Genomic DNA, 115343 nt, shown 5'->3' with positions numbered 1-115343 from the left:
CAAAACGGCTTTTTCGGCGTGTCAACGCCCGGTTGCCGGGTGACCGGGCGGTAACATGGCGCAAACCTGACAGCGGGCTGGCGCGCCTGTCCTCAGAGTCCGCGCGTGACAAAAGGTTGCGGTAGCATGGCGGCCTTGACAAGCGTCGGACGAATTTACCGGCGCAGCCGTTCGCTCAACTGAGGAATCCATGATGGCATCGAAATCGCCGCCGGCGGCGCCGGCACGCTACGCGCACACCGCGATCGCGCTGCACTGGCTGATCGCGCTGCTGATCGTCTGCGGCTTCGCACTCGGCTGGGTGATGACCGACATCCCCGGCTTCACGCCGACGAAGCTCAAGTACTTCTCGTGGCACAAGTGGATCGGCGTGACGGTGTTCGCGCTGGCCGTCGTGCGCGTGCTGTGGCGCGCGACCCACGTGCCGCCGCCGCTGCCGGGCGGCACGCCGGCGTGGCAGCGTGCGGTGTCGCACGGCGTGCACATGCTGCTGTACGCGCTGATGATCGTGATTCCGGTGACGGGCTACCTGTACAGCTCCGCGTCGAACATCCCGGTCGTCTATCTCGGCATCGTGCCGCTGCCGCGCCTGATCGATCCCGATCCTGCGCTGAAGGAAACCTTCAAGACGCTGCACGTGTCTTTGAATTACATTCTGCTTGCGCTCGTCGCCATGCACGTGCTCGCGGCGTTCAAGCACCAGTTGTTGGACCGCGACGGCCTGCTGTCGCGGATGCTTCCCTCCGCCAAATGAAGGATCCCATGAAAGTGTCTTTCTCCCGCTCCATGCTGACCGCGTTCGCCGCGGTGTCACTTGTCGCGTCGGCCGCGGCGCACGCCGACGTCGATCTCGCGAAGAGCAAGGTGTCCGCCGTGTCGAAGCAGATGAACGTGCCGACCGAAGGCGCATTCAAGAAGTTCTCCGCGCAGGTGAAGTTCGACCCGGCCAAGGCCGCGCAGGGCAGCGCGCAAATGACGATCGACATCGCGAGCTTCGACCTCGGCGACAAGATGTACAACGACCAGGTCGCGGGCAAGGACTGGTTCGACGCGAAGGCGTATCCGCAGGCGACCTTCGCGTCGTCGGCGATCGCGCCGGCGGGCGGCAACAAGTACAACGTGACCGGCAAGCTGACGATCAAGGGCAAGTCCGAGACCGTCACGGTGCCCGTCACGGTCACGCAGAGCGGCGCGACGCAGACCTTCGACGGCGTGCTGCCGATCAAGCGTTCGGCGTTCAACGTCGGCACCGGCGAGTGGAAGGACACGTCGATCGTCGCCGATGAAGTGCAGATCAAGTTCCATCTCGTCGCCACGAAGTAAGCGGCGGGCTGTCGCATCACCCCGAATGCCGCGCGAGGGCGCGGCGCTGTTCCAAGGAGAAATCGTTTGAAAAAGCATCTGATCATCGCCGCGGGCGCGCTGGCCGCTTCGCTGTCGTTCTCGGCATTCGCCGACAGCGCGACGTACCAGTTCGACCCGAGCCATACGTACCCGAGCTTCGAGGCCGACCACTTCGGCGGCCTGTCGGTCTGGCGCGGCAAGTTCGACAAGTCGAGCGGCACCGTGACGCTCGACCGCGCGGCGAAGACCGGTACGGTCGACGTGACGACCGACATCGCGTCGATCCACACGGGCAGCGCGAAGCTCGACGAGCACCTGCAGACGGCCGAGTTCTTCGACGTCTCCAAGTTCCCGCAGGCGAACTACAAGGGCGCCATCAAGTTCGACGGCGACAAGCCGGTGTCGGTGGTCGGTAACCTGACGCTGCACGGCGTCACGAAGCCGGTCACGCTGAAGATCGATTCGTTCAAGTGCATGCCGCATCCGATGCTCAAGCGCGAAGTGTGCGGCGTCGACGCGGTCGGCGAATTCAGCCGCGACGATTTCGGCCTCGACTACGGCAAGCAGTACGGCTTCAAGATGAAGACGAAGCTGCTGATCACGGCCGAAGCCGTCAAGCAGCAGTAACGCGCCCGACCGGGCCGGCCGCCGCGTCACGCCGCCGGCCCGTCGCGAGCCAGCCGCCGCGCTCCCGTTTTCAGGGGGCGCGGCGGTTTTTTTTGCGCGCCTATAATCGTCGGCGCAGCTCGCGGCGCGAGAACCGGCGCGCCGGATACAACGTACAACGACAAGGAGATCGCCGATGCACGCCGTCACGCTGTCCAGCTCCATTGCCTCGTCGCCGCGCGTATGGCGCGCGGTGGTCGCCGCGTCGATCGGCAACGCGCTCGAGTGGTTCGACCTCGTCGTCTACGGCTTCTTCGCGGTGACGATCTCGAAGCTGTTCTTCCCGGCCGGCAACGACACCGTGTCGCTGCTGCTCACGCTCGGCACGTTCGGCGTGTCGTTCTTCATGCGCCCGCTCGGCGCGATCGTGCTCGGCGCATACGCCGACCGCGCGGGCCGCAAGGCCGCGCTCACGCTGTCGATCCTGTTGATGATGGCCGGCACGCTGGTGATCGCGGTGCTGCCGACCTACCAGACGATCGGCGTTGCCGCGCCGCTGATCCTCGTCGCCGCGCGGCTGATGCAGGGTTTCTCGGCCGGCGGCGAATTCGGCAGCGCGACCGCGTTCCTGGCCGAGCACGTGCCGGGCCGGCGCGGCTTCTTCGCAAGCTGGCAGGTCGCGAGCCAGGGGCTCACGACGCTGCTCGCCGCCGGCTTCGGCACCGTGCTGAACGCACAGCTCACGGCCGACCAGATGGCCGCGTGGGGCTGGCGCATCCCGTTCTTCTTCGGGCTGCTGCTCGGGCCCGTCGCGTACTACATCCGCTCGAAGGTCGACGAGACGCCCGAATTCCTCGCCGCCGAAAGCACCGCGAGCCCGCTGCGCGACACGTTCGCGTCGCACAAGGCACGGCTCGTCGCCGCGATGGGCGTGGTGGTGCTCGGCACCGTCGCGACCTATCTCGTGCTGTTCATGCCGACCTACGGCGTGAAGCAGCTCGGCCTTGCGCCGTCGGCCGCGTTCGCCGCGATCCTCGTCGTCGGCGTGATCCAGATGGCGTTCGCGCCGCTCGTCGGCCACTGGTCGGATCGGTACGGACGCGTGCGCGTGATGCTCGCGCCGGCCGTCGGCATCCTCGTGCTGATCTATCCGGCGTTCGCGTATCTGGTCGCGCATCCGGGCTTCGGCACGCTGATCGCGCTGCAGGTGCTGCTCGCGTTCCTGATGACCGGTTACTTTGCGGCGCTGCCGGGGCTGCTGTCCGAAGTGTTTCCGGTGCAGACGCGCACGACCGGGATGTCGCTTGCGTATAACGTCGCGGTGACGATCTTCGGCGGCTTCGGGCCGTTCATCATCGCGTGGCTGATCCGCGCGACCGGGATGAAGACCGCGCCGAGCTTCTACCTGATGTTCGCGGCCGTGCTGAGCCTCGTGGCGCTGGTCGTGCTGCGCCGGCGGTTCGGCTTCCGGTGACGCGGGGCGTGCGGCGGCGCGTCAGTCGCTGACGCGCTCGCATACCGGCTGCGCCGGCATCAGTTGCGCGGGCGCGGCGACGGTCCGCACCGGCCGGCCGGCGAGCGCGTCAAGCGCCTGCCGGAGCTGCCAGTCGGCATCGGTGCCGAATTCCCGCTGCGGCAGCGCCGCGCTCTTCGACGTATCGATTTTCTCGCGCACGCGCGCTTCGCGCAGCGTTTGCCGTGCCTTGCGGACCTGCGCGAACGGATCGGGCGCCAGCCGGTCCGCATACGGCGCGCGGGCGAGATCGACTTCGCGGTACCAGAGCAGCACGCCGTCGACGTCCGAGTCGCGGCGCGGCGGCACGAGCCAGTCCGGCACGACGCCATAGCCGTCCATTGGGCAGCCGTTCGGCCGCAGGTTGCGCGCGAACGTGAAATTGACGCGCGTGCCGTCGATCAGGTCGACGCCGGTCTGCGCGAGCCCCTTTCCGTAGGTCGGCATCCCGAGCAGCCGCGCGCGGCCGAGATCCTTCAGTGCCGCCGCGGTCGCTTCGGCGGCCGACGCGCTCTGTCCGTCGACGAGCACGACGAGCGGCACGGTGCGCCACCAGTCGTCCGCCTGCAGCGGCGCGAGCGGATCCTGGCCGTGCATGACCGGCAGTTCGTAGTCGGGCCAGTTGGTCGTGAAGCGGCGGCGCTTCGTGCCGTCGCGCTCGAGCGTCATCATCGCGGTGCGGTCGCGCCCGGCGAACAGCGCGGTGATGCCGATCGCCGCATTCAATGCGCCGCCGCCGTTGATGCGCAGGTCGAGGATCACGCCTTTCACCGGCGGCCCCGCGCGGCGCGCGGCCTGCACCGCGTCGATATAGTTGCCGACCGCCGGCTCCGGGAAGCTCGACAGCCGCGTGTATAGGATGTCGCCGGCGAGCCGCCTTGCGGTCGCCGGGTGCGGCCGGACGATCGCGCGGACCGGCGCGAAGGTCAGCGTCGCAGGGTTCGGACCACGCCGGACCGTGAGCTTCAGCGGCACGCCCGCGTCGCCCTTCGCGAGTTTCACGACCTCGCTGCTGTCGATGCCGACGACGCTCCGGTCGTTCATCGCGACGACGAGATCGTCGGGCCGCACGCCGGCCTGTTCGGCGGGCGCGTCCGGGATCACGTCGATGATGTGCAGCCCGTCGGGCCGCGTCTCGAACACGATGCCGATGCCCGGCGTGCCGTCGCGTGCGCGGCGCTCGTCGTCGCGCCGTTCCTGCTCTTCCTTTGCGTTGAGGAAGCGCGCATACGGCAGCGTCTTGATGCCGTCGTGCACGGTGGCGTCGAGCAACGCGCCGATGTCGACGTCGGTCAGGTGCTGCTTCTTCAGCACTTCGACCGCGGCCTTCAGTTCGCAGAGCTGCGGTTCCCAGTCGGGCGGGCAGGGTGACGGTTGTGACGCCGCCGCCGCAGCAGCAGCGGCGGCGTGCGGGGCGGACGCGGATTGCGCGCGGGCGGCCGATGCGCATGCAACGAACGCAGCCGCGGCGGCGGCACCGGTGCTCCAGGCGACGATGCGATGAAGGACACGCGAGGCAGGCATCATGAGGGACCGCGGCTTCGACGGGTGGCGGGGCGGGATGGTGAAGCGATTGTAGCCGACGGTCCGTGCGGCCGCGCCGGAGGAAGCGGCCGCGGCTCGCGCATGAAAAAAGGCCGGTCCAACAGGACCGGCCTTCGGGTATCCGCCGAAACGACGCGGCGCTTAAACCTGCGCGCCCGCGTTCGGATCGTCCGGATCGTGCGCCGTCTTCTTTTCCTTGATCAGGTCTTCGCGCTTGATGCCGAGCCACATCGCGAGCGAGCCCGCGACGAACACCGACGAGTAGATGCCGAACATGATGCCGACCGTCAGCGCGAGCGCGAAGTAATGCAGCGTCGGGCCGCCGAAGAAGAACATCGACAACACCATCATTTCCGTCGACGTGTGCGTGATGATCGTCCGCGACATCGTGGTCGTGATCGCGTGGTTGATCACCTCCGACACGCTCATCTTGCGTTCGCGGCGGAACGTTTCGCGGATCCGGTCGAAGATGACGACCGACTCGTTGACCGAGTAGCCGAGCACCGCGAGGATCGCCGCGAGCACCGCCAGCGAGAACTCCCACTGGAAGAACGCGAAGAAGCCGAGAATGATCACGACGTCGTGCAGGTTCGCGATGATGCCCGCGACCGCGTACTTCCATTCGAAGCGGATCGACAGGTAGATCACGATGCCGATCACCACGCACGCGAGCGCGAGGAGACCGTCGGTCGCGAGCTCGCGGCCGACCTGCGGGCCGACGAACTCGACGCGCTGAAGCGTCACGTCGGGGCTCTGCGCCTTCAGCGCGGTCATCACCTGGTCGCTCTGCTGCGCGGACGTGAGGCCTTCCTTCAACTGCAGGCGGATCAGCACGTTGCGCGACGTGCCGAAGTTCTGCACCTGCGCGTCGGCATAGCCGAGCTTGCCGAGCGTGTCGCGCACGGGTTCGAGCTGCGCGGCCTGCTGGTACTGCACCTCGATCACCGTGCCGCCGGTGAATTCGACGGACAGGTGCAGCCCGCGGTGGAACAGGAAGAACACGGCGGCGAGGAACGTGACCAGCGAGATCACGTTGAACACCAGCGCGTGCCGCATGAACGGAATGTCTTTACGGATGCGGAAAAATTCCATGGCTTCGTCTCCGGGGCCTTATTGGGTCGAGCCCGGTTTCTTCGGCGACACGCCTTGCTGCGCGCGGTTGCGCAACTGCGGCTTGCCGGCACGCGGTGCGTTGCCCTTCGCGGGTGCGGCGAGCTTCGCGGCGCGCGCGGTGTCGGTCGATTCGTCGGCCGCGGCGAACGAGGCGCCGGCCGTGGCGCCTTCCGGCTTCCACACCTGGCCGATCGCGAGCGACTTCAGCTTCTTGCGGCCGCCGTACCAGAGGTTGACGATCCCGCGCGAGAAGAACACCGCGGAGAACATCGACGTCAGGATGCCGAGGCAGTGCACGATCGCGAACGCGCGAACCGGGCCCGAGCCGAAGGCGAGCAGCGCGAGGCCGGCGATCAGCGTCGTGACGTTCGAGTCGAGAATCGTCGCCCATGCGTGCGCGTAGCCGGCCTGGATCGCGGTCTGCGGCGGCTGGCCGGCGCGCAGTTCCTCACGCACGCGCTCGTTGATCAGCACGTTCGAGTCGATCGCCATGCCGAGCGCGAGCGCGATTGCCGCGATACCCGGCAGCGTCAGCGTCGCCTGCATCAGCGACAGCACCGCGACGAGCAGCAGCAGGTTCACCGACAGGCCGATCACCGAGATCACGCCGAACAGCATGTAGTACGCGATCATGAACACGGCGATCGCGCAGAAGCCCCAGATCACCGAGTGGACGCCCATCTTGATGTTGTCCGCGCCGAGGCTCGGGCCGATCGTGCGTTCCTCGATGATGTCCATCGGTGCGGCGAGCGAACCGGCGCGCAGCAGCAGCGCGAGATCGGCCGCGGCCTGCGGCGTCGGCTGGCCCGTGATCTGGAAGCGGTCGCCGAGTTCGGACTGGATCGTCGCGACCGTCAGCACCTCGCCCTTGCCCTTCTCGAACAGCACCATCGCCATCGGCTTGCCGATGTTCTCGCGCGACACCGCGCGCACCGAGCGGCCGCCCGCCGAGTCGAGGCGGATGTTGACCGACGGACGCTGGTGTTCGTCGAAGCCGGCCGACGCATCGATGATGCGGTCGCCGGTGAAGATCACGTCCTTCTTCAGCAGCACGGGCGCCTGGTTGCCCTGCGTGAACAGCTCCTCGCCCGGCGGCACGGGGTCGTTCGGGTTCGGGTGCGTGTTGATCGGATCGGCGAGGCGCGCCTCGAGCGTCGCGGTGCGGCCGATGATGTCCTTCGCCTTCGCGGTGTCCTGCACGCCCGGCAGTTCGACGACGATGCGGTCGCTGCCTTGCTGCTGCAGGATCGGCTCGGACACGCCGAGTTCGTTCACGCGGTTGTGGAGCGTCGTCAGGTTCTGCTTGAGCGCGGCGTCCTCGACGGCTTTCTGCACGGCCGGCGTGAACGTGCCGACGACTTGCGTGCCGCCGCCGCCGGGCTGGGTCGCCCATTGCAGTTCGGTGACCGACGCGGCGAGCACCTTGCGGGCGTCTTCCGCCGTCTGCGCGTCGCTGAAGTTGACGACGACGGACTGGTCGACGCGGCTCACGCCGCCGTCGCGGATGTTCTTGTCGCGCAGCAGCGTGCGCGCGTCGGACGCGTCGGAGTCGAGCTTCTTCGTGAGCGCGCCCGTCATGTCGACCTGGAGCAGGAAGTGGACACCGCCGCGCAGGTCGAGGCCGAGATACATCGGCAGTGCGTGCAGCGCGGTCAGCCAGCGCGGCGACGCGCTTTGCAGGTTCAGTGCGACGACGTACTGCGGATCGTTCGGATCGGCGTTCAGCGACTTCTGCAGCAGGTCCTTGACGCGCAGCTGCGTATCGGTGTCCTTCAGGCGCACGCGGATGTTCGCGTTGGACGCCGTGTTCTCGAAGGTGACGTCGTCCGGCGTGATCTGCGCGGAGGCGAGCGCGGATTCGACCTGGGTCAGCGTGGTCGAGTCGAGCTTGACCGTGGCCTTGCCGCTCGACACCTGCACCGCCGGCGCTTCGCCGAAGAAGTTGGGCAATGTGTACAGAAGGCCGATGGCGAGCGCCACGACCATCACGACATATTTCCAGAGTGGATAACGATTCATGAGGGGGCCGAACGGGTGGTTGGCGTGAAAGCGTTGCGTCCGGCGCCGCGGCGGCCCGCTCTCTCAGGCGGGCACGACGCGGGGAGCCGGACGCTCGGTAAAAGCCTTACAGCGACTTGATCGTGCCCTTCGGCAGAATGGTCGTGACGGCAGCCTTCTGCACGGTGATTTCGGTGCCTTCGGCGATTTCGACGCCGATGTAGCCTTCGGTGACCTTCGTCACCTTGCCGACGAGGCCGCCGCTCGTGACGACTTCGTCGCCCTTCGCCATGGCCGCGAGCATGTTGCGGTGTTCCTTCTGGCGCTTCATCTGCGGACGGATCATGATGAAGTACAGCACCGCGAACATCAGGATGAGCGGCAGGAAGCTCATCAGGCTCGATTCGGCGCCACCGGCGCCTTGCGCGAAGGCATTGGAAATGAACGGCACGTTGGTCTCTCCGTAGGGGAAGATCGAAAATTAAGCCGGTTATTCTACCACCGGCCCCATGTGCAAACGGCGCAGCAAATGCGCTTTCGGATCAAGCTGTTAAAGCATGAAACGGCACCGTTGCGGCTCGTTTGGAAAGGCGATTGTAATATTCGGCGGCCACGACCGGCGGTCGGGACGCGATATTTAGTACATGTCTTATGTGACGTGGCGCGGTGCGGGCAGCGGTGCGGGCAGCCGCCCCCGGTCAGTCGACCCCTCTCGCGCGATCCTCCGCGAAGCGCTGGCGGAACGCGTCGAACGTATGGGTCTCGATCGCGTCGCGGATCTCGCTCATCAGCTGCAGGTAGTAGTGCAGGTTGTGAATCGTGTTGAGCTGCGCGCCGAGGATTTCGCCGACGCGGTGCAGGTGGTGCAGGTAGCCGCGCGAGAAGTTCCGGCACGTGTAGCACGTGCAGCTCGCGTCGAGCGGCTTCAGCGAATTCTTGTGCGTCGCGTTGCGGATCTTCACGTCGCCGAAGCGCGTGAAGAGCCAGCCGTTGCGTGCGTTGCGGGTCGGCATCACGCAGTCGAACATGTCGACGCCGTTCGCGACGCCCTCGACCAGATCCTCCGGCGTGCCGACGCCCATCAGGTAGTGCGGCTTGTTGGCCGGCAGCTTCGGGCCGACGTGCCGCAGCACGCGCATCATGTCTTCCTTCGGCTCGCCGACCGACAGCCCGCCGATCGCGAGGCCGTGGAAGCCGAGCTCCGACAGGCCCGCGAGCGACTCGTCGCGCAGGTCCTCGAACATCCCGCCCTGGACGATCCCGAACAGCGCGTTCGGGTTGCCGAGCCGGTCGAACTCGTCGAGCGAGCGTTTCGCCCAGCGCAGCGACATGCGCATCGAGTCGGCCGCTTCCTTGTGCGTGGTCGGCACGCCGTTGGTCGCGTACGGCGTGCATTCGTCGAACTGCATCACGATGTCGGAGTTCAGCACCTTCTGGATCTGCATCGACACTTCCGGCGACAGGAACAGCTTGTCGCCGTTGATCGGCGATGCGAACGTCACGCCGTCCTCGGTGATCTTGCGCAGGTCGCCGAGCGAGAACACCTGGAAGCCGCCCGAGTCGGTCAGGATCGGCTTGTTCCAGCCCATGAAGCCGTGCAGGCCGCCGTGCGCGTCGATCGTCTCGAGGCCGGGGCGCAGCCACAGGTGGAACGTGTTGCCGAGGATGATCTGCGCGTTGATCTCGTGCAGCTCGCGCGGCTGGATCGCCTTCACGGTGCCGTACGTGCCGACCGGCATGAAGATCGGCGTCTCGACCACGCCGTGGTTGAGCTTCACGCGGCCGCGGCGCGCATGCCCGTCGGTCGTCAGCAGTTCGAATTCGAGCCCGTTGGCCGGGCGGTCCTGCACGGGAGCGTGCGTATCGTGGGATGAACCTTCGGTCATCGCGTCATTCTCCTTGCCACCGAAGAAGCCTTGCATGGGACCGGAGTATGCGCTGAAGCGCTGACTCCGGATCGCAAGTCCGGCGCATGTTGGAAACGCCGCCGGCAAGCCGGCGGCTGGGAAAAGCGGGGCGCGCGCCATCGGAGCGCGCGCAGCGGGACAACGGTGCAACGGCGGCTGCGCGGTCGCGGGCCGGTGCGTCTTCGCACCTGCCGCGCTCACGCGCGCGGCGTCTCCGGCGTGTCGCGCCGCGTGAGCAGCATCGCATCGCCGTAGCTGAAGAAGCGGTAGCGTTCGTCGATCGCGTGCCGGTACGCGGCGCGGATCGTCTCGACACCCGCGAACGCCGACACCAGCATCAGCAGCGTCGACTTCGGCAGGTGGAAGTTCGTCACGAGCCGGTCGACGACGCGAAAACGGTAGCCCGGCGTGATGAAGATGTCGGTCTCGGCCTGCGTCGCCGCGAGCGGGCGACCCGCTTCGTCGGCGCTGCGCGCCGCGGCTTCGAGCGCGCGCATCGACGTCGTGCCGACCGCGATCACGTTGCCGCCGCGCGCGCGGGTCGCGGCGATCTTGTCGACGAGCGATTGCGGCAGGTCGTACCACTCGCTGTGCATCCGGTGCTCGGCGAGGTTCTCGACGCGCACCGGCTGGAACGTGCCGGCGCCCACGTGCAGCGTCAGCGTCGCGCGCTCGACGCCCATCGCGTCGAGCTTCTCGAGCAGCGGCTGGTCGAAATGGAGCCCGGCCGTGGGCGCCGCGACCGCACCCGGGTTGCTCGCATAGACGGTCTGGTAGCGCGTCTCGTCGTTCGCGTCGGCGTCGTGCTCGATGTAAGGCGGCAGCGGCAGGCGGCCGTGCTGCTCGATCAGCGCGAGGCACGGCTCCGGGAAATGCAGCGTGAAGAACGGCTCGACGCGCTCGCCGACCGTCACGTCGAACGCGTCGGCGAGACGCAGCGTCGTGCCGGCGCCCGGCGACTTGCTCGCGCGGATCTGCGCGAGCGCGGTGTGCGTGCCGGTCACGCGCTCGATCAGCACCTCGATCTTGCCGCCGCTGGCCTTCTGGCCGAAGAAACGCGCCTTCAGCACCTTGGTATCGTTGAACACGAGCAGGTCGCCGGGCGCGATGCACGACGGCAGCTCGGCGAAGCGGCGGTCGACGAGGCGCGCGGGCTCGACGGTGCCGTCGACCTCGAGCAGGCGGCTCGCGGTGCGGTCGGGCAGTGCGGTCTGCGCAATCAGCTCGGGGGGCAGATTGAAATCGAAATCGGAAAGCGTGAACATGCGGGCTGGTTCGAAACGGCCGGCGGGCGCCGCCGACGGGGCGGAAACGCATGAATGGGGCGCGCGAGCCGCTATGATGGCGGGATGCGCGGCCTGGCCGGCGTCGTTCGTTCGGACGACGTGAAAGCCGCTATTGTACTTGCCTTGCGAAGCACCCAGACGATCCGATGCCAGTGTCACCACGCCGTTCCTCCGCCGCCGTTGCCGATTCCGCCGATCCGTTCGACGCGGACGATGCCGCGTTGCCCGCGCAAAGCGCGGAGCCGCGCGGTGGCGCGCCGCGCCGCGCGGGCCCGAAGCGCGGCGCCGACGGGCGGCTCGCGCAGCCGGCCGCCGCCGCGCCCGACGTCGATCCGGGCGCGGACGGCGACGAAGCGGGGGCAGCCGGCACGTCCGGCGCGAAGCGCAAGAAGAAGCCGGCCGCCGACAAACCCGTGAAGACGGCCGCCGTGAAGACCGCCGACAAGCTCGCGAAGCTCGGCCTCACGCGCTCGATCGATCTCGTGCTGCATCTGCCGATGCGCTACGAGGACGAAACCACGCTCACGCCGATCGGCGAACTGCTGCCGGGCGGCATCGCGCAGACCGAGGGCGTGGTGTTCGACAACGAAGTCGCATACCGGCCGCGGCGCCAGCTCGTCGTGAAGATCCAGGACGACGACGGCGAGCAGCTCGTGCTGCGCTTCCTCAATTTCTACGGCTCACAGGTCAAGCAGATGGCCGTCGGCCAGCGGCTGCGCGTGCGCGGCGACGTGCGCGGCGGCTTCTTCGGAATGGAGATGGTGCATCCGGCCGTGCGCGTCGTCGAAGCCGACGCGCCGCTGCCGCAGGTGCTCACGCCCGTCTATCCGAGCACGGCCGGCGTGTCGCAGGCGTATCTGCGCAAGGCGATCGAGAACGCGGTCGAGCGCACGCCGCTGCCCGAGCTGCTGCCGCCGGAGATCGAACGCGACTACCTGAAGCCGCTCGGCGTGCCGACGCTCGCGCAGGCCGTGCGGATCCTGCACCACCCGGCTGTCGATTCCGACGAAGCCGCGCTGATGGACGGCTCGCATCCGGCGTGGACACGCATCAAGTTCGAGGAGCTGCTCGCGCAGCAGCTGTCGCTCAAGCGTGCGCACGAGGAGCGCCGCACGCGCGCGGCGCCGGCGATGCCGCGCCGCACCGCGGCCGATGCCGACGCGCTGACGACGCGTCTCTACGCGGCGCTGCCGTTCACGCTGACGGGCGCGCAGTCGCGCGTCGTCGACGAGATCGCGCACGACCTCACGCTCGCGCATCCGATGCAGCGGCTGCTGCAGGGCGACGTCGGCAGCGGCAAGACGGTCGTCGCGGCGCTGGCGGCCACGCAGGCGATCGACGCCGGCTACCAGGCCGCGCTGATGGCGCCGACCGAAATCCTCGCGGAGCAGCACGCACGCAAGCTGCGCGCGTGGCTCGAACCGCTCGGCGTCTCGGTCGCATGGCTCGCGGGCAGCCTGAAGGCGAAGGAGAAGCGCGCGGCGATCGAAGCCGCGGCGCTCGGCACCGCGCAGCTCGTGATCGGCACGCACGCGATCATCCAGGACACGGTCGAATTCGCGCGGCTTGGCCTCGTGATCGTCGACGAGCAGCACCGTTTCGGCGTCGAGCAGCGTCTCGCGCTGCGCGCGAAGGCTGCGAACGCGGCCAACGGCGCGCGCGATTTCCAGCCGCACCAGCTGATGATGTCGGCCACGCCGATTCCGCGCACGCTCGCGATGACGTATTACGCGGATCTCGAGGTGTCGACGATCGACGAGCTGCCGCCGGGCCGCACGCCGGTGTTGACGCGCCTCGTCGGCGATGCGCGGCGCGAAGAGGTGATTGCCCGCGTGCGCGAGGCCGCGCTGACCGGCCGCCAGGTGTACTGGGTGTGTCCGCTGATCGAGGAGAGCGAGACGCTGCAGCTGCAGACGGCCGTCGAGACTTACGAGACGCTGGCCGAGGCGTTGCCCGAGCTGAAGGTCGGGCTCGTGCACGGGCGGCTGTCGCCGGCCGACAAGGCGGCCGTGATGGAAGCCTTCACGCGCAACGAGGTGCAATTGCTCGTCGCGACGACCGTGATCGAGGTCGGCGTCGACGTGCCGAACGCGTCGCTGATGGTGATCGAGCACGCGGAGCGCTTCGGCCTCGCGCAGCTGCATCAGTTGCGCGGCCGCGTCGGGCGCGGCACCGCGGCGTCGGTCTGCGTGCTGCTTTACACGGGCCCGCTGTCGCTGACCGGCCGCGAGCGGCTGAAGACGATGCGCGAGACGACCGACGGCTTCGAGATCGCGCGGCGCGACCTCGAAATCCGCGGCCCCGGCGAATTCCTCGGCGCGCGCCAGTCCGGCGCCGCGATGCTGCGCTTCGCGAACCTCGAGACCGACGGCTGGCTGATCGACCCGGCCCGCGACGCGGCAGCGCGACTGATCGCCGCGTATCCCGACGTGGTCACGCAGCATCTCGCACGCTGGCTCGGCGCGCGGGAGCAGTACCTGAAGGCCTGATCCGCGCATTCGGGGATGGATTTAAAACCGCCATTCGGCGGCGATTCGGCGCATCGCGATGCAGAGAAACTTGGCGAATCGGTGCCAACGGGTGTATAAATTAAACCTATCGCCTGTATAACCCTGATTGACCCACAATGACCCTGACTGAATTGAAGTACATCGTCGCGGTCGCGCGCGAGCGGCATTTCGGTCGCGCGGCCGAAGCATGCTTCGTGAGCCAGCCGACGCTATCGGTGGCGATCAAGAAGCTGGAAGACGAGCTCAACGTGCAGATTTTCGAGCGCGGCGCGAGCGAAGTGAGCGTGACCCCGATCGGCGACCAGATCGTCACGCAGGCGCAGCGCGTGCTCGAGCAGACCTTCGCGATCAAGGAGATCGCGAAGCAGGGCAAGGACCCGCTCGTCGGCCCGTTCCGGCTCGGCGTGATCTACACGATCGGGCCGTACCTGCTGCCGACGCTCGTCAAGCAGATGATCCAGCGCGTGCCGCAGATGCCGCTGATGCTGCAGGAGAATTACACGCTGAAGCTGCTCGAGTTGCTGAAGCAGGGCGAAATCGACGCCGCGATCATGGCGCTGCCGTTCCCCGAAACCGGGCTGATGGTGCGGCCGCTGTACGACGAGCCGTTCGTCGTCGCGCTGCCGGCCGGCCATCCGTGGGAGAAGCGCAACGAGATCGACGCCGAGGATCTGAAGCAGGAAACGATGCTGCTGCTCGGCAACGGTCACTGCTTCCGCGACCACGTGCTCGGCGTGTGCCCGGAGCTGATGCGCTTCTCGCAGACGGCCGACGGCATCCAGAAGACCTTCGAAGGCTCGTCGCTCGAAACGATTCGCCATATGGTCGCGAGCGGTGTCGGCATCACGGTGCTGCCGCGGATGTCGGTCGCCGAGATCGGCCCGCGCGCGAACGGTCCCGACGCCGAGTTGCTGTCGTACGTGCCGTTCAACGAGCCGGTGCCGGATCGCCGCGTCGTGCTGGTGTGGCGCAAGAGCTTCACGCGGATGCCGGCGATCGACGCGATCAGCGAGGCGATCGCCGCGTGCGAACTGCCGGGCGTCGCGAAGCTCGACATGCCCGCGACGATGAATTGAGCAGGGTGCGGTGCATCTGAGGCATGCAGTCAACGGGGTCCGGCGACCCCGTTTATTTTTGCCTATCGGATAGATGAAATTTATCAAATTCAAATAAACGATAGAAATACATAGAATCCTTTCCATGGATCGCGCCGGATCGGCGGTCCGATTTGCACGTTGAGTGCAGGTGTCAAAGGAGGATGTCATGATGCGGTCGGTATTGCAGCACGCGCAGCGGAACATCCCGTCGCGCGACGAGGTCGTAAATCGCGCGAGGGCCGCGGCCCGGAGCCTGCGCCCGATTGCGTTCGCGTATCTGGCGGACCGTGTGTATGGCGGATGAGTGCCGCGGCATGCCGGTTCCGTGTTCCCCGACTCACCGCCGTTCAGCCATGAGGGAGCATTGCATGTCCGAAGTCCCGCAGCCCGCATCGAAGGCCACGCCGCCTGCCACCCCGTAGCACGACAGGACCAACCTGTTCCGTTTCATCCCCCCGCAATGCTCCACGAACCGCGCCAGGCAAGTGGGGGCTTACGAGCAAGTAAAGGAGAAAAAAGCATGTCGACCGAATCGAAATGTCCGTTCAACCATACGGCGGCCGGCGGCACGTCGAACAAGGACTGGTGGCCGAACCAGCTCAATCTCAACATCCTGCATCGGCACTCGGCGCTGTCCGATCCGATGGACAAGGATTTCGACTACGCGGAAGCGTTCAAGAAGCTCGACCTCGCGGCGGTGAAGCGCGACCTGCAGGCGCTGATGACGACGTCGCAGGACTGGTGGCCGGCCGACTTCGGCCACTACGGCGGCCTGTTCATCCGGATGGCCTGGCACAGCGCCGGCACGTACCGGACCGCCGACGGCCGTGGCGGCGCGGGCGGCGGGCAACAGCGCTTCGCTCCGCTGAACAGCTGGCCGGACAACGGCAACCTCGACAAGGCGCGCCGGCTGCTGTGGCCGATCAAGCAGAAATACGGCCGCAACATCTCGTGGGCCGACCTGATGATCCTGACCGGCAACGTCGCGCTCGAGTCGATGGGCTTCAAGACTTTCGGCTTCGCCGGCGGCCGCGTCGACACGTGGGAACCGGACGACGTCTACTGGGGTTCGGAAAAGATCTGGCTGGAACTGAGCGGCGGCCCGAACAGCCGTTACTCGGGCGACCGTGACCTCGAGAATCCGCTCGCGGCCGTGCAGATGGGTCTCATCTACGTGAACCCGGAAGGCCCGGACGGCAACCCCGACCCGGTCGCGGCGGCACGCGACATCCGCGAGACGTTCGCGCGGATGGCGATGAACGACGAAGAGACGGTGGCGCTGATCGCCGGCGGCCACACGTTCGGCAAGACGCACGGCGCGGGCCCCGCATCGAACGTCGGTCCGGAACCGGAAGCGGCCGGCATCGAGCAGCAGGGTCTCGGCTGGAAGAGCACGTACGCATCGGGCAAGGGCCGCGACGCGATCACGAGCGGCCTCGAAGTCACGTGGACGTCGACCCCGACGAAGTGGAGCAACGACTTCTTCAAGCACCTGTTCAGCTACGAATGGGAACTGACGAAGAGCCCGGCCGGCGCGCATCAGTGGGTCGCGAAGGGCGCCGACGCGGTGATTCCGGATGCGTTCGATCCGGCGAAGAAGCATCGCCCGACGATGCTGACGACCGACCTGTCGCTGCGTTTCGACCCGGCCTACGAGAAGATCTCGCGCCGCTTCTACGAGAACCCGGCCGAGTTCGCCGACGCGTTCGCGCGCGCCTGGTTCAAGCTCACGCACCGCGACATGGGCCCGCGCGCCCGCTATCTCGGCCCGGAAGTGCCGGCCGAGCAACTGCTGTGGCAGGACCCGATCCCGGCTGTCGATCACAAGCTGATCGATGACGCCGACGTCGCGGCGCTGAAGGCGAAGGTGCTTGCATCGGGCCTGTCGGTCGCGCAGCTCGTGTCGACCGCATGGGCGTCGGCCTCGACGTTCCGCGGTTCGGACAAGCGCGGCGGCGCGAACGGTGCGCGCATCCGCCTCGCGCCGCAGAAGGACTGGGAAGTGAACCAGCCGGCCGCGCTTGCGACGGTGCTCGAGACGCTGGAAGGTGTGCAGAAGGCGTTCAACGATGCGCAGACGGGCGGCAAGAAGGTGTCGCTCGCCGACCTGATCGTGCTGGCCGGTGCGGCCGGCGTCGAACAGGCCGCGAAGAACGCGGGTGTCGCGGTGACGGTGCCGTTCGCACCGGGCCGGATGGACGCGTCGCAGGAGCAGACCGATATCGAAGCGATGGCCGTGCTCGAGCCGGTTGCGGACGGTTTCCGCAACTACCTGAAGAGCGCGTACAAGACGCCGGCCGAGGCGCTGCTGGTCGACAAGGCCCAGCTGCTGACGCTGAGCGGGCCGGAGCTGACGGTGCTCGTCGGCGGCCTGCGTGTGCTCGGCGCGAACGTCGGTGACTCAACGCACGGCGTGTTCACCGATCGTCCGGGCTCGCTGACGAACGACTTCTTCGTGAACCTGCTCGACATGGGCACGGAGTGGAAGCCGGTGTCGGCCGCGAACGACGTGTTCGAAGGGCGCGATCGTGCGTCGGGCCAGGTCAAGTGGACGGGTACGCGCGTCGATCTGATCTTCGGTTCGCACTCGCAGTTGCGTGCGCTGGCCGAGGTGTACGGCAGCGCGGACGCGAACGAGAAGTTCGTGCGCGATTTCGTCGCGGCCTGGAACAAGGTGATGAACCTCGACCGCTTCGACCTCAAGTGAATGTTGCGATGCGGTAATGCAGTTTCGCTGTAACGTGAAACGGCCGGTCGCACGACCGGCCGTTTTTTCTTCCAGGATCGTGTCGAAGGAGTGACGATCATGACGCAATTGATGCTGAACATGCGCACCGCGTTCACGCCGGCCGAGTGGGCGCGGCGTATCGTCGGTTTCGCGATCGTCGTCGGCGGCGCGGCCGAGCTGGTTACGCAGGCGCTGCACGCGCTCGCGCCGCTCGTGTCGGTCGCCGGCGGCTGAGCGCGCGAATCGCTCGCCGCACCAGACGGGCGAGTCGTGAACGGATGCCGTGCGACGCGGCATGCGGATTGCTCGACGCATTTTCTCCGGTTCAACATTTCGAATGAGGAGTTCCGAAGATGGCCAGGAAAGGCAACGCCACGCAGATCAACATCGGCATCAGCGACAAGGACCGCAGGAAAATCGCGGACGGCCTGTCGCGTCTGCTTGCCGATACGTTCTCGCTTTACCTGAAGACCCACAATTTCCACTGGAACGTCACGGGTCCGATGTTCAACACGCTGCACCTGATGTTCGAAGAGCAGTACAACGAACTGTGGCTCGCGGTCGACTCGGTCGCCGAGCGCATTCGCACGCTCGGCGTCGTCGCGCCGGGTACCTTCGCGGATTTCGCGAAGCTGTCGTCGGTGCCGGAAGCGAACGGCGTGCCGGCGGCCGAAGAGATGATCCGTCAGCTCGTGGAAGGGCACGAGACGGTCGTGCGCACGGCGCGCGAAATCTTCCCGATCGCCGATGCGGCGAGCGACGAGCCGACCGCCGACCTGCTGACGCAACGCCTGCAGACGCATGAAAAGACCGCGTGGATGCTGCGGTCGCTGCTCGCGTAAGTTCGACGCGGCCGGCATCGGCGGCAGCCCGAGCTCAAATCGGGGCCGGGTCGCCTGCAGCGGATCGAATCCTGCCTTGTCCGCCCGTGCATGTTCGCCGCACATCTGTCCCTTGATTGGCGGGCGGGACTGCTTCGGCCGCTTGCAGCGGGCCGGCGTGGCCGACGCGCGTACCGCGGCACGCGGGCGCGGGCCATCCCGACATGACGCGAACCGCGCCTCGGCTCTAAAATGCCGGGATTATCTTCCCGGTGCTTCGCCATGCTTGCCCGCTTTCCCCTGTATCTGCGGCTCGTCCGGATGGACAAGCCGATCGGCAGCCTGCTGCTGCTCTGGCCGACGCTCAACGCACTGTGGATCGCATCGGACGGCCATCCGCGCTGGCCGCTGCTCGTAATCTTCGCGCTCGGCACGCTGCTGATGCGCTCGGCCGGCTGCGCGATGAACGACTATGCCGACCGCGATTTCGACCGTCACGTGAAGCGCACGGCCGACCGGCCGCTGACGTCGGGCAAGATCCGCGCATGGGAAGCCGTCGCGATCGCGGTGGTGCTGTCGTTCATCGCGTTCCTGCTGATCCTGCCGCTCAACACATTGACGAAGGAGTTGTCGGTCGTCGCCTTGTTCGTCGCCGGTTCGTATCCGTTCATGAAGCGATTCTTCGCGATTCCGCAGGCATATCTCGGCATCGCGTTCGGCTTCGGCATCCCGATGGCGTTCGCGGCCGTGCAGGACACCGTGCCGATGCTCGCGTGGGTGATGCTGATCGCGAACATCTTCTGGTCGGTCGCGTACGACACCGAATACGCGATGGTCGACCGCGACGACGACATCAAGATCGGCATTCGCACGTCCGCGCTGACGTTCGGCCGCTTCGACGTCGCGGCCGTGATGGCATGCTATGCGGTGACGCTCGGCATCTACGTATGGATCGGCGTGACGCTCGGCTTCGGTCTCGCGTACTGGGCCGGCTGGGCGGCGGCGGTCGGCTGCGCGCTGTATCACTACACGCTGATCAAGGGGCGCGAGCGGATGCCGTGCTTCGCGGCGTTCCGGCACAACAACTGGCTCGGCGGCGTGCTGTTCGCGGGAATCGCCGCGCATTACCTGCTGGCGGGTGCGGCCGGGAACTGACGCGACCGCGCGCCGATGCGCGATGCCAGCAAAAAAGCGGCCGAGGCCGCTTTTTTGTTGCCGGTGCCGGAAACCCGGCGGCGGTCGCTGCGCTTATGCGCGGCCGAGCTCGTCGCCCATTTCCTTCGCGCGTGCCTCGGCTGCGAGCGCGCCGCGCACGATCGCTTCCTTCACGCCCTGCGCGTCGAACGACGCGAGCGCGGCGGCCGTCGTGCCGCCCTTCGACGTCACGCGCTCGCGCAGCACGCTTGCCGGCTCGCCCGATTGCGCGGCGAGTTGCGCGGCGCCCGCGAACGTCGCGACCGCAAGCGCGCGGCCCTGTTCGTCGTTCATGCCGAGGCGGCGCGCGGCTTCCTGCAGCGCTTCGATGAAATAGAACACGTAGGCCGGGCCGCTGCCCGAGATCGCCGTGACCGCATCGAGCTGCGCTTCGTCGTCGAACCACACGATTTCGCCGACCGCGCCGAGCACGTTCGACGCGAGCTCGCGACCGGCCGCGTCGACGCCCGGCAGCGCGGCGAGACCGGTCACGCCCATGCCGACCAGCGCGGGCGTGTTCGGCATCGTGCGTACGACGCGCGCGTAGTCGCCGAGCCAGCGGGCGAGGTCGGTGCCGCGGATGCCCGCCGCGATGCTGATCACGAGCTGCGATTTCAAATGCGGCGCGAGCGCTTGCGCGACGTCCTTCAGCACCTGCGGTTTCACCGCGAGCACGATCGCGTCGTAGGCAGCGAGCGTCGCGTCGATGGCCGCGCCGGTGCGGATGCCGAACTGCTGCGCCGTGCGCGCGCGGGCGTCCTCGTTGACGTCGATGGCATACAGGCCGTCAGCGGCGACGCCGCGCTTGATCAGGCCGCCGATGAGGGCCGCGGCCATGTTGCCGCCGCCGATGAATGCGATTTTCATGATGTCCGATTGAGCAGATGAGTGAACGGAAAGGCGGAAAAGGGCAGCGCTCAGTGCGAATAGTCGCGCGCGCCGAAGATCGCGGTGCCGACGCGCACGATCGTCGCGCCTTCGAGCACCGCGGCTTCGAGATCGCCGGACATGCCCATCGACAACGTGTCGAGCGGCAGGCCCTCGGCGCGCAATGCATCGAACAGCGCGCGCAGCGCGCGATGCGGCACGCGTTGCGCGTCGGTATCGCCAGCCGGTTCGGGAATCGCCATCAGGCCGCGCAGCCGCAGCGCCGGCAGCGCGGCGACCGCGCGCGCGACGTCGGCCACGTCGGCCGGCGCGACGCCGCTCTTCGACGCCTCGCCGCTGATGTTCACCTGCACGCAGACGTTGAGCGGCGGCAGGTGCGCGGGGCGCTGTTCGGCGAGGCGCTGCGCGATCTTCAGCCGGTCGACCGAATGGACCCAGTCGAACCGTTCGGCGACCGGGCGCGTCTTGTTCGATTGCAGCGGCCCGATGAAATGCCATTCGAGGTCCGCGCGCAGATCGGCGAGCGCGTCGATCTTGTCGATCGATTCCTGCACGTAGTTCTCGCCGAACGCGCGTTGTCCGGCCGCATGCGCGGCGCGCACGTCGTCGGCGGGAAACGTCTTCGACACGGCGAGCAGCGAGACGGTGGCGGGATCGCGGCCGGCCGCGCGGGCGGCGTCGGCGATGCGGCGGTGAACGGAATCGAGACGGGCGGCGAAGTCGGACATGACGGGCACGGAAGCAGGCACGGGGAAGCGATTACGGCGGCGAGTACGGTGACGAATGCGGCACGGCACGCGCCGCTTCGATTCGCCCATTATACGGACGCCGCCGCGGGTGCCGCGCTAGCCGTACAGCAGATGCTCGACGAGCTGAATCCAGTGCGTGACCGGAATCTGCGTGCCGCTTTGCAGGTGCGCGATGCAGCCGACGTTGCCGGACACGATCATCTGCGGCTCGAGCGCCTGCAGCTTCAGCAGCTTCTGCTTGCGCAGCCGGTACGACAGCGACGGCTGCGTCAGCGAATAGGTGCCGGCCGAGCCGCAGCACAGATGACTGTCGGCCGGCAGCCGCACGTCGATGCCGAGCGTCTCGAGCAGGCGCTCGACCTTGCCGCGCGACTGCTGGCCGTGCTGCAGCGTGCACGGCGGGTGATATGCGACGGTATGGATCGCGCGGCGCCGCGCGAGCGTCGAGAGCTCGGCCTCGAACGCGAGCAGCACGTCGGAGATGTCGCGCGTCAGCGCGACGATGCGCTGCGCCTTCTCCGCATACGCCGGATCGTCGCGCAGCAGGTGCGCGTATTCGAGCACCGTCGCGCCGCAGCCCGATGCGTTCATCACGATCGCCTCGGCGCCTTGCTCGACGTACGGCCACCACGCGTCGATGTTGCGGCGCGCGTCGTCGAGCGCTTCGTCGTGATAGTTCAGGTGCAGGCGGATCGCGCCGCAGCACCCGGCGTCGGGCGCGACGATCGTCTCGACGCCGAGCGCATCGAGCACGCGCGCGGTCGCGATGTTGATGTTCGGCAGCATCGACGGCTGCACGCAGCCGGCGAGCATCAGCATCTTGCGCGGATGCGTGCGCTGCGGCCATTCGAGCAGCCGCGTGCGCGGCGGCACCTTGTCGCGCAGCCGTTTCGGCAAGAGCGGCCGCACGTGCTGGCCGAGCCGCATGATCGGCGAGAACAGCGCCTCGTTCGGCACGAGGCTCGCGAGCACGCGGCGCACGAGCCGCTGCTGCACGGGGCGCTGCACTTGCGCCTCGACGTGCTTGCGGCCGATCTCGACGAGCCGGCCGTACTGGACACCCGACGGGCAGGTCGTCTCGCAGCTGCGGCAGGTGAGGCAGCGGTCGAGGTGCTGCTGCGTGCTGCGCGTGACGGGCGCGCCTTCGACCATCTGCTTGATCAGGTAGATGCGGCCGCGCGGGCCGTCGAGTTCGTCGCCCAGCAGTTGGTAGGTCGGGCACGTCGCGGTGCAGAAGCCGCAATGCACGCACTTGCGCAGGATCGCGTCGGCCTCGTCGCCGTCGGGCGTATTGCGGATGAAATCGGCGAGGTTCGTTTGCATCGAGCCCTCAGAGATCGGGGTAGAGCCGGCCGCGGTTGAAGATGCGCGCGGGATCGAACGCCGTCTTCAGCCCGCGGTGAATCTTCATCAGCGGCGCGGGCAGCGGCGTGAACACGCCCGCGCTGCGGTCGTAGGATTCGCCCGCGCGGAACAGCGTCGCATGGCCGCCGGCCTGCTTCGCGCTCATGCGCACCGTCTGCGCGTCGGCGTCGGTGATCCACCAGCGCTGCGCACCGCCCCATTCCATCAGCTGGGTGCCGGGCAGGTGCATTGGTTCGGTGATCGACGGCAGCGCGAGGCGCCACAGCGCATAGCCGGGCGGAATACCGTTGAAGAACGGATCGGTGTGCTCGCGCAGGCCGGCCCAGAAGCGCTCGGCCTCGACCGCGTCGACGACTTCGCCGCCGAGCAGCGTCTTCGCCGATTTCACGGCGGCCTCGGCGCCCGACAGCCTCAGCACCAGCGTGCCGTTGCGCCACGCGCTCGCGCTGACCGGCAGCGGATGGCCGCCCCATTCGTTGAGCTTGCGCACCGCGTCGGTCGCGGTCATCTCGAACTTCAGCGTGACTTCGGCGACCGGCACCGGCAGCACCTTGATCGACAGGTCGAGCATCAGCCCGAGCGTGCCGAGCGAGCCGGCCATCAGCCGCGACACGTCGTAGCCGGCGACGTTCTTCACGACCTGCCCGCCGAAGCGCAGCACTTCGCCGCGCCCGTTCATCAGCGTGACGCCGAGCACGAAATCGCGCGGCGCGCCGCAGGTCGCGCGGCGCGGGCCGGCGAGGCCCGCCGCGATGCAGCCGCCGACGGTGGCCGCGCGGCCGAAATGCGGCGGCTCGAACGCCAGCATCTGGCCGCGCTCGGCGAGGACGGTTTCAAGCTGCGCGAGCGGCGTGCCCGCGCGGACCGTGACGACGAGCTCGGCCGGGTCGTACGACACGATGCCCTGAAACGAGCGCGTGTCGAGTATTTCGCCGTCCAGCGCCTGGCCGTACCAGTCCTTGGTGCCGCCGCCGCGAATCCGCAGCGGCCGGCCGTCGGCACTGGCGGCACGGATGCGCTCGGCCCATCCGGCGACGATGTCGTCCTCTTCCATGTTCTGTTGCTGCCTCGTTGTTGTCCGGTCGATTGTACCGGGGTGGCGCGAATCCACATCGCGACTATCCCTAAGCCCCGTCTGACGAAGGCATGCCGCCGCCACGCGCGCGGCCGGCACGGGCCGCGCGACTGCGCGGCGCTCAGAAGCGCGGCAGGTCGGGGTGCGGCAGCAGCCCCCCGCGCACGTGCTGGCGGCCGTACTCGGCGCAACGCGCGCGGGTCGGGATGCCCTTGTCGGGATTGAGCAGCCCGGCCGGATCGAACGCGCGCTTGACCGCGAAGAACGCATCGCGCTCCTGCGGCGAGAACTGTACGCACATCGAATTGAGCTTTTCGATGCCGACGCCGTGCTCGCCCGTCACGCTGCCGCCGAATTCCACGCAGCATTCGAGGATTTCCGCGCCGAACTGTTCGGCGCGGTGCAGCTCGTCCGGATCGTTCGCGTTGTAGAGGATCAGCGGATGCATGTTGCCGTCGCCGGCATGGAACACGTTGATGCAGCGCAGCCCGTAGCGCGTCTCGAGTTGCTCGATGCGCGCGAGCAAGGGGCCGATCGCGCGGCGCGGCACGGTGCCGTCCATGCAGTAATAGTCGGCGGAAATGCGCCCGGCGGCCGGAAACGCGTTCTTGCGGCCGGACCAGAAGCGCAGCCGCTCGCTTTCGTTGCGCGATACCTGGATCCGCGTTGCGCCATGTTCGCGCAGCACGGCCGTCATGCGGACGATTTCCTCCGCGACTTCCTCGGGCGTGCCGTCCGATTCGCACAGCAGGATCGCCTTCGCGTCGAGGTCGTAGCCCGCATGCGTGAACGCCTCGACGGCCTGGGTGGCCGGCTTGTCCATCATCTCCAGCCCGGCCGGGATGATGCCCGACGCGATGATCGCGGCAACCGCCTCGCCGCCCTTCACGACATCGTCGAAGCTCGCCATCACGAGCTGCGCGGTCTGCGGTTTCGGGATCAGCTTCACCGTGATCTCGGTGACGATCGCGAACATCCCTTCGCTGCCGATCATCACCGCGAGCAGGTCGAGGCCCGGCGTGTCGAGGCCGAGCGAGCCGAATTCGACGATCTCGCCGTCGATCGTGACCGCGCGCACGCGCATCACGTTGTGCACCGTCAGCCCGTATTTCAGGCAGTGGACGCCGCCGGAATTCTCCGCCACGTTGCCACCGATCGTGCAGGCGATCTGCGACGAAGGATCGGGCGCGTAGTACAGCCCGTACGGCGCGGCGGCTTCCGAAATCGCGAGGTTGCGCACGCCGGGCTGCACGGTGGCCGTGCGCGCGTACGGATCGACCTCGACGATGCGCGTGAAGCGCGCGAGCGACAGCACGACGCCGTTCGCGATCGGCAGCGCGCCGCCGGACAGGCTCGTGCCCGCGCCGCGCGGCACGATCGGCACCTCCATGCGGCGGCAGATCTGCACGATCCGCTGCACCTGCGATTCGGTTTCGGGCAGCGCGACCGCGAGCGGCAGCCGGCGGTACGCCGACAGGCCGTCGCATTCGTACGGCGCGGTGTCTTCGTCGCGGAACAGCAGGCAATGCGTCGGCAGCACGGCCATCAGCGCCTGCACGACTTCGCGCTGGCGCTGCGCGCGGGTCGCGCTCGACAGTTCGACGGAAGCGTTCATCGGGTCTCCTGCGGGCGGCGCGGCGGCGCGCCGCCATGTCAGCACGTGAAGATCTTGCCGGGATTCATCAGATTGCGCGGATCGAGCGCGAGCTTGATCGCGCGCATCGCGTCGATCGCATTGTCGCCGTGCTCTTTCGGCAGGAAGCGCATCTTGTGCAGGCCGACGCCATGCTCGCCGGTGCAGGTCCCGCCGAGGCGCAGCGCGCGTTCGACGATCCGGTCGTTGATGCGTTCGGCTTCGTCGATTTCCTCGGGCTTGTCGGGATCGATCAGGATCGCGACGTGGAAATTGCCGTCGCCGACGTGGCCGACGATCGGGCAGGGCAGCGACGACGCGCGCAGGTCGACTTCGGTTTCCTCGACGCACGCGGCGAGTTGCGAGATCGGCACGCACACGTCGGTCGTCACCGCGCGGCAGCCGGGTTTCAGCTGCAGCATCGCGAAGTACGCGTTGTGGCGCGCGGCCCAGAGCCGCGTGCGATCCTCGGGGCGGGTCGCCCATTCGAAGCCCTGGCCGTTGTTCTGGCCCGCGAGCGTCTGCACGAGCTCGGCCTGTTCCTTCACGCCGGCTTCGGTGCCGTGGAATTCGAAGAACAGCGTCGGCGCTTCGGCGAGCGTCAGGTTCGAGTGGCGGTTGATCGAGCGCACCGCGAGCGAGTCGACGAACTCGACGCGCGCGATCGGCACGCCGATCTGGATCGTCTCGATCACGGTGCGCACGGCGTCGCCCATCGACGGGAACGTGCAGGTCGCGGCCGACACGGCTTCGGGCAGCGGATGCAGGCGCAGCGTGATCTCGGTGATCACGCCGAGCGTGCCTTCGGAGCCGACGAACAGCCGCGTGAGGTCGTAGCCGGCCGACGACTTGCGCGCGCGCGAGCCCGTCTTCACGACACGGCCGTCGGCGAGCACGGCGGTGAGGCCGAGCACGTTCTCGCGCATGGTTCCGTAGCGCACGGCGTTGGTGCCCGATGCGCGGGTCGCGGTCATGCCGCCGATGCTGGCGTCGGCCCCCGGATCGATCGGGAAGAACAGGCCGGTGTCGCGCAGCGCTTCGTTGAGCGCCTTGCGCGTGATGCCCGGCTCGACCGTGACGGTCAGGTCTTCCGCGTTGATCGACAGCACGCGGTTCATTTCCGACAGGTCGAGCGAGACGCCGCCGCGCACGGCGAGCAGGTGGCCTTCGAGCGACGAGCCGGCGCCGTACGGGATCAGCGGCACGCCGTAGAGCGCGCACAGCGACACGACTTCGCGAACTTCATCGGCGTTGTGGGCGAATACGACGGCGTCGGGCAGTTGCGGATCGAACGGCGATTCGTCGCGGCCGTGATGGGCGCGGACGGCGTCGGCGGTCGACACGCGCTCGCCGAAGGCGGCGCGCAGCGCATCGAGCATGGCGGAGGGCAGCGGGCGGCGCGCGGTGGCCGGCGGGGCAGGGTGATTCACGAATGTCTCCTGACGACTGCTTGTCAAACTTTCGGCCCATTCTACGCTGTAACGCCCGCTGCGCCCGCCGCCGCGGGCTGCGATAATCGCGTTCCTGGGCAACCGGGCCGCATGGCGGCCGCGCACGAGAGGACATTCGCATGGGTAACCGCTTGAGCAAGATCGCGACGCGCACGGGCGACGACGGCACCACGGGCCTCGGCGACGGACGGCGCATCGGCAAGGACGACGCGCGGATCGCCGCGATCGGCGACGTCGACGAACTGAACTCGAACCTCGGCGTGCTGCTCGCCGAGCCGCTGCCGGACGACGTGCGCACCGCGCTCGTCACGATCCAGCACGACCTGTTCGATCTCGGCGGCGAGCTGTGCATTCCCGGCCATGCGGTGCTCGACGACACGCACCTCGCGCGCCTCGACCGTTGGCTCGCCGACTACAACGCGACGCTGCCGCCGCTGAAGGAATTCATCCTGCCGGCCGGCTCGCGCGCGGCGTCGCTCGCGCACGTATGCCGGACGGTGTGCCGCCGCGCGGAGCGTTCGATCGTCGCGCTCGGGCGGAACGACGCGCTCAATGATGCGCCGCGGCGTTACGTGAACCGGCTGTCGGACCTGCTGTTCGTGCTGGCGCGCGTGCTGAACCGCGCGGGTGGCGGTTCGGACGTGCTGTGGGAGCGCGGGCGCGTTCGCTGACGCGCGGCAGCGTTGTTGCGCGCTGCGACAATTTGCCCGGGGGGCCGTCGATTTTTAAAGATGTATCGTATGGGCATGTTTAACGGAGAATACGAACATGACCCACATCACTGCTGACCAGATGGCTCGTGTGAAGGCCACTGCCCCTGTCCTCGCCGTGCACGGCGCGACGATCACGAAGCACTTCTACCAGCGCATGTTCGCGCGCCATCCGGAACTGAAGAACCTGTTCAACCAGACGCACCAGAAGACCGGCAGCCAGCCGGAAACGCTCGCGAAGGCGGTCTATGCATATGCGGCGAACATCGACAACCTCGGCGCGCTCGGCGGGGCGGTGTCGCATATCGCGCACAAGCACGCGAGCCTGAACATCCGTCCCGAGCATTACCCGATCGTCGGCGAGAACCTGCTTGCGTCGATCGTCGAAGTGCTCGGCGACGCGGTCGATCCTCAGACGCTCGAGGCATGGCGTGTCGCGTACGGCCAGCTCGCGCAGATCCTGATCGGCGCCGAGGCCGATCTGTACGCGGGCGCCGCGTGGAGCGGCTTCCGTCCGTTCAAGGTGGCCCGCAAGGTGCGTGAAAGCGACGAGATCACGTCGTTCTACCTGACGCCCGCCGACGGCGGCGAGGCGCCGACCTTCGCGCCGGGCCAGTACGTCACGGTGAAGCGTTTCGTCGGCGACCTCGGCGTCGACCAGCCGCGCCAGTACAGCCTGTCCGACGCGCCGCACGGCAAGTGGCTGCGCATCTCGGTGAAGCGCGAGGCCGGCCAGCCGGAAGCGATCCCGGCCGGCAAGGTGTCGACGCTGCTGCATGACGGCGTGGAGGAGGGCGCGATCGTCGAAGTGACCGCGCCGATGGGCGAATTCTCGCTGAAGCGCGGCGTCGATACGCCGGTCGTGCTGATCTCCGGCGGCGTCGGCCTGACGCCGATGGTGTCGATGGCATCGACGCTGGCCGGCGAAGGCAGTGCGCGCGAGGTGCGGTTCGTCCACGCATGCCGGTCGGGCGCGGTGCATGCGTTCCGCGACTGGCTGAACGATACGGTGCGCGAACACGCGAACGTGAAGCGCACGGTGCTGTACGAGCTGGTCGGCCCGAACGACCGGGGCGGCGTCGATCACGATCTCGAAGGGCGCCTGACGCCGGAACGCGTGAAGCAATACGCGCTAGTGCCGGATGCCGACTACTACGTCTGCGGCCCGATCGCGTTCATGAAGGCGCAGCGCGACGCGCTGGTCGCGCTCGGCGTCGCGCCGGCGCGCATCAATACCGAGATCTTCGGCTCGGGCGCGCTCGAGTGAGATCCTGACGGCGGCTGCCCATCAACGAAAAAGCCCGGCGCGAGCCGGGCTATTTCTTGCGGCGCAGGTGGCACGCGCCGCCTCGGCCCTGTCGGCGATCAGTTGCCGCTGCCGCGCGCGACGCGCCGTGCCTTCACCGATTCCGCGAGGCCTTCGAGCACCTTCACGCTGTCGTCCCACGCGATGCACGCGTCGGTGATGCTCTGGCCGTAGGTCAGCGGGCAGCCTTCCTTCAGGTCCTGGCGCCCCTCGACGAGGTGCGACTCGATCATCACGCCGACGATGCGCTCGTCGCCGGCCGCCACCTGGCGGCCGATGTCCGCGCACACGGGGATCTGGTTCTCGTGCTTCTTCGAGCTGTTCGCGTGGCTCGCGTCGATCATCAGGCGTGCGGCGAGGCCGGCCTTGCCGATGTCCGCGCACGCGGCGTTCACGCTGTCGGCGTCGTAGTTCGGCGTCTTGCCGCCGCGCAGGATCACGTGGCAGTCCTCGTTGCCGGCCGTCGACACGATCGCCGAGTGGCCGCCCTTGGTCACCGACAGGAAATGGTGCGGCTGCGATGCGGCCTTGATCGCGTCGACCGCGATCTTCACGTTGCCGTCGGTGCCGTTCTTGAAACCGACCGGGCACGACAGCCCCGACGCGAGCTCGCGGTGCACCTGCGACTCGGTCGTGCGCGCGCCGATCGCGCCCCACGAGATCAGGTCGGCGATGTACTGCGGGCTGATCATGTCGAGGTATTCGGTCGCGGCCGGCAGCCCCATCTCGTTGATCTGCAGCAGCAGTTCGCGCGCGGTGCGCAGCCCTTCATTGATCTTGAAGCTGTTGTCGAGGTGCGGATCGTTGATGAGCCCCTTCCAGCCGACCGTCGTGCGTGGCTTCTCGAAGTACACCCGCATCACGATTTCCAGCTCGCCCTTGAAGCGCTCGCGCTCCTTCACGAGCCGCCCCGCGTACTCGATCGCCGCCTTCGTATCGTGGATCGAACACGGCCCGATCACGACGATCAGCCGGTCGTCCATCCCGTGCAGGATGCGGTGCATCGACTGGCGCGAGTTGTAGATCAGCTCGGACGCGGCCTCGGAGCACGCGAATTCGCGGATCAGGTGGGCGGGCGGCGTCAGTTCCTTGAGTTCGCGAATGCGGACGTCGTCGGTGTTGTGCGGGGGCATGCTGTTTCTCCTAATTTTGCGGGCGCCGTTCGGTCAGTGCGCGTGCGGCAGATTCATCAATTCAAGCGATTCAGTGATTTCGGTCGGGGCCGCGGGATGCGCTGCGGCGGCGACCGGGTGGCGAAGGGCGAAAAAAAACCGCCGGGTTCGCCGGCGGTTTTTTCGGGAATTTCGGTTGCGCTTTACGCGCCATCAACCCTCTCGATCCGCCAGCGGTCTGAGATGCCAAAAAAAGTAAAAATAAAACTTGGCGGACATGACGGAGATTCGGTTCGTCAAAAAAGTTGATTCGGAATTTATACCCGGTCGCCGGGCCGCTGGCAACCGGGGACGCTCGAAAATGCGGACAATCCGCGCGTTTTCGTCAAAATGCGCGGATTGTCTGCGCCGCGATGCGGTTATGCCGTACCGCCGACCGTCATCTTGTCGATCCGCAGGGTCGGCTGGCCGACGCCGACCGGCACGCTCTGGCCTTCCTTGCCGCACACGCCGACGCCCGAGTCGAGCGACATGTCGTTGCCGATCATGCTCACGTACTTCAGCGATTCCGGGCCGCTGCCGATCAGCGTCGCGCCCTTCACCGGGTAGGTGATCTTGCCGTTCTCGATCATGTACGCCTCGGACGCCGAAAACACGAACTTGCCGTTCGTGATGTCGACCTGGCCGCCGCCGAAGTTCACCGCGTACAGGCCGTTCTTGACCGACGCGATGATTTCCTGCGGATCCTTGTCGCCGTTCAGCATGTACGTGTTGGTCATGCGCGGCATCGGCAGCGCCGCATACGACTCGCGCCGCGCGTTGCCGGTGACGGGCATCTTCATCAGGCGCGCGTTCAGCGTGTCCTGGATGTAGCCCTTCAGAATGCCGTCCTCGATCAGCGTCGTGCACTGCGTCGGGTTGCCTTCGTCGTCGATGTTCAGCGAGCCGCGGCGATTCGGCAGCGTGCCGTCGTCGACCACCGTCACGCCCTTCGCGGCGACCTGCTCGCCGATCCGGCCGGCGAACGCCGACGAACCCTTGCGGTTGAAGTCGCCCTCGAGGCCGTGGCCGATCGCCTCGTGCAGCAGCACGCCCGGCCAGCCCGGCCCGAGCACGACCGTCATCGCGCCGGCCGGGGCGGGGCGCGCGTCGAGGTTCACGAGCGCCGCGTGCACGGCGTCGTCGACGTAGCGCGACAGCACTTCGTCGGTGAAGTAGCCGTAGTCGAAGCGGCCACCGCCGCCGCCGGAGCCGATTTCGCGGCGGCCGTTCTGTTCGGCGATCACCGTGACCGACACGCGCACGAGCGGGCGGATGTCGGCGGCGAGCGCGCCGTCGCTGCGCGCGACCAGCACGACGTCGTATTCGCCGGCGAGCCCCGCCATCACCTGCGTGACGCGCGGGTCGCGACCGCGCGCCATCTGCTCGATGCGCTCGAGCAGCTTGACCTTGGCCGTCGCGTCCAGCGACGCGAGCGGATCGGACGGCAGGTACAGGTCGCGGCCCGAGATGCCCTTCAGCGACGTCGCCGCCTTGATCTTCTGGCGGCCGCCGCCGGCCGCCGCGATCGCCTTGGTGGCCGCGGCCGCCTGGGCGATGGCTTCCGGCGACAGGTCGTCCGAGTAGGCGAACGCGGTGCGGTCGCCCGCGACCGCGCGCACGCCGACGCCCTGGTCGATGCTGAAGCTGCCCGACTTCACGATGCCTTCCTCGAGGCTCCACGCTTCGCTGCGGGTCGCCTGGAAGTACAGGTCCGCGTAGTCGACGCGATGCGTGAAGATGTCGGCGATCGTGCGCGTGAGCAGGCTCTCGTCGAGGCCGTACGGCGTGAGGAGGATGTCCTTCGCCAGCGCAAGATTGCGGATGCCGGGTTCGATGATGTTCATGCGGGTATCGAGGGTTCTCAAAAAGTTGTCGGGTGCGTGCTGGGCAGATGGGTTGGCCGGGCGGCGTTTCAAGCGCCAGGGCGGATCGGATGTTCAGGCCAGCACGCGATGCCGCCACGCGGGCAGGCTCTGGCGCACGTCGGCGATGCGCTGCGGATCGAGCGCGCCGGTCACGACGCTCGCGCCTTCGTCGCGGACCGCGACGATTTCGCCCCACGGGTCGATCAGCATGCTGTGGCCCCAGGTGCGCCGGCCGTTCTCGTGCTTGCCGCCTTGCGCGGCCGCGAGCACGTAACACTGGTTCTCGACGGCCCGCGCGCGCAGCAGCATTTCCCAGTGCGCGCGGCCCGTCGTATACGTAAACGCCGACGGCACGACGATCAGCGCGCAGTCGCCCATCCTGCGATACAGCTCCGGAAAGCGCAGATCGTAACAGACCGACAGGCCGACCCGCCCGAACGGCGCGTCGAACGCGACGACCGTGTCGCCCGCGCGGATCGTGCGCGCCTCGTCGAACGATTCGTCGCCTTTCTCGAAGTTGAACAGGTGGATCTTGTCGTAGCGGGCCGCTTCGTGGCCGCTCGGGTCGAACACGAGCGTCGTGTTCAGCACGCGATCGGGTTCGGGCGCCTTCAGCGGCAGCGTGCCGCCGATCACCCAGACGCCGTGACGGTGCGCCGCCTCCGAAAGGAAGCGCTGAATCGGACCGTCGCGGTAGGGTTCGGCGAGCGCGAGCTTGTCGGTGTCGCGATGGCCCATGAAGCAGAAATACTCGGGCAGCAGCACGAGCTGCGCGCCGTCGCCGGCCGCTTCCGCGATCAGGCGGCCGGCTTCGGCGAGATTGCGTGCGACGTCCGGCGTGCTCACCATCTGCAGCGCGGCGACCCGAAAGGGCGTGGCGGAACGGGTGTGATCGGTCATCGCTGGATCGGTTGCATCATAAATGGGGTGCGGCCCGGCACCTTGCGCGCGTCAGTGGCTCGCCGCATCGGCCGGACCGTGATTCATCTTACCCTGATCGCCCCGCACCCGCTCGATGTGCGGATGCGCCCACGAGCCGGTGATCGCGTAGTCGAGCGCGAACGCGTGCGACAGCGTCTCCGACAGCGCGTAGTTCGCCGCCAGCACGCCGACGCCGAGCAGCGGATTGATGATCGCGGCCGCGATCGCGGCCGTGCCGGCGCCGATTTTCGGCGCGACGTGCGCGTGCAGGTCCTGCGTCTCGGTGCCGAGGTCGACCGCGCCGCGCACGGTCACGTTGGCCGGCGCAGTCGTCATCGAGAAGTCGTCGGTGCGTGCGATCCCGTTCGAGATCCGGCTGGTGCCCGTGATCTTGTCGAACGGCAGTCCCTTGCCGATCACGTCGCGGAAATTCAGCGTCAGGAAGCGCGCGAGACTCTGCAGGCTCAGCACGCCGAGCAGTTTCGCGGCGCCCGGATCGACCTTCAGAATCTGGCCGTGCTCCAGGTCGAGCGCGATCTGGCCGCCAAGCGACGGCAGATCGACCGCGGTCGGGCCGCCGCGCCAGCCGACCTTGCCGGTCACCGTGCCGTGGCCGTCCGCCAGCGTGCGCGGCAGGCCGACGAGGTCGAGCAGCGCGCCCGCGTTGCCGACGTCGAGCTTGAAGTCGAACACGCTGCGGCGCGGCGCATCGTTCTCGTCGACGCCGCGGGCCAGCGCGCGGCGCGACGTGCGCCAGTTGCCGGTCGCCGTCAGCTTCGCGGCCGGGTTCGCCAGTTCGAGCTTGTCGAGCTGCCACACCGGCGCGCCGTCTTCCTCGATGTTGCGCGCATTGACGACGAGCCGGCCGATGTCGTGATCGCGCGCGACGACCTGATCGACGATCAGGTCGACCGACGGCATCGGCCGGTCGGTCGGCGTCGGCAGGTTCATCGCGCGGCCGACGAGGTCGTGCTGCGCGCTCTGCGGAATCACGAGCTTCGCGAGCCGCGCATTCAGCACGCCCGCGCCGTTGTGGCCGCCGCCCGGCGCCCACGACAGGTAGCCGGAGACCTGGTTCGACGCGATGTTCGCCTGCCACAGCTCGTCGATGTGCGACGCGCCGATGATCACGTTTTCCCAGTTGCGCTTGAGCAGCTTCAGCGTGCCGAAGTGGAGCGCGAAGCGCTTCGGCGTGAAGCTCGCGACGTCGATGCGCGACGCGGTTTGCGGTTCCGGCGCGCGCGGCGCGTCGTGCTGCAGCGTGCGGGCCAGCGCGAGCCAGGCGTCGGCATCGAGTTCGTCGACGTCGACGGCGGCGCTCACCCCGTCCTGCGGCAGATCGGGCATCCGGTGGATGCCCATCGCGCCGCGCACCGCGCGCAGCGGCTGGCCGGGCGTCGCGTCGAGCAGGTAGGTCGCGGCCACGGGGCCGAGCGTCAGGTCGGCATGCTCGAGGCGCTTGCCGCCCGCCTGGGCGGCCGGCTGCAGCGTGAAGCGGAACGGCATCGGCGTGCCGGCCGGTTTCGCGAACGGCGCCGGAAAGTTGAGCGCGACGCCCGTCAGGTCGGAACGCGCGGTGACCTCCGGCAGACGGCCCGGCGCGCCGCGCACGGCGAGCTGGTACGGTGCGTCGCCGACCACGTGCTCGAGCAGCGCCGCGGCCGTGCCGCGCAGGTTCAGGCCGCGCGCGGCGTCGAGCGCGAGCTTGCCGTCGACGTCCACCGCGTACGGGCCGTGCGACTGGAAATTGCCGTTCGCGCGCACCGGGCCGCCGAGGAAGCGCCCCGACAGGCCCTGCAGCGACGCGCCGGTCTCGGAAAAACGCACGCTGCCGCGCAGCGCGGACAGCGGCGGCACGCCGTCGGTCGACAGCGTGTTGCCGCCGAACGCGAGTGCGCCTTCGACGTGGGTATGCGGATGCGGAACGTGTTGCGGAATCGTGATCTTGAGCGCGAGCGCCGCGGGCCCTTGCGCATCGATCCGCCGGCCGATGTGCCCGCTCATCGCGCCGAGCGAGCTGTTGTCCGCGTAGTCGATCAGGTCCGCGAGCGGGCCTTGCGCATGGCCGTCGATGATGAGCGGCGACTTCGACGGGTTGCCGAGATCGTCGATCCGGCCGGCAACCTTCGTCAGCGCGACGCGTTTGTAGCGCGCGCGCGCGATGTCGAAACGCAGCTTGTTCTGCGCCAGCTCGAACACGCCGTCGATCCCGTCGAGTGCGGGCCAGACGCTCGGCGTGCCGTTCGCGAGCTTGCGCGGCGGGTACGGCGTCGGCTCGAAGCGCCCGCCTGTGAACGGCGCGACGATATGGAACACGCCGGCGTCCGGCTCGTGTTCGAACGGGAATTTCTCGAGCGGGCCGCGGGCGACGATCGACGCGCCCTTGGTCACCTGGCCGTCCTGCAGCGCATGGCCGAGATAGTCGCGCAGGTGCTCGGACATCCCGGTCGGCAGGTAGCGCGGAATGCGCGCCACCGACGCGCGCGCGAAATCCGCGCGCAGGTCGAGCGAGCCGCGGCCGTGGCCGGGGTTCGTGTACGAGCCCGACACCGCGATTTCCGCATCCGGGTTCGCGACGAACAGGTCGGGCAGCGTCACGTCGACGCGCGCGTGCTTCTCGCCCGGTGCCGGCGTGATCACCCATTTCGCGTTGCCGCGCAGCCGGTCGAAGGTGAGGCGCGGCTCGTCGAATTCGCCCGGCACCGTGACCGCCGCGTTGACGGTATCGAAGTGCGCGGCGCCGCCCGTCTCGTTCGCGTCGACGCGGCCCCACAGGTTCTCGACGCCCGGCCAGCCGGCGCGCGGATGGCCGCGCGGCGAGAGGCCGGGAGGCGGCTCCTGCGCGGCGAAGCTGATGCCCTGCAGGTCGCCGAGGAAGCGGTAGCGGACGATCGGCGCGGCGCCGGTGCGACGTTCTTCGTCGGCGAGCTCGGCCCGCGCCGGCTTCGCGCGTTCGACCTCGATGTGATAATTCGACACCATTCCGCGCGGGTCGAGCTTGATCAGTTCGTTGCGCAGCCGCGCCGGCAGCGGCAGCCCGCGGATGAACTCGCTGAGGATGCCGAGATCGACGCGGTCGCCGACGACGCTCAGCAACTGCCCCTGGTCGGCGGCCGGCACGCGGTAGCGGGCGGTCAGCGTCGACAGCGCGAGCGAGCGGGCGAGCGGCGTGCCGTCCGGAAGCGGCGGCTGGCCGAGCTCCGCGTTGAAGCGCGTCAGGTGCAGCGTGTAGTCGCGGCCGGTGTCCAGCGCCATGTCCCAGCCGAAGCCGACCGTCGGCACGTCGAGGCGCGGCTGGGTCGGCCGCACGCGCAGCACGACGTCGGCGCCCTGCAGGTCGCCGCCGGCGGAGCGCAGGTGGCCGTTCTCGAAGGTCGCCCAGATTGCATTGTCGATCCGGCCCGCGTGCATCGTGAGCGGGATGTCGAGATAGCGGCCGAGCGTCTGCAGGTCGACGGGGCCGGTCGACAGATACGCGTCGCCGGTCCAGTTCGTCGGCTTGCCGATCGGCGCGAGCGGCTTGTGCCGGAAGCGCGCGCGGAAATCGAGCGGACCGAGCAGCAGGGTGCCGTTCGCGGGCGCCTGCAGCGCGGCCTTGTGCTCGTGGCCGTGGTTGAGCACCGCGAGGCGGATGCCGGACAGCGCGAGCTCCGGTGCGTCGTGCTGCGCGTCGCGCCAGCGCAGCGTGCCGTTGCGCAGCACGATCGCTTCCTGCTTCAGCAGCCACGTGCTGAACGTGTCGTTGCCGCCATGGGTGGTCGCGACGCCGACGCCCGCGATGCTCAGCGAGCCGTCGGCCGCGCGCGCGACGACGAGGTCCGGATGGTCGACGATCAGGCTCGACAGCGCGGGCGACAGCCGCAGCAGCGACATCCACGACAACGCGGCCGTCGCGTGCGGGACCGACAGCGCGATCTGGCCGTCACGGCCGCGAATGGTGAGGTTGGCGACTTCGACGCCCGGCTGCATGCCGGACCAGTGGGGGGACAGTTTGCCGATCGAAAGCTGCGCGTGGAGCTTGTCGGACACCGCGCGCTCGATGCGCGGGCGAAATTCGTCGATGCGCGGCAGCACCACGTAGCGCAGCCCGAGGAACGCGCCGGCCGCGACGAAGTACGTGCCGATCCCGACCGCCAGCGTCACCCTGAACACGCGACGCAGGACTGGATGATCGTGCTTCGGAGGTCCCGCTTCGGGCTCAGCTAAGGCGGATTCCTGACGGTCGGACATGCGGCGGAAGGGCGGCGATATGGTAGTTTTGCAGACTGACGTTGAAATGTATCACAGGGGTTCGTGCCGGCGGCCGTTGCGGCGGCGCGGCACGGGCTTTCCGGCGCGCGGTTTTCGCGGCGGCGCATCCGCGTCGCGACACCGCGCCGAGTCCACGGGGCCTGTCGGCGGCGGGGCGCGCAAGCGTTCTCCCGCGGCGGCGGGCCTTACCGCCAGGCCCGCTTTTCGATGACCGACGCTTCCGCCCTGATCAGCCCGTCCTACTCCCGCTATATCGCCCGCGCGGTGGCCGCGCGTCCCGCGCTGTCCGACCAGATCGCCGCGTGGGCCGCCGCGCCGCTCGCCCGCGCGCAGCTCGACGCGCGCCTGACCGAACTGCTCGCTTCGCCGGCCGGCGCGGCCGCGCCGGGCGACGAGCAACTGAAGCGCGCGCTGCGGCAGTTGCGTGTCGAGGTGTTCGGCGCGGTCGCGGAGCGCGACCTGCGGGGCGTCGCGAATGTCGCCGAGGTGACGTCCGCGATGACCGATCTCGCCGAGGTGGCCGTGCAGCGCTCGCTCGCGCTGCTGTCGGCCGAACTCGAGGCGATGTACGGCGAGCCGCGCGGCGCCGACGGCCAGCGCGTCGTGCTGGGCGTGGTCGGGATGGGCAAGCTCGGCGGCCGCGAGCTGAACGTGTCGTCCGACATCGACCTGATCTTCGTCTACGAGGACGATGGCGAGACGGCCGGCGGCACGCGCTCGCCGCTGTCCACCCAGGAATACTTCACGCGGCTCGGCCGGCGCCTGATCGGCGTGCTGTCCGAAGTCACGGCCGACGGCTACGTGTTTCGCGTCGACATGCGGCTGCGCCCGAACGGCGATTCGGGGCCGCTCGTGTGCAGCCTCGGGATGCTCGAGGAATATTTCTACGTGCAGGGGCGCGAATGGGAGCGCTACGCGTGGATCAAGGGGCGGCTCGTGTCGGAAGGCGACAGCGACGCGGCGCGGCGGCTCGAGTCGCAGCTCGAATCGATCGTCAAGCCGTTCGTGTACCGCCGCTATCTCGACTTCGGCGTGATCGGCGCGATCCGTTCGCTGCACCAGCAGATTCGCCAGGAAGCCGCGCGCCGCGCGTCGATGCGGCCCGACAAGGCCGACGACATCAAGCTCGGGCGCGGCGGGATCCGCGAGATCGAATTCACCGCGCAGGTGTTCCAGCTGATCCGCGGCGGCCAGGATGCGGAATTCCGCGTGCGGCCGACGCTCGCGGTGCTGCGCCATGCGCAGGCGCGTGGGCTGATCGGCGAGGACGTGCGCGAGCGCCTGACCGACGCCTACAACTTCCTGCGCACGCTCGAGCATCGGCTGCAGTACCGCGACGACGCGCAGACGCACGCGATGCCGGTCGATCCGAACGAGCGCGCGGCGCTGGCCGCGTCGCTCGGCTTTGCCGACTACGCGGCGCTGATGACGGTGCTCGACGGCTACCGCACCTTCGTCGAGGCGCAGTTCGACCAGATCTTTGCCGACAAGGCGAACGGCGGCCCTTGCGCGGCGGGCGAGGACACCACTGCGTCGTGGATCTGGAGCGGGGCGCTCGCCGACGACGGCGAAGACGACGCGCTGCGCGCGCGCCTCGACGGCCTCGGCTTCAGCGATCCGGCGACCGTGCTCGCGCGGCTGCGCGCGATCTGGCAGTCGTCGCGCTACGCGGGCCTGCCGGAAAAGAGCCGGCAACGCTTCGACAGCGTCGCGCAGCGCGCGCTCGAGGCCGCGCCGCGGATCGACGCCGCGCGCCGCGACGACACCATCGTGCGGCTGTTCGACCTGCTCGAGACGGTCAGCCGGCGCGGCGTCTATCTCGCGCTGCTGACCGAGTATCCGGCCGCGCTCGATCGCGTGCTGTCGGTGCTCGGCGCGACGCGCTGGGGCGGCGGCTACCTGATCCGCCATCCACAACTGCTCGACGAACTGCTCGACGACGAAGCGATCGCGAGCCCGTTCGACTGGCCGGCGTTCAAGGACGCATTGCGTGCGCGCCTGACGGCCGCCGACGGCCCCGAGCAGCAGATGGACCTGCTGCGGCATGCGCAGCACGCGGAGGTGTTCCGCATCCTGCTGATCGATCTGGCGGGCCAGCTGTCGGTCGAGCACGTGAGCGATCGTCTGTCGGAGCTCGCCGACGCGGTGCTCGACGTGACGATCGAGGTGGTCTGGTCGCAGCTCGCGAAGCGCCACCGCGACGTGCCGAAGTTCGCGGTGATCGCGTACGGCAAGCTCGGCGGCAAGGAGCTCGGCTACGCGTCGGATCTCGACCTGATCTTCCTGTACGACGACCCCGACGAGCGCTCGGCGGACGTCTACACGACCTTCACGCGACGGCTGATCACGTGGCTCACGACCGCGACCGGCGCGGGCGCGCTGTTCGACATCGACCTGCGGCTGCGGCCGAACGGCGAGGCCGGACTGCTCGTGACCGATCTCGACGCGTTCCGCCGCTACCAGCTGCGCGAGGGCGACGCCGCGAACACCGCGTGGGTGTGGGAGCACCAGGCGCTGACGCGTGCCCGCTACAGCGCGGGCGACACGCAGATCGGCGCGGACTTCGAGGCGATCCGCCAGCAGGTGCTGACGACGCCGCGCGATGGGGCGGTGCTCGCGAAGGAGATCGTCGACATGCGCGGCAAGGTGTTCGCCGGCCACCCGAACCAGACGGACCTGTTCGACCTGAAGCACGATCGCGGCGGGATGGTCGACATCGAATTCATCGTCCAGTACTGGGTGCTGCTGCATGCGTCGAGCGATGCCGAGCTGATCCGCAACACCGGCAACATCGCGCTGCTGCGCGAGGTCGCCCGGTTCGGGCTGATGGGCGAGGACGAAGCCGAACGTGTCGGCGCCGCGTACCGCAAGTACCGGAAGCTGCAGCACAAGCTGCGGCTCGACGGGATGGAAAAGGCGCGGGTCGATCCGGCGCTGGTGGCCGACGAGCGGGCGGCCGTGACGGCGTTGTGGGAGCGGGTGTTCGGCGCGGTCGAAACGGGTGTTTGAGTCGGGCGTTGGAATCGAGCGTTCGAATCACCGGGGCAGGGCGGGTGCGATCGGGCGGCCGCTGTTGCCGATGAAACAAGACCGGCGCATGCGCCGGTCTTGTTTCATTCGCGACCCGGGTGCCCGCGTCAGGCCGCCAGCATTTCCTTCGCGTGCTTGCGCGTCGTCGCGGTGATCTCGAGCCCACCGAGCATGCGGGCGACTTCCTCGACCCGGCTCGCCTTGTCGAGCGGGACGACCGACGAGACGGTGCCGCCGCGGTCGTCGGCACCCTTCGCGACCTGGAAGTGATGGTCGCCGCGCGCGGCGACCTGCGGCAGGTGCGTCACGCACAGTACCTGGCGGTCACGCCCGAGCTGATGCAGCAGGCGGCCGACCACCTCGGCGACGCCGCCGCCGATGCCCGTGTCGACTTCGTCGAAAATCAGCGTCGGCGTCGGGCTGGCGGCGCTCGCGATCACCGCGAGCGCAAGGCTGATCCGTGCGAGTTCGCCGCCCGACGCGACTTTCGCGAGCGGCCGCAGCGGCACGCCGGGGTGCCCCGCGACCCGGAATTCGACCTGCTCGAGCCCGTGCGGGCCGCCGTCGGCGAGCGGCACGAGCGCGACTTCGAAGCTGCCGCCTGCCATCGACAGTTCCTGCATGCCCGCCGTGACGGCCGTGCCGAGCGCCTTCGCGGCCTGCGCGCGCGCCTTCGACAGGTGTTTCGCGTCGGTGAGATAGGCTTCCCATGCCTTGGCCTGCGCGGCCTCGAGCGCGCCGAGATCGGCGGCTGCGTCGAGCGCGGCGAGCTGCGCGCGGCGTGCCGCATGTTCCTCGTGCAGCGTGTCGGGCGGCAGCCGGAACTTGCGGGCGGTCGAGTGCAGCGCGTCGAGGCGCGTCTCGACCTGCGCGAGCCGGGCCGGGTCGAGATCGAGGCGCTGCGCGTAGTGCGACAGCGAATAGACGGCTTCCTGCAGCTGGATCTCGGCCGGTTCGAGCGATGCGAGCGCGTCGCCGAGCCCCGAGTCGTAGTCGGCCAGGCTGCGCAGTTTCGACACGATCGCGCCGAGCTGCGGGAGCATCGCGTCGTCGGCCTCGGACAGCGCGTTGAGCGCACCCTGCACGCCGGCGATCAGGTTCGCCGAATGCGACAGGCGCTTGTGCTCGCTGCCGACTTCGTCCCATTCGCCCGGTTGCGGTGCGAGCTTGTCGAGCTCGGCGAGCTGCCATGCGAGCTTCTCGCGTTCGAGCTGCAGTTCGCGCTCGTGCGCCTTCGCGGCGTCGATCGCCTGCGTCGCGTCGCGCCAGACGCGCCACGCGCGTGCGACGTTCGCGGCATCGGCGACGAGCCCCGCGTGCGTATCGAACAGCTCGCGCTGCGCATCGGGGCGCATCAGCAGCTGGTGCGCGTGCTGGCCGTGGATGTCGACCAGCATCTCGCCGAGCTCGCGCAACTGCGCGAGCGTCGCGCTGGTGCCGTTGATGAATGCGCGCGAGCGGCCGTTCGCGTCGATCACGCGGCGCAGCATCACGGTGTCCTCGGCGTCGAATGCGTGTTCGTCGAGCCAGCGCGCGACGCGGTCGTGCGGCGTGAATTCGGCGGTGATGTCGGCGCGGCCGCAGCCGGCGCGCACGACGCTCGCGTCGGCGCGTTCGCCGAGGGCGAGGGCGAGGGCGTCGATCAGGATCGATTTGCCGGCGCCGGTTTCGCCGGAAAAGACGGTGAAGCCGCTGTCGAATTCGAGATCGAGCGCGGCGACGATGACGAAGTCGCGAATCGAGAGGTGGCGAAGCATGGTGTCGGGCTCGGGTGCGTCAGGACGCCTTGTCGTCTTCGTTCGATGCGTGTTCGTTCCAGTGCAGCTTCTTGCGCAGCGTCGCGTAATAGCTGTAGCCGACCGGATGCAGGAACGGCACCGTATGCTTCGAGCGGCGCACCTCGATCGTGTCGTTCAGCTCCAGTGCGGTAAACGATTGCATGTCGAAGTTCACGTTGACGTCGCGGCCGCCGACGATCTGGATTGCGATCTTCGAATCGTCGGGCAGCACGATCGGCCGGTTCGACAGCGCATGCGGCGCGATCGGCACGAGCACGATGCCCTGGAGTTGCGGGTGCAGGATCGGCCCGGCCGACGACAGCGCGTACGCGGTCGAGCCGGTCGGCGTGGCGACGATCAGGCCGTCCGAACGCTGGTTGTACATGTACCGGCCGTCGACCGACGCACGCAATTCGACCATGCCGGAAAAGCCGCTGCGGTTCACGACGACGTCGTTGAACGCGAGTGCGTGGTAGATCGGTTCGCCGTCGCGCACGATCCGGGCCTCGAGCAGCGAGCGCTCCTCGCGCTCGAACTTGCCCGACAGGATCACCGGGACGCGCGCCTGCATGTCGGCCGCCGCGATGTCCGTAATGAAGCCGAGCCGCCCGTGGTTGATCCCGATCAGCGGTGTCTTGTACGGCGCGAGCTGGCGGCCGATGCCGAGCATCGTGCCGTCGCCGCCGAGCACGACCGCCACGTCCGCGCGCGCGCCGATTTCAGCCGGAGTGAGCGCCGGATAGCCGGAGATGCCGATCTCGCGCGCGGTTTCGGCTTCGAACACGACCTCGAAGCCGAGCTTCGCGATGCAGCCAGCCAGCGTGGCGAGCGGCTCGGCGATGCCGGGCGTGTTGCTCCGGCCCACGAGCGCGACAGTATTGAACTGATTACCGGTTTTCATGCCGGCATTACACCATAGCTCGTTGACGAAAAGAACCGGCTGTGTGAAGACGGGGCCGGATCGGTCAGCCCGCGCGACAGTGGCCGCGGCCACTCGCCGTGCTCGCGCGGTTGCGCTAAAATTTTCCACCATGCTAGATCCTCGCGCACGAACCCTCCTGAAAACCCTGATCGAACGGTATATCGCCGACGGTCAGCCGGTCGGCTCGCGCACGTTGTCCCGTTACTCGGGGCTCGAGCTGAGCCCGGCAACGATCCGCAACGTGATGTCCGACCTGGAGGAGCTCGGCCTCGTGTCGAGCCCACACACGTCGGCCGGCCGCGTGCCGACGCCGCGCGGCTATCGCCTGTTCGTCGACACGATGCTGACGGTCGAGGCGCCGATCGATGCCGAGGCCGTCGCGCGCCAGGTGCAGAACACGCTGCAGGCCGGCGAACCGCAGCAGCGGGTGGTGGCCGCCGCGGCGAGCGTGCTGTCCAACCTGTCGCAGTTCGCGGGTGTCGTGCTGACGCCGCGCCGCAGCCACGTGTTCAAGCAGATCGAGTTCATGCGGCTGTCGGACAAGCGCATCCTGCTGATCATCGTCACGCCCGAGGGCGACGTGCAGAACCGGATGCTCGCGACGCCGCGCGACTATTCGCCGTCGCAGCTCACCGAGGCGTCCAACTACATCAATGCGCATTTCGCCGGGTTGTCGTTCGACGAGGTGCGCCGCCGCCTGCGTGACGAGATCGACCAGCTGCGCGGCGACATGACCACGCTGATGCATGCGGCCGTGACGGCCAGCACCGAGGTGCCCGACACTGAGGACACCGTGCTCATTTCCGGCGAGCGCAACCTGCTCGAAGTGGCGGATCTGTCGTCCGACATGGCGCGGCTGCGCAAGCTGTTCGACGTGTTTGACCAAAAGACGGGCCTCCTGCAATTGCTCGACGTGTCGAGCCACGCCCAGGGCGTGCAGATCTTCATCGGCGGCGAATCGACGCTGGTGCCGATCGAGGAAATGAGCGTCGTGACCGCGCCCTACGAGGTGAACGGCCAGATCGTCGGCACGCTCGGCGTGATCGGCCCGACCCGCATGGCGTACAACCGCGTGATTCCGATCGTCGACATCACCGCGCGGCTGCTGTCGCTCACGCTGAGCCAGCAATAACCCGAACCGATACCGTTCCGCCATCGTGCCGCGACGCCGCGTGCGCCGCCAGTCGGCCGAACGGCCAGCCGACCCGAGCGAGGCGGCCCGCTATAATTGAGGGCCGTCCGACTGCGTGCCCCGAGCACGTTCCTGCCCATGCGTTTCGATCTTGAACCGCCTTCGAGCGTTGCGGCCGCCCATCGCATCGGCGTGCTGCTGATCAATCTCGGCACGCCCGACGCTCCGACGCCGCGCGCGGTGCGGCGCTATCTGGCCGAATTCCTGTCGGATCCCCGCGTCGTCGAAATCCCGCAGGTCGTCTGGCAGGTGCTGCTGCGCACGCTGATCCTGCCGCTGCGCGGCCGCGCGTCCGCGAAGAAATACGCGGCCGTCTGGATGCCCGAGGGCTCGCCGCTGCGCGTGTACACCGAGCGTCAGACCGAAGGCGTGCGCCACCTGCTCGCATCGAACGACTACCAGGTGACGGTCGACTACGCGATGCGCTACGGCAGCCCGGGCATTGCGCAGGCACTCGCGCAGTTCAAGCGCGCGGGCGTCGAGCGCGTGCTGCTGATGCCGATGTATCCGCAATATTCGGCGTCCACCACCGCGACCGCGTTCGATGCCGCATTCGCCGCGCTCGCGCGGATGCGCAACCAGCCGGAAGTGCGCACGGTGCGGCAATATGCCGACCATCCCGCCTACATCCATGCGCTCGCCGAGCAGGTGCGCCAGTACTGGGCGCAGCACGGCCGGCCCGACTTCGCGGCCGGCGACAAGCTCGTGCTGAGCTTTCACGGGGTGCCGAAACGCACGCTCGACCTGGGCGACCCCTATCATGAACAGTGCCAGCAGACGGGCGCGCTGCTGATGGCCGCGCTCGGGCTGTCGACGCTCGAGTGCCGCGTGACGTTCCAGTCGCGCTTCGGCAAGGCCGAGTGGCTGCAACCGTACACGGCGCCGACGCTGCGCGAACTCGGTGAGGCCGGCGTGCGGCGAGCGGACGTGTTCTGTCCCGGTTTTACGGCCGATTGTCTGGAGACGATCGAGGAGATCGGGATGGAGGTGCGCGACGAATTCATCGCAGGCGGCGGCCAGGCCTTCCACCGGATTCCGTGCCTGAACGGCGCGCCCGCGTGGATCGGCGCGGTGGGCGAAATCGTAGCCGAGAATCTGCAGGGCTGGCCGGTGAAGGCCGCACAGCCCGAAACGGTGAGTTGAGCGCGATGAACTACAAGATTTCGACGGAACCCGGCGCGAAGCTGCGCATCGACAAATGGCTATGGGTAGCGCGCTTCTTCAAGACGCGCTCGCTCGCGTCCGACGCGGTCGACAAGGGCCACGTGAAGATCGGCGGTGCGGCCGTCAAGCCGGCGAAGGACGTGCGCGTCGGCGACGAGGTCGAGATTGCGATCGACGGTGTCGTCTGGCACATTGCCGTGCTGGGCATTTGCGACGTGCGCGGGCCCGCGAGCATCGCGCAGACGCTTTACGAGGAAACGGAAGCGGGGCGCGTCGCGCGGCTCGCCGAACTGGAGCGGCGCCGCACGTATCGCGAGCCGGCGGCGGAACTGCACGGCCGGCCGACCAAGCGCGACCGGCGCATCATCGACAGATTTTCTGGTGGGAGCTGAACATCTGGTCGAAGGTCGCCCGCGCGCTTCCGTATTCGGTCGTGCGGTCGGTCACGGCTCCGGACAGGCAGATGGTGGTGGTGCCGGCAATCAGTACCAGCGCGACCACCGATATGGCAAAGGTCAGTTTCACGGTACTCGCCTCGATGGGACGGTGAATGCAGCGCCAGGTGGATGTCAGGCGGCGGTAAGCTAGGGTAAACGCGCTTTCTCGACGCTTGAGTGGAGTGTAGTGCAGCCCCCTGTGCCGGGCTAGTACTTGCCTGGTAAGCGTTGTTACAGGCCGTTTCGTCCAATCTGGCGACAAATGCGCGCAATCGGGCGACGCGCAGCGCGGTTGTTTCGCGGTATTGGCGAATGCCGGCGAATAACCCCCTTGAAATCGCAGTTTTCGCCCTTATTTGCACCAACAATGTGCGGTGCCGCCGGCATACGGTCCGGCGGTTGCCGATTTGGCTTCAACCTCTAATCGACTTTCAGCGACATGGAAAACACGCAAGAGAACCCGGCTACCCAATCGGCCGAAGACATCGGCAGCGAGAAGCAGGCGGCGCAAGGCGCTGCTCCCGCCGCCGAAGCAGCCGACGCGGCGCTCGCGGAGGCTCAAGCCAAGGTCGCCGAGCTGCAGGAGAGCTTCCTCCGGGCGAAGGCCGAGACCGAGAACGTCCGCCGCCGTGCGCAGGAAGATGTCTCGAAGGCACACAAGTTTGCGATCGAAGGCTTCGCGGAGCATCTGCTGCCCGTGCTGGACAGCCTCGAGGCCGCCGTCAGCGACACGTCCGGCGACATCACGAAGGTGCGCGAAGGCGTCGAGCTGACGCTGCGCCAGCTGACGAGCGCGCTCGAGAAGGGCCGCGTCGTCGCGATCAACCCGGTCGGCGAGAAGTTCGATCCGCACCAGCACCAGGCGATTTCGATGGTGCCGGCCGATCAGGAGCCGAATACTGTCGTGACGGTCCTCCAAAAGGGCTACACGATCGCGGACCGCGTGCTGCGCCCGGCGCTCGTCACGGTCGCCCAGCCGAAGTAAGGCTGCCGCAATGGTTCCCGCCGGCGTCGATCCGGCCGCGTTCGAAGCGTTCGACATGCAGGCGCTGGCGGCCGACACGTTCGACGCCGGGATCGCCAGCGCCGGCGATGCGCTCGCGGTGATGTTCTTCTGGGGCGTCGACTGCTTCAACTGCGAGATCGCGAAGAAGGCGATGCTCGCCCAGCCGGACGCGATCCGCGCGCTGGACCTGAAGTGGTTCCATTGCAACGTGTACGAACATCATGAGTTGGGGCGCCGCTTCGGCCTGCACGGCGTGCCGACGTGGGTCTTTTTCCACCGTGGCAAGCGGCTCGGCCGCGCGACCGGCTGGCATGGCCTCGCGCAGTTCCAGGCGGCGGTGTCGGCGGCGCGCGCGAAGATCGCCGCGGCGGCCGGCACGCCGTCGGACCGCGACGACGGTCCGCACGATCCGGCTACCGGCGTCGATTGAAAAAATTTAATATCCGCATCGCTCGGCGGGTCTTGAAAACGGATCGGCCGGACGCATTTCGGGAACAGAGTTGAATTCTGGCGCGCGAAACTGCCCAAAAACGCGGGGTTTCGCGCAGCAAACAGGCATTTCTGGAGATTAGGAAAAATGGGAAAGATCATCGGTATCGACCTCGGCACCACGAACTCGTGCGTCGCCATCATGGAAGGCAACCAGGTCAAGGTCATCGAGAACTCGGAAGGCACGCGCACGACGCCGTCGATCATCGCCTACATGGACGATAACGAAGTGCTCGTCGGCGCACCGGCCAAGCGTCAGTCCGTGACCAACCCGAAGAACACGCTGTTCGCGGTGAAGCGCCTGATCGGCCGCCGTTTCGAAGAGAAGGAAGTCCAGAAGGACATCGGCCTGATGCCGTACGCGATCATCAAGGCCGACAACGGCGACGCATGGGTCGAAGCGCACGGCGAGAAGCTGGCGCCGCCGCAGGTTTCGGCGGAAGTGCTGCGCAAGATGAAGAAGACGGCCGAAGACTACCTCGGCGAGCCGGTCACGGAAGCCGTGATCACGGTGCCGGCGTACTTCAACGACAGCCAGCGTCAGGCAACCAAGGACGCCGGCCGTATCGCGGGCCTCGAAGTCAAGCGGATCATCAACGAGCCGACGGCGGCCGCGCTCGCGTTCGGCCTCGACAAGGCCGAGAAGGGCGACCGCAAGATCGCCGTGTATGACCTCGGCGGCGGCACGTTCGACGTGTCGATCATCGAGATCGCGGACGTCGACGGCGAAATGCAGTTCGAAGTGCTGTCGACCAACGGCGACACGTTCCTCGGCGGCGAGGACTTCGACCAGCGCATCATCGATTACATCATCGGCGAGTTCAAGAAGGAGCAGGGCGTCGACCTGTCGAAGGACGTGCTCGCGCTGCAGCGCCTGAAGGAAGCCGCTGAAAAGGCGAAGATCGAGCTGTCGTCGAGCCAGCAGACCGAAATCAACCTGCCGTACATCACGGCCGACGCATCGGGTCCGAAGCACTTGAACCTGAAGATCACCCGCGCGAAGCTGGAAGCGCTGGTCGAGGATCTGGTCGAGCGCACGATCGAACCGTGCCGTATCGCGATCAAGGACGCCGGTGTCAAGGTGTCGGACATCGACGACGTGATCCTGGTCGGCGGCCAGACCCGCATGCCGAAGGTGCAGGAGAAGGTGAAGGAGTTCTTCGGCAAGGATCCGCGCCGTGACGTGAACCCGGACGAAGCCGTCGCAGTCGGCGCGGCGATCCAGGGCCAGGTCCTGTCGGGCGACCGCAAGGACGTCCTGCTGCTCGACGTGACCCCGCTGTCGCTCGGCATCGAGACGCTCGGCGGCGTGATGACGAAGATGATCAACAAGAACACGACGATCCCGACGAAGCACGCACAGGTGTATTCGACGGCGGACGACAACCAGTCGGCCGTGACGATCAAGGTGTTCCAGGGCGAACGCGAGATGGCGGCAGGCAACAAGCTGCTCGGCGAGTTCAACCTCGAAGGCATTCCGCCGTCGCCGCGCGGCGTGCCGCAGATCGAAGTGACCTTCGACATCGACGCGAACGGCATCCTGCACGTCGGCGCGAAGGACAAGGCGACCGGCAAGGAAAACAAGATCACGATCAAGGCGAACTCGGGCCTGTCCGACGCTGAAATCGACCAGATGATCAAGGACGCGGAAGCGAACGCAGCGGAAGACCACAAGCTGCGCGAGCTGGCTGATTCGCGCAACCAGGGCGACGCGCTGGTCCACAGCACGAAGAAGGCGCTCACCGAGTACGGCGACAAGCTGGACGCGGGCGAGAAGGAAAAGATCGAAGCGGCGCTGAAGTCGCTCGAGGACGTGCTGAAGGATACGTCGGCCGACAAGGCGGCGATCGACGCGAAGGTCGAGGAACTCGGTCAGGCTTCGCAGAAGCTCGGCGAAAAGATGTACGCCGACATGCAGGCGCAGCAGGCCGGTGCGGCCGGCGCGGCGGGTGCAGCGGAAGGCGCGGCCCACGCGGGCGGTGCGCAGCAGGCTGCGGACGACGTCGTCGACGCCGAGTTCAAGGAAGTGAAGAAGGACTAAGCCGGGTTGCCATGGCACCGCACGCCGCGCGCGACACGCGCGCGGCGCGGCTGAACAGCGGTCTGTCTTTCCTTCCGGATGGCCGGATCGACTCCACGCCTGGCGGGCTTCGCGGCCCTCCGGGCACATTTGTTTTTTGGCGGGTGCTGCGCGAGCCGTCCGCGGACGGCGCAGCGCCAGACGAGTCGAGAGACTTTACTGCGGGCGAAAGGAGCCGCCGCGTGCGTGACGCGCGACGGCACAGCGAATCGATATGGCGAAACGGGATTACTACGAGGTTCTGGGCGTCGCGAAGAATGCGAGCGACGACGAAATCAAGAAGGCGTATCGCAAGCTTGCGATGAAGTATCACCCTGACCGCAATCCGGACAGCAAGGATGCGGAAGAGCATTTCAAGGAAGCGAAGGAAGCCTATGAAATGCTGTCGGACGACCAGAAGCGCGCGGCGTACGACCAGTACGGCCACGCGGGCGTCGATCCGAACATGGGTGGTGCGGGCGGACAGGGTTTCGGCGGCTTCGCGGATGCGTTCGGCGACATCTTCGGCGACATCTTCGGTCAGGCCGCGGGCGGTGCCGCGCGTGGCGGCCGCGGCGGTCCGCAGGTGTATCGCGGTGCCGACCTGCGCTACAGCATGGAAATCACGCTCGAGCAGGCCGCGCACGGCTACGACACGCAGATCCGCGTGCCGAGCTGGGTGTCGTGCGAAGTCTGTCACGGGTCGGGCGCGAAGCCCGGCACGAAGCCGGAAACCTGCCCGACTTGCCACGGCCAGGGCACGGTGCGCATGTCGCAGGGCTTCTTCAGCATCCAGCAGACCTGCCCGAAGTGTCACGGCACCGGCACCTACATTCCCGAACCGTGCGCGCACTGCCACGGGTCGGGCAAGGTGAAGGAAACCAAGACGCTCGAAGTGAAGATCCCGGCCGGCATCGACGACGGGATGCGGATCCGCTCGGCCGGCAACGGCGAGCCGGGCATCAACGGCGGGCCGCCGGGCGACCTGTACGTCGAGATCCACATCAAGCCGCACTCGGTGTTCGAGCGCGACGGCGACGATCTTCACTGCCAGATGCCGATTCCGTTCACGACCGCCGCACTCGGCGGCGAGATCGAGGTGCCGACGCTGGCCGGCCGTGCGACGTTCCCGGTGCCGGAAGGCACGCAGTCGGGCAAGACGTTCCGCCTGCGCGGCAAGGGGATCAAGGGTCTGCGTTCGAGCATCGCGGGCGATCTGTACGTACACGTGCAGGTCGAGACGCCCGTGAAGCTGACCGACCAGCAGCGCGACCTGCTCAAGCAGTTCGAGAAGTCGCTGGCCGAGGGCGGTGCGCGTCACAGCCCGCAGAGCAAGAGCTGGTTCGACCGGGTGAAGAGCTTCTTCGAGTAACGGCATGACTGAAGGCAACGAGAGCGCGTCGTTCGCGCTCTTGGACGATTGCGACTCGACCGCGTCCGCGCGGTCGAGTCGTTTGTATTCCGGTTTCGTGCGCGAACGCGTGTGCACGGATCCGGCACGGCTCGACGAGCTCGACGCGGCGGTGGCGCAGGATCTGCGCGACGGGCTGCATGCGGTCGTCGTCGGCGATTACGAATTCGGACGCAACCTCGAAAGAGCGCAGCCGGGCCATGCCCCGCTGCGCTTTTTGCTGTATGCGCGCTGCGAGCGCCTGTCGCGCGACGAAGTCGACGCGTGGCTCGCGCAGCAGGACGGCGGCGGCCCGCCGTCGATCGCGGGCGTCGCGCACGTCGCGAAGAGCGTGTCGCGCGACGCGTTCGACGCGGCGATCGCCGCGGTGCACGACGCGCTGCGCGCGGGCGATTCGTACCAGATCAACTACACGTACCGGCTGAATTTCGACATGTTCGGCACGCCGCTCGCGCTGTACCGGCGGCTGCGCGCGCGTCAGCCGGTGCGTTATGGCGCGCTGATCGCGCTGCCCGACGGTGCGTGGGTCGTGTCGTGCTCGCCGGAGCTGTTCGTCGAGAAGCACGGCGACGTGCTGCGCGCGCGGCCGATGAAAGGCACGGCGCCGCGCTCGGCCGATCCGCGCGACGACGCGGCGGCCGCCGCGTTCCTCGCGAACGATCCGAAGAACCGCGCGGAAAACGTGATGATCGTCGACCTGCTGCGCAACGACGTGTCGCGGATCGCGCGCACGGGCACGGTCAGGGTGCCGGCGCTGTTCTCGGTCGAACCGTACGCGTCGGTATGGCAGATGACGTCGACGGTCGAGGCCGGCTGGCGCGACGGCACCACGTTCGCGCAGATGCTGCGCGCGCTGTTTCCGTGCGGATCGATCACCGGTGCGCCGAAGCACAAGACGATGGAACTGATCGACGCGATCGAGTCGACGCCGCGCGGGCTCTATACGGGCGCGATCGGCTGGCTCGACGCACCGACGGAACGCGCATCGGCAGGCGATGCGTCGCCCGACGATGCGGCCGGCTGCGGCGATTTCTGCCTGTCGGTCGCGATCCGGACGCTGACGCTCGAGACGGTCGATGTCGATGCCGCCGCAACGATCGACACGCGTGACGCGGCAACGGCCGCCGTCGGCCGGCGGCGCGGCACGATGGGTGTCGGCGCGGGCATCGTGCTCGACAGCGTCGCCGCCGACGAATATGCGGAGTGCGAATTGAAAGCGCGATTCCTGACCGACGCCGATCCCGGCTTCCAGTTGTTCGAAACCACTGCCGCGACGCGTGCGGACGGCATCCGGCATCTCGAGCGCCATCTCGCGCGGCTGCGGCGCAGCGCGGACGCATTCGGCTTCCGCCTCGACGCCGATGCGTTGCGCCGCGAGATCGACGCGCGCTGCGCGGCACTCGACGGCGACGGTCCGTACCGGATGAAGCTCGCGCTCGCGAAGGATGGCACCGTCGACATCACGGCCGCGACGCTGAAACCGCTGCCCGCCGGGCCGGTCGGCGTGATGCTCGCGTCCGCGCACGGCTTTGCACCGACCCGCACGGACGACGCGCTGCTGTTGCACAAGACGACGCGCCGCGCCGAATACGACCGCGCATGGCAGGCGGCGGAGGCGCTTGGCGGCTTCGACATGCTGTTCGTCAACGAGCGCGGCGAGGTGACGGAAGGCGGGCGCTCGAATCTGTTCGTGAAGCTCGGCGGCCAGTGGGTGACCCCGCCGCTGTCGAGCGGCGTGCTGCCGGGCGTGATGCGCGGCGTGCTGCTCGACGACCGCACATTCGGCGCCGAGGAGCGCGTCGTCACGCTCGACGATCTGGCGCGCGCCGAGGCGCTGCTGCTGACCAATGCACTGCGCGGCGCGCTCGATGCGGTATTGAAATGACGCGATGAACGACGGGGCCGCGTGCCGGAAGAACCGGCACCGCTGACCTTCGGCAACACGGCATCCAAAGAAAAAGCGCGGCGCCCCGCAAAGGGTGCCGCGCTTTTTTCGTATCGAACGGGCGCCGGCCGCGCGTCAGAACGAGTGTTCCGGGCCCGGGAACGTGCCGTCCTTCACCGCGCTCACGTACGCCTCGACGGCCGCCTGGATGTTCGGCTGGCCCTGCATGAAATCCTTCACGAAACGCGGGCGCTTGCCGGGGAAAATACCGAGCATGTCGTGCAGCACCAGTACCTGGCCCGAGCATTCGAGGCCCGCGCCGATGCCGATCGTCGGGATCTTCAGCATGTGCGTGACTTCGGACGCGACGAGCGTCGGCACCGCTTCGAGCACCACGAGCTGCGCGCCCGCGTCCTCGACCGCGCGCGCATCGCGCAGCAGCTGCGCGGCGCCGGCTTCCGTGCGGCCCTGCACCTTGAAGCCGCCGAACGCGTGAACCGACTGCGGCGTGAGGCCGAGGTGCGCGCACACCGGCACCGAGCGTTCGACGAGGAAGCGGATCGTGTCGGCGAGCCATTCGCCGCCTTCGAGCTTGACCATCTGCGCGCCGGCGCGCATCAGCGTGACCGCGTTTGCGAACGCCTCCGCCGGCGTGCCGTACGTGCCGAACGGCAGATCGGCAACGACGAGCGCGCGCGGCTGCGCACGCGCGACGCATGCGGTGTGGTACGCGATGTCGTCGATCGACACGGGGAGCGTGGTGGTGTGGCCCTGCAGCACGTTGCCGAGCGAGTCGCCGATCAGCAGCACGTCGGTGCCGGCGCGATCGAGCAGCGCGGAAAAGCTCGCGTCGTAGCAGGTGAGCATCGCGATCTTCTCGCCGGCTTCGCGCATTGCCTGCAGCTTGGGCACAGTGACGGCAGGCCGGCTCGATTCCTGGAGATAGGTCATGGGAAATCCGGTTCGATGGGGGAGGAACGACGGGCGAGGACGCGTCAGCGCGTCGTTTCGCCCTTGACGAAGAATTCCTTGCGGCCGCGCATCGTGTCGATGCGCTCGATCAGCAGAGCGAGGTCTTCGGGGGAGTCTTGCGGGTTCAGGTGTTCGGCTGCGACCGTGAGCACCGGCGTGCGGTCGTAGTGATAGAAGAATTCGTTGTACGCATCGACGAGCGAGCGCAGGTACGCGTCGCTGATCTGCAGCTCCATCGGCAGCCCGCGCTTCTGGATGCGCGAGAACAGCACTTCGGGGCTCGCCTGCAGATAGACGACGAGATCGGGCGCGGGGGCCTGCGGAACGTCGAGGTGCGTCGCGATCGACCGGTACAACTGCCATTCGTCTTCCGGCAGGTTCAGCCGCGCGAAGATGTCGTTCTTCTGCGGCATGAAATCGGCGACGACCGGCCGGCCCGTATCGAGCGCGCCGATCAGTTCGCGTGCCTGCTGCGCGCGCTGCAGCGCGAACGACAGCTGCGCGGGCAGCGCGTAGCGCGCGGTGTCGCGATAGAAGCGTTCGAGGAACGGGTTGTCCTGCGGGCGCTCGAGCAGCGTCTGCATCGACCAGCGCTCGGCGAACAGGCGCGCGAGCGTCGTCTTGCCGACGCCGATCGGCCCTTCGATCACCAGATAGCGATGCGGGGCGCGCAGGTCGGGCGCGGTGACGGTCAGCGGAGTGATGTTCATCGGCAGCGGTTCTTGTCGGCGTCAGCGCCGGCGGCAAGGGCCTTCTGCATCAGGCACTGACAGGTCTGCACCTTCTCGACGCGCTGATCCGCGACGGAGGCGAGGTACGCATCGGCGCGGCCGCGCGCGGGGATGTCGAGCGCGGGCTCGATCTCGACGAGCGGCACGAGCGCAAATGCGCGATCGGTGAGGCGCGGATGCGGGACGATCAGGTCGGGTTCGTCGATCGAATCCGTGCCGAACAGCAGGATGTCGAGGTCGAGCGTGCGCGGCGCGTTGCGATACGGGCGCTCGCGCCCGAAGTGATGTTCGATCTTCTGGCAGAGCGCGAGCAACTCACGGGCCGACAGCGTCGTGTCGAGCTTGACGACGCAATTGTAGTAATCGTCGCCGCCCGCTTCGAAGGGCGCCGTGCGATACAGGCTCGATTTGCCGAGGATCGAGATGGTGCGCTGCTGCGCGAGGCACACCACCGCGTCCTTCAGGGTCTGGCGCGCATCGCCGAGATTCGCCCCCAGTCCGATATATGCAACCGTCATGGCATCACTTCCTACGTCGTTCGCCGGCGAGCGCGTCAGTCGTCGGAACCGCCCGCGGTGTCCGGCGCCTGCTCGGCGGCGCCTTCGCCCGGCTTGCGATTTCGCGCACCGCCGCGGCGGCGCCGCTTGCGGGGCGATTTTTCCTTCGAGCCGCCCTGCGTGAGGAGTGCCTCGCGCGCGGCCGCGTCGCCTTCGATGAAATCCGTCCACCACTGTCCGACTTCCGCATCGAGCTCGCCGGATTCGCAGCGTAACAGGAGGAAATCATACCCCGCTCTAAACCTTTGGTGTTCCAGCAGCCGCATCGCGCTGCGGCCCGAGCGTTTTTCGAGGCGCAGCTGCAGGCCCCAGATCTCGCGCATGTCGGCCGAGTAGCGCTTGTGGATCGCGAGTTTCTCGGTCTGCATGTCGATCACGTCGTCCATCGCGCGATGGAGCGCCGGCACCGGGAATTCGCCTTCCGCCGAGTATTGCTCGAAGCGCTGGCGCATGTCGTGCCACAGCAGCGTCGCGAACAGGAAGCCCGGCGACACCGTCTTGCCGGCGCGCACGCGCGCGTCGGTGTTGTTCAGCGCGAGCGTGATGAACTTCTCGCCCTGCGGTTGTTCGAGCACGACGTCGAGGAGCGGCAGCAGCCCATGGTGCAGGCCTTCCTTGCGCAGCTGCTTCAGGCATGCGAGCGCGTGGCCCGACAGCAGCAGCTTCAGCATTTCGTCGAACAGGCGCGCGGCCGGCACGTTGTTGATCAGGTCGGCGAGCGCGTTGATCGGCTCGCGCGTGTGCGGCTCGATCTCGAAGCCGAGCTTCGCCGCGAAACGCACGACGCGCAGCATCCGCACCGGATCCTCGCGATAGCGCGTGGCCGGGTCGCCGATCATCCGCAGCAGACGGGCGCGCATGTCGGCCATCCCGTCGTGGTAGTCGAGCACCGTCTGCGTCGACGGGTCGTAATACATCGCGTTGATCGTGAAGTCGCGGCGCGCGGCGTCTTCGTGCTGTTCGCCCCACACGTTGTCGCGCAGCACGCGGCCGCTGGCGTCCACCGCATGCGTGCGGCGATCGAGTTCGTCGCGCTTCAGGCGCTTCGGCGGCTCGGCCGCGGCGGCTTCGGGCGGGGCGTCGACCAGGGCGCGGAACGTCGACACCTCGATCAGTTCCTGGCCGAACTGCACGTGGACGATCTGGAAGCGGCGGCCGATCAGGCGCGCGCGGCGGAACAGGCGCTGCACCTCGGTCGGCGTCGCGTCGGTCGCGACGTCGAAGTCCTTCGGTGCGATGCCGAGCAGCAGGTCGCGCACCGCGCCGCCGACGATGAACGCGCGAAAGCCCGCCTGCTGCAGCGTGTCGGTCACGCGTACGGCATTGCGCGAGATCAGCGACGGATCGATCTGATGCACGCTGGCCGGCACGACGGTCGGTTCGTGATTGCTGCGCGGCTTCCTGGCGGTGCTGCCGCGGCTACCCTTCGCGGGGCGCTGGGCAGGGGCCGTGTCGGCGGCGGGCGCCTCGACGGGCGACGTTTGTTCGGCGCCGTCCTGGCCGAGCAGCTTGCGAATGAATTTTTTGATCACGACGTTCAGAAGAGATCGAGGATGCGCCAGCCGCGGTCGCTTGCATGCGCACGCAGCGTGTCGTCGGGGTTGGTCGCGATCGGGTCGGTGACTTTCTCGAGCAACGGGATGTCGTTGTGCGAGTCGCTATAGAAGTAGCTGTGTTCGAAGTCGTCCCAGTGCTTGCCGAGCGACGCGAGCCACGCTTCGGTGCGCACGATCTTGCCCTCGCGATAGCTCGGCGTGCCGGTCGGCCGGCCCGTGTACGGCGAATCGGGGTGCCCGTCGGTCGTTTCGACCTCGCAGGCGATCAGCGTGTCGACGCCGAACGCGGTCGCGATCGGACGCGTGATGAACTCGTTGGTCGCGGTCACGACGCAGCACAGGTCGCCGGCATCGATGTGCTTGCGCACGAGTTCGAGCGCGGCGGGTGTCATCGCGGGGCGGATCACCTCGTGCATGTACTGCTCGTGCCATTCGGCGAGCTGCGCGCGCGAATACTTCGCGAGCGGCGTGAGCATCGCGCACAGGTACGCATGGATGTCGAGCTTGCCGGCCTTGTAGTCGGCGAAGAACTGATCGTTCTGACGCGAGAAGCTTTCCGCGTCGACGATGCCGAGCTTCACCATGAAGCGGCCCCATTCGTGGTCGCTATCGGTCGGGATCAGCGTGTGATCGAGGTCAAAGAGTGCCAGATTAGTCATGGATGCGCATTTTACTCGAAGCGGTTCGGGCCTGTGCCCGGTGGTGCGATGTCGTCGCCGGGGCGGGCCAGCATCCGGCGCAGCAGCGGCAGCGTGACGGCGCGCTTCTGCTCGAGCGAGAAGCGGTCGAGCGCGTCGAGCAGCGCCATCAGGCTCGGCATGTCGCGGCGGAAATGGGTCAACAGGTAGGCGGCGATGTCGTCGGTGAGCGCGATCCCGCGCTCCTTCGCCGCGAGCTTCAGCACGGCGATCTTGCCGGCATCGGACGGCGGCGACAGGTGAAACACGAGCCCCCAGCCGAGGCGCGTGCGCAGATCCTCGCGCACGTCGAGCGCGAGCGGCGCCGCGGGACCCGCCGCGACGAACGCGCTCGACGGGTGCGCGCGGACCTCGTTGAACAGGTTGAACAGCGCGACCTGCTGCGTGTCGCTCATCCGGTCGCAGTCGTCGATCGCGTAGATGCCGATGCGCGGGTCGAACGTGAACGCGCCGAGCGGGCTTTGCGGCGTCAGGTAGCGCGCGTAGCCGTACGACGCGTCGCTCACGAGCGCCTGCAGCAGGTGGGTGCGGCCGCTGCCGGGCTCGCCCCAGATATAGAACGACCGGTCCGGCACGGGCCCCGCCGCGAGCGCGAGGTCGAGCTTCTGGAGCCGCGAGATGAGCTCGTCGTTCTCCTCATTCATGATGAAGTTGTCGAACGTGGCGGGCGGCGGCGTGCCGAGATCGAGCGTCAGTTGACGGGACACAACAGTCACAATGCGGGTCGGTTGATGAAACGCGCGCCGTACGCCGGGCACGCGCGGGGGGCTGCTCCGGTGCCTGCACACGCGGCCGCACGCACGGCGGCGCGCGGGTTTCGGCGCGGCTCGCGTGGCGATGAAAACGGGGACGTGTCGACCAAGATGCAATCCCTGACGATTCGGTGCTGGGAATTCCGGCCAACGGGCCGGCTTCGGGTAAAATCGCATTTTACCGACCTTCTCGCATTCCCCCATGAATCCTCCGAAATCCGCTCCCGACGCTCAGGGTCTGTCCTACCGCGACGCAGGCGTCGACATCGACGCAGGCGACGCGCTCATCGACAAGATCAAGCCTTTTGCGAAGAAAACCCTGCGCGACGGCGTGCTCGGCGGCATCGGCGGGTTCGGCGCGCTGTTCGAAGTGCCGAAGAAGTACAAGGAGCCCGTGCTCGTGTCGGGCACCGACGGCGTGGGCACCAAGCTCAAGCTGGCCTTTCATCTGAACAATCACGACACCGTCGGCCAGGACCTGGTGGCGATGAGCGTGAACGACATCCTCGTGCAGGGTGCCGAGCCGCTGTTCTTCCTCGACTACTTCGCGTGCGGCAAGCTCGATGTCGACACGGCCGCAACGGTCGTCAAGGGCATCGCGCACGGCTGCGAACTGTCGGGCTGCGCGCTGATCGGCGGCGAGACGGCCGAAATGCCGGGCATGTACCCGGACGGCGAATACGATCTGGCCGGTTTCGCGGTCGGCGCGGTCGAGAAGAGCAAGATCATCGACGGCAGCACGATCGCCGAAGGCGACGTGGTGCTCGGCCTTGCCTCGAGCGGCATCCACTCGAACGGCTTCTCGCTCGTGCGCAAGATCATCGAGCGCGCGAACCCCGACCTGTCCGCCGATTTCCACGGCCGTTCGCTGGCCGACACGCTGATGGCGCCCACGCGCATCTACGTGAAGCCGCTGCTCGCGCTGATGCAGAAGCTGTCGGTGAAGGGCATGGCCCACATCACCGGCGGCGGCCTCGTCGAGAACATTCCGCGCGTGCTGCGCGAAGGCCTCACGGCCGAGCTCGACCAGAACGCGTGGCCGCTGCCGCCGCTGTTCAAGTGGCTGCAGGAGCACGGCGGCGTCGCCGACGCCGAAATGCACCGCGTGTTCAACTGCGGGATCGGGATGGCCGTGATCGTCGCGGCGGCCGATGCCGACGCAGCGATCGCCGACCTGACGGCCGCCGGCGAGCAGGTATGGAAGATCGGCACCGTGCGTGCAAGCCGTGAAGGCGAGGCGCAGACGGTCGTGGTCTGACGCACCGCACGCAAGATGCAGCAAGGAAAGCCGCCCGGAGTCGATCCGGGCGGCTTTTTTTTCGGTTCTTCGAGGATTCCCGGAGGACGCGACGCGAATCTCCGGGGAGAAGGACTCCCCGTCCCGGGATACCCTTAAGCCCGACGCTCGATGACCTTGACGGCGTTGTTGATGCTTCCAGCCATGGCCAGTTCAGCCATCAACCGAAGCCGAAGCGGATGATGAAGCTGCGTGTGCCAGCGTCACTGCCTGTTCGCGCGCAGCCTCTCTGCCCGCGTGATCGACTTCAGGTCCAAACAGCGTTTTCTCGACGATGATCGATTCGATGTCGGTGATACCGATGAAGCGCAGCCACGCTTCAAGAAACGGCCGCTGAAAGTCGAACGACTCGGCGGGCGTGCTCGATTGCCTCGAATAATCGAGGCCTCTCGCGTAGATCACGACTGCTTTCTTGCCGTTCAGCAATCCCGCTAACCCACGCTCGTCGAATGAGAAGAGGAGGCCGCGGTGGGACACGGCGTCGATGAAATGCTTGAGCTTGTAGGGGATGGAGAAATTCCACAGCGGCACGGAGAACAGCAGCGTATCCGCGTCGTGCATCCGCTGCGCGAGCTGCCGGAAACCTGCCCACGCTTGTTGCTGGCCTTCACTGAGCGGCGTGCCGCTCAAGTCCGCGTATTTGGCATCGAGCGCATCGCCGTCGAGTTCCGGTAATGGCGTCGCCCAGAGGTCGAGCACGTCGACCCGATGCTCCGGATGCGCGTCGCGCCAGGCTTCCAGATACGCGTGCGCAACGTCGCGTGATGCGGACCGCGACTTGCGCGGAGAAGATTCGATATGCAGCAAGGTCGACATGGAACGGCTCCTGACGGGTTGACGGCCCTCATCAGAACATAGTTCGATTCGAAATATAAACGAAGTATCATCGCGCTATTCAGTAGCGTTCGCACTGTATTGCGGGACATCTCATGTTCGATACCGTTTTGTTGCGCTCTTTCGTGACCGTCGTCCAGGAAGGCGGATTCACGCATGCCGCGGCCCGTCTGAATCTGACGCAGTCTGCCGTCAGCGCGCATCTTCGGCGCCTGGAAAAACAGATCGGCCGTGACCTGCTCGTGCGCACCACGCGCTCGGTCACGCTCACGGTGGACGGCGAACTGCTGCTGGGTTACGCGCGCGCCATCCTCGCGCTCAATCAGGACGCGCGGGCGCAACTGCTGCGCGAACCGAGTGCGGGCACGATCCGCGTGGGTCTGTCGGAAGACCTCGCCAATGTCAGGCTGATGCACGTGATGCAGGCGTTTGCCGCGCGGTACCCGCGCATCGCGTTCAGCATCCGGGTCGGTATCCCGGGCGAATTGCTCCAGGCGCTGGATCACGGCGAGCTGGATGTGGTGATGGGTGGACGCTGCCACGGCGGCCCCACCGGACGCGTGCTCTGGCGCGAGCCGCTTGTGTGGGCCGGTGCGGATTGGGCGCCGCTCACGCCGGGTGTACCGGTGCCGATCGCGCTGCTGCCGGAACCCTGCCCGTATCGCGAGGCCTCGCTGGCAGCACTGGCCCGCGCGGGCGTGGATTACCGGATCGTGCTGGTGTGCCCGAGTGGCGCCGGCCTGTGCGCCGCCGCGCACGCGGGCTTTGCGGTGACGCCAATCGTGCATACACAACTGGCGCACGGCTTGCGTGCGATCCCCCCGGATGCCGGCCTGCCGGCCCTGCCCGATGTCGAGTTCACGATGTTTGCGGCGCCCGGCGCGTCGGACAGGGTTGTTGATGAACTGGGCAACGCGATCGTGTTGGCATTCGCCCACAACGGATGACCACGGTCATCGCGGCGACAGAGTCGGGATCTTCGCGGCCAGAGGCACAAGCCGTCATCGGTTCACGAAATTCCGCGAAGAGCTTCTTTCCGGGGCAGGGGCGATGCGGGCCGATGGGGCTCCGTTAGCGATCCTCGATACGGCCGTCCAGCACGCGCTCGAGCGCATCGACCGCGCGGTCGGTCGAATCCGGCGCGACGCAGTCGACGACGATCCGCTTCGGCATCGCGCGCAGCCACGTGATCTGCCGTTTGCACAGCTGGCGCGTCGCGAAGATGCCTTTGTCGCGCATGGTCCGGAAATCGGTGTCGCCGTCGAGGAATTCCCATGCCTGCCGGTAGCCGACGCAGCGCATCGACGGCAGGCCGAGATGCAGATCCTCGCGGCGGCGCAGCCGTTCGACTTCGTCGATGAAGCCCGCGTCGAGCATCGCGTCGAAACGTTGCGCGATGCGCGCGTGCAGCACCGCGCGGTCCGACGGCTCGAGCGCCACCGGGACGAAGCGGTACGCGGCGGCGGCATCGTCCGCGCGGCGCGGTGCGGCGAGCAGCGCCGACATCGGCTGCCCGCTCAGCAGGAACACTTCGAGCGCGCGCTGGATCCGCTGCGAATCGTTCGGCGCGAGCCGTGCGGCCGTCGCCGGGTCGACCTGCGCGAGCCGCGCATGGAGTGCCGGCCAGCCGTCGCGCGCGGCGTCGGCATCGAGCTCGGCGCGCACGGCCGGATCGGCGGTCGGCAGATCGTTGAGGCCCTGCGTCAGCGCCTTGTAGTACAGCATCGTGCCGCCCGCGAGCAGCGGCGTGCGGCCGCGCGCGGCGATCTCGCCGATCACGCGCAGCGCGTCCGCTCGGAATTCGGCCGCCGAATAGGCGTCGGCCGGGTCGATGATGTCGATCAGGTGGTGCTGCACGCTCGCGCGCTCGTCGCGCGTCGGTTTCGCGGTGCCGATATCCATGCCGCGGTAGACGAGCGCGGAATCGACGCTGACGATCTCGATCGGACGGCGCGCGGCAAGCGCCAGCGCCGCGGCCGTCTTGCCCGATGCGGTGGGGCCGAGCAGGCAGGCGATCGTCGTTGGGCGGGACTGCGGTGAAGCGTTCATTGGCCGCGCATGAAGAGACGGTCGAGATCGTTCAGCGTGAGCTGATACCACGTCGGCCGGCCGTGATTGCACTGGTCCGCGCGTTCGGTCGCTTCCATCTGGCGCAGCAGCGCGTTCATCTCGTCGAGCGTCAGGCGCCGGTTCGCGCGCACCGCGTGGTGACACGCGAGCGTGCCGAGCAGCTCGTGCTGGCGCTCTGTGAGCACGCGCGAGCCGCCGAACGCGTGCAGGTCGGCGAGCACCGCGCGCGCGAGCGACTGCAAGTCGGCGTCCTTCAGCAGCGCGGGCACCGCGCGGATCGCGAGCGTCGTCGGCGACAGCACCGCGAGATCGAAGCCGAGCGATTCGAGCGTGTCGCGTTCTTCCTCGACCGTGCCGATCTCGACCGGCGTCGCCGTCATCGATATCGGCAGCAGCAGCGATTGCACCGCGACCGTGCGGTCGGCGAGCGCGTTCTTGAACTGTTCGTAGAGGATCCGTTCGTGCGCGGCGTGCATGTCGACGATCACGAGGCCGTGCGCGTTCTGCGCGAGCACGTAAATCCCGTGGATCTGGCCGAGCGCGAAGCCGAGCGGCTGCTCGTCGTGTACGGCGGCGCCAAGCGACGACGCGGCGAAGCCCGGCAGCGGCGCGACTGGCGCATTGGCTGCCTCGGCCGAATCGCGGGCGACGATCGTCGTGCCGTCCGGTGTGCCCGCACCCGTGTCCTTGCGGCCGAACAGCGCATCGTAGAGCGCGAGCGGTTGCGCGACCGGCAGCGTGCCCTGCGTCATGCGCGCCTGGCGCATCCACGTGTTGCCCGACGACGATGACGGCGGCGCCGAGAAGCCGCTGCCGCCCGTGCCGGTGGCCGCGCCCTGGCCGAGCGGCGTATTCAGGAACGACGCGGGGCCGCTCGGCGCCGGCGAGAGTTGCGCGGCATGGCCGCCCGCGGTGGTTTCCGGCGACGCGCCTGCGTGGCGCGCGAGTGCGCGTTGCACCGCGTGGAACACGTACTGGTGGATCGAGCGCGAATCGCGGAACCGCACCTCGATCTTCGACGGATGCACGTTCACGTCGACGGCTTCCGGCGGCAGGTCGAGGAACAGCACGTACGACGGGTAGCGATCGCCGTGGAGGACGTCCTCGTACGCCGCGCGTACCGCGTGCGTGAGCAGCTTGTCGCGCACGAAGCGGCCGTTGACGAAGAAGTATTGCTGGTCGGCGCGGCCGCGGCTCGCGGTCGGCAGGCCCGCGCAGCCGTAGACGGCGAGCGGCCCGGCCTGCTCGTCGAGCGGCAGGTGCGCGGTCGCGAAGCCGTCGCCGAGAATCTTCGCGACCCGCAGTGCGGGCTCGGTCGCGTTCCAGTGCTCGACGGCCTTGCCGTTGTGCAGCACCGAGATCGCGACGTCCGGCCGCGCGAGCGCCGCGCGGCGGATCATTTCGAGGCAGTGGCCGAACTCGGTCTGCTCGCTTTTCAGGAACTTGCGGCGCGCGGGCGTGTTGAAGTACAGCTCGCGCACCTCGATCGTCGTGCCGACCGCGCCGGCGGCCGGCGACAGCGCGCCCGTGGTCGCGTCGATCTTCGTCGCATGCGCGACGTCGGCCGTGCGGCTCGTGATCGACATTTCGGCGACCGACGCGATCGACGCGAGGGCTTCGCCGCGAAAACCCAGCGTCGCGACCGCCTCGAGCTCCTCGAGCGAGCGGATCTTGCTCGTCGCGTGACGCATCAGCGCGAGCGGCAGTTCGGCGGGCGGGATTCCGCAGCCGTCGTCGGTGATCGAGATGCGCTTGACGCCGCCTTCCTCGAGCACGATGCGCAGCGTCGTCGCGCCGGCGTCCATCGCGTTTTCGAGCAGCTCCTTGACGACCGACGCCGGGCGTTCGACGACCTCGCCGGCCGCGATCTGGCTGATCAGCTGGTCGGGCAGGGGCTGGATCGCGCGCAGCGGGCGCGGAGCAGGGGCGGGCGCGGCGCCCGCGGCCGTTTCGGTGATTTCGGACATGGCCGAATTATAGCGAGGCGGCGGAGGCGTGCCGGGCCGCGGCCGGTTACGTTTTTTCACGGAGCCTTAAGGTAGTTTCGGTATGATGGCTCCGTTCCGCGCGCCGCCTTGTCCGGCGGGCACTTCCGCTTTTTCGGCCGTTCCGGCCCTTTCGCCTTCGAGGAATCGCATTTGGATACGCTGCTTCATTTCGTCAACCTGGTCCTGCATATCGACGCGTTCCTCGGCGACTTCATCCGGCAGTACGGTGCGTGGGTGTATCTGGTGCTGTTCCTGATCGTGTTCTGCGAGACGGGGCTCGTCGTGCTGCCGTTCCTGCCGGGCGATTCGCTGCTGTTCATCGGCGGCGCGTTCGCGGCGACGGGCGACATGAACGTCGGCGGGCTGATCGTGCTGCTGCTGGTCGCGGCAATTGCCGGCAATACCGTCAACTACCTGATCGGCCGCTGGATCGGGCCGAAGGTGTTCAATACGCATATCCCGGTGCTCGAGCGCTTCCTCGATCGCGCGGCGCTGCAGAAGACCCACATGTTCTACGACAAGCACGGCGGCAAGACGATCGTGCTCGCGCGCTTCATCCCGGTCGTGCGCACGTTCGCGCCGTTCGTCGCCGGCGCGTCGTCGATGAGCGTCGCGCGCTTCCAGTTGTTCAACGTGATCGGCGCGCTGGTCTGGGTGCTGCTGCTGGTGCTGCTCGGCTACTTCTTCGGCAATATTCCGTTCATCCGCCAGTATCTGAACGTGATCGTGCTGGCCGGGATCGGTGCGGCGATCGTGCCGGTTGCGCTGGGCGCGCTGTGGAAGCTGGTGCGCGGCCGGCGATCGGGCGATACGCCGAACGCGGGCGGCCACTGAGCCGAACGTCTTCGCTTCGGCGCAATAAAAAAGCGTGGCGGCTGCCACGCTTTTTTTTCGTCCGTGCGGTCCGGCCGATTGCCGAGTGGCGGTATCGGCCGTTCCGGCTGCTCGACGCAGGCTGCTTCAGCCAGAATCCGGCGGGCCGTCGGGCGCCATCGTTCCGTCAGGTCGTGCGATGAAAGATCGGCGTTTCGGGCGTCGGGTATTGCGCGTCGCGGAACGTCTCGAGAATCACGCGATTGGTATCGCAGTACACCTGCCAGTAGTTCTCCGGCTGCGTCGACGGACGCACGAACAGCAGCGGGCCTTCCGGCGTGAACTGCAGCACGCCGACGTCCGGCGCCGGCTGAGGCAGCACGTTCGGGATCTGCTGGATCTGCGACTTCAGGCGGTTGATCGCATCGACCGCATCCACGCCGTTCGCGATCTTGGCGGTCAGGTCGACGCGGCGATGCGGCGTCGCGCTGTAGTTCGAGATGTTGTCCGAGAAGATCTTGTTGTTGCCGACGATCGTCACGATGTTGTCGGCGGTGATGATCGTCGTGCCGAACAGACCGAGTTCCTTCACCGTGCCGGTGACGCCGCCCGCGCTGACCACGTCGCCGATCTTGAACGGCCGCAGCACCTGCATGAACACGCCGGCGGCGAAGTGGGCGAGCAGGCCGCCCCAGGCGGTGCCGATCGCGAGGCCGAGGCCGGCGAGCAGCGCGGCGAACGACGTGGTCTGCACGCCGAAGATCTGCAGGATCGCGAGGATCAGCAGGATCGTCAGCAGCACGCTGACGACCGAGGTCAGATAGTCGGTGAGCGTCGGGTCGACCTTGCCGCTGCGGCGCACGACCTTACCGAGCAGGCGCGTGGCGATGCGGATCGCCCAGCGGCCGACGAACCACAACACGATCGCGGCGAGGAGATTGAGGCCAAAGTCGAGGCCGCGGGTCATCAGGAATTGCTGGGCGGATTCCAGGTTCGGCATGAGGGCTCCAAGACGGGTTTAAAGAACGGCCTGCGGCCGATATTCGTCGCACGGTTATAACCGACCTGTGAGACCGAGACAACCGCCGCGCCTGCCTGGACGCCGGTATCGAAAACGTTTCAATCAGCGCGACGCACGCCGTTTGCCGCGACACGGGCATTGTTAATTCCGGAGTGCAATCCGAGTTAATTACCGCTTATTACCGTGAGATCGCGGATGCGGACTGATCCTATGGTTTTCGGACTGAATTCGGACATGTCCTACTTCCATGCGATAATGCCGGCGTTTGGGAGACCTGCGCTGTAAGTTGCGAGAACCTGAGCGGACAGTGCGATTGCCGGAGCGGGATCGACCACCCCGATAACAGGCGCAGACGGCCGGCTGGCAAGGCCGGGCGCGGTTTTAAGACGTGCCGTCGTTTCGGTTATTTCCCATGAATTTCTGAAGTTCGTTCGCCATCGAGCCTGAATCCGTGGCGGAAATTGACATGCAGTAACCATTTCTTCTGCTGTCACAGAGGGTGGGTTTGTTGCTTTTTCGGTCGCCAATGGCCGAAAGAATGCAAATTTAAGTGAAGAATTTTTGAGAGGTCGATGGCCTGATCGAGCCAATCGACTGATGAAAAAGCGGCCGGGTGTTCGGGGGGATGCGTTGATTGAACGCCCGGGAAATGACGCTGGCAAATCAATAGTAAAAAGTCTTGACCTCAAGATCCATGAAAAAGAGTTTATTGGCAATCTCCGTCCTTGCCGCTTTGGCGCTTTCGGGGTGTGGGACCTATCCGGATTGGATACCCGCTTCCGGTGCGTCTCGCCAGAAGGTGCAGCAGGCACCCGAGACCGGCGGGCGCATCGAAGGTATTCAACTGGTGGACGTCAACGACACGTTGGCGAGGAAGCTTGCCGATAGCAAGAAGCTGGGCCAGTTCGCGACCATTTTTCCGAGCGCGGTTACCAATAACTACTTGATCGGCCCGGGCGACGTCATCGAGGTGACGATCTGGGAGGCGCCGCCGGCGATGCTGTTCAGCACGCTGGCGCCCGCGCAGCCGATGACGACGGCCACGGCCAATAGCGTCACGTTGCCCAACCAGATGGTGGCCTCGGACGGCACGATCACCATCCCGTTCGCGGGGCGGATCGCCGTCAAGGGGCGGACGACCGAGCAGATCGAGGCGAGCATCGTCAGCCATCTCAAGGGCAAGGCAAATCTGCCGCAGGTGCTCGTCAGCGTCACCAAGAACAATGCATCGAACATCACGGTCGTGGGTGAGGTCAACACGAGCGCACTGATGCCGTTGACCCCGAAGGGCGAGCGTCTGCTCGATGCGCTGGCATTCGCCGGCGGCGTGAAGCAGTCGGTCAACCGCATGGCCGTGCAGCTTTCGCGAGGCAGTGTCACTGCAACGATGCCGCTCGATTCGGTCATTCGCGATCCGCGCCAGAACATCGTGCTCAAGCCGGGCGATGTCGTGACGGCGCTCTTCCAGTCGCAAAGCTTCTCGGTGTTGGGCGCGACGGGCAAGAACGACGAGATTCCGTTCGAGGCGCAAGGCATTTCGCTGGCCCAGGCGCTCGCGCGTTCGGGCGGTCTCAACGACAACCGTGCCGACGCGCGTGGCGTGTTCGTGTTCCGGTTCGAAGACGCGAAGCTGGTCGATGCGCAGGACAAGACGGTGAGGGCTGTCAATGGCACGGTGCCGGTGGTCTACGAGATCAACCTGCGGGATCCCGCCGCGTTCTTCGTGACGCAGAATTTCCCGATTCAGAATCATGACGTGATTTACGTCTCGAACTCGCCCGAGGTCGAGTTCAAGAAGTTCCTGACGCTCGTCGTGATGGTGGCCAGCCCGACGGCGACCATTAACCGGGAACTGGAGTAAGGCGCGATGTCGGCAAAGGTGCGTACTCCGTTCGAGGTCACGGTCTCCGTCTGGAGAGCCATGTTCCTGCGCGAGGCGCTGGATCGGTTGTTCGAGGCGCGTGCGGCGTGGTTGTGGTTGCTGATGGAGCCCGTGATTTATATCGCGATACACGCTTTCGGATATACGACTTTCCGGATCCACGAAGTCGGAGGAATTGCGATAACGATGTGGATCATCGCGGGATTCATTGGCTTCCTGCTCTGGCGGCGCACATGGATTCAGGTGTTGCACGGGATCGATTGCAACTACGCATTCTTTGTTTACCGGCAGGTAAAGCCGTTTGACGCGGCGATCGTGAGAGCGGTGCTGGAGCTTTTTTTGATGGTCCCGATCTCGATCATCATAATCGCGGCGGCGCTTGCTGCGGGGCGCGTGATAACACCTGACCTGCTCAATCCGATTTTGCTTCCGGCGGATCCGTTATTGGCTATCGCCAGTCTTCTGGGGTTGTGGTTGTTTGGCTTGGGGCTCGGCCTGGTAACGTCGGTGGCGATGAATTTCGTCCCCGAAGTGGATCACATTTTCAAGCTGTTTTATTTGCCGCTTTATTACATTTCCGGGGCTTTGTTTCCGATTATGTCGATACCGAATCCATATCGGGACATTCTGCTGATCAACCCGGTCGTGCATGGTCTGGAATTGGTGCGGACCGGCTTTTTGCCGTCGTATCACACGGCACCCGGAATCAGTCTGACTTATCTCTATGGGTGGGCTCTTGGCGCCATGTTATTAGGACTGGCGCTTTACCGTCGCTTTTCTAATAAGTTGGTGACGCGATGATCTGCATCGAGGACGTCCACAAGCGTTACATGACCGAGCACGGCGTCGGGAAATGGGTGCTGCGCGGGATTGACATGACGATCCCGCCAAAACAAAGCGTTGCACTGATCGGCGTGAACGGAGCAGGGAAGTCGACGTTATTGCGCATCATCGGTGGCGTCGACCATCCCACCAAGGGGCGCGTCGAGCGGCTGTGCCGTGTGTCCTGGCCGATGGGAGCGGGCGGGCTGGAGGGAACGCTGACCGGACGGCAGAACGCAAAATTTGTCTGCCGGATTCACGGTCGACAGGACGAACTTCGGGATCGGCTCGCCTTTATTCAGGATTTCGCCGAGCTGGGCGAGGCTTTCGACAGACCGGTTCAAACCTATTCGTCGGGGATGAGATCGCGTTTGCAATTTGCATTGTCGCTCGCATTCGACTTCGACGTATATATATCAGATGAGGTTACGGCTGCGGGTGACGCGAAGTTCCGAAAAAAAGCTGCGGACGCATTCAAGGGAAAAACAAGTCAGGCAAGCGTGATCATGGTTTCTCATGATGAAAGCACGCTTCGGCAGTTCTGTCAGTCCGGAATTTGGATAAACGAAGGTCGCGCTTCCTGGTTCGATGATCTCGACGAGGCATTGCGAGCGTACAAGGAAAGTATTTTTGCATGAAAAAGCAGCTATCCATTGGGGAAGAGGGCGGCGTCGCTCGGCTAGTGGCCATTTTCCGAAGGGCCAAGGATGTCGTGTGCTCTGTCAGGATTTTTAGGCTGGTTATCAAGCTGATTTTTATTTACGCGGTGCTGTCCATTCCGTACTGGTTGTTGATTGCGTCTGATCGTTACGTGTCCGAGGCTAACGTCATCATTCAGACAACCGATCAAATCAGTAATCCGGGCGTGGACGTATCTGCAATCGTCCCGGGTGCCGGTGGCCCGAATCGTGCCGATCAGTTGCTGCTGCGGGAGTATCTCTTGTCGCTCGATATGCTCAAGAAGCTTGATGCTTCTCTGGATTTGCGCTCGCATTTCAGCAGCTGGCGCCGGGATCCCATTTCACGGATGTGGTTCAAGAATGCACCGACCGAATGGTTCTATCAGTATTGGTTGTCGCGCGTCGACGTTCAGTACGATGACTATAGCGGGGTATTGCATATTCGAGCGCAGGCATACGATCCCGATATGTCGCAGGCGATCGTCAAACTGATGGTTCGCGAGGGCGAGGCCCACATGAATCAGATCGGTCATCAACTGGCGCAATCGCAAGTCGACTTCCTGTCGAGGCAAGTGACCGCGGCGCACGATCGGCTTCTGGATGCAACGCATACCGTAATCGACTTTCAGAACCGCAAAGGCCTGGTCGCTCCGCAGGCAACGGTGGAGAGTCTGAACGCGATCATCGACAAGCTCGAAGCGCAAAAGACCGATGTTCAGACTCAGCTGTCGGCACTGCCGGCATCCCTGAGTCCGAACCAGCCTACGGTCGTGATGCTCAGGAATACGCTCAATGCGCTTGAGCAGCAGATCGCGCAGAAGCGCGCCGAACTTGCTTCTCCGTCGAGGAAAACGCTCAACTACACCGTCGAGGAGTTCCAGCGCCTCCAAATGCAGGTTGGATTCGCTCAGGATCTGTACAAGACGGCCTTGTCCGCATTGGAGAAGGGGCGAATGGATGCTGCCCGGACCTTGAAAATGGTTTCGATCATTCAGACGCCGACCAAGCCGGGTTATCCGACGGAGCCGGGGCGGCTCTACAACGCCTTTGTCACGTTGCTGGTTGCGGCCGCGCTGGCCGGAGTGGTGAAGCTGCTGGAAAGCATCATCATGGATCACGTGGATTGAGATCGGGGACGGCGATGAGAACCTTGATCGTGCTCGGAACGCGACCGGAAGCGATAAAGATGGCGCCGTTGGTCAACGTGCTGAAGAAGGATCCGGAGATCGAAACGAAAGTCTGCGTGACTGCGCAGCATCGGCAGATGCTCGACTCGATGCTCGGGTTCTTTCGTGTTCGTCCCGACTACGATCTGGACGTCATGGCACCCGATCAATCCCTTCTGGGGATGACGAGCAAGGCATTGGCAGGCCTTGATTCCGTGTTGAGCGATGCTCGTCCGGACCTCGTGCTGGTACAGGGCGACACGTCGACGACGCTCGCCGCGGCGCTATCGGCACATTATCGGCAAATCTGCGTGGGTCACGTGGAGGCAGGACTGCGCACCGGGAATTTGTCGGCTCCGTGGCCGGAGGAGGCGAATCGACGTCTTACGAGCGTTCTGGCGAAGTATCACTTCGCTCCGACATCGTCTGCGCGTGACAATCTTTTGCGAGAGGGTGTTTCGAAAGATCGCATCCACATCACGGGCAATACGGTTGTCGATGCCCTGTTGGAAACCGTGGCCGGCATGCGCGAGGATGTCGCTCAGCGCAAAGCGCTGGATACCCGATTCGCCTTCCTCAATCCGGAAAGGCGCTTGATTCTTGTGACTGGCCATCGCCGGGAAAATCTGGGCGAAGGGCACGAGGCCGTTTGTCTCGCGCTGCTGGAAATTGCGCAGCGGGGCGACGTCGAAATCGTTTTCCCGGTGCACCTCAATCCCAAGGTCAAGCAGCCGGTACATCGACTTCTTGCACATGCTCCTGGCGTGTTCCTGATCGAACCGCAGGATTACCTGCCGTTCGTTTACTTGATGAACCGGGCAGCACTGGTCATTACGGATTCCGGTGGCATTCAGGAAGAAGCACCGGCCTTGGGCAAGCCGGTACTTGTGACACGCGAGACGACGGAACGCCCCGAAGCCGTTGCGGCCGGTACGGCAAAGATCGTCGGGACCGATTCAGCCACGATAGTTGCGGAAGCAACCAGATTGCTCGACGACCCGGCGAGCTATGCCGCGATGGCGCGAGCGGCGAATCCGTATGGGGACGGCAAGGCTGCGCAACGCATCCGCGATATTCTAGTGAGTACACGTTGAACACCATTTCAATCATCGGTCTCGGCTATATCGGCTTGCCGACCGCAACGCTATTCGCTTCACGCAAACTGCGGGTGATTGGCGTCGATGTATCGCCGTACGTCGTCGATACGATCAACCGTGGCGATATCCACATCGTCGAGCCTGAACTGGACATCCTGGTTCAGGCGGCGGTGGGTGCCGGCTATCTGAGAGCGGCTGCGCACGCCGAGCCGGCGGATGCATTCGTCATTGCCGTACCGACGCCGTTGACACCGGATCACCGGCCCGATTTGAACTGCATCGAGTCGGCGGCGAAGTCGATCGCTCCCGTGCTTTCCAAAGGCAACCTCGTCATTCTCGAATCGACGTCGCCGGTTGGCACGACGGAAATGCTGGCCAACTGGCTGGCAGAGATGCGCCCCGATCTCAGTTTTCCGCAGCAGGTGGGTGACGAATCCGATATTCGAATTGCCTACTGTCCTGAACGGGTTCTCCCCGGGCGCATCGTCCATGAGCTGGTCGTCAACGATCGTGTGATCGGCGGTATGACGCGCGGATGTTCCGACGCAGCCGTCGCACTCTACAAGTCATTTGTGCAGGGTGATTGTATTGTCACGGACGTGCGCACCGCGGAAATGTGCAAGCTGACCGAGAACAGCTTTCGTGATGTCAACATTGCTTTTGCCAACGAGCTTTCGATGATCTGCGACAAGCAGGGAATCGATGTCTGGGAACTCATCAAGCTGGCAAATCGGCATCCTCGCGTGAATATCCTGCAACCCAGTTGTGGGGTGGGTGGGCACTGCATCGCCGTCGATCCGTGGTTCATCGTGGACAGCGCGCCGGATGAATCGACGTTGATCCAGGCCGCTCGTCACGTCAACGACGCCAAGCCGCAGTGGGTCATTCGCAGGGTGAACGAGGCCATTGTCGAGATGACGACGTCCGGCGCCACGCGTGGCGATATCCGCATCGCGTGCCTGGGCGTTACATACAAGGCGGATATCGACGATTTGCGCGAAAGTCCGGCGCTACAAATCGCCGGGATTCTTGCCGAAAGCCATCCCGGCAAGATCATGATAGTTGAGCCGAATCTCGAAGAAATGCCGGAACACTTGGCGACTTCGGGAATGAATCTGGTGACGCTTGACGAGGCGCTTTCGCGAGCCGACATATTGGTTTTGCTGGTTGATCACACTGAATTCAAAAGTGTGAAACCTGACCGGATCGATGGAAAGGTACTCATCGATACACGTGGCATTTGGAAGGGCATAAAACAATGATCGAACAAGAAAATTCGACCATCCGGGTCAATGTTGAATCTCGTCTCGAGGCAATGAAAGAGGAGAACGAGATTCTGCTATTGCAGCTTCATCAGGTGCAGGAAGAACTCGAACACCGTTATCGGCAGGAGAGAGCTGCAGAAGACGAGTGGTCGAGCGGGGCATTGGGAAATCGCGGATCGAGCGCGAGCAAGGTCGATGACGAGTTGCACAATGCCTTGGCCGAAAATCAGCGCTTGCGTGCGTTGGTGAACGCGCAGAGAAAGGTCCATCGGCTTGAGAGGGAAAACGCCCTGAATATCAAGCTCGGGAATCTTTTGATTCAAGGCGTCGATTCGCCGAAGACGCTGTTCTCCGTACCTGGCGCGCTTGGGAGGATCTGGCGCAACTATCGTCGCCAGTCGCCCCCCGAAGTGCTCGGCGGGAAGGACTTTACGAAGGTCATTGCCGCGTATGGTGCCGGAGGCTTCGAGGCGGTGGAAAAGCTGATGGCTCGCGACTCGATTTCTCCGGTCACTCGGGCGAACGGCTATACGACGCTCGGGCGTCATCTGATGAATAGCGATCGCGCCAGCGCGGCAGAGGCGGCGCGACGAGCGTACGCGTTGGAGCCGAAGTCCTTTCGACTGAAATGGCTCGCCTTCAGGCTTCATGAGGCGGGCAGTCTCGTCGAAGCGGAAGCCTTGCTGGACATCCTGCCATCGGATACCAAATTCAGCGATTCGGAGGCTCGCCAAGCCAGCCAGTTGCGCCATGAAGCCAAGCAAGCTCGCCAACGCGAAGCGAAGCAGGGTGCCGGATTTTCCGAGCGTCGGGACGAGATCGAGAAGCAACTGGCCAGTCTGGCTCGAGCGCGTGACGAGAGCGCGCAGTTGCTTGCCGAACGCACGCGCGAGGTCGAGGCGCTGACGCGGGTCAATGCGCAACTGACGCAGGAAAAGTCCGCGTTGGTAAAGCATCAGGAAACGGCGCTGAAGCATTCTGGCGCCCGAGATCAGGAAGTCGATGCGCTTAAACAAGCCAACGCGCGCCTCGAGCGAGAGAAATCTGACCTCGAGCGAACGAAATCTGACCTCGAGCGAGAAAAATCCGAACTTGTGGCTCGTCACGAAAATGCTGTCAGACAGGTCGCCGAGCGTACGCGGGAAGTTGAAACCCTGAAGCAAGCCGAAATGCGACTGGGGCAAGAGCGCTCCGAGCTCGTCGAGCAGCACGAGAGAAACGTCGAGCATGTCGGCGAACTCTGTCAGGACGTCACCGACCTGACGGAGGCAAAAACTCAACTGGAAGAAGAACTTCTTGCCTCGATCGCAATGCACGAGGAGGTGATCGAGCAGTTGATCGCTTGTAGCCTGGAAGTCGAGTCGATGAAGCAGGCGTGGGCGCAACTGGAACAGGAGAAGTTGTCGGCGTTGGCGCAACACGACGAGATCAGCGCTCAGGTGGTCGAGCGTACAAGGCAGGTCGGAGCGCTGGAGCGGGTCGTGATGCACCTCAAACAGGAAAAGGTGGCACTGGAGGGGCGGCATGAGGCGACGCTCAGGCAGTCGTCCGAGCAGGCGCGGCGCGTCGTGGATCTCGAGCGGATGGTCGCGCGGCTGGAGCACGAAGTAAGGGGGCTGACCACGCGGCATCAAGCGGAGATTGCGACGCAGGTGGCCGAACGCGCGCGCGAGGTCGATGTTCTTGCGCAGGATCGGGCACGTCTCGAGCGAGAAAATCTGGCGCTGGTCGCGCAATACGACGACGTCGTCAGGCATGCGATCGATCGCGATCGTGAAATCGAACAGCTCACGCAAGGCAAAGCAGAACTGGAACAACAAAACTCGGCATTGACCACCCAACTCGAAGATGCCAGCGAGCATGCGGCCGAGCGCTCGCGTGAGCTCGATGCGCTGAAGCAAGCCAATGCCGTATCCGAGCGTGAGCGGCAGACGTTGGCGGCGCGGTATGAGGATGCCGTCAAACAGGAGGGCGAACGCAGACGAGAGATCGAACTTCTGGTTGCAGCCAAAAAGCAGCTGGAAAGTGAAAAGTCGACCTTGATGAGTCAGCATGGCGAGTCCTCCCGACTGGTGACGGAGCACATCGAGCACATCAACGCGTTACAAGAGCAGCTCGAAAATCAGCAGGAGAGCGATGCGGAGTTGAAGGCGCGTCAGAGGATGGTGCAGGAAGAAATGATTCGCGCGGAAGCACAGCTTGAGCTGATCAAGGACATCCTGCTTCGAGAGCCAGAGCTATGAGAAAGAAGTCGGTGAACTTGCGCTACAGGGCACTGGCAAGTCAACGTGTGCGGCCGAACGAAATCGTCGAGATTCGGTCCGAGCAGACCGTCGTGCCTTATGACGAAAATCTGCTCGAACGAGCACGTACCCAGTGGCAGTTTGGCGATTGGCAAAGCCTCGCCCGACTGGAGCGCGCCACCCTGCAACACCATCCCGAGCGTGCAAAGTTGGCCTTGCTCGCGGCATCGGGGCGTCTGCAACTCGGACGATTCGCCGAAGCCAAACTCTATGTGCGGCTCGCTCGGGACTGGGGCGTCAGCGAGCGTCATCTTTGTCAGATTCTCGTCGCCGGCGTGCATAACAGTCTGGGACGTGCCGCTGTCGTAGCAGGGAGTTTCCCCCGGGCATTGAAACATTTCGAGTCGTCGATCAGGGTCGGCGCGCCCGGGTCGGACAAGGTGTTGTTGACCAAAGCGCGAATCAGTCAACAATGTCAGGAGCTTGGCATGACGTCGACCCATCTCGAAAGCGACGCAAGCGCGGCATTGCGCGGACTGGCTCATTCGAGTTCCGCTTTCGACGTTGTCACGCTGTCAAAGCTCCATCTCGGTGATGCGTGGGCCGGTAACACCATCAATACCGTCATTTTCAGGCATCACGGGATACTGACCCATCTGGACTGGCAGGTTACTGCGTTCTATGTCGATTCACGGACGCTGCGCATTGTTCGGCGCAATCTGAAGACGGATGCGATCGAGAGCCATGACGTAGAAGGTTCGTACGATCTGAACGACGCGCACAATAGTATTAGCCTCGGCGTTGACCGGAATGGTCATATCCACCTGTGCTACGGGCATCACGCTACGCGATTGCGTTATCGCCGAAGTATCACGGCCAACGACATTAACGAGTGGACGGATGAGCTTCCGATGACGGGCACGTCCGAAGAACGGGTGACCTATCCGACCTTCATTCAGCCGCATCATGGATTTCCGCTCGTCCTGCTTTATCGTGACGGCGTGCACGATAGCGGAAACGCTCGCCTCAAGGCGTACGACGAAGAGACCAAGCGCTGGACGGATCGCCCCTTGCCGATTCTCAGCGGCAGTGAGTCGAAGCCCTGGACGAGCAACGCTTACTGGAACCATCCGGCCATCGGCAACGACGGAAGCTTGCATCTCAGCTTCGTATGGCGCACGCATACGCTCGGTGACGACGATCTCATCAACAATGTGAATATCGGATATGCATGTTCATTCGATAATGGTGCCAGTTGGAAGACGTCAAAGGGTCGAGACTATCAACTTCCGATCACCCAGGTTAATGCTGAAATAATTTGCCCGATCTCGCCCGGAAGTAATTTGATCAATCAGTGCAGCATGGCATTGGACAGCCGAAACCGTCCGCATATTGTTTTCTATGCGGACGATTCGGATGGCATTCCGCAGTATCAGCATTTGTACTTCGATGGCGCGAAGTGGCGGCATCAGACCATTTCTGCGCGCACTCAGCCTTTTGCATTGCGAGGGAAGGGGACGCTGCAAATTCCGATAAGTCGCCCGGAGGTGGTCATCGATCGATTCGACAATGTATATGTCATCGCTCGCGGAGATCATAGCCGCGGTCGAATGGCCGCGACTTTGCTTGCGGCACCCGATTACATGTGGTCGGAGAAAAACACGCGATTCATTCTGGATGAGGATCTCGGCTTTGCCGAACCAATCATCGATCGAACTCGCTGGGAAAATGAGAGTGTTCTCAGCCTGTTGTTGCAGCGTAACGAGCAGCCGGCGCATGACCTTGACTGCCAGGTTGTGAGCTCTGCAGTCACGTTGTTGGACATCAAATTCACAAATAACTAAATGTGATGAACAAGAATATGAAAACGCCTCTCGCACTTGGCAACGAATACATGCGTTCGGGGAAGTACGAAGACGCCATTCGGAAATATGCCGAGGTGTTGATCACCACGCCCGGGCTCGCCCGGATCGCGTCGACGAACCTCGCTCTCGCGAAGCAAAGATATCGAAAGAGCCGCGAAGAGGCCGGCAGGCCGCGAGTGGGTGTCTGCAGTTGGGAACTCGCACATAATTCGGCGGGGCGAGCCTACACGCTGGCGATGGTGTATGAGCGATTTGCCGACGTGGAGATCATCGGCAGCCTCTTTCCACAGTTCGGGCGGGAGATCTGGGGGCCGATACAGGAAACCGAAATTGCAAAGCACGCAATCCTGGTAGAGGACGAGTCGCGATTTGTCGAGCAGGCTATCGAACTGGTTGTCGCGCATCCCTACGATATCGTGCATCTCTCGAAGCCGCGCGGTCCCAATGTCTTGTTCGGCGCGTTGTACAAGCTGATCTGGGATGCGAAGGTATTGATGGACATCGACGACGAGGAGTTGGCGTTTGTCCAGGCAGAGTCCCCTATCGGCATCGGGGAGTATCTGGACAAGCACCATCAGTTCCCGAGGGTGAACCTGGCCGGCCAGGACTGGACGCGCATTGCCGTTGGCCTGGTGAATTTGTTCGATGGTGTCACCGTTTCGAACCCAGCGCTGCAGAATCGATATGGTGGCCTGATTATTCGTCACGCTCGCGACGAAAATGCCTTTGTTCCGTCGCCGGAGTTGAAGAGCAAGAGCAGGAAAAAATACGGCCTGCCCGCGGACAAGAAAATCGTGCTGTTTTTTGGTACCCCCCGGCCGCACAAGGGGCTGGTCGAGACCGCCGAGGCAATCGCCGAGCTCGGGCGGGATGATGTCCTGTTCGCAATCGTAGGAGACTTCCCGGATCAGTCGCTGAAGGAGGCGCTCAAGCAGATTCGCGGTTGCCAGACAGCATTCATCGCGAACAAACCATTCGCCGAAATTCCGGCCGTCGTCTCGATGGCTGACGTCTGCGTTTTCCTGCACGACGGTGGGCTGGCTGCGCAGTTTCAGGTTCCGGCAAAGCTCACCGATGCTGTCGGGATGGGGGTCCCGGTACTGGCTTGCGACTCGCCGGCAATGGCGGATCTGTTCAAGTATGACGAAGTCTCGATGGTTTCTATCGACAAGCTTGCACCTGCGCTCGGAGCCGTGTTGGATGCCGTCGACGGAAACTCGCAGCAGGGCAACAGGCGCAGCACGCTGTTTCAAGACATCCTGTCCGTGGGGGCTAACGCCGAGGAATTGCGAAACTGGGTGGCGGACCTTCGTTGTTCGAACGATTCGGAAATCGTTCGACTCTTTGGTCATTTGATCAATCGCGGGCGCGAGCGCGAAGCAACCGTCGATACGATTCGGGTGGACCGAGCGGCCAACGACGTGGTGGCGAAGTCGAACGTCAGCCATCGGACCGATCAACCGATGTTCAGGTTGGGAAAGGACGCGTTCATGTTGCGCGGACTACGTCCGATGGCCTCGATCGCGATCGTGGCAAACGTGATGAACGACGAAGCGTGGGAGCGTGTGAGAAGGACGCTTCCCGTTCTGGGCCAGCGACACGATTTGTTTGTACTTGGGTTCTCCGATGTCGAGCACGTCAATTTCGGCAACTTGACCGCATCCGTGACGATCGTTGGCGACGGCGATGGCGAAGGGAACGCCCAGAATTTTCTGCGACTGGCCGGATCGAATGTATTCGATGACTATCAGGCCGTACTGTGGCTTGCGCCCGGCGAGGGTGACGACGAATTGTCGGACGTGGCGAGCCGGGCAGTCGAATTTACGGCGGATTCTGACTGGGGAATACGTGCGAAACGGTTCGTCTCGCTTTCCAAGGAGGGCGGCAATCATCGTGTGATCGACGGCGTGAAGATTGCGCTGTCCCGCATGGGGCTGAGCCTTTCGGACGAGACGGTCACGGTGCCGGTCGGCGCCGAAGTGTGGCTCAAACCTTTGCTGTTGAGAGGGCTGGCTTCGGCGCTCTGGGCGAGCGAGCTTGTCGGTGACAAGAATGCTGCCAACGGGTTTCCGGGACGGCCCACTGTTCTGGGTGTGTTGTCCGTACTGGCAAAACTCGGGAATCTGTTTGTTCAGTCAGAAGCGAGAAAAGGCGCTCAAGCGATTCAGCCCGCTCGTCCTCGGACGTTGAAGACGATCGCGTTCTATCTCCCGCAGTTTCATCCGATCCCGGAAAACGATTTGTGGTGGGGGAAAGGTTTCACGGAGTGGACCAACGTCACGCGGGCTCGACAGTTGTTCAGAGGCCATTATCAGCCGCGAGTGCCGACCGAGCTCGGATACTACGATCTGCGTCTCGAGGAAACACAGGTCGCGCAAGCCAAACTGGCCAGCGAGTTCGGGATTCACGGGTTCTGCTACTACTATTACTGGTTCGACGGCAAGAAACTGCTGAATTATCCAATCGAGCAGATGGCTCGATCCAAGAGCGTCGACACGGGCTTCTGCGTTTGCTGGGCCAACGAGAACTGGTCACGAAACTGGGATGGGCAGAACCGGCATGTGCTGATGGAGCAGACCTATACGCTCGAGAGCAATGTCGCGTTGATTCGGGAACTGATCCCGATGATGAAGGACCCGCGCTGGATTCGGTACGACGGCAAGCCGGTGATGATGGTATATCGAATTTCGATCATTCCGAACTGGCTGGAAACCGCCGCTGCGTGGCGCGAGGAGTGCCGGAAGGCGGGGCTGGGTGAGATTCACCTGTGCGCTGTTCGGTTCGGGCTGGAAACGCTGCAAGGTTCCCCGGAGGATTACCGGCTCGATAGTTATGTCCTGTTTCCGCCTCACGAAGCGGAGCGCGTCGATCTGCGTGACAAGGTGCACGACCTGCACAAGAATTTTGGCGGCCAGATCTTCGATTACTCGGCAGTGGTCGAGGGTGATATCGCGAAGTTTGAGGATGGCTATTCGTGGCCGGTTCACCGAGGAACCATGCTGGGTTGGGACAATACCGCTCGCCGCCTGACGGATGCGCGAGTGTTCCACGGAGCGACGCCATATGGCTTCCGTCGCTGGATGCAGCGCATCCTCGAGCAAGAGCAGCGTTTCAACCAAGGCAACGAGTCGCTCGTCTTCATCAACGCGTGGAATGAGTGGGCGGAGGGCACCTATCTTGAGCCAGATCAGCGGTGGGGTCGTTCGTATCTGCAGGCCTTCGCCTCGGCGGCTGAATCTGTCGCTGGAGTTACGCCGCAAGTATTGCCTGCGGGGATCGCTGCTGGTTCGAAAGAAGCGGACGTACTCAAGCTGCCGGAAAATTCGCTTGTGGATACGAAAGATGCCATCACGGACGGAAAGCCGCTGCCTTCGGTTGCCTGGCATGAAGGACAGAGGCAGCCGAACCCGGACTGGCCGACAGTGATGCTCTGTGCGCACATCTCCGGCCATCATCTGTTTGGCGGAGAGCGGAGTCTCCTGGATGTGCTGAGCGCGTTCGCCGAACAATCCGTCAACGTCGTGATGACCCTGCCGTCCGGCGGAAACAAGGCCTATATTCGCGAAATATGTGAGCGCAGCCTCGGTGTGTATTGCTTTCCCTATCCGCAATGGAAGAACAACCGTGCCAGCAAGGCCTGGTTGACGGTGACCTTTGCAGACATCATCGCGCGTCACGCTGTCGATGTCGTGCATGCGAACACAATCGTGCTGCTTGAGCCGTTGGAGGCCGCGACGCGCATGGGCAGGACCCGGGTCGTTCACTCGCGCGAACTGATTTCGCTGGATGACCCTTTGCGTGAACAACTTGGTTTGTCGATCAGCGAAATCATCGGGCGCGTATTCGAACGTTCGGATTGGGTGATCGGGAACAGTCGCGCCACGAGTCAATTGTTTTCGCGTCCGGAAAAGACGCTTTACGTACCCAATGCGGTGACGCTGAGCGATTTCGAACTGGGAAACAAGTTCGGTAACACCATCAAGTTCGGCATTGTCAGTTCGAATATTCCGAAGAAGGGTGTTGAGGATTTCGTCGAGGTGGCGCGGCGAGCCGCGGAACGCACACCGCGAGCCCGCTTCGTGGTGGTTGGTCCGGTGAATGCCCAGGTCAAGAAGTGGCAGGAAGAGGTCGCGTCCGGTGCGCGTCCCGACAATCTGATCATTGCCGGCTATGCCGAACATCCGCGCAAGGCGATGTCGGAATTGAACGTGCTGCTCAATCTCTCGCACTTTGCCGAGAGTTTCGGCCGTACGGTTGCCGAGGGAATGGCCGCCCGCCGCCCGGTTATTGCCTATGACTGGGGTGCGCTGAGCGAGCTGGTGCAGCACGGGAAGACGGGCTTTCTTGTGCCTTACCGCGATATCGACGGAGTCGTGGACGCGGTGGTGCGTTTCTGCGAAAACGACAAGCTCGTTTCCGAAATGGGGCAGGCCGGACGCAAGTTTGTCGAGCAGCATTTCACTCAAGACAATTTGAAGGCCGCGCTTTCCGATGGCTATGCAAAGATCTTCGAGCGGGAGGGTTTGATCGCGACGGGTAACGCACCAGCCGCTGTCGCGGCGCGCGCGATCGGCTATGCAAAGCCGACGACCGTGATTGTGCCGGTCTATAACGCGGTCACTGCCGTTCGCGACTGCCTGCGATCGGTGCTCCAGCATACCGATCTGACTCGGGACCGATTGATCGTGATCGACGACGGGAGTCCGGATCCGGGCATCACGCCGATGCTCGAAGAGTTCGACGGCGTGCCGGGTGTTCTTATTCTCAAGAACAACGTGAATATCGGCTATACCAAGACGATAAATCGCGGGATTCGCGAGGCGGGCGACAACGACGTCGTATTGCTGAACTCGGATACGATCGTAACGCCGCGCTGGCTCGAGGGGTTGCGGGCCGCCGCCTATAGTCGCGAGAAGGTGGCGACCGTTACCGCGATGAGTGATAACGCGGGGGCGTTTTCATTCCCGAAGTTCAACGAATATTGTCCGCGTCCGCCGCATCTGAGCCATGACGAATACGCACTCCTCGTGACACAAGCAACACAGGCATGTGTTCCGCCGGAAGTGCCGACCGGGTCGGGATTCTGTATGTATATTCGCCGAGCGCTCATTGACGAATGCGGGGCGTTTGACGAGGAGGGCTTCCCGCGCGGCTACGGCGAGGAGAACGACTTCTGCATGCGTGCTTATAAGGCCGGCTGGCGCAACCTGATTTCTCCCTGGTCGTTTGTCTATCACATTCGAACGGCCAGCTTCAAGGGCGAAAAAACGGCATTGGTCAAAGCGGGCGTGGATGTGGTCACCCGACGATATCCGGAATACGCGGGGCTCGTGAAGGCGGCCTTTGCCGGAGTTGAAATGGGACGCGTGCGCGAAGCGGCCGGCGCTGTGATGAGGCGCTGAGTGAGCTGCGGTGGCCGCCGACGAAACGTGTGGCTAGGGGTGAGCGCTGCTTCAGATGGGTTCTTTGTACGGTGCGGCTTGGGGTAATTCGGAGAGGAGGTGGCCTTGGAAACGAAGCAGTTTGCCGTTCGATTGCTGGTCTTGCTGAGTGTCGCGGCATCTTCGGCATCGTGGGCGGCCGAGGCCACTGGTGCGAAGTGTGCGGGGATGTCACCGGATCTGACGATAGATCGGGTGTGGGGCGCTTCGCGTGTCAAATTCGATGCGTTGGAAGACCAGAAATTTATTTATGTTTCGTACTACGACGCGGATCGATGGTTGTCGGTTGCGCAGGTCAACAAATGCACCGGGGAGGTTGCGAAGACGAGGGTTGCATCGCGCTTTGGCGGGTGGGATGCCCACAACTCGATCGTCCTTGCGCTCGACAAGTCGAATCGCCTTCATGTTTCCGGGAATATGCACGCCTCACCGCTCGTATATGCACGAATGGACGCTCCGGACAAGTTGGCGGGCCTTGAAGCGGTTCGGCCGATGATCGGATCAGACGAGGTGCAGGCGACGTATCCCTATTTTTTCCGGTTCATGGACGGTGCATTGGGATTTTCGTACCGCTCCGGGCACAGCGGAGACGGCGAGGAATTTATCAACCGGCTCGATAACGCCGGTTGGGTGCGTTGGACAAATCGCCCGATTTTTGCCCCCACTTCCGAAAAGAAGCCCGTGAATGCGTACCATACGAATTACGTTCGCGGTCCGGATGGCTTCTTCCACGTTGCGTGGGTCTGGCGGGAAAATTACTTCGTCGAAACGAACTTCAACGTGAATTACGCGAAGAGTCGTGACCTCAAGACGTGGCAAAACAGTGCGGGCGACGTCATTCCTTTGCCGATTACACCCAGGACGGCGGAAGTCGTGGACGAGATCCCAGAAAGAAGCGGCCTGTTGAATAACATCCGGCTGGGGTTCGATGAGGCCGGGCGGCCCGTCATCTCATACTTGAAGTTCGATTCAAAGGGGGCGACGCAACTGTTCCATGCCCGCCTTGAAAACGGAATCTGGAAAACGGCGCCGGCAACGCAATGGACCTTCCGTTGGGATCCGAGGGGCGGAGGCACCATCAAGGGTGAAATCAACTTCTCGGGCGTGAAGGTGAGTGATGGCCACCTGATCGAACAGGTCAGCCAGCCGGAAATCGGCGCCAAGACACTCGTCTACGACGATAAATCGATGAAGGTGGCGGAGGCGCTTTCTCCCAATGTATGGAGTCCGTCTCCGGCTGTCCGGAAGGTGAAGGCACCTAATGGCGCAGTGCCCAACGTCCAGGTGGTGAGATTCGAGAATATGGCGGCACATGAATCGAAGGAAAGTCATGTCGTGACGTGGTTCAGCTTGCCGGCCGATAACCGGGACAAGCCGCGAAACTGTGATAACGCCGCCGTCCCGTGCGATTTCACTTCAGATCTGATCTTGCATACGGACCGTAGGTCGCCTTGATGGAGTTTTGGTCTGTCGTGGGTGTCGGATCGGCACGATGCTCGCCCGATCCGGAGCTCGGGATTCGTTATTTTCGGCTGCTCATATCAAGCAGCCAATGAAATTAAAGGTAGATATAAGAGATGAAAGTTCCTGTGTTTGCCTGTGAGAAACACGCATGAAAATCGCTATCGCCGGCACAGGCTACGTCGGCCTGTCCAACGCCGTCCTGCTGTCGCAGCACAATGAAGTCGTGGCTCTCGACATCGTCCCCGAGAAGGTGGCGATGCTCAACCGCAAGGAGTCGCCGATCGAGGATGCCGAGATCGAGGACTACCTGCGCCACAAGAACCTGAACTTCCGCGCGACGCTGGACAAGGAAGACGCGTACGCCGGCGCCGACTACGTGGTGATCGCCACGCCGACCGACTACGATCCGGACACGAACTACTTCAACACCCGCTCGATCGAGGTCGTCATCCGCGACGTGATGGCGATCAACCCGCGGGCGGTGATGGTGATCAAGTCGACCATTCCGGTCGGCTACACCGAGCGTACGCGCGCGGCACTCGGCACCGACAACCTGATCTTTTCTCCCGAATTCCTTCGCGAAGGCCGGGCGCTGTACGACAACCTGCACCCTTCGCGGATCGTGATCGGCGAACGTTCCGAGCGAGCCGAAGCGTTTGCCGGCCTGCTGAAGCAGGGGGCGATCAAGCAGGATATTCCGACGCTGTTCACGGGCAGCACGGAAGCCGAGGCGATCAAGCTCTTCGCGAATACGTACCTGGCGATGCGCGTGGCCTATTTCAACGAACTGGACACCTATGCCGCGCAGCACGGTCTCGACACGCACCAGATCGTCGACGGCGTATGTCTCGATCCACGCATCGGCGCGCACTACAACAACCCGAGCTTCGGCTACGGCGGCTACTGTCTGCCCAAGGATACGAAGCAGTTGCTGGCCAACTATCGCGACGTCCCGCAGAACCTGATTCGTGCGATCGTCGAGTCGAACAGCACGCGCAAGGATTTCATTGCCGAGAGCATTCTCAAGCGCAAGCCGAAGGTCGTCGGCATTTACCGCCTCGTGATGAAGGCCGGGTCCGACAATTTCCGCGCGTCCAGCATCCAGGGCGTCATGAAGCGCATCAAGGCCAAGGGCGTCGAGGTCATCGTCTACGAGCCGGCATTGCACGAATCGACGTTCTTCAACTCGTCGGTCGTCCACGATCTGGCTGAATTCAAGCGCTCCGCCGACGTGATCGTTGCCAACCGCCTGACCGACGATCTGACCGATGTCGCAGGCAAGGTCTACACGCGCGACCTGTTCGGCGGGGACGCATGATCGGCCAGGAGTCCGGTCACCCGGCGCGCGCGGCGAGCGCGTTGCCGCGCATCCTGTTCTTCAACGTGAACGGCTCGGGCATGGGCCATCTGAACCGTTGCCTCGCGTACGCGCGTCGCCTGCGGGGCCGCGCGCGCCCGTTTTTCTTTTCGCTGGCGTCGGCGATCGAGATCATCGAGGAGATGGGATTCGAGGCGGACTATTTCGTTTCTCATTATTGGTCGTCGAGCTCGACGTTCGGCTGGAACAGCGAACTGGCTGTGCGGCTGGGCCTGATGCTGGAGCGGGTTCGCCCGGATGCGGTCGTATTCGACGGAACGTGGCCCTTCAAGGGTTTGCTGACGGCATGCGAAATGTATGGATCGCCCGTCCTCGTGTGGTCCAATCGCGGGCTGCTCAAGGCCGATACCAAGACGGTGCCGGTGGACGAAGCGCTGTTCGATCTCGTGATCCGGCCGGGTGAACTGGGCGCGACCGAAGCACGCGCGTCGCTGACGAACGGCGGCACGCGGCTGTCGGTGCCACCGGTCTGCCTGCTGGAAGACGACGAGTTGCTCGACCGCACAGCGGCGAGAAACGCGCTCGGCCTGCCGCAGGCCGGCCGCTTCGTCCTCTTTTCTCTCGGCCCGGGCAACCTGAAGGATGTTGCCGGCATTGGGCACGGACTGATCGCCGCATTCGAGGCGGCCGGATTCCAGGTGGTCTGGGCGCGGGCACCCATTTCGGTGCGCGACGTCGAATTGCCGGCCGGTGTGCTGCCGATCTCGGTCTACCCGTTGGCGCGCTATCTGCGTGCGTTCGATGCCTTTGTCGGCGCCGCGGGCTACAACACCTGCTGTGAACTGGTGCAGTCGGGCGTGCCCGCGCTGCTGGTGCCCAACGCGCAACTGGTGGACGATCAGGTTCGCCGCGCGCGGATGGTCGCCGACGCGATGCCGGCCGTCGTGTCGGCTTGCGAGACCGAGCAGGAACGCAACGCGGCCGTCGATGCGCTGCTGGGCATGTTGCCCGAGGCGGCGCCCGCGCGGTGCGCGGTGCCGATGAACGGCGCGTCGCTTGCGGCGGACGAGATCATGGCCAGGATTGCTGACAAGAGGCGAACGCATTGAGCATCATCGACCAAACCCGGGCCTTGAGGCACGAATTGCGCATGCTGGCGGCGAAGCCCGACTGGACGTTGCTGACGCGCCATGACCTCCTCGCCGGGAAGCCGCCTGCCACGCTGAAGGAGCGCGCGTGGCGCGGCATCAGGCGCGTGCTGGCCACGTTGGGTGTGATTACGCCTCACGTGACGAACTATCCGTGGCTGCCGACCCTGAAGCACGCGCCGGTTTCGGCCGAAGCGGACACATTGCTGATCTGGGCGCCGGGTACGGAGCGCGATGCACTGCGCCGTGCGTGCGAAGGTTTTTCCGCGCGACTGAAAGGCAACGATGCGCTGGCGCCGGTACTGGTGACCGACGTGGCCGATTTCGCCTTCTATTCGCGACTGGGCTGGCTGGTGGAATACCTGCCGGAATTGAGCGGCGACGATCGTTCGTATCGCGAAAGAAAGCGCGCGTATCTCGCGTGGCGCTATCGCGATGCGCGAATCGTGCCGCCGGCCGCGGCGCAGGCCAGCGACGCCGACTGGAAGGCATTGGTGGAAGTGAACTGAACATGATGGATAGAAATCGCTATGCCATGTTGACGGTGGATACCGAGGCGCTGCCCAAGCGCGCCACGGAGGATCACGTCAAACGGCTGATGTGGGGTGTGCACGAGAAGGGGCGGGCAGGGGTTGCCGAAATGGCTTCCATCGGCGACGAGTTCGGCGTCAAGCACGTGTTCTTCGTGGATCAGTGCGGCGCGTATGCACACCTCGATGAAACGAAGGAGGTCGTGCGCCGGCTGGATGCCGCGGGGCAGGACGTTCAACTGCATACGCATCCGGAATACCTGCCGGACTCGTTCTGGGCCGAGCACGGCCTCGCGCGACGGCCGCAATACATGAATCAATACACGGACGATGCGCGCGCGGAGTTCGTGATTCGTCACTTCGGCGGGCTGATTTCGGCGGAAACGGGCAAGCCGGTGCTGGCGCACCGTGCCGGTTCGTTTCGCTGGAACGCGTCGACGATCCGGGCGCTGAAGTCCACCGGCGTACAACTGTCGTTCAACAATTCCCTGTGCGCGGTCCATGCCGGGCAGTGCAACTACAGCGAGCCCACGAATCTGCCGTTCCAGTGGTCGAACGGCGTGATCGAAGTGCCGATGACGGAAAAGAAGATCTTGCCGAAGGTCGGCAAGGAAGAATGGTGGGCACGCCTGACTTATCCTGAATCGCCGTATTTCCGGTTTCGTCCGTGGTGGGGCAAGCTGCTGCTGGACGCGTTCAGCGGCAGTCCGACGTTCTCGATTTTCCTGCTTCATTCGTGGTCGCTGCTGTATTGGGACGAGAACGGGCATGCGACCTATCGGGACGACCAGCGTGTCGAAGGCTACCGGAAACTCCTGTCGCGCCTGACGAAGGACTACGACGTGATCACGACGTCGGAATTCCTGGACTTGCAGGCCCGCGGCAGGATCCGGACCACGCATACGACCGATCTCGCCCGTGCCGAACTGAAAGCGGCCAGGGCGGCGAAAGCATGAGTACGATGCTCGATTCGTTGCAGACGGCGTTGATCGAGCCGCTGCTCGCGATGAGCCGTCGACTGACGGCGCATGTGCTCGAGCGCAAGTTGAAGCAGCGTTCGCGCGGCGTGCCGTTCGTCGGCGATCCGGACAGCATGCTGTACGTGGCGGCGAGCGCATTGCCGTATCACACGAGCGGCTATACGACGCGCACGCACGAAGTCGTGCGCGCATTGGCGGCTGCGGGCGGTCGTGTGCATCCGCTGACGCGGCCCGGCTATCCCGGCGATCGCGCGGATCGCCTGACCGACGCCGCCGGCAGCGAGACGCAGGTGAGCGAGGTCCGGTATCTGCATGCGAGCGCGCCGTTCAACAACCGGCCGGTGCTGATGTATGCGTTGCAGGCGGCGCCCGTCATCGCGCGCGTGGCCATGCAGCATCGCGCGTCGGTGATCCACGCGGCGTCGAATCACGTGAACGCGTTGCCGGCCCTGCTGGCGGCGCGGCAACTGGGCATTCCGTTCCAGTACGAGATGCGCGGGTTGTGGGAGTTGACGCGCATCTCGCGCATGCCGGAATACGAAAGGCGGCAGGGGTTCGCGCAGGGGCTGCAGCTGGAGGGTCTGGTGGCCCGGCACGCGGACAAGCTGTTCGTGATCTCGGCGCAACTGGGCCGGTTCGCGCGCGATCGCTGGGGGATTGCCGGCGATCGGATGCATCTGCTGCCGAATTGTGTGGATCCCGAACGGTTTACACCCGCGGCGCCCGAGGAGATCGACGCCGACACGATTGGATATGCAGGCTCGCTGATCGGCTATGAAGGACTCGACACGTTGATCGATGCGGTCGGCCGGTTGAGTGGGCAAGGGCGCGCGGTGCGGGTCGAGATCGTGGGAGAAGGCGAGGCACGGCCGGCGCTGGAGGCGCAGGTCCGGCGCCTCGGATTGTCGGAGCAGATTCGCTTTCTGGGCCGGACTTCGCCCGAGCAGGCGCGCAGGACGCTCGGTCGTTGCGCACTGGTGTGCATCCCGCGCAAGCCGTTCAAGGTTTGCGAGATCGTGCCGCCGATCAAGCTCGTGGAAGCGCTCGCGATGGGCAAGCCGGTGATCGTGCCGGATCTGCCGGTGTTTCGCGACGAAATGGGTCCGAGCCCGGCTGGCTGGTTTTTCAAGGCCGGCGATGCGATCGACCTGGCACGGGTGATCGATGCGGCGTTGTCCGATCGCGGTACGCTCGCGGCGCTCCGTGGCCAGGCGAGAGAATACGCGGCCACACAGCGCCGCTGGCGCGAATTTGTCATGAACGCACTGCCAATGTCGCAGGGTGAGGGGTTAAATGGTCGGCAGGGTCATTAGAAAACTGGGTTCGTTGGTCTACGACTATCCGACGGTTGCGGAGGATGTGGAGCAGGCCGGACGCTTCGGGGGCCTGAAGATCGCGCTCGTCACCGATTACTTCACGGCGGACTGCCTGTCGGCGGAATGTCGCGTGCGCACCATGACGCCTGTCAACTACGCGGACGTGATCGGCAACTGGAAACCGGATCTCGTGCTCGTGGAATCGGCGTTTCACGGCGTGGACGGGAGCTGGCGCTACGAGCTGGCGCGACAGTCGCCGCCGATGCGGCTGAGCAAGCCGACGGCGATCTTTCGCCTGGTCGACTTCGCCAGGCGCGCGGGCGTTCCGACCGTATTCTGGAACAAGGACGACGGCGCGTTCTTCGATACGTTCATCGACGTGGCGAAGGTGTTCGACTACGTGTTCACGACCGACGAGGCCTGTCTCGACCGATATCGGCAGCAGGTGCCCGCGCACGTGCCGGTCAATACGCTGGTGATGCCGTATCAGCCGGCGTCGCACAATTTCTCGGGCTTCAATTTCGTTCGCAACGAAGCGTGCTTCACGGGCAGCTACTACCGGCGCATCCTGAATGAACGCCGCCGTTTTCTCGACATGGTGTTCGACACCTGCGAGCAGAGCAATCTGCAGCTCAACGTATTCGATCGCAATCACGATCGCCTGTCGCGCTTCTTCGAGTTCCGCTATCCGAAGCAGAACGGGCTGCGCGTGCACGGCAGGGTGCCGCATCGGGAAACCGCGCAGGTGTACAAGTCGCATGCGATCTCGATCAACGTGAATTCGGTGACGGGCTCCGAGACGATGTTCTCGCGACGCCTGCTCGAGATTCTCGCGTGCGGCGGCATCGCGGTGACCAACGCGAGCTGCGCGGTCGACCGGTATTTCCGCGAGTTCTGCCACGTAATCGATACGCATGACGAAGCGCGGGAGTTGTTTTCGCGGCTTCGGCACGGCCCGTCGCAGGATGATCTGGACCGGGCCGAGGCAGGCGCACGCTACGTACGGCAGAACCATACGTGGGCGCACCGGCTGGAAGAAATCTGCGCCGTCGTGAAAATCTGAGGGGAAGTGGTCACGATGCTCGCGCTGCTTTCCTACGCTGCCCAGCTGGTTTTCCTGCTGGTGGTGCTCTACTTTGCGCTGTACGTGCTGCTCGAATTGCGCGTGCTGCTGATTTCCCGCAAGGTCGAACGGCGCAAGCTGACCGACCTGGCGCAGCCCGTCCGGATATCCGAAGACGGGTTTCATCCTCGGGTCAGCGTGCTGCTGCCGATCTGCAACGAGTCCGAGATGGTCGAGCGGCTGATCGATGCGGCCTGCCGCCTGACCTATCCGTCCAACGAGATCGAGATCCTGGTGCTCGACGACTCGTCGGATGCGACGACGAAGCTCGCGCGGGCGAAGGTCGATCGTTACGCCGCCGACGGAATCGACATCCGGCTCATCAAGCGTCAGTCGCGAACGGGCTACAAGGCCGGCAATCTGGTCAACGGCATCCAGCAGTCGTCCGGCGAGTTCTTTGCGATCTTCGATGCGGACTTCGTGCCGCCTGCGGATTTCCTGCTGAAGACCATTCCGTGTTTCACCGATCCGAAGCTCGGCTTCCTTCAGACCGGCATCGGCTACGAGAATCGCGACGCGTCGTTCCTGACACGCTTCCAGGCCATGGAAATGGGCCACCAGCAATACGTGACGGTGGGGCTGAGCGAGGACGGCGACATGGCGTCGCTGAGCGGCAGTTCGTGTGTGTGGCGCAAGGAGTGCGTCGATGCGCTGGGCGGCTGGAATGCGTCGACGGTCACCGAAGATGTGGACCTGGGCTATCGCGCGCAGTTCGGCGAATGGAAGTATGCGTATCTGCGAGAAGTCGTTTCCATGTCAGTGCTGCCGGAGACCATCAGCGCGTTTCGCATTCAGCGCGAACGCTGGGGGCGCGGCCTGATCCACAGCGGGTTCAAGCATGTCGGACAGATGCTGTCGCAAAGCATGCCGCTGATGAAGCGGATGCACGCGATCTCGGTGATGTTCTCGTCCGTGCTGCTGGCTTCGATCTATGTGCTGATACTGCTCAGCATGCCGTTGACTTGCCTGGTGCATTTCGACGGCGAGGGGATTCATCTCGGCGCATTCGTCTTTTTCGTTCTGGTGGCGATCTGGGCGCTTGCGAATGCGTTCGGTTCGCGCAAGGGCGCGAGATTCGACGACAAGCCGAGTGTTCTGAAAACGGTATGGGATACCTACCTTTATATCGCGATGTTTTTGCCGATGGCCTGGTATTACTTCGCGGGGGGCGTCCGTGCGGTTTTCGGCGTGTATAGCGGCTTTCATCGCACGCCAAAAGGCAGGGAAGCCTATCGCTCGACGATGCCTCGCATCAATGCAGTTCTGCTGGCCGGGGAAATCGCCACGTTCGCCTATTCACTCATGACGGTTTTTCTGGCGATTCAGAAGAAGAACTATGTTTTGATTCCGCTCAACGTAACGGTTTGCGTCGGCTTCGGTATGGTTCTCTTTTGGTCATGGCAAGAGCATCGTGCCCGCGTGCAATCGTGATTTCCGCGTAAGCGCAGTCCAATCGACCCGAATGGCGGGCACGGATTGCCGATTTGTTAAGGGCGCCTTCCTTTCTCGCATATGGTCCGTAAAGCTGATTGTCAGCATCGAAAGAAACGCAGGTATTTGCACGACGAGGGAGCGCAAGATCACGAACGATGTTGTACGACGAATGCCTCAGGCCGCCGATGCGTTGACCGGCGGTGCTCGCTCGATCGAATCGGAGCGTGCGTTCACTTTTACCGATGGCGCGGCTGCCCGGCTTCGCTCCCGTCTCCGGTCCGGCGCCGATCTGGAGGTGCCGCCTGACGATTTGCATACGTGACCCGGCGAATCAAGCGAGTCGAAGGATCATCAAGATTTGCAAAGAAGATTCGAGGAATTCTGTACGTCCCAATTGGACGGGGCAGAATGCCACCAGACAGTCTCTCATCGAACCCGCCAAGTCGGAGATTCATGTCTGATAAATGGCCAGGCAACTTTAACAACGGCTTGCAGGATTGCCGCATGCAGCCGGCCGAACGGTGACGCGATCATCGGCATTCGACGCGACTAAAACGTCGTGCGAATGGACCGCTACCGGACGGTCAAGTGAAATGATTCGGCAGTTTTTTCCGATGTTTGCACTTCGCGGATCGGCGTGCGACCGGTGCCTGACGATTGCAAGCAATGCGAGTTTCGTGTTTTGCATGGTTCCGATCGGCGAGAGCATGTGCGGCGTAAGCGGTCGTAACATGCAAGGTATTACTCGAATATTAATATTGATGTATGATCGCGTCGGCGCGTTGTAAGCTTGTGGCCAACAACCTTTCGCGTCGCGCAAATTTCCATGCGGTGTCGTTTCGCTGCATGGCCCGCACATTTTTTCGCAACCCTGATTCGGGCGGTCGCACATCGCTACACCGATGTTCCGTGCCAATGCGTGATGTGTCGCGGACGTAGTCAAATCATACGAAATAATCGAACGCAATAAATCGATAATGTTGTCTGCTGCTTGATCGAAATATCAGGCAGCGCTTCGCGCTTGAAGATCGATAACCAGACACCGCTGAAAAACAAAGTCTGTTTAAAACGATGGAAAGCAGCAATATTCGCAACCGGGGAGGGCAGGTGAGCGCAAGCGGGCCACGAGCAATCGTGATAACCGGCAGCAGTGCCGGGCTTGGACGTGCGCTGGCATTGAGTTATGCCGCGCCCGATACCACGCTGGGGTTGATCGGCAGAAATTCGGCGCGGCTGGAATCCGTCGCCGCGGAGTGCCGTGCGCGCGGCGCCCGCGTCGTGATCGGCTGCATGGACGTGCGCGACTCGGCCACCGTCCAGGACTGGATGATCGATTTCGATACGCGCTATCCAATCGAATTGATGATTGCGAATGCAGGCGTGGCCAGCACGCTGCAGTCCGCGGACGACTGGGAGCACATGGCGCGCACCGCCGATGTCGTCGATACCAACCTGTACGGCGCGTTGCATGCGGTGCTGCCGGCCATCGACCGGATGCGCATGCGCCGGTGCGGACAGATCGCGGTCGTCAGTTCGCTCGCCGCGTTGCGGGGTATGGCCATCTCGCCCGCCTACTGCGCGAGCAAGGCGGCGCTGGTCGCTTACTGCGATTCCGTGCGCCCGATCCTCGCACGCGAGGGCATCGGCCTGTCGGTCGTGATGCCGGGCTTTGTCCGCACGGCGATGAGCGACGTCTTCCCGGGCAGCAAGCCGTTCATGTGGAGTGCGGACAAGGCTGCCGGTTACATCAAGAAGCGCCTCGCGCGACGCCGCGTGGAAATTGCCTTTCCGTTCAGTCTTGCCTTCGGCATCAAGTTGCTGCGCCTGCTGCCGGCCACGCTGGCGGATGCCATTCTCGGTCGTCTGTCCTATCTCCCGCGCGGGAAGGCGTGACGTGCTGCCCGGATTCGCGTTCGCGGCTGCGGCAGCCGCACTCTCGTTTCTCGTAGAGGCCATCGCGTATCCGCGCGCGTCGTTCGTCCGTTCGCCGACGGCGATCGCTCTGCATGTCTGCGCGTTCGCGATCGTGGCGGGCGCGACTTTCGCCGTGACGGCACGGCCGCTTTTCTCGGCATCCGTCGCCCTCGTGCTGATCGCGTTGCTGGCCGTCATCAGCAACGCAAAATACGAATCCCTGCGTGAACCCTTCGTCTTTACGGACCTGAGCCTGTTCAGCCAGGTTTTCGCCCATCCGCGTCTTTATCTGCCGTTTCTGAGTGCGGGCAAGGTGTTCGGCATCGTTGCCGCCGTGGCGGTCGCGACGGTCGGGTTTTTGCTCGAACAACCGGCCGGCATGCTGGCGCGTGGCGCCGCCGCAGTGATCGCGGTCGCTTGCGCGCCGTTTTGTGTCGCGCTGTCGCGTCGCATACCGCTGACGCTCGACCCGATGGCGGACCAGCGTCGGACGGGTTTCTTCGCGGCATTCGTCGCTTACCTCGTCAACGGGCTGCGGCGTGCGGAGCGCAACGCGTTCTTTCGCGCGGTCGACGCCGGGCCGTTCGCCGGCGGCCGTCCGCACGGCACGCCGGACGTGATCGTCATCCAGAGCGAATCCTATTTCGACGCGCGTCGCCTCGGCGCATGCGTGTCGGCGGAGCCGTACGCGAATTTCGATCGCGCCCGCCGCGAGGCATTCACGCAGGGCAGCCTGGACGTTCCCGCCTGGGGCGCCAATACGATGCGCAGCGAATTCGCGATGCTGACGGGATTGCCGTCGGCGGCGCTCGGCTATTCGCGCTTCTACCCATACATGTATGTGCGCCGCGCATGTGCGTCGCTGGCCGGCTGGTTCAAGCGAGGCGGATATCGCACGCTCGCGATTCATCCGTATCACGCCGATTTCTTCGGGCGCAACCGGGCATTCCGGTTCATGCATTTCGACCGTTTTCTGGATATTCGGGATTTCGGCGGTGCCGCGCGAGTCGGGCCTTATATCGGAGACGGCCCGGTGGCCGATGCCATCATCGCGGCCCTCCAGGAGCACGGCGACGGGCCGGTGTTCGCGTTTGCGATCACGATGGAGAACCACGGCCCGCTGCATCTGGAACCGGTCGGGCCGGGCGAATCCGAATCGCGGCATACGCTCGGCGACGACGCGCGCTGGCGCGACCTGACCGCCTATCTTCGACACGTCGAGAATGCCGACGGCATGATCGGCAAGCTGACTGATTATCTCCGCAAGCGGGAGCGTCCGACCGTGCTGTGCTTTTACGGCGATCACGTTCCCGCGCTGACTTCGGTGTTCGACGCGCTCGAAACCGAACCGACCAATAGCGATTACTTTATTTGGCGCAACTTCGCGAACGATTTCGGCGAGCACCGAAACCTTCGCGTCGAGAGTCTCGGTGCCGCGATACAGCGCGCGATGGTGCACGTCGATTGCACTCGCGCCGCTTCGCCGACCGGGATGCTTCGGACGCCGGCGTGATGATGGAAAAGAAAATTGCAATCGTTGGGATGGCTTGCCGCTTTCCCGGTGGGGTTGAGGGACCCGACGACTTCTGGCAACTGCTGCGTGACGAGCGCGATGCCGTGACCGCCATTCCGCCGGACCGGTTCGGCACGGCGTTCTATCGGCACCCGTCGAAACGGGAGCCGGGAAAGAGCTACACGTTCGCGGCGGGCGTCGTCGACGACGTCGCGGGCTTCGACGCCGAATTCTTCGGCATCTCGCCGCGCGAGGCAGCACAAATGGATCCGCAGCAGCGGCTGCTGCTCGAACTCGCGTGGGAGGCGTTCGAAGACGCCGGCGTGCGTCCGGCCGCGATGCGCGGACGCGACTGCGGCGTGTTCGTCGGCGTGGCGGGCATGGATTACGGCAACCGCAATATGGACGACATGAACACGATCGATCCGTATTCGGCAACCGGCAACACGCTCAGCATTGCGTCGAACCGCGTGTCCTACCTGTTCGACCTGCGCGGCCCGAGCATGTCGGTCGACACCGCTTGCTCGTCCTCGCTCGTCGCGCTGCATCAGGCAGTCCGCGCGTTGCAGTCCGGCGAGACGGCGATGGCGCTTGCCGGCGGGGTCAACCTGCTGCTGCATCCGTTCGGATTCGTCAGTTTTTCGAAGGCGTCGATGCTGTCGCCGCGCGGCCGCTGCCGCGCATTCGATGCGACCGGCGACGGCTACGTGCGCGCCGAAGGCGGGGCGTTCGTGCTGCTCAAGCCGCTCGACCAGGCGGTGGCCGACGGCGATACGATCCACGCGGTCATCGCCGGATCGGGCGTGAATTCGGATGGTCATTCGCACGGCGGCATCAACGTGCCGGCAGCCGCGACGCAGGCGGACCTGCTGCGCGCCGTGTATCGGCGCGCGGGCATCGATCCGCGCACGCTCGCGTATCTCGAGGCGCACGGCACGGGCACCGCGGTCGGCGATCCGATCGAGGCGCGCGCGTTGATCGACGCGGTGTCGGGCGGCCGGCCGGAATCCGATCCGCTGCTGATCGGTTCGGTCAAGACCAATATCGGACACCTCGAAACGGCATCGGGCATGGCCGGTCTGCTGAAGGCCGTGCTGTGCCTGAAGCACCGCGCGGTGCCGCGTTCGCTGCATTTCGACACGCCCAACCCCGGCATCGATTTCGAAGGCGGCCGCTTGCGCGTGGTCGATCGGTTCACGCCGCTCGCGCGCGGCGATGCACCGCTGACCATCGGCATCAATTCGTTCGGCTTTGGCGGCACGAATGCGCACGTCGTCGTCACCGAAGCGGCGGCGCCGGCGCCAGTCGCGCATTCGGCGGCAAGGGTCGATGCTCCGTTGCCGCCGCTCGTCCTCACCGCACGGTCGCCGGCCGCGCTGGCAGCCGTCGCCGCACGCCATCTCGCGCGCCTGCAGTCGGGTGCCGACTGGGCCGCGCTCGCGGCCGCCGCCGCACGGCGTCGCCAGTGGCTCGAGCATCGCGCGGTCGTCGCGCCGGCGGATCAGGCTGAAGGCCAGGCGGCGCTCGCCGCGCTTGCGGAGCCGTCGGAGCAAGGGCTGCCGGCATGCGCCGTGCAGGGGCAGGCCATCGAAGGCGACGCGCCCGTCGCGTTCGTCTACGCGGGCAACGGCTGTCAATGGGCCGGGATGGGCAAGCGGCTCTATGCCGAGGATGCGGTGTTTCGCGCGGCGCTCGACGAAGTCGATGCGCTGTGGCGCGCGGACGGCAACGCGTCGCTCGTCGACGTCATGTGCGAAGGTGTCGACGCTGAATGGCTCGCCGCGACCGAGAACGCGCAGCCGCTGCTGTTCGCGATGCAGGTCGGCATCACGCGTGTGCTGACCGCGCGCGGCATCCGCTTCGATGCGGCGGTCGGCCACAGTGTCGGCGAGATCGCGGCGGCCTGGGTGTCGGGCGCGCTCACGCTCGCCGAGGCCGTGCGCGTGATCCGGATTCGCAGCGGTGCCCAGGGCCTGACGCGCGGCGCGGGCAGGATGGCGGCGGCCGGCATCGGCGAAGCTGCGGCGCGCGACTGGATCGCGCGTCTCGATCTCGCCGCGGCCATTGAAATCGCGGGCACCAACAGTCCCGACTCGGTGACGCTCGCAGGTTCGCAAGCCGCGCTCGAAACAATCGGCGCGGCGCTCGCGGACGCCGGCCATTTCTATCAGATGCTCGGCCTCGATTACGCGTTCCACAGCAGCCGCATGGATGCGATCGAGCCGGTCGTACGCGACGGGCTGGCCGATCTCGCGCCGCGCGATACGCACACGCGATTCGTGTCGACGGTGACCGGCGACACGTTGCCGGGTACCGCGCTCGACGCGGGTTACTGGTGGCGCAACATTCGCGAGCCGGTCCGTTTCGGCGACGCGATTGCGCGCCTGGCCGACGACCGCGTGCGCGTGTTCGTCGAGATCGCCCCGCATTCGATCCTGCGCACTTACGTGAAGCAGACGCTTGCCGCACGTGTCGCGCCGGGTGTCGTCGTGCCGACGCTCAAGCGTCAGCACGACAGCGCGGACATGCTCGCTCATGCGATCCTGTCGGCGGTCGCGCAGGGGGCGCGCGTCGATCTCGACCGCCTCGTTCCCGATGTCCCGCACGCCGCGCTGCCGACTTATCCGTGGCAGCGCGAGCGTTACTGGCTCGTGCCGAGCGTCGAGGGCTACGGGCTCGTGAATCGTCGCGTCGATCATCCGCTGCTCGGCTATCGCCTGCACGAGCATGCGTTCGCGTGGGAGAACCAGCTCGATCCGCAGCGCGTGCCGATGCTCGCCGATCACGTGGTCGACGGCGGCGTCGCGTTCCCGGGCGCCGGTTATGTCGAAATGGCGCTCGCGGCGGCGCGCAGGTTCTTCGGCACACCGGATGCGGCCATCGAGAACGTCGAGATCCGCATGCCGGTCGTGTTCCAGCCGCAGCACGCGAAGTTGTTCCGGTTCGCGATCGACGTGCGCACCGCGTCGTTTACGATCGAGACACGCGACCGGATGTCGGACGGCCCGTGGAACCTGAACGTGACGGGGCGCCTGCTCGAAAGCGGCAATACGCTCGGTGCGTGCAGCATGCCGGATGCGTCCGTCGTCACCCGTCTGCAGTCGCGTCCGGCGCTTTCCGGCGACGCGCTGTATGCGGGCACGACGGCGATCGGCCTCAGCTACGGGCCCGCGTTCCGGTGGGTGCGGTCGCTGCGCGTGTCGGGCGACGACGCGCTTGCCGAGCTCGATGTGCCGTCGGTTCTTGCCGATGAGCATGCGCGATCGGACTATCTGTTGCATCCGGCGCTGATGGACAGCGGCTTCCATCCGCTGTTCGCGGTGCTGGCGCAGGCCGGTGCCACGCCGGACGATGCGCATTCGGCGTTTGTCCCCGTGCAGATCGGCCGTGTCGATTTCCTGAGCGGCGAAGCGATTCGTCGCGTGCTGGCGCGCATTCATCGCCGCAGCCCGCATTCGATCGTCGCGTCGTTCGAATTCATCGATGCAAACGGCAAGATCGTCGCGCGCCTTTCCGCGTGCCGCTTCCGTCGCGTCGATCTCGCCGGGCGCCGTCAAGGCGCGCCCGCGCGCTTTGCCTACGTGCTCGAAGCGCGGCCGCTGCCCGCCGGTTACACGGCCGACGCGTTGCCGCCGCCGGGCGTGCTCGTCGAGCGTGCGAACGCGCATGTCATGGCGCGTGAGGACCTCGCGCGCCGCACGCAGCATCTGACCGAAACGTTGCCGCTGCTCGACGTGCTTGCCGGTCTGCATGCGCTCGACGCGCTGGATGCGCTCGGCGTGTTCGCCCAGCCGGCGCTGCTGACGAACACGCATCCGCAACAGGTCGCGCGACTGGCGGAAATCGTCGTCGAGGACGGGCTGGCGCGCTTCGAAGGCGATCGCCTGGTTCGCGACGACGAAGCCTGCGCGGCGATGCCCGCGCGTGACGCGCTGTGGCGCGACGTGCTGGCGGCATCGCCGGCCCATGTCGCCGAGTTGACGCTGCTGGCGCACGTCGGCGCGGCGCTGCCGCGCGTGCTGCGCGACACGTCGCCCGAGGGCGCGCTGCTGTCGTCGACCGGGCGCAGTCTGGTCGAGCAGTTCTTCGATGCATCGCCGACCTGGGCGCATGCGCGCGCGCTGCTCGCCGCCTGCGTGACGCAGGCCGTCGCGGCGTGGCCGGACGCACGCCGCTTGCGTGTCCTGGAGTTCGGCGCCGCGAGCGGCGACGTGTTGCAGCCGCTCGACGTGGACGTGCCGGCCGGTCGCTGCGAATACCTGCTGGCGGGTACGGCGCAGCAGCTCGCCGGGTTCGATGCGGAGGCGCATGCGCACGTACGGACGCTGGCGTTCGCGACCGACGCGCCGCTGTTCTCGCAATGCCGCGATACCACGCCGTTCGACGTGGTGATCGTCAACCGGATGCTGGGCGATCATCCGGATCCGCTCGCCGCGCTGACGGCGATCGCCGAACGGCTCGCGCCGGGCGGGCTCGTCGTCATCGCCGATGCGCGCCGCAGCCGCTTCTCCGACATCGTGTTCGGCACGGCGGGTGGCGCGGGCGCTGCCTGCGCGTACGGCACGCTGGCGCCGGGCGCGATCGAGTCGATGTGCGAACGCGCCGGACTGGTCGACGTGGTGCGCGATACCGAACAAGGCCTCGATCTCGAGGGCATGCCGACGTTCGTCGTCGCGCGCAAGCCGGCTGCCCGCGAGCAGGCGGCCGGCGCATCGCGGGACGAGGATCGAGCGCGCATGGTGCAGCGTGACGGCGCGCACTGGCTGATCGTGCAGGACGATGACGATGCGTTCGGCATCGCCCTGGCGGGCGAACTCGAGCGGCTGGGCTGCCGCGTCGAGTCGGCAGCGGTGCGTGACGCCGCGGCATGGTCGGCGCGTCAGCCGGCCGGGCAGCCGGCGCATGTCGTGTTCGTGGCGCCGCTTGCATCGCTCGACACCGCCGACGGTGCGGCCATGATGCGCGCGCAGCACGGTGGCGCGCTCGCGCTGGCATCGATCGTGCGCGATCTCGATGCCGCCGGCGCGACGGAGCGCGGGCGACTGTGTGTCGTGACGCGTGGCGGCGCGCCGTTCGCCGCAGGCGCGTCGTCACACCCCGAGCATGGAACGTTGTGGGGCCTCGGCCGCGTGATCGCAAACGAGTATCCCACGCTGCCGCTCCGGTTGATCGACGTCGATCGCGCCGTCGAACAACCGGCGTCGCAGCTTGCGATGGCGCTGCTCGGCGACGATGGCGAGGAAGAAGTGCTGCTTGCGCCGCAGGGCCGCTACGTGCCGCGCATGCTGCCGGCCGCGCAGGCGGCCGAGCGCGACGATGCGCCGTCGAGCGCATCGGACCGGACGGGGGCGCGGCTCGCATTCGACATGCCGGGTTCGTTGCGCAACCTCGCATGGTTCGCGATGCCGGCACGCGATCTCGCCGCCGGCGAGGTCGAGATCGAGCCGATGGCGACGGGGCTCAATTTCCGCGACGTGATGTACGCGATGGGGCTGCTGTCCGACGAAGCCGTCGAGACGGGCTTCGCGGGCGCGACGATCGGCATGGAAATGTCGGGACGCGTCGCGCGGGTCGGCGCGGACGTCGAAGGGTTTGCACCGGGCGACGCGGTGCTGGGTTTCGCGCCGGCATCGTTCGCGACGCGCGTGGTCACGCGCGCGACCGCGATCGCACGCAAGCCCGACACGATGTCGTACGAGGAGGCCGCCACGGTTCCGACGACGTTCTTCACCGCGTACTACGCGTTGTGCGAACTGGCGCGACTGCGACGCGGGGAGCGCGTGCTCGTGCACGGCGGCGCGGGCGGGGTCGGCATCGCGGCGATCCAGATCGCGCGGCATCTCGGCGCGGAAGTCTTCGCCACTGCGGGCAGCGACGAGAAGCGCGAGTTCATTCGCCTGCTCGGCGTCGACCGCGTGTTCGATTCGCGCAGCCTCGCGTTCGCCGACGAGATCCGTGCGCGCACGCACGGCGAAGGCGTCGACGTCGTGCTCAATTCGCTCGCGGGCGAAGCGATGGTGCGAAGCATCGATACGCTGCGTCCGTTCGGCCGCTTCCTCGAACTCGGCAAGCGCGACTTCTACGAGAACAGCCAGATCGGCCTGCGGCCGTTCCGCAACAACATCAGCTATTTCGGCATCGACGCGGATCAGCTGATGGGCGTGCTGCCGTCGCTGACGACGCGACTGTTCGAGGAAGTGATGAGCCTGTTCTCCACCGGCGTGCTGCATCCGTTGCCATACCGCGCGTTCCCGGCCGCACGTGCGGAGGAAGCATTCCGCTACATGCAGCAGGCGCGCCAGATCGGCAAGGTGCTGGTCACCTATCCGTCGGGCACGCCGGCGCCGACGCGTGGCGTCGCGGTGCCGACGCTGCGGCTCGACCCGCGGGCGGCATACCTGATCGTCGGTGGCACCGGCGGGCTGGGCTTCGCGACCGCGCGCCGGATGATCGAGCGCGGCGCGCGGCACCTGACGCTCGCGAGTCGCGGCGGCGCGCTGGGCGCGGCAATGCAGGCCGAAGCCGACCGCTGGCGAGACACGCTCGGCGCCGACGTGTCGGTCGCGCGATGCGACGTGACCGACGCCACGACGCTCGACGGCCTCGTCGACGAGATCGAGCGTCGCGGAACGCCGCTCAAGGGCGTGCTGCATTCGGCGATGCAGATCGACGACGGGCTGCTGCGCAACGTCGACGACGCACGCTTCGCAGCGGTGCTCGAACCGAAGGTGGCGGGCGCATGGAACCTGCATCGCGCGACGCAGCGTTGCACGCTCGATTTCTTCGTCGTGTATTCGTCGGCGACGACCTGTCTCGGCAACCCGGGGCAGGGTGCGTACGTCGCCGCCAACGGCTTTCTCGAAGCGCTGGTCGCGCATCGTCGCGCGGCCGGCCAGCCGGGCCTGTTCATGGCGTGGGGGCCGATCGAGGACGTCGGCTTCCTCGCGCGCAACGCCGGCACGCGCGAGGCGTTGCAGTCGCGGATCGGCGGTGCGTCGATCACGTCGGACGAAGCGATGGCCGCGCTCGAGCGCGCGCTTGCCCAAGGGACTGCCGGCGAAGCCGTCGTGCGCCTCGATTGGGGCGCCATCTCGCGCGGCATGCCGGCCGCGCACGCTCGCCGTTACACGGCGTTGCAGACGGGGGGAGCGGCCGAGACGTCGAGCGAGGATCGCGTGTTGCTGGAACAGTTGCGTGCGCTGCCGCCTGCCGAGGCGGTCGCGCTCGTCGAGACGGCGCTGCGCGGCCAGATCGCGCGGATTCTGCACATGTCGCCGGAGCGCGTCGATGCCGGCCGGTCGGTCCTCGATCTCGGGATGGATTCGCTGATGGGCATGGAGCTCGGCATGGCCGTCGAGGAGGCCTTCGGCGTCAAGCTGTCGATCATGGCGATCGCGGAAGGCGCGACGGTGCACACGCTGGCCGAGCGCATCGTCGAGTTGCTCGACGATCGGCACGGCGACGGAAAGGCCGCGGCATCGGACGAGCTGGCGCAAGCGCTGGTCGCGCGGCATGCATTGGGCGATGAGGCGCGGGCGACGCTCGCACGTCATCAGGATCACGAAAAAAACCAGGGGGCAGCAACATGCAAGTCGACGCCGGTGCATGCCGGGTGAAAGCACCGCAGGGGTGGCAGGCGAGCGAAGGCACGGTCGCCCGGCCGGTGACGATGACCGGACATGGTCTGCACACCGGGCGCCGGGTCCAGGTGCGGATCCTGCCCGCGACGCCGTCGGACGAACGGCACGGGATCGTGTTTCGCCGCATGCGCGGCGATCATCAACTGGGGATGCTTGCCGCCGGCCCGGCGGTGCGTCGCGCGCAGCCGCTCTGCACGATGCTGCGTGCCGACGACGGCATGGGCGTGCGTACGGTCGAGCACCTGCTTGCATCGCTGCTGACCTGCGAGATCGATCACGCGATCGTCGAACTCGATGCGGAAGAAGTGCCGATTCTCGACGGCAGCGCGCGGCCGTGGATCGACGCGATCGCGGCCGGCGGCCGTGCCGAACTGCGGCGTTCGAAGCGCTTTCTCCGGGTGCTGAAGGCGGTAAGCGTGGCCGACGGCGAGGGCGCGTCACGGCGCGAATTGCGCGTCGAGCCCGCCGAGCGATACGAATTCAGCGTGCGCGACGATCTCAAGGGGTTCGGCGACATGCAGTGGGACGGCGAGCTCACGCCGGGGACGTTCGCCAGCGAGATTTCGTCGTCGCGTTCGTACGGGCGGATCAAGTGGGCCGTGCCGGCGATCGCCGTCGGCTACCTGACGGGCACGCCGATCCTGCGCGGCGCGAGGCCGTCGTGCACGGCGTCGATCATCGGCAATCACGTGATCGGCGGACTGCGCGCGCCCGACGAATTCGTGCGTCACCGCGTGCTCGATCTCGTCGGCGATCTGGCGCTCTCGGGCTCGCCGCTGCTTGGGCGCGTCACCGCGCATCGCCCCACCCACGAAATGAATTACCGACTCCTCAGCGCGTTGCTCGGTACGCCCGACGCGTACGAATGGGTCGACGTATCCGCGTAACGCGGACGCAATGACGTAACGGACGGACTGCCCGGAACCCAAGACATGGCACTCGGAGAACACCTTCGCCAGCAACTGGCGGCGAAAGCCCTGAAACGGCAACTCGAGCGCGCGACGGAAGCCGCCGCGGCGCCCGGCGTGCCCGGTACGCCGGCGGCGCAGGCCGCGTCGGCGCGCAGTCGTTTCGAATCGATGCCGCAATATCAGCAGGTCAGGATCATGCGCGAGATGGGCGAGAAGCTGCGCGTCGACTCACCGTTCTTCCGCGTGCACGATGGCGTTGCCGGCGCGACCACGCAGATCGGCGGTCGCGAATACGTGAACTTCGCGAACTACAACTACCTCGGTCTCGCCGGCGATTCGACCGTATCCGAGCGTGCAAAGGCCGCGATCGACCGCTATGGCACGTCGGCGTCCGCGAGCCGGATGGTCGCGGGCGAGCGTCCGGTGCAGCGCGACCTCGAGCGGGCGCTGGCCGCGTTCTACGAGACCGACGATTGCGTCGCGTTCGTGAGCGGCCACGCGACCAACGTGACCGTGATCGGCGCGCTGTTCGGCCCCGGCGACCTGATCGTCCACGACGCGCTCGCGCACAACAGCATCGTGCAGGGTGCGCAGCTGAGCGGTGCGAAACGGCTGAGCTTCGCGCACAACGACTGGCAGGCGCTCGACGAACTGCTGTCGCGCGTGCGTCGCGAATACCGGCACGTGCTGATCGCGATCGAGGGGCTGTACAGCATGGATGGCGATTTCCCGGACCTTCAGCGTTTCGTCGACGTGAAGACGCGCCACGGCGCGTTCCTGCTGGTCGACGAAGCGCACTCGCTCGGCGTGCTCGGCGCGACGGGCAAGGGCATCCGAGAACATTGCGCGGTCGCGCCCGACCAGGTCGACATGTGGATGGGCACGATGAGCAAGACGCTGGCCGGTTGCGGCGGCTTCATCGCCGGCTGTCAGCCGCTCGTGGACATGCTGCGCCATCTCGCGCCGGGCTTTCTCTATAGCGTCGGACTCGCGCCGACGCTGGCCGAAGCGTCGCTGGCCGCGCTCGAACGCCTGCAGGCCGAACCGGAGCGGGTTGCGCAACTGCAGGCGCGCGGGCGGCAGTTCCTGACCGAGGCACGCGCGGCGGGGCTGAACACCGGCACGAGCGCGGGGTATGCGGTCGTGCCGGTCATCACCGGAAGTTCGCTGAAAGCCGCGCAGTGGGCCAACGCGATGTTCGACGAAGGGATCAACGTGCAGCCGATCTTCTATCCGGCCGTCGAGGAGAAGGCCGCGCGCCTGCGGTTCTTCATCTGCTCGACGCACGAGCCCGGGCAGATCAGCCGGACGGTCGATGTGCTGGCCCGCCTGGCGGGGCGGGCGGCATGATGTCCGCCGCGGCGCTCGCGCCGTCCTTCGACGTGCCGCAAGCCGGTGCGTCGACGCCGTTTCGCGCCGCATGCGCGGACGATGCGGCGGCATGCGCGCCGCTCGTGTTTGCATCCGGCGTCGGCGAATTCGGTTTCTTCCTCGGTGAGAGCGACGCGCGCTGCATTGCGTTCCTGCAACAGGCGTTCCGGTCGCGTCACGGTCGGTTCTCGTGGCGCAGGCATCGGGTCGCGGTCGGCGCCGACGGCACCGTGCATGCCGTGATGGCCATCCATGACGGGCGTCGGACGATGTTCGACGACGTTCACGTCGTGTGGGCCCTGACGCGCTTTTTCGGCGTGCGCCGCACGATTGGCCAGCTGCTGCGCGGGCTGGTGCTCGAAACGGAGATTCCGGCGCCCAAGCGCGCGCAGATCCTGATTGCGCATTGCGCGACGGACGAGCGGCGGCGCGGCGCGGGCATCTTCACCGCACTGCTGCGCGACGCGCTCGAGAGCGGTGCGTTGCCGGACGACGACAGCCGTGACATCGTGCTCGACGTGCTGACCCGCAACGCGCGCGCCCGCGCGCTGTACGAGCGGCTCGGCTTCGTCGCGCTGACGCGGTCGCGTCAGCGCTCGCGAAAGTTGCCGGCCGAGCTCGATTCGGTACGCATGCGGCTCATGCGTCGCGGGTGACGGCGCGCATCACATCTCTTTCATGCACAGCTCGAGCGCGGCTTCCCAGTGCGGCGCGCACAAGCCGAAGTGCTCCGCCAGTTTTGCATTCGACATGCGGGAATTGGCCGGGCGCGACGCGGGCGTCGGATAAGCGCTGGCCGGAATGGGCGACAGCGACGGCTTTTTCGACAGATTCGAAAGACGGAAGATCGCCTCGGCGAATCCATGCCATGAAGTTGAGCCGGCCGCACACAGGTGATAGACGCCCGAATGCGTGTTCCACCATTCGTGCTGTCCGTCCCGTTCGTTCATGGCGGCACCGATAGCTTGCGCGGCGACGTTCGCGCTCAGCGCGGCGATCGTCTTCGACCAGGTTGGCGCACCGATCTGGTCCGCGACGATCTTCAGTTCGTCACGCTCGGCGCCGAGGCGCAGCATGGTCAACAGAAAGTTCTTGCCGCGCGTGCCGTACACCCAACTCGTACGGAAAATCAGGTGCGCGCATCCCGATGCCGCGATCGCCTGCTCGCCCGCGAGCTTGGTCGCGCCGTACACGTTTTGCGGATCGACCGGATCGTCCTCGATGTACGGGCCGTTCTTCGTCCCGGCAAACACGTAGTCCGTCGAGTAATGAATCAGCGCCGCGCCGATGCGCTTCGCTTCGTCTGCGAGCGCGGCCGGTGCCTCCGCATTCAGGCGCGTGGCCAACGCGATGTCGTTCTGCGCCTGATCCACGGCCGTATAGGCGGCCGGGTTGACGATGATGTCCGGCCCGACGTTGCGCACGACGTCGCGCACCTGATCAAGGCGCGACAAGTCGAGCTCCCCACGATCGAGCGCGACCACCTTGCCGAGACCCTGCAGGCTGCGCGCCAGTTCGAATCCCACCTGGCCATTGATGCCGGTGAGCAGGATGGTCCGTTGCTCGGGCGATTTTTTCTGTCGCACGGCGCCGCTCACTCGTAGTGCTCGGCTTCGGCGAGCCGCTTGCCAGCCGCATCCTTGGCCGCGAGCACCGGCTCGCCGTCGAGCGGCCAATCGATGCCGATCTCCGGGTCGTTCCATAGCAAGCTGCGCTCGTGCTCCGGGAACCAGTAGTCGGTGGTCTTGTAGAGGAATTGCGCCGTCTCCGACAGCACCACGAAGCCGTGCGCGAAGCCGGGGGGCACCCAGAGCTGGCGATGGTTGTCGGCCGACAGTGTCACGCCGGCCCATTTGCCGAAATTCGGCGAACTGCGCCGAATGTCGACCGCGACGTCGAACACCTCGCCCTCGACCACGCGCACGAGTTTGCCTTGCGCGTGCTCGATCTGGTAGTGGAGCCCGCGCAGCACGCCTTTTACGGAACGGGAGTGGTTGTCCTGGACGAACTCGACGTCAGCCTCGACGAGCGCAGCGAATTCCCGCGCGTTGAAGCTCTCGTAGAAATAGCCGCGCGCGTCGCCGAATACCTTCGGCTCGACGATCTTGACTTCGGGGAGCGCCGTAGCAGTTACCGTGATGGCCATGCAACCTGATCCGTAAGAATGTTCAGCAAATATTTGCCGTAGCCGTTTTTCGACAGCGGCTGCGCGAGCTTCTGTACCTGCTCGGCATCGATCCAGTGCCGGCGGTACGCGATCTCCTCGGGGCAGGCGACGACCAGGCCTTGCCGCTTCTGCAACGTCGCGATGAAGCTCGCGGCCTCGATCAGCGAATCGTGGGTACCGGTGTCGAGCCATGCATAACCGCGGCCCATGATCTCGACGTTCAACGCACCGTCCGCGAGATAGCGGGAATTGACGTCGGTGATTTCGAGCTCGCCGCGCGGCGACGGCTCGATGTCGGCGGCGATGTCGCACACGCGGTTGTCGTAGAAGTAGAGACCGGTCACGGCGTAGTTCGAACGCGGCTTGGCCGGCTTCTCTTCGATCGATACGGCACGGAAGTCCTGATCGAATTCCACGACGCCGTAACGTTCCGGATCATGCACGTGATAGGCGAACACCGTCGCGCCCGCGTCTTGCGCGTCTGCGTGCTCGAGCTGTTTGGCGAGGTCATGACCATAGAAGATGTTGTCGCCAAGGATGAGCGCCGACGGATCGTTGCCCACGAATTCGCGACCGATGATGAAGGCCTGTGCAAGGCCGTCGGGCGACGGCTGCACCGCATACCGGATGTTCATCCCCCACTGGCCGCCGTCGCCGAGCATGGCTTCGAAGCGTGGGGTGTCCTGCGGTGTCGAGATGATCAGGACGTCGCGAATGCCCGCGACCATCAGCGTCGAGAGCGGGTAATAGATCATCGGCTTGTCGTAGACCGGAAGCAGTTGCTTCGAGACCGCATGCGTGATCGGATAGAGCCGTGTGCCGGAACCGCCGGCGAGAATGATGCCCTTGCGCGCCATGTCCGTTCCTCTTACGCGCGGTGCGCGTAGTTCGTTGCGACCCACTTCCGGTAGTCGCCCGAAGCGACTTCGTCGACCCATTCCTGATGGTCCAGATACCAGCGCACCGTTTTCGCGAGACCGGTTTCGAACGTTTCGGCGGGCTTCCAGCCGAGTTCGCGCTCGAGCTTGCGTGCGTCGATCGCATAGCGGCGATCGTGGCCCGGCCGGTCGGTCACGTAAGTGATCTGGTCGCGATACGAACCCGCCGATTTCGGTCGCAGTTCGTCCAGCAGGTCGCACAGCGTGTGCACGACCTCGAGATTCGTTTTCTCGTTCCAGCCGCCGACGTTGTACGTGTCGCCGGTCTGGCCGCGCGCGAGTACCTCGCGGATCGCACTGCAGTGGTCGCCCACATACAGCCAGTCCCGAACATTCTGGCCGTCGCCGTACACGGGCAACGGCTTGCCGGCGAGCGCGTTGGCGATCATCAGCGGAATGAGTTTCTCGGGGAACTGGTACGGGCCGTAGTTGTTCGAGCAGTTCGTGGTCAGTGTGGGCAGGCCGTAAGTATGCTGATACGCGCGCACGAGATGGTCGGAACCGGCCTTGGTCGCCGAATAGGGGCTGTTCGGTGCGTACGGAGTCGTTTCGGAGAATTGCGGATCGGCATGCGACAGCGAACCGAATACTTCGTCCGTGGAAACGTGCAGAAAGCGAAATGCGGCCTTGTCCGTCTCTGGCAGCATATTCCAGTATTGGCGTGCTGCTTCGAGCAGCGTAAATGTTCCGACGACATTGGTCTGAACAAAATCCGCCGGCCCGTGAATCGAGCGATCGACATGGCTTTCCGCAGCGAAATGCAGGACTGCGCGAGGCTTGTATTCGGCGAACAATGCATCGAGCGCCGCTCGGTCGCAAATATCGGCCTGCGCGAACACGTGCTTCGGGTTTCCGTGCAGCGCCTTTAATGTTCCGAGATTGCCCGCATAGGTCAATTTGTCGACGTTCAGAACCGATTCGTCAGATTGACGCAGCCAATCCAGCACAAAATTGGCTCCGATAAAGCCGGCGCCACCTGTAACCAATATCATGTAGCCTCTTTTTTATGTTAATGGCAGTGAATCCTGCCTTGCTCTCGTTCGTGCGCGTAGCCCTCGATTGACGCTGGACGAGGAGTTGCCAAGAAATCATGCGGCCGGGACAGATCTGGGGCTGGGTTGCACGCATATTCTAGGGTATTCCTTCGAGGCGACGCATGTATCAACCGGACAGTCTGCTTTGAAAGACTATTAATTCTCTATACCGCGGGACTCGGATGGTGACGGTCGCGGGCGGTATATCTCGGTTTCCCGTGTGCTTGCGCGGATTCATCAGACGTCTATCACACGCAAACATTTGCGGAAAACAGCGGCAAGACGAGTGCACGCAGAAGTCGGCACCGAATGCAGTGATGGTCTTTTGGATACTAAAAATCGATGGCAACTATATCATGCGCGATTCGATCCGTGCGAATCGGTCGTTTTATATCGGGATTTGGAGTCGCAATATTTTTACTTTACTGTCATGGTGGGGCGCCGCGGCCATTGACGTTCCTGTCGTATTACTCGTTAAATACGGTTCGATTCGGACTCGTTTCTGACTCGTTTCGCCCGCTGCGGCGGGGAATTTAGACGCCGCTTCAACCTACTTGTGCCGCGGATTGAACGGCCGCTGCTGCACATCCGCCCCATGCGCGACGATCGCCGTGCTTTCGGGCACTTCCTCCCATGCGCCGCGCAGGTCGACGAGCGGTTCCGACACGACCATGAACGCATCGTCGCCCGCTTCGACGATGCGCGGATTGTGTGGGTAAAGTTCGTGCAGATGCTTGAATGACGTGCTGTGAAACAGCGAGCGCGATTGCCGTTCGCTCGAGTAGCGCACCGCGATGATCCGGTCGCCGTCCGTCGCGCAGATCGTCATGTTGAGCGGCTCGGCGACGCGGTAGCGCGCGGCGGTGTCCTCGATCACGCCGACCATGCGTTCGAGCGCCGGCAGCGGCATCTGCTCGAGGCCGTAGGTCAACGCGAGACGGAACATCACCTCGGAGTCGGTCGACCCTTCGAGCGTAGCGAACAGCGCCGGGTCGACCTTCATCGTCAGGTCGCGGCGCAGCTTGTGGAAATCGCGGATCAGCCCGTTGTGCGCGAACAGCCAGCGGCCATGGCGGAACGGGTGACAGTTGGTTTCCTGGACGGGCGTGTCGGTTGCCGCACGGATGTGCGCGATGAACATCCGCGAGCGGATCGCGCGCGCGGCTTCGCGCAGGTTGCGGTCGTTCCATGCGGGATGCACGGAGCGGTAGCGGAACGGCAGTTCATCGGGGCGGCCGTACCAGCCGATGCCGAATCCGTCGCCGTTGGTGGTCGTGGCGCCCAGTTCCGAATGCAGGCTCTGGTCGATCAGCGAATGCTTCGCGCGAAACAGTACGGTCTCGAGATGGATCGGATTACCCGTATAGGCGAGCCAGCGGCACATGGAGCGCTCCTTCGCGATGAATCCTCTCGCGCATGGTAGCCGACTTCGCGGCGCCGCTATACGCGGCTGCCGCGCGCTCGCCGGTTGGCGGACTGCGCCGGGCGATCGTCGATGAACGTCGATGAAGGATGCGGCGGGTGCCGCATCCTTCGTGCACGCGTCAGTCGCCGAGCGCGTCCATCACGCGGGCGGAGTAGACGAGCGCCGCGCCCGCATTCAGCGCGATCGCGACGCCGAGCGCTTCGGCCACTTCCTCTTTGGTCGCGCCATGCTTCGCGGCTTCCGCCGTGTGTACGGCGATACAGCCGTCGCAGCGCGTCGTGACGGCCACCGCGAGCGCGATCAGTTCACGCGTCTTCGCGTCGAGATGGCCCGTCTTGGCGCCGGCGCCGGACAGCGCCTTGTAGCCGGCCAGCGTGTCGGGCGAGAGCTTCGCGATTTCGCCGATGCGCGTCGTGAGTTCCTTCCGGTATTCGTTCCAGTTCAGCATGATGCGTCCTTTCGAGAAGAAGTGGATCGGGCGGCGGATGCCGCGATCTCGGGCGATGCAGCACTTATTCTGATCGCCTATGCTGAGGGTTTCGATACGCTAGAGTGTCAATTTTTAGCGCAAACGTCTCATGGACGCGTTGAGTCAATTGTTGTCGCTGGGTCGCAGTCATGTCGAACTCGACGTGCGCTGCTTGCTCGACGGCCCGTTCGCGATGCCGCACGATCCGTTGCCGCCCGGCGAGGCGGCGTTTCACCTGCTGCTGTCCGGTACGTGCCAGCTGCGCACGGCCGACGGGCGTACGCTGCGGCTGTCCGACGGCGATTTCGTGCTGTTGCCGGCGGGAGACGCGCACGACTTGTCCGATGTCGAGGGCGGCGGTGTGCGGTCGGCCGCGTCGCTGCGCGAACCAGGCACGGCCGGCGGTGCAGTGCTGCCGGTCAAGTCGAATCGCGATCCCGCGGCCCCGGCCGATGCAGGTGTCGACCTGCTCTGCGGGCGCTTCATCTACGCGCGCGGTGCCGGTGATTTGTTGATGCGCACGCTGCCGCGCGTGCTGCATGTCGGGTTGCGCGAGGCGTCGGGGCCTGCGTCGCTGCAACTGCTGACGAGCGTGCTGCGCGCGGAGGCATCGAACGCGCAGCCGGGTGCGCGTGCAATCGTGAATGCGCTCGGACAGGCGCTGCTCGCCTACGCGTTGCGCGCGTACGGCCGCGATGCGCGCGTGCCGGCCGGCTGGCTCGCGTTGGCCGCCGACGCGCGGCTCGGCCCGTCGGTCCAGGCCGTGCTGCAGGCGCCGGCGCAATCGTGGACGGTCGAGTCGCTCGGCGCGGCATCCGCGATGTCGCGTGCGACCTATGCGCGGCATTTCCGAGCGAAGGCGGGGATGAGCGTCGGCGCATTCGTCGCGCGGATCCGGATGATGCATGCATGCGCGCTGCTTCAGGATACGCAGCGCGGCCAGGCGGAAATCGGGCAGGCGGTCGGTTATCAGTCGGAGGCGGCATTCGGCAAGGCGTTTCGCGCCGTGCTTGGCACGACGCCGGGGCGCTGGCGGCGCGCGCAGCGCGGCACGTGAGGTTGCCCGCGGGATCGTCGTGCCCGACTGTAACGTCGCGGCCGAATTGACACTGTTTCGCGCTGGCTTTGACACTCGCGTCCTGTAGGCGCTTTGCGGCTTTTTTGTCACGTTCCCATGGCGTCGCGCGCCCCTTGCACGCCGGCCTATCTCTGCGTCCCCGTCACTGTTCACGCGGATCGTACCCGTCAGTCTAGGCACTCGGCGAAACGGTCCCGTCCCCGATTCGTCTATACTTCAGACGAATTTCCTGCAAGCCGTCCGTAAGTCGGCAAACTTTCCATACCAACTGGGACAGGCGGCGCGCTTTGCGCCGTTCGGGGACCATCAATTTCGATAAAACGAAGTGAAAAGGCGACAATTTATCTTCGCAGCGGCGTTGACGCCGCTGCTCGGCGCGTGCAGCCGTGATCTTGCTGCCAAGCGGTTTCAACCGCGATCAATTGCCGCTGGCCCGACGCCAAACGATGGCAGCAAGCACACCCTTACGTTCGGGGAAGACGGCATCACGTTCTTGCTTGACGGCAAGCCGTATCAGATTCGGAGCGGTGAAATGCATCCGCCGCGCATACCGCGCGACTACTGGCGTCACCGGATTCAAATGGCGAAGGCTATGGGGATGAACACCATCGCCGTCTACGTCATGTGGAATTTTCACGAAACGAGCGAAGGCACGTTCGAGTTCGATACCGACGAGCGAGACGTCGAGGCGTTCATTCGCCTATGCCAGGACGAAGGCATGTGGGTACTGCTGCGTCCAGGGCCGTATATCTGCGGCGAATGGGACCTGGGCGGCTTGCCTGCGTATCTGCTTGCGCACGACGACATCCAGTTGCGCGTCAGTTCTCACCGCGATCGCCGATACATGGACGCGGCGAAGCGATACATCGCTGAGTTGGTGCCGCGCATCAAACCGTTGATGTCGGAAAACGGCGGCCCGATCCTCATGCTTCAGATCGAAAACGAGTATGCAACGTACGGCAACGACGTCGCGTACCTCGAAGAAATCCGCGCGGCGTGGGTGCAGGGCGGGATACCCGGCCCGTTCTTTACCGACGATGGGGTTAAGCAGCTCCAGGAAAGCCGGACAGCGCTCGAAGGCTGTGCCATCGCACTCAGTGGGCCGAAGGCACACGACGTCGCAAAAATCTGCGAAACGTTCCCCGGGTCGACTGTTATGGGCGGCGAACTCTACCCCGGCTTCTTTACGCATTGGGGTGACCGCGAATTCCAAGGCGCAAAGTCCGACATCTCTCGCGAGCTTACGGACTTCATGCGCTATGGCATCTCGTTCAGCATCTACGTGATCCACGGAGGCACGAACTTCGGCTATTCGGCCGGCGCAAACCTCGACTCAAAAACCGGTGAGTATCAACCGGACATCACCAGCTACGACTACAACGCGCCGATCGACGAGCAAGGGCGAGCCACCGACAGTTTCTCGAAATACAGAACCATAATTCAGGCACGCCTCGATACACCGCTTCCCGATGTGCCGGCCGTTCCACCAGCACTTGACCTGTCAGGCGACTACGCGCTGCGTCCGTATCTGCATTCGTCGGTATGGGACAACCTGCCGTCGCCGATCGTCGCGGGCGATGACGCACCGCTCAAGTCGATGGAGCACCATCGCCAGGCGTCGGGGTTCATCTTGTATCGCAAGGCCGACATGCCGGGCATTGGTGGCGCACTGACACTCCGCGACGTGCACGATTACGCAACGGTCTTCACCGACGGATCGTATATCGGCGGGGTCAGCCGAGCGAAAATGCCACGTTACTTGGCCGAGGGGCTGCGCCTTGTGACGAATGAGGACCCGCTGCCTATCGCGAGCGGATCGTCTACGCTCGACGTGCTTGTCGAAGCCATGGGGCGCGTGAACTATGGTGACGACATGATCGATCGAAAAGGGATAACAGACGCCGCACACCTCGATGGAACGGAACTCCGTGGATGGCATACCTACTGCCTTCCCATGAGTCCCGAGTATGTCGCGGCACTGCGACCGATCTGCACTGATCCACGTCGCCCCGGGTTGTTCTTCAAGGCATCAATGATGCTCAACGAAGTAGGCGATACGTTCCTCGACATGCGCCATTGGATCAAGGGTGTTGTATGGGTCAACGGTCGGAACATTGGCCGTTACTGGAACGTTGGTCCGCAGTTCAGGCTCTTCTGTCCCGCTCCGTGGCTCCGCAAGGGTTACAACGAAGTGACGATCTTCGATTTGCACCAGATTGATCCCATGCCAATCGATCTTCGGTCGACCGCCACGTAGCCTTTACTCGCTGCCCGGTTCCTCGTCGGGAGGAACCGGACAAGTTACCTCGAACGGAAATCCTTCCTGCTCCGGAATCTTCCGCAGCGCTTCACGAAATGCGATCCATCTGACAGCGAGTGCCTTCACTGAGTCCGGAGCGTCAGGAGGCGCGAACGGCTTGCTGTCCGTGGCGCTCAAAGCAGCATCCCGGAAGAACCGAACGTGCTCGGCGCGGATCGATTCCTCGTTACTACGGAAAAACGCCTCCACGTCCGTATCGTCGGGTTGCGGCACCGATTCACTCGTCCAATACACGATAACCGGCGGCCCGCTTTGCTTCCCATCTTCACCGAGCGGATGTCGCGTGCGGTAGTCTCTGCCGGCGACAAGCTCCGGGTACATGCGTTTCAGACTAAGAACCATGTGATCGTGCGTGTAATTGCGGAAGTCGATTTGTCTGAGGTCCATATTTCTTCGCTCCTTATTGGTTGCGCAGCACAACGCCGCGCTGCCAGATCGCCGTGATTGAACTGGTGCTCGCTGCGACTCGCAGACCCGTCACAACCCACGGCGCGGGCAAATCGATTTGACCGTGAATGTTGCTGCTCACTGACCCCACGTAGTCGAATTCAGAGATACCCGAATCCCACTGCACGCGAGCGCCGGCAGTCGCCTTTCTCGCGACCACGTTCGACGCATAGTCGTTTCCCCAGGCTGATCCCCATATGTTGCCGTCGGCCTGATAAGACGCACCACCCACGTGAGCGGTGCTGTCTTGCCACGTCTCGCCAGCATCCGACACCTGCCACGGAACCGCGTTGTAAGCGCTGTTGATGATGTCCAGGCCGCCGCCGATGCGCGCCCGCAGGTACACATTCGAGTTCTGCGAATACAGGTTCTGAAGCTGGATGTCTGCCTGCCATCCGTCACGCGAGACGATCAATCGGTCCGACATGCGGGGCACGCTGCGCGACACGTACGTGTTGGACAGATATGTGCTCAACCATCCGCCCCAAACCGGTCCATAGACGTTCCCGTCAGTCGCATACGTGGCATTCGCCCCGCCACCCACCGTCGTCCCGCCCACGGTCAAATTGCTGCGGGTCGCGACCTGGCCACCGTCATACACCCACATGTTCACGGCAGTGTTCTCGCCGTTCACGACACCGACGAACTT

86 protein-coding genes and 1 pseudogene are annotated in these 115343 nt (G+C 65.4%); 50 read left to right on the top strand and 37 right to left on the bottom strand.

Annotation, left to right across the window (positions count from 1 at the left end; all coding sequences use genetic code 11):
• Positions 1–193: 193 nt before the first annotated feature.
• From WS46_RS01015 to WS46_RS01000, 4 genes are all read left to right on the top strand, one after another.
• Positions 194–754: a cytochrome b gene (locus tag WS46_RS01015; protein ID WP_059535370.1), complete on the top strand. Its 561-nt coding sequence runs from the start codon at positions 194–196 to the stop codon at positions 752–754.
• Between the two features lie 8 nt (positions 755–762).
• Entirely contained in the window at positions 763–1323 is a 561-nt protein-coding gene (locus tag WS46_RS01010) for a YceI family protein (RefSeq protein ID WP_059535517.1), read from the top strand.
• A gap of 66 nt (positions 1324–1389) precedes the next feature.
• Positions 1390–1971 carry a YceI family protein gene (locus WS46_RS01005; protein ID WP_059535372.1) on the top strand — a complete coding sequence of 194 codons (582 nt, stop codon included), beginning with the start codon at positions 1390–1392 and terminating at the stop codon, positions 1969–1971.
• A gap of 175 nt (positions 1972–2146) precedes the next feature.
• Positions 2147–3424, top strand: a complete 1278-nt coding sequence (locus WS46_RS01000; protein WP_059689056.1) for an MFS transporter — start codon at positions 2147–2149, stop codon at positions 3422–3424.
• A gap of 21 nt (positions 3425–3445) precedes the next feature.
• Here WS46_RS01000 and WS46_RS00995 read toward each other — a convergent pair whose 3' ends face one another.
• The 6 genes from WS46_RS00995 to queA all read right to left on the bottom strand — a co-directional run bounded on the left by WS46_RS00995 (position 3446) and on the right by queA (position 11291).
• A complete protein-coding gene (locus tag WS46_RS00995; RefSeq protein WP_179949109.1) occupies positions 3446–4990 on the bottom strand; it encodes a S41 family peptidase in 1545 nt (514 codons plus the stop codon).
• 159 nt (positions 4991–5149) lie between these two features.
• Positions 5150–6100, bottom strand: a complete 951-nt coding sequence (gene secF / locus WS46_RS00990; RefSeq protein ID WP_059465429.1) for a protein translocase subunit SecF — start codon at positions 6098–6100, stop codon at positions 5150–5152.
• An 18-nt stretch (positions 6101–6118) separates the two neighbouring features.
• The gene (secD, locus tag WS46_RS00985) at positions 6119–8140 is read right to left on the bottom strand and encodes a protein translocase subunit SecD (protein WP_059535377.1); all 2022 of its coding nucleotides are present in this window, start codon (positions 8138–8140) and stop codon (positions 6119–6121) included.
• A 106-nt stretch (positions 8141–8246) separates the two neighbouring features.
• Complete coding sequence (yajC, locus tag WS46_RS00980; RefSeq protein WP_006476868.1) at positions 8247–8570, bottom strand: preprotein translocase subunit YajC; 324 nt, start codon at positions 8568–8570, stop codon at positions 8247–8249.
• Positions 8571–8817: 247 nt separating this feature from the next.
• On the bottom strand, positions 8818–10005 hold the full coding sequence (gene tgt, locus WS46_RS00975) for a tRNA guanosine(34) transglycosylase Tgt (RefSeq protein ID WP_059535520.1): 1188 nt from the start codon (positions 10003–10005) through the stop codon (positions 8818–8820).
• Between the two features lie 218 nt (positions 10006–10223).
• Positions 10224–11291 carry a tRNA preQ1(34) S-adenosylmethionine ribosyltransferase-isomerase QueA gene (gene queA, locus WS46_RS00970; RefSeq protein ID WP_059535378.1) on the bottom strand — a complete coding sequence of 356 codons (1068 nt, stop codon included), beginning with the start codon at positions 11289–11291 and terminating at the stop codon, positions 10224–10226.
• A 167-nt stretch (positions 11292–11458) separates the two neighbouring features.
• Between queA and recG the strand changes: the two genes are divergently transcribed.
• The 6 genes from recG (at position 11459) to ubiA (ending at position 19623) form a co-directional block, all read left to right on the top strand.
• On the top strand, positions 11459–13801 hold the full coding sequence (gene recG, locus WS46_RS00965) for an ATP-dependent DNA helicase RecG (RefSeq protein ID WP_059689055.1): 2343 nt from the start codon (positions 11459–11461) through the stop codon (positions 13799–13801).
• Positions 13802–13938: 137 nt separating this feature from the next.
• Positions 13939–14898, top strand: a complete 960-nt coding sequence (locus tag WS46_RS00960; RefSeq protein WP_059535381.1) for a hydrogen peroxide-inducible genes activator — start codon at positions 13939–13941, stop codon at positions 14896–14898.
• Between the two features lie 541 nt (positions 14899–15439).
• Positions 15440–17626 (top strand): catalase/peroxidase HPI, encoded by a 2187-nt coding sequence (katG, locus tag WS46_RS00955; protein ID WP_059689054.1) that lies wholly within the window; start codon positions 15440–15442, stop codon positions 17624–17626.
• Positions 17627–17725: 99 nt separating this feature from the next.
• Entirely contained in the window at positions 17726–17881 is a 156-nt protein-coding gene (locus WS46_RS35890) for a hypothetical protein (RefSeq protein WP_179949108.1), read from the top strand.
• A 119-nt stretch (positions 17882–18000) separates the two neighbouring features.
• Positions 18001–18489, top strand: coding sequence for a non-specific DNA-binding protein DpsA (dpsA, locus tag WS46_RS00950; RefSeq protein ID WP_059465436.1), 489 nt, complete (start codon positions 18001–18003; stop codon positions 18487–18489).
• Positions 18490–18750: 261 nt separating this feature from the next.
• Positions 18751–19623, top strand: coding sequence for a 4-hydroxybenzoate octaprenyltransferase (ubiA, locus tag WS46_RS00945; protein WP_059535384.1), 873 nt, complete (start codon positions 18751–18753; stop codon positions 19621–19623).
• Between the two features lie 93 nt (positions 19624–19716).
• Here the strand turns inward: ubiA and proC are convergent, their stop codons facing one another.
• From proC to WS46_RS00915, 6 genes are all read right to left on the bottom strand, one after another.
• Positions 19717–20529 (bottom strand): pyrroline-5-carboxylate reductase, encoded by an 813-nt coding sequence (gene proC, locus WS46_RS00940; RefSeq protein ID WP_059689053.1) that lies wholly within the window; start codon positions 20527–20529, stop codon positions 19717–19719.
• 50 nt (positions 20530–20579) lie between these two features.
• On the bottom strand, positions 20580–21278 hold the full coding sequence (locus WS46_RS00935; protein ID WP_059689052.1) for a YggS family pyridoxal phosphate-dependent enzyme: 699 nt from the start codon (positions 21276–21278) through the stop codon (positions 20580–20582).
• A 117-nt stretch (positions 21279–21395) separates the two neighbouring features.
• Positions 21396–22622: a glycolate oxidase subunit GlcF gene (gene glcF / locus WS46_RS00930; protein WP_059535389.1), complete on the bottom strand. Its 1227-nt coding sequence runs from the start codon at positions 22620–22622 to the stop codon at positions 21396–21398.
• 7 nt (positions 22623–22629) lie between these two features.
• A complete protein-coding gene (gene glcE, locus WS46_RS00925; protein ID WP_059689051.1) occupies positions 22630–23718 on the bottom strand; it encodes a glycolate oxidase subunit GlcE in 1089 nt (362 codons plus the stop codon).
• Positions 23719–23860: 142 nt separating this feature from the next.
• Entirely contained in the window at positions 23861–25354 is a 1494-nt protein-coding gene (locus tag WS46_RS00920) for an FAD-linked oxidase C-terminal domain-containing protein (RefSeq protein ID WP_059535522.1), read from the bottom strand.
• A 38-nt stretch (positions 25355–25392) separates the two neighbouring features.
• Positions 25393–26802 carry an FAD-binding oxidoreductase gene (locus tag WS46_RS00915; RefSeq protein ID WP_059689050.1) on the bottom strand — a complete coding sequence of 470 codons (1410 nt, stop codon included), beginning with the start codon at positions 26800–26802 and terminating at the stop codon, positions 25393–25395.
• Positions 26803–26942: 140 nt separating this feature from the next.
• On the opposite strand from WS46_RS00915, the gene WS46_RS00910 reads away from it, so the two are divergent.
• Together WS46_RS00910 and hmpA are read left to right on the top strand one after the other, a co-directional pair.
• On the top strand, positions 26943–27494 hold the full coding sequence (locus WS46_RS00910) for a cob(I)yrinic acid a,c-diamide adenosyltransferase (protein WP_059535394.1): 552 nt from the start codon (positions 26943–26945) through the stop codon (positions 27492–27494).
• A 97-nt stretch (positions 27495–27591) separates the two neighbouring features.
• Positions 27592–28800, top strand: coding sequence for an NO-inducible flavohemoprotein (gene hmpA, locus WS46_RS00905; protein WP_059689049.1), 1209 nt, complete (start codon positions 27592–27594; stop codon positions 28798–28800).
• A gap of 98 nt (positions 28801–28898) precedes the next feature.
• Here the strand turns inward: hmpA and aroG are convergent, their stop codons facing one another.
• Complete coding sequence (gene aroG, locus WS46_RS00900; RefSeq protein WP_059465445.1) at positions 28899–29972, bottom strand: 3-deoxy-7-phosphoheptulonate synthase AroG; 1074 nt, start codon at positions 29970–29972, stop codon at positions 28899–28901.
• A gap of 42 nt (positions 29973–30014) precedes the next feature.
• Between aroG and WS46_RS34950 the strand changes: the two genes are divergently transcribed.
• Positions 30015–30260, top strand: a complete 246-nt coding sequence (locus tag WS46_RS34950) for a hypothetical protein (protein WP_175909131.1) — start codon at positions 30015–30017, stop codon at positions 30258–30260.
• Between the two features lie 110 nt (positions 30261–30370).
• Here WS46_RS34950 and tldD read toward each other — a convergent pair whose 3' ends face one another.
• The 3 genes from tldD to WS46_RS00885 form a co-directional block, all read right to left on the bottom strand.
• A complete protein-coding gene (gene tldD / locus WS46_RS00895; RefSeq protein ID WP_059451318.1) occupies positions 30371–31837 on the bottom strand; it encodes a metalloprotease TldD in 1467 nt (488 codons plus the stop codon).
• 93 nt (positions 31838–31930) lie between these two features.
• Positions 31931–32758 carry a carbon-nitrogen hydrolase family protein gene (locus WS46_RS00890; RefSeq protein ID WP_059535399.1) on the bottom strand — a complete coding sequence of 276 codons (828 nt, stop codon included), beginning with the start codon at positions 32756–32758 and terminating at the stop codon, positions 31931–31933.
• A gap of 51 nt (positions 32759–32809) precedes the next feature.
• Positions 32810–37009: a YhdP family protein gene (locus tag WS46_RS00885; RefSeq protein WP_059689048.1), complete on the bottom strand. Its 4200-nt coding sequence runs from the start codon at positions 37007–37009 to the stop codon at positions 32810–32812.
• Positions 37010–37237: 228 nt separating this feature from the next.
• Between WS46_RS00885 and glnE the strand changes: the two genes are divergently transcribed.
• Positions 37238–40039: a bifunctional [glutamate--ammonia ligase]-adenylyl-L-tyrosine phosphorylase/[glutamate--ammonia-ligase] adenylyltransferase gene (gene glnE, locus WS46_RS00880; protein ID WP_059689047.1), complete on the top strand. Its 2802-nt coding sequence runs from the start codon at positions 37238–37240 to the stop codon at positions 40037–40039.
• 128 nt (positions 40040–40167) lie between these two features.
• On the opposite strand, the gene recN is transcribed toward glnE, so the two are convergent.
• Positions 40168–41817 carry a DNA repair protein RecN gene (gene recN / locus WS46_RS00875; protein WP_059535406.1) on the bottom strand — a complete coding sequence of 550 codons (1650 nt, stop codon included), beginning with the start codon at positions 41815–41817 and terminating at the stop codon, positions 40168–40170.
• Positions 41818–41836: 19 nt separating this feature from the next.
• Positions 41837–42739, bottom strand: coding sequence for an NAD kinase (locus WS46_RS00870; RefSeq protein WP_059535408.1), 903 nt, complete (start codon positions 42737–42739; stop codon positions 41837–41839).
• 130 nt (positions 42740–42869) lie between these two features.
• Here WS46_RS00870 and hrcA point away from each other — a divergent pair, with 130 nt between their 5' ends.
• The 3 genes from hrcA (at position 42870) to WS46_RS00855 (ending at position 45508) form a co-directional block, all read left to right on the top strand.
• A complete protein-coding gene (gene hrcA / locus WS46_RS00865) occupies positions 42870–43892 on the top strand; it encodes a heat-inducible transcriptional repressor HrcA (protein WP_011544637.1) in 1023 nt (340 codons plus the stop codon).
• A gap of 138 nt (positions 43893–44030) precedes the next feature.
• Positions 44031–45095, top strand: a complete 1065-nt coding sequence (hemH, locus tag WS46_RS00860; protein WP_059535410.1) for a ferrochelatase — start codon at positions 44031–44033, stop codon at positions 45093–45095.
• Positions 45096–45100: 5 nt separating this feature from the next.
• Complete coding sequence (locus WS46_RS00855) at positions 45101–45508, top strand: RNA-binding S4 domain-containing protein (protein ID WP_059689046.1); 408 nt, start codon at positions 45101–45103, stop codon at positions 45506–45508.
• On the opposite strand, the gene WS46_RS35885 is transcribed toward WS46_RS00855, so the two are convergent.
• Positions 45480–45641 carry a hypothetical protein gene (locus WS46_RS35885; protein ID WP_006476841.1) on the bottom strand — a complete coding sequence of 54 codons (162 nt, stop codon included), beginning with the start codon at positions 45639–45641 and terminating at the stop codon, positions 45480–45482. The two genes, WS46_RS00855 and WS46_RS35885, sit on opposite strands and share 29 nt — an antisense overlap.
• Before the next feature lie 351 nt (positions 45642–45992).
• On the opposite strand from WS46_RS35885, the gene grpE reads away from it, so the two are divergent.
• From grpE to WS46_RS00830, 5 genes are all read left to right on the top strand, one after another.
• Positions 45993–46538, top strand: coding sequence for a nucleotide exchange factor GrpE (gene grpE / locus WS46_RS00850; protein WP_059465453.1), 546 nt, complete (start codon positions 45993–45995; stop codon positions 46536–46538).
• Positions 46539–46548: 10 nt separating this feature from the next.
• Entirely contained in the window at positions 46549–46989 is a 441-nt protein-coding gene (locus WS46_RS00845) for a thioredoxin family protein (RefSeq protein WP_059689045.1), read from the top strand.
• A gap of 147 nt (positions 46990–47136) precedes the next feature.
• Positions 47137–49089 (top strand): molecular chaperone DnaK, encoded by a 1953-nt coding sequence (gene dnaK, locus WS46_RS00840; RefSeq protein ID WP_059535415.1) that lies wholly within the window; start codon positions 47137–47139, stop codon positions 49087–49089.
• A 253-nt stretch (positions 49090–49342) separates the two neighbouring features.
• Positions 49343–50479, top strand: coding sequence for a molecular chaperone DnaJ (dnaJ, locus tag WS46_RS00835; RefSeq protein WP_059535417.1), 1137 nt, complete (start codon positions 49343–49345; stop codon positions 50477–50479).
• Between the two features lie 4 nt (positions 50480–50483).
• Entirely contained in the window at positions 50484–52403 is a 1920-nt protein-coding gene (locus WS46_RS00830; RefSeq protein ID WP_059689044.1) for a chorismate-binding protein, read from the top strand.
• Between the two features lie 135 nt (positions 52404–52538).
• Here the strand turns inward: WS46_RS00830 and panB are convergent, their stop codons facing one another.
• From panB to hda, 6 genes are read right to left on the bottom strand one after another with little or no spacing between them, the layout of a single operon-like run.
• On the bottom strand, positions 52539–53354 hold the full coding sequence (panB, locus tag WS46_RS00825) for a 3-methyl-2-oxobutanoate hydroxymethyltransferase (RefSeq protein WP_059535421.1): 816 nt from the start codon (positions 53352–53354) through the stop codon (positions 52539–52541).
• Between the two features lie 44 nt (positions 53355–53398).
• Complete coding sequence (locus WS46_RS00820; RefSeq protein ID WP_059465459.1) at positions 53399–54085, bottom strand: deoxynucleoside kinase; 687 nt, start codon at positions 54083–54085, stop codon at positions 53399–53401.
• Positions 54082–54624 carry a 2-amino-4-hydroxy-6-hydroxymethyldihydropteridine diphosphokinase gene (gene folK, locus WS46_RS00815; RefSeq protein WP_059535422.1) on the bottom strand — a complete coding sequence of 181 codons (543 nt, stop codon included), beginning with the start codon at positions 54622–54624 and terminating at the stop codon, positions 54082–54084. Before folK ends, WS46_RS00820 begins: the two co-directional genes overlap by 4 nt.
• Before the next feature lie 35 nt (positions 54625–54659).
• A complete protein-coding gene (gene pcnB, locus WS46_RS00810; protein ID WP_059535424.1) occupies positions 54660–56195 on the bottom strand; it encodes a polynucleotide adenylyltransferase PcnB in 1536 nt (511 codons plus the stop codon).
• 5 nt (positions 56196–56200) lie between these two features.
• The gene (locus WS46_RS00805) at positions 56201–56878 is read right to left on the bottom strand and encodes an HAD family phosphatase (RefSeq protein ID WP_059535426.1); all 678 of its coding nucleotides are present in this window, start codon (positions 56876–56878) and stop codon (positions 56201–56203) included.
• A gap of 11 nt (positions 56879–56889) precedes the next feature.
• Positions 56890–57624: a DnaA regulatory inactivator Hda gene (gene hda / locus WS46_RS00800; protein WP_006760485.1), complete on the bottom strand. Its 735-nt coding sequence runs from the start codon at positions 57622–57624 to the stop codon at positions 56890–56892.
• A 247-nt stretch (positions 57625–57871) separates the two neighbouring features.
• Here hda and purM point away from each other — a divergent pair, with 247 nt between their 5' ends.
• On the top strand, positions 57872–58927 hold the full coding sequence (purM, locus tag WS46_RS00795; protein ID WP_059689043.1) for a phosphoribosylformylglycinamidine cyclo-ligase: 1056 nt from the start codon (positions 57872–57874) through the stop codon (positions 58925–58927).
• A gap of 192 nt (positions 58928–59119) precedes the next feature.
• Here the strand turns inward: purM and WS46_RS00790 are convergent, their stop codons facing one another.
• On the bottom strand, positions 59120–59782 hold the full coding sequence (locus WS46_RS00790) for an FMN-dependent NADH-azoreductase (RefSeq protein WP_059689042.1): 663 nt from the start codon (positions 59780–59782) through the stop codon (positions 59120–59122).
• A gap of 113 nt (positions 59783–59895) precedes the next feature.
• Between WS46_RS00790 and WS46_RS00785 the strand changes: the two genes are divergently transcribed.
• Entirely contained in the window at positions 59896–60747 is an 852-nt protein-coding gene (locus WS46_RS00785) for a LysR substrate-binding domain-containing protein (protein WP_059689041.1), read from the top strand.
• A 124-nt stretch (positions 60748–60871) separates the two neighbouring features.
• Here the strand turns inward: WS46_RS00785 and miaA are convergent, their stop codons facing one another.
• Both miaA and mutL read right to left on the bottom strand, forming a co-directional pair.
• Positions 60872–61849 carry a tRNA (adenosine(37)-N6)-dimethylallyltransferase MiaA gene (gene miaA, locus WS46_RS00780; protein WP_059689040.1) on the bottom strand — a complete coding sequence of 326 codons (978 nt, stop codon included), beginning with the start codon at positions 61847–61849 and terminating at the stop codon, positions 60872–60874.
• On the bottom strand, positions 61846–63837 hold the full coding sequence (gene mutL, locus WS46_RS00775; RefSeq protein WP_059689039.1) for a DNA mismatch repair endonuclease MutL: 1992 nt from the start codon (positions 63835–63837) through the stop codon (positions 61846–61848). Before mutL ends, miaA begins: the two co-directional genes overlap by 4 nt.
• Before the next feature lie 171 nt (positions 63838–64008).
• On the opposite strand from mutL, the gene WS46_RS00770 reads away from it, so the two are divergent.
• Positions 64009–64692, top strand: coding sequence for a DedA family protein (locus WS46_RS00770; RefSeq protein ID WP_059689132.1), 684 nt, complete (start codon positions 64009–64011; stop codon positions 64690–64692).
• A 166-nt stretch (positions 64693–64858) separates the two neighbouring features.
• Here the strand turns inward: WS46_RS00770 and WS46_RS00765 are convergent, their stop codons facing one another.
• Positions 64859–65671, bottom strand: a complete 813-nt coding sequence (locus WS46_RS00765) for a mechanosensitive ion channel family protein (protein WP_059535436.1) — start codon at positions 65669–65671, stop codon at positions 64859–64861.
• 715 nt (positions 65672–66386) lie between these two features.
• Here WS46_RS00765 and WS46_RS00760 point away from each other — a divergent pair.
• From WS46_RS00760 to WS46_RS00640, 23 genes are all read left to right on the top strand, one after another.
• Positions 66387–67553, top strand: a complete 1167-nt coding sequence (locus WS46_RS00760; protein ID WP_059689038.1) for a polysaccharide biosynthesis/export family protein — start codon at positions 66387–66389, stop codon at positions 67551–67553.
• Positions 67554–67559: 6 nt separating this feature from the next.
• Entirely contained in the window at positions 67560–68375 is an 816-nt protein-coding gene (locus tag WS46_RS00755) for an ABC transporter permease (protein ID WP_059689037.1), read from the top strand.
• Positions 68372–69034 carry an ABC transporter ATP-binding protein gene (locus WS46_RS00750; protein WP_059689036.1) on the top strand — a complete coding sequence of 221 codons (663 nt, stop codon included), beginning with the start codon at positions 68372–68374 and terminating at the stop codon, positions 69032–69034. The genes WS46_RS00755 and WS46_RS00750 overlap by 4 nt, the downstream gene beginning before the upstream one ends.
• A complete protein-coding gene (locus tag WS46_RS00745) occupies positions 69031–70203 on the top strand; it encodes a chain-length determining protein (RefSeq protein WP_257129895.1) in 1173 nt (390 codons plus the stop codon). Before WS46_RS00750 ends, WS46_RS00745 begins: the two co-directional genes overlap by 4 nt.
• A gap of 14 nt (positions 70204–70217) precedes the next feature.
• Complete coding sequence (gene wecB / locus WS46_RS00740) at positions 70218–71336, top strand: non-hydrolyzing UDP-N-acetylglucosamine 2-epimerase (RefSeq protein WP_059689035.1); 1119 nt, start codon at positions 70218–70220, stop codon at positions 71334–71336.
• A complete protein-coding gene (gene wecC / locus WS46_RS00735) occupies positions 71333–72601 on the top strand; it encodes a UDP-N-acetyl-D-mannosamine dehydrogenase (protein WP_059689034.1) in 1269 nt (422 codons plus the stop codon). The genes wecB and wecC overlap by 4 nt, the downstream gene beginning before the upstream one ends.
• A complete protein-coding gene (locus WS46_RS34945; RefSeq protein ID WP_156443057.1) occupies positions 72598–74847 on the top strand; it encodes a hypothetical protein in 2250 nt (749 codons plus the stop codon). Before wecC ends, WS46_RS34945 begins: the two co-directional genes overlap by 4 nt.
• Entirely contained in the window at positions 74844–76691 is a 1848-nt protein-coding gene (locus WS46_RS00720) for a BNR repeat-containing protein (RefSeq protein WP_059689031.1), read from the top strand. The genes WS46_RS34945 and WS46_RS00720 overlap by 4 nt, the downstream gene beginning before the upstream one ends.
• 17 nt (positions 76692–76708) lie before the next feature.
• Positions 76709–82114, top strand: a complete 5406-nt coding sequence (locus tag WS46_RS00715) for a glycoside hydrolase family 99-like domain-containing protein (RefSeq protein ID WP_179949107.1) — start codon at positions 76709–76711, stop codon at positions 82112–82114.
• A 105-nt stretch (positions 82115–82219) separates the two neighbouring features.
• Positions 82220–83608, top strand: coding sequence for a BNR repeat-containing protein (locus WS46_RS00710; protein WP_156443056.1), 1389 nt, complete (start codon positions 82220–82222; stop codon positions 83606–83608).
• Between the two features lie 157 nt (positions 83609–83765).
• Positions 83766–84935 carry a nucleotide sugar dehydrogenase gene (locus tag WS46_RS00705; protein ID WP_059689028.1) on the top strand — a complete coding sequence of 390 codons (1170 nt, stop codon included), beginning with the start codon at positions 83766–83768 and terminating at the stop codon, positions 84933–84935.
• Positions 84932–86044 (top strand): glycosyltransferase, encoded by a 1113-nt coding sequence (locus WS46_RS00700; protein ID WP_059689027.1) that lies wholly within the window; start codon positions 84932–84934, stop codon positions 86042–86044. The genes WS46_RS00705 and WS46_RS00700 overlap by 4 nt, the downstream gene beginning before the upstream one ends.
• Positions 86045–86085: 41 nt before the next feature.
• Positions 86086–86592 (top strand): hypothetical protein, encoded by a 507-nt coding sequence (locus WS46_RS00695; RefSeq protein WP_059689026.1) that lies wholly within the window; start codon positions 86086–86088, stop codon positions 86590–86592.
• A gap of 2 nt (positions 86593–86594) precedes the next feature.
• The gene (locus tag WS46_RS00690; RefSeq protein WP_059689025.1) at positions 86595–87569 is read left to right on the top strand and encodes a polysaccharide deacetylase; all 975 of its coding nucleotides are present in this window, start codon (positions 86595–86597) and stop codon (positions 87567–87569) included.
• Positions 87566–88906, top strand: coding sequence for a glycosyltransferase (locus tag WS46_RS00685; protein WP_059689024.1), 1341 nt, complete (start codon positions 87566–87568; stop codon positions 88904–88906). The genes WS46_RS00690 and WS46_RS00685 overlap by 4 nt, the downstream gene beginning before the upstream one ends.
• Positions 88887–89972 (top strand): glycosyltransferase, encoded by a 1086-nt coding sequence (locus WS46_RS00680; protein ID WP_059689023.1) that lies wholly within the window; start codon positions 88887–88889, stop codon positions 89970–89972. The genes WS46_RS00685 and WS46_RS00680 overlap by 20 nt, the downstream gene beginning before the upstream one ends.
• A 15-nt stretch (positions 89973–89987) precedes the next feature.
• A complete protein-coding gene (locus WS46_RS00675; protein ID WP_059689130.1) occupies positions 89988–91463 on the top strand; it encodes a glycosyltransferase in 1476 nt (491 codons plus the stop codon).
• 1074 nt (positions 91464–92537) lie between these two features.
• A complete protein-coding gene (locus tag WS46_RS00665) occupies positions 92538–93359 on the top strand; it encodes an SDR family NAD(P)-dependent oxidoreductase (RefSeq protein WP_373558348.1) in 822 nt (273 codons plus the stop codon).
• A 1-nt stretch (position 93360) separates the two neighbouring features.
• The gene (locus tag WS46_RS00660; RefSeq protein WP_257129894.1) at positions 93361–94893 is read left to right on the top strand and encodes an LTA synthase family protein; all 1533 of its coding nucleotides are present in this window, start codon (positions 93361–93363) and stop codon (positions 94891–94893) included.
• Between the two features lie 2 nt (positions 94894–94895).
• A complete protein-coding gene (locus tag WS46_RS00655) occupies positions 94896–102509 on the top strand; it encodes a type I polyketide synthase (RefSeq protein ID WP_156443055.1) in 7614 nt (2537 codons plus the stop codon).
• Complete coding sequence (locus tag WS46_RS00650) at positions 102506–103420, top strand: UDP-3-O-acyl N-acetylglycosamine deacetylase (protein WP_156437189.1); 915 nt, start codon at positions 102506–102508, stop codon at positions 103418–103420. Before WS46_RS00655 ends, WS46_RS00650 begins: the two co-directional genes overlap by 4 nt.
• A gap of 45 nt (positions 103421–103465) precedes the next feature.
• Entirely contained in the window at positions 103466–104794 is a 1329-nt protein-coding gene (locus WS46_RS00645; protein WP_059689019.1) for an aminotransferase class I/II-fold pyridoxal phosphate-dependent enzyme, read from the top strand.
• Positions 104794–105471 (top strand): GNAT family N-acetyltransferase, encoded by a 678-nt coding sequence (locus tag WS46_RS00640; RefSeq protein ID WP_373558349.1) that lies wholly within the window; start codon positions 104794–104796, stop codon positions 105469–105471. Before WS46_RS00645 ends, WS46_RS00640 begins: the two co-directional genes overlap by 1 nt.
• 9 nt (positions 105472–105480) lie before the next feature.
• Here the strand turns inward: WS46_RS00640 and rfbD are convergent, their stop codons facing one another.
• The 6 genes from rfbD to WS46_RS00610 form a co-directional block, all read right to left on the bottom strand.
• The gene (gene rfbD / locus WS46_RS00635; RefSeq protein ID WP_059689128.1) at positions 105481–106401 is read right to left on the bottom strand and encodes a dTDP-4-dehydrorhamnose reductase; all 921 of its coding nucleotides are present in this window, start codon (positions 106399–106401) and stop codon (positions 105481–105483) included.
• An 8-nt stretch (positions 106402–106409) separates the two neighbouring features.
• Positions 106410–106961: a dTDP-4-dehydrorhamnose 3,5-epimerase gene (rfbC, locus tag WS46_RS00630; RefSeq protein ID WP_059689017.1), complete on the bottom strand. Its 552-nt coding sequence runs from the start codon at positions 106959–106961 to the stop codon at positions 106410–106412.
• Complete coding sequence (gene rfbA, locus WS46_RS00625) at positions 106946–107839, bottom strand: glucose-1-phosphate thymidylyltransferase RfbA (protein ID WP_059689016.1); 894 nt, start codon at positions 107837–107839, stop codon at positions 106946–106948. The genes rfbC and rfbA overlap by 16 nt, the downstream gene beginning before the upstream one ends.
• An 11-nt stretch (positions 107840–107850) precedes the next feature.
• Positions 107851–108912, bottom strand: coding sequence for a dTDP-glucose 4,6-dehydratase (gene rfbB, locus WS46_RS00620; protein ID WP_059689015.1), 1062 nt, complete (start codon positions 108910–108912; stop codon positions 107851–107853).
• 592 nt (positions 108913–109504) lie between these two features.
• On the bottom strand, positions 109505–110338 hold the full coding sequence (locus WS46_RS00615) for a class II glutamine amidotransferase (protein WP_059689014.1): 834 nt from the start codon (positions 110336–110338) through the stop codon (positions 109505–109507).
• A gap of 160 nt (positions 110339–110498) precedes the next feature.
• Entirely contained in the window at positions 110499–110828 is a 330-nt protein-coding gene (locus tag WS46_RS00610) for a carboxymuconolactone decarboxylase family protein (RefSeq protein WP_059474721.1), read from the bottom strand.
• A 130-nt stretch (positions 110829–110958) separates the two neighbouring features.
• On the opposite strand from WS46_RS00610, the gene WS46_RS00605 reads away from it, so the two are divergent.
• Together WS46_RS00605 and WS46_RS00600 are read left to right on the top strand one after the other, a co-directional pair.
• Positions 110959–111906, top strand: a complete 948-nt coding sequence (locus WS46_RS00605) for an AraC family transcriptional regulator (protein ID WP_059689013.1) — start codon at positions 110959–110961, stop codon at positions 111904–111906.
• A gap of 346 nt (positions 111907–112252) precedes the next feature.
• Entirely contained in the window at positions 112253–114184 is a 1932-nt protein-coding gene (locus WS46_RS00600; RefSeq protein ID WP_156443054.1) for a beta-galactosidase, read from the top strand.
• A 3-nt stretch (positions 114185–114187) separates the two neighbouring features.
• Here WS46_RS00600 and WS46_RS00595 read toward each other — a convergent pair whose 3' ends face one another.
• Positions 114188–114634, bottom strand: a complete 447-nt coding sequence (locus WS46_RS00595) for a phage tail assembly chaperone (RefSeq protein WP_059596295.1) — start codon at positions 114632–114634, stop codon at positions 114188–114190.
• A 13-nt stretch (positions 114635–114647) separates the two neighbouring features.
• Positions 114648–115343 (bottom strand): annotated as a pseudogene (locus tag WS46_RS35880) (hypothetical protein); the annotation flags it as partial.

It is taken from the genome of Burkholderia sp. RF4-BP95 (assembly GCF_001521985.1).
GTDB classification, from domain to species: domain Bacteria; phylum Pseudomonadota; class Gammaproteobacteria; order Burkholderiales; family Burkholderiaceae; genus Burkholderia; species Burkholderia diffusa.
Note: the sequence above shows the minus strand (reverse complement) of the source record. Positions and strands in the feature narration are given on the sequence as shown.

Excerpts from the sequence above, each read along its gene's own strand:
- glnE (WP_059689047.1), top strand. The coding sequence starts at position 37,238 with ATGACCGACGCTTCCGCCCTGATCAGCCCGTCCTACTCCCGCTATATC.
- tgt (WP_059535520.1), bottom strand. The coding sequence starts at position 10,005 with ATGACCGAAGGTTCATCCCACGATACGCACGCTCCCGTGCAGGACCGC.
- WS46_RS01015 (WP_059535370.1), top strand. The coding sequence starts at position 194 with ATGGCATCGAAATCGCCGCCGGCGGCGCCGGCACGCTACGCGCACACC.
- tldD (WP_059451318.1), bottom strand. The coding sequence starts at position 31,837 with ATGAACATCATCGAACCCGGCATCCGCAATCTTGCGCTGGCGAAGGAC.
- WS46_RS00685 (WP_059689024.1), top strand. The coding sequence starts at position 87,566 with ATGAGTACGATGCTCGATTCGTTGCAGACGGCGTTGATCGAGCCGCTG.
- recN (WP_059535406.1), bottom strand. The coding sequence starts at position 41,817 with ATGCTTCGCCACCTCTCGATTCGCGACTTCGTCATCGTCGCCGCGCTC.
- miaA (WP_059689040.1), bottom strand. The coding sequence starts at position 61,849 with ATGAACGCTTCACCGCAGTCCCGCCCAACGACGATCGCCTGCCTGCTC.
- WS46_RS00910 (WP_059535394.1), top strand. The coding sequence starts at position 26,943 with ATGGGTAACCGCTTGAGCAAGATCGCGACGCGCACGGGCGACGACGGC.
- WS46_RS00645 (WP_059689019.1), top strand. The coding sequence starts at position 103,466 with ATGGCACTCGGAGAACACCTTCGCCAGCAACTGGCGGCGAAAGCCCTG.
- ubiA (WP_059535384.1), top strand. The coding sequence starts at position 18,751 with ATGCTTGCCCGCTTTCCCCTGTATCTGCGGCTCGTCCGGATGGACAAG.
- WS46_RS00655 (WP_156443055.1), top strand. The coding sequence starts at position 94,896 with ATGGAAAAGAAAATTGCAATCGTTGGGATGGCTTGCCGCTTTCCCGGT.
- wecB (WP_059689035.1), top strand. The coding sequence starts at position 70,218 with ATGAGAACCTTGATCGTGCTCGGAACGCGACCGGAAGCGATAAAGATG.
- hrcA (WP_011544637.1), top strand. The coding sequence starts at position 42,870 with ATGCTAGATCCTCGCGCACGAACCCTCCTGAAAACCCTGATCGAACGG.
- WS46_RS00755 (WP_059689037.1), top strand. The coding sequence starts at position 67,560 with ATGTCGGCAAAGGTGCGTACTCCGTTCGAGGTCACGGTCTCCGTCTGG.
- hemH (WP_059535410.1), top strand. The coding sequence starts at position 44,031 with ATGCGTTTCGATCTTGAACCGCCTTCGAGCGTTGCGGCCGCCCATCGC.
- WS46_RS00610 (WP_059474721.1), bottom strand. The coding sequence starts at position 110,828 with ATGCTGAACTGGAACGAATACCGGAAGGAACTCACGACGCGCATCGGC.
- WS46_RS00830 (WP_059689044.1), top strand. The coding sequence starts at position 50,484 with ATGACTGAAGGCAACGAGAGCGCGTCGTTCGCGCTCTTGGACGATTGC.
- glcE (WP_059689051.1), bottom strand. The coding sequence starts at position 23,718 with ATGGAAGAGGACGACATCGTCGCCGGATGGGCCGAGCGCATCCGTGCC.
- rfbA (WP_059689016.1), bottom strand. The coding sequence starts at position 107,839 with ATGGCGCGCAAGGGCATCATTCTCGCCGGCGGTTCCGGCACACGGCTC.
- WS46_RS00715 (WP_179949107.1), top strand. The coding sequence starts at position 76,709 with ATGAAAACGCCTCTCGCACTTGGCAACGAATACATGCGTTCGGGGAAG.
- WS46_RS00615 (WP_059689014.1), bottom strand. The coding sequence starts at position 110,338 with ATGTGCCGCTGGCTCGCCTATACGGGTAATCCGATCCATCTCGAGACC.
- WS46_RS00720 (WP_059689031.1), top strand. The coding sequence starts at position 74,844 with ATGAGAAAGAAGTCGGTGAACTTGCGCTACAGGGCACTGGCAAGTCAA.
- WS46_RS00845 (WP_059689045.1), top strand. The coding sequence starts at position 46,549 with ATGGTTCCCGCCGGCGTCGATCCGGCCGCGTTCGAAGCGTTCGACATG.
- WS46_RS00805 (WP_059535426.1), bottom strand. The coding sequence starts at position 56,878 with ATGACTAATCTGGCACTCTTTGACCTCGATCACACGCTGATCCCGACC.
- secD (WP_059535377.1), bottom strand. The coding sequence starts at position 8,140 with ATGAATCGTTATCCACTCTGGAAATATGTCGTGATGGTCGTGGCGCTC.
- WS46_RS00750 (WP_059689036.1), top strand. The coding sequence starts at position 68,372 with ATGATCTGCATCGAGGACGTCCACAAGCGTTACATGACCGAGCACGGC.
- WS46_RS00870 (WP_059535408.1), bottom strand. The coding sequence starts at position 42,739 with ATGAAAACCGGTAATCAGTTCAATACTGTCGCGCTCGTGGGCCGGAGC.
- WS46_RS00745 (WP_257129895.1), top strand. The coding sequence starts at position 69,031 with ATGAAAAAGCAGCTATCCATTGGGGAAGAGGGCGGCGTCGCTCGGCTA.
- mutL (WP_059689039.1), bottom strand. The coding sequence starts at position 63,837 with ATGTCCGAAATCACCGAAACGGCCGCGGGCGCCGCGCCCGCCCCTGCT.
- aroG (WP_059465445.1), bottom strand. The coding sequence starts at position 29,972 with ATGCCCCCGCACAACACCGACGACGTCCGCATTCGCGAACTCAAGGAA.
- WS46_RS00790 (WP_059689042.1), bottom strand. The coding sequence starts at position 59,782 with ATGTCGACCTTGCTGCATATCGAATCTTCTCCGCGCAAGTCGCGGTCC.
- WS46_RS00820 (WP_059465459.1), bottom strand. The coding sequence starts at position 54,085 with ATGAACATCACTCCGCTGACCGTCACCGCGCCCGACCTGCGCGCCCCG.
- purM (WP_059689043.1), top strand. The coding sequence starts at position 57,872 with ATGAATCCTCCGAAATCCGCTCCCGACGCTCAGGGTCTGTCCTACCGC.
- WS46_RS00605 (WP_059689013.1), top strand. The coding sequence starts at position 110,959 with ATGGACGCGTTGAGTCAATTGTTGTCGCTGGGTCGCAGTCATGTCGAA.
- WS46_RS34945 (WP_156443057.1), top strand. The coding sequence starts at position 72,598 with ATGATCGAACAAGAAAATTCGACCATCCGGGTCAATGTTGAATCTCGT.
- WS46_RS01000 (WP_059689056.1), top strand. The coding sequence starts at position 2,147 with ATGCACGCCGTCACGCTGTCCAGCTCCATTGCCTCGTCGCCGCGCGTA.
- WS46_RS00890 (WP_059535399.1), bottom strand. The coding sequence starts at position 32,758 with ATGACCGATCACACCCGTTCCGCCACGCCCTTTCGGGTCGCCGCGCTG.
- WS46_RS00760 (WP_059689038.1), top strand. The coding sequence starts at position 66,387 with ATGAAAAAGAGTTTATTGGCAATCTCCGTCCTTGCCGCTTTGGCGCTT.
- dpsA (WP_059465436.1), top strand. The coding sequence starts at position 18,001 with ATGGCCAGGAAAGGCAACGCCACGCAGATCAACATCGGCATCAGCGAC.
- WS46_RS00695 (WP_059689026.1), top strand. The coding sequence starts at position 86,086 with ATGCTGGCGGCGAAGCCCGACTGGACGTTGCTGACGCGCCATGACCTC.
- WS46_RS00995 (WP_179949109.1), bottom strand. The coding sequence starts at position 4,990 with ATGATGCCTGCCTCGCGTGTCCTTCATCGCATCGTCGCCTGGAGCACC.
- WS46_RS00595 (WP_059596295.1), bottom strand. The coding sequence starts at position 114,634 with ATGGACCTCAGACAAATCGACTTCCGCAATTACACGCACGATCACATG.
- WS46_RS00935 (WP_059689052.1), bottom strand. The coding sequence starts at position 21,278 with ATGTCCGACTTCGCCGCCCGTCTCGATTCCGTTCACCGCCGCATCGCC.
- dnaJ (WP_059535417.1), top strand. The coding sequence starts at position 49,343 with ATGGCGAAACGGGATTACTACGAGGTTCTGGGCGTCGCGAAGAATGCG.
- WS46_RS00855 (WP_059689046.1), top strand. The coding sequence starts at position 45,101 with ATGAACTACAAGATTTCGACGGAACCCGGCGCGAAGCTGCGCATCGAC.
- katG (WP_059689054.1), top strand. The coding sequence starts at position 15,440 with ATGTCGACCGAATCGAAATGTCCGTTCAACCATACGGCGGCCGGCGGC.
- rfbB (WP_059689015.1), bottom strand. The coding sequence starts at position 108,912 with ATGATATTGGTTACAGGTGGCGCCGGCTTTATCGGAGCCAATTTTGTG.
- WS46_RS00920 (WP_059535522.1), bottom strand. The coding sequence starts at position 25,354 with ATGAACGCTTCCGTCGAACTGTCGAGCGCGACCCGCGCGCAGCGCCAG.
- glcF (WP_059535389.1), bottom strand. The coding sequence starts at position 22,622 with ATGCAAACGAACCTCGCCGATTTCATCCGCAATACGCCCGACGGCGAC.
- WS46_RS00675 (WP_059689130.1), top strand. The coding sequence starts at position 89,988 with ATGCTCGCGCTGCTTTCCTACGCTGCCCAGCTGGTTTTCCTGCTGGTG.
- WS46_RS00665 (WP_373558348.1), top strand. The coding sequence starts at position 92,538 with ATGGAAAGCAGCAATATTCGCAACCGGGGAGGGCAGGTGAGCGCAAGC.
- WS46_RS00640 (WP_373558349.1), top strand. The coding sequence starts at position 104,794 with ATGTCCGCCGCGGCGCTCGCGCCGTCCTTCGACGTGCCGCAAGCCGGT.
- WS46_RS01010 (WP_059535517.1), top strand. The coding sequence starts at position 763 with ATGAAAGTGTCTTTCTCCCGCTCCATGCTGACCGCGTTCGCCGCGGTG.
- grpE (WP_059465453.1), top strand. The coding sequence starts at position 45,993 with ATGGAAAACACGCAAGAGAACCCGGCTACCCAATCGGCCGAAGACATC.
- secF (WP_059465429.1), bottom strand. The coding sequence starts at position 6,100 with ATGGAATTTTTCCGCATCCGTAAAGACATTCCGTTCATGCGGCACGCG.
- WS46_RS00885 (WP_059689048.1), bottom strand. The coding sequence starts at position 37,009 with ATGTCCGACCGTCAGGAATCCGCCTTAGCTGAGCCCGAAGCGGGACCT.
- WS46_RS00700 (WP_059689027.1), top strand. The coding sequence starts at position 84,932 with ATGATCGGCCAGGAGTCCGGTCACCCGGCGCGCGCGGCGAGCGCGTTG.
- folK (WP_059535422.1), bottom strand. The coding sequence starts at position 54,624 with ATGACGGTTGCATATATCGGACTGGGGGCGAATCTCGGCGATGCGCGC.
- WS46_RS00960 (WP_059535381.1), top strand. The coding sequence starts at position 13,939 with ATGACCCTGACTGAATTGAAGTACATCGTCGCGGTCGCGCGCGAGCGG.
- panB (WP_059535421.1), bottom strand. The coding sequence starts at position 53,354 with ATGACCTATCTCCAGGAATCGAGCCGGCCTGCCGTCACTGTGCCCAAG.
- queA (WP_059535378.1), bottom strand. The coding sequence starts at position 11,291 with ATGTTCACGCTTTCCGATTTCGATTTCAATCTGCCCCCCGAGCTGATT.
- WS46_RS00690 (WP_059689025.1), top strand. The coding sequence starts at position 86,595 with ATGATGGATAGAAATCGCTATGCCATGTTGACGGTGGATACCGAGGCG.
- WS46_RS00785 (WP_059689041.1), top strand. The coding sequence starts at position 59,896 with ATGTTCGATACCGTTTTGTTGCGCTCTTTCGTGACCGTCGTCCAGGAA.
- WS46_RS35890 (WP_179949108.1), top strand. The coding sequence starts at position 17,726 with ATGACGCAATTGATGCTGAACATGCGCACCGCGTTCACGCCGGCCGAG.
- hmpA (WP_059689049.1), top strand. The coding sequence starts at position 27,592 with ATGACCCACATCACTGCTGACCAGATGGCTCGTGTGAAGGCCACTGCC.
- WS46_RS00680 (WP_059689023.1), top strand. The coding sequence starts at position 88,887 with ATGGTCGGCAGGGTCATTAGAAAACTGGGTTCGTTGGTCTACGACTAT.
- proC (WP_059689053.1), bottom strand. The coding sequence starts at position 20,529 with ATGAAAATCGCATTCATCGGCGGCGGCAACATGGCCGCGGCCCTCATC.
- dnaK (WP_059535415.1), top strand. The coding sequence starts at position 47,137 with ATGGGAAAGATCATCGGTATCGACCTCGGCACCACGAACTCGTGCGTC.
- WS46_RS00705 (WP_059689028.1), top strand. The coding sequence starts at position 83,766 with ATGAAAATCGCTATCGCCGGCACAGGCTACGTCGGCCTGTCCAACGCC.
- rfbC (WP_059689017.1), bottom strand. The coding sequence starts at position 106,961 with ATGGCCATCACGGTAACTGCTACGGCGCTCCCCGAAGTCAAGATCGTC.
- WS46_RS00765 (WP_059535436.1), bottom strand. The coding sequence starts at position 65,671 with ATGCCGAACCTGGAATCCGCCCAGCAATTCCTGATGACCCGCGGCCTC.
- recG (WP_059689055.1), top strand. The coding sequence starts at position 11,459 with ATGCCAGTGTCACCACGCCGTTCCTCCGCCGCCGTTGCCGATTCCGCC.